Source organism: Rhizobium sp. P38BS-XIX (genome assembly GCF_012641435.1).
Taxonomy (GTDB): Bacteria; Pseudomonadota; Alphaproteobacteria; order Rhizobiales; family Rhizobiaceae; genus Rhizobium.
In genome coordinates this window covers 1-114,306 of record NZ_JABAIJ010000005.1, presented here as the reverse complement: position 1 = coordinate 114,306, position 114,306 = coordinate 1, and the positions used below count along the sequence as shown (strand labels likewise).

General features: G+C 60.3%; 110 protein-coding genes, 1 tRNA gene and 1 pseudogene (1 of these 112 only partly in view). 61 read left to right on the top strand and 51 right to left on the bottom strand.

All coding sequences use genetic code 11. The features are described from left to right. Together HGP17_RS17310 and HGP17_RS17305 are read right to left on the bottom strand one after the other, a co-directional pair. Positions 1–1,823: the 5' portion of a nucleoside-diphosphate sugar epimerase/dehydratase gene (locus HGP17_RS17310; RefSeq protein ID WP_168811150.1), read on the bottom strand. It extends 160 nt beyond the left edge of the window; only the first 1,823 of its 1,983 coding nucleotides appear in the window; its start codon is at positions 1,821–1,823; its stop codon lies beyond the left edge, outside the window. Positions 1,824–2,035: 212 nt separating this feature from the next. Next, on the bottom strand, positions 2,036–3,709 hold the full coding sequence (locus tag HGP17_RS17305) for a GumC family protein (RefSeq protein WP_168811148.1): 1,674 nt from the start codon (positions 3,707–3,709) through the stop codon (positions 2,036–2,038). A 192-nt stretch (positions 3,710–3,901) separates the two neighbouring features. On the opposite strand from HGP17_RS17305, the gene HGP17_RS17300 reads away from it, so the two are divergent. From HGP17_RS17300 to HGP17_RS17250, 11 genes are all read left to right on the top strand, one after another. Further along, complete coding sequence (locus HGP17_RS17300) at positions 3,902–4,981, top strand: glycoside hydrolase family 5 protein (RefSeq protein WP_168811146.1); 1,080 nt, start codon at positions 3,902–3,904, stop codon at positions 4,979–4,981. A gap of 89 nt (positions 4,982–5,070) precedes the next feature. Then, complete coding sequence (locus HGP17_RS17295) at positions 5,071–6,306, top strand: hypothetical protein (protein WP_168811144.1); 1,236 nt, start codon at positions 5,071–5,073, stop codon at positions 6,304–6,306. Between the two features lie 154 nt (positions 6,307–6,460). Further along, positions 6,461–7,345: a formyltetrahydrofolate deformylase gene (gene purU, locus HGP17_RS17290; RefSeq protein ID WP_168811142.1), complete on the top strand. Its 885-nt coding sequence runs from the start codon at positions 6,461–6,463 to the stop codon at positions 7,343–7,345. Positions 7,346–7,433: 88 nt separating this feature from the next. Then, positions 7,434–7,985, top strand: coding sequence for a hypothetical protein (locus tag HGP17_RS17285; protein ID WP_168811140.1), 552 nt, complete (start codon positions 7,434–7,436; stop codon positions 7,983–7,985). Positions 7,986–8,118: 133 nt separating this feature from the next. Beyond that, complete coding sequence (locus HGP17_RS17280; RefSeq protein WP_168811968.1) at positions 8,119–11,046, top strand: aminotransferase; 2,928 nt, start codon at positions 8,119–8,121, stop codon at positions 11,044–11,046. A 509-nt stretch (positions 11,047–11,555) separates the two neighbouring features. Then, positions 11,556–11,750 (top strand): hypothetical protein, encoded by a 195-nt coding sequence (locus HGP17_RS17275; protein WP_015338438.1) that lies wholly within the window; start codon positions 11,556–11,558, stop codon positions 11,748–11,750. A 237-nt stretch (positions 11,751–11,987) separates the two neighbouring features. After that, entirely contained in the window at positions 11,988–12,989 is a 1,002-nt protein-coding gene (locus tag HGP17_RS17270; RefSeq protein WP_168811138.1) for a P1 family peptidase, read from the top strand. 113 nt (positions 12,990–13,102) lie between these two features. Continuing rightward, a complete protein-coding gene (locus tag HGP17_RS17265) occupies positions 13,103–14,632 on the top strand; it encodes an ABC transporter substrate-binding protein (RefSeq protein WP_168811136.1) in 1,530 nt (509 codons plus the stop codon). A 47-nt stretch (positions 14,633–14,679) separates the two neighbouring features. Then, on the top strand, positions 14,680–15,633 hold the full coding sequence (locus HGP17_RS17260; protein ID WP_168811134.1) for an ABC transporter permease: 954 nt from the start codon (positions 14,680–14,682) through the stop codon (positions 15,631–15,633). Continuing rightward, a complete protein-coding gene (locus HGP17_RS17255) occupies positions 15,630–16,496 on the top strand; it encodes an ABC transporter permease (protein WP_168811132.1) in 867 nt (288 codons plus the stop codon). The genes HGP17_RS17260 and HGP17_RS17255 overlap by 4 nt, the downstream gene beginning before the upstream one ends. 19 nt (positions 16,497–16,515) lie before the next feature. Then, positions 16,516–17,907 carry an amidase gene (locus tag HGP17_RS17250; protein WP_168811130.1) on the top strand — a complete coding sequence of 464 codons (1,392 nt, stop codon included), beginning with the start codon at positions 16,516–16,518 and terminating at the stop codon, positions 17,905–17,907. Between the two features lie 17 nt (positions 17,908–17,924). Here the strand turns inward: HGP17_RS17250 and HGP17_RS17245 are convergent, their stop codons facing one another. Next, complete coding sequence (locus HGP17_RS17245; protein WP_168811128.1) at positions 17,925–18,404, bottom strand: Lrp/AsnC family transcriptional regulator; 480 nt, start codon at positions 18,402–18,404, stop codon at positions 17,925–17,927. A gap of 122 nt (positions 18,405–18,526) precedes the next feature. Between HGP17_RS17245 and HGP17_RS34040 the strand changes: the two genes are divergently transcribed. Together HGP17_RS34040 and HGP17_RS33765 are read left to right on the top strand one after the other, a co-directional pair. Continuing rightward, the gene (locus tag HGP17_RS34040) at positions 18,527–19,147 is read left to right on the top strand and encodes a DMT family transporter (protein WP_348648960.1); all 621 of its coding nucleotides are present in this window, start codon (positions 18,527–18,529) and stop codon (positions 19,145–19,147) included. Continuing rightward, positions 19,090–19,452 (top strand): DMT family transporter, encoded by a 363-nt coding sequence (locus HGP17_RS33765; RefSeq protein WP_348648959.1) that lies wholly within the window; start codon positions 19,090–19,092, stop codon positions 19,450–19,452. The genes HGP17_RS34040 and HGP17_RS33765 overlap by 58 nt, the downstream gene beginning before the upstream one ends. Positions 19,453–19,487: 35 nt before the next feature. Here HGP17_RS33765 and HGP17_RS17235 read toward each other — a convergent pair whose 3' ends face one another. The 4 genes from HGP17_RS17235 to HGP17_RS17220 form a co-directional block, all read right to left on the bottom strand. Beyond that, on the bottom strand, positions 19,488–19,727 hold the full coding sequence (locus HGP17_RS17235; protein ID WP_168811126.1) for a hypothetical protein: 240 nt from the start codon (positions 19,725–19,727) through the stop codon (positions 19,488–19,490). Between the two features lie 74 nt (positions 19,728–19,801). Beyond that, positions 19,802–20,659, bottom strand: a complete 858-nt coding sequence (locus tag HGP17_RS17230; protein WP_348648968.1) for an NlpC/P60 family protein — start codon at positions 20,657–20,659, stop codon at positions 19,802–19,804. 13 nt (positions 20,660–20,672) lie between these two features. Beyond that, complete coding sequence (locus tag HGP17_RS17225; protein WP_168811122.1) at positions 20,673–21,017, bottom strand: MarR family winged helix-turn-helix transcriptional regulator; 345 nt, start codon at positions 21,015–21,017, stop codon at positions 20,673–20,675. A 186-nt stretch (positions 21,018–21,203) separates the two neighbouring features. Then, positions 21,204–22,595, bottom strand: a complete 1,392-nt coding sequence (locus HGP17_RS17220; protein WP_168811120.1) for a M17 family metallopeptidase — start codon at positions 22,593–22,595, stop codon at positions 21,204–21,206. Positions 22,596–22,744: 149 nt separating this feature from the next. On the opposite strand from HGP17_RS17220, the gene HGP17_RS17215 reads away from it, so the two are divergent. Beyond that, positions 22,745–23,572: a tetratricopeptide repeat protein gene (locus HGP17_RS17215; protein WP_168811118.1), complete on the top strand. Its 828-nt coding sequence runs from the start codon at positions 22,745–22,747 to the stop codon at positions 23,570–23,572. Between the two features lie 55 nt (positions 23,573–23,627). Here HGP17_RS17215 and HGP17_RS17210 read toward each other — a convergent pair whose 3' ends face one another. From HGP17_RS17210 to HGP17_RS17165, 10 genes are all read right to left on the bottom strand, one after another. Then, on the bottom strand, positions 23,628–24,272 hold the full coding sequence (locus HGP17_RS17210; RefSeq protein WP_168811116.1) for a LysE family transporter: 645 nt from the start codon (positions 24,270–24,272) through the stop codon (positions 23,628–23,630). A 245-nt stretch (positions 24,273–24,517) separates the two neighbouring features. Continuing rightward, positions 24,518–25,495 (bottom strand): type II secretion system F family protein, encoded by a 978-nt coding sequence (locus HGP17_RS17205; protein WP_168811114.1) that lies wholly within the window; start codon positions 25,493–25,495, stop codon positions 24,518–24,520. Positions 25,496–25,516: 21 nt separating this feature from the next. Then, positions 25,517–26,524 carry a type II secretion system F family protein gene (locus tag HGP17_RS17200; protein WP_168811111.1) on the bottom strand — a complete coding sequence of 336 codons (1,008 nt, stop codon included), beginning with the start codon at positions 26,522–26,524 and terminating at the stop codon, positions 25,517–25,519. An 8-nt stretch (positions 26,525–26,532) separates the two neighbouring features. Next, positions 26,533–28,023, bottom strand: coding sequence for a CpaF family protein (locus tag HGP17_RS17195; RefSeq protein WP_168811109.1), 1,491 nt, complete (start codon positions 28,021–28,023; stop codon positions 26,533–26,535). A 77-nt stretch (positions 28,024–28,100) separates the two neighbouring features. Continuing rightward, on the bottom strand, positions 28,101–29,372 hold the full coding sequence (locus HGP17_RS17190) for a CpaE family protein (RefSeq protein ID WP_168811107.1): 1,272 nt from the start codon (positions 29,370–29,372) through the stop codon (positions 28,101–28,103). 37 nt (positions 29,373–29,409) lie between these two features. Then, positions 29,410–30,150, bottom strand: a complete 741-nt coding sequence (locus HGP17_RS17185; RefSeq protein WP_168811105.1) for a CpaD family pilus assembly lipoprotein — start codon at positions 30,148–30,150, stop codon at positions 29,410–29,412. Between the two features lie 53 nt (positions 30,151–30,203). After that, entirely contained in the window at positions 30,204–31,703 is a 1,500-nt protein-coding gene (locus HGP17_RS17180) for a type II and III secretion system protein family protein (protein WP_168811103.1), read from the bottom strand. Positions 31,704–31,717: 14 nt separating this feature from the next. Further along, entirely contained in the window at positions 31,718–32,533 is an 816-nt protein-coding gene (gene cpaB, locus HGP17_RS17175; RefSeq protein WP_168811101.1) for a Flp pilus assembly protein CpaB, read from the bottom strand. A 164-nt stretch (positions 32,534–32,697) separates the two neighbouring features. Next, on the bottom strand, positions 32,698–33,210 hold the full coding sequence (locus HGP17_RS17170) for a prepilin peptidase (RefSeq protein WP_168811099.1): 513 nt from the start codon (positions 33,208–33,210) through the stop codon (positions 32,698–32,700). Positions 33,211–33,295: 85 nt separating this feature from the next. After that, positions 33,296–33,487, bottom strand: a complete 192-nt coding sequence (locus HGP17_RS17165; RefSeq protein WP_168811097.1) for a Flp family type IVb pilin — start codon at positions 33,485–33,487, stop codon at positions 33,296–33,298. 405 nt (positions 33,488–33,892) lie between these two features. Between HGP17_RS17165 and HGP17_RS17160 the strand changes: the two genes are divergently transcribed. The 8 genes from HGP17_RS17160 (at position 33,893) to HGP17_RS17125 (ending at position 40,229) form a co-directional block, all read left to right on the top strand. Then, a complete protein-coding gene (locus tag HGP17_RS17160) occupies positions 33,893–34,309 on the top strand; it encodes a pilus assembly protein N-terminal domain-containing protein (protein WP_168811095.1) in 417 nt (138 codons plus the stop codon). Positions 34,310–34,462: 153 nt separating this feature from the next. Further along, positions 34,463–35,083, top strand: coding sequence for a TadE/TadG family type IV pilus assembly protein (locus tag HGP17_RS17155; RefSeq protein ID WP_168811093.1), 621 nt, complete (start codon positions 34,463–34,465; stop codon positions 35,081–35,083). A 14-nt stretch (positions 35,084–35,097) separates the two neighbouring features. Then, positions 35,098–35,670, top strand: a complete 573-nt coding sequence (locus tag HGP17_RS17150; protein ID WP_168811091.1) for a TadE/TadG family type IV pilus assembly protein — start codon at positions 35,098–35,100, stop codon at positions 35,668–35,670. 131 nt (positions 35,671–35,801) lie between these two features. Beyond that, positions 35,802–37,022, top strand: a complete 1,221-nt coding sequence (locus tag HGP17_RS17145; protein ID WP_168811089.1) for a phosphopentomutase — start codon at positions 35,802–35,804, stop codon at positions 37,020–37,022. Continuing rightward, entirely contained in the window at positions 37,019–37,987 is a 969-nt protein-coding gene (locus HGP17_RS17140) for an adenosine deaminase (RefSeq protein ID WP_168811087.1), read from the top strand. The genes HGP17_RS17145 and HGP17_RS17140 overlap by 4 nt, the downstream gene beginning before the upstream one ends. 66 nt (positions 37,988–38,053) lie before the next feature. Beyond that, the gene (locus HGP17_RS17135) at positions 38,054–38,827 is read left to right on the top strand and encodes a hypothetical protein (protein ID WP_168811085.1); all 774 of its coding nucleotides are present in this window, start codon (positions 38,054–38,056) and stop codon (positions 38,825–38,827) included. A 121-nt stretch (positions 38,828–38,948) separates the two neighbouring features. After that, entirely contained in the window at positions 38,949–39,578 is a 630-nt protein-coding gene (gene upp / locus HGP17_RS17130) for a uracil phosphoribosyltransferase (protein ID WP_168811083.1), read from the top strand. A 126-nt stretch (positions 39,579–39,704) separates the two neighbouring features. Then, positions 39,705–40,229, top strand: a complete 525-nt coding sequence (locus HGP17_RS17125) for a TIGR02281 family clan AA aspartic protease (RefSeq protein WP_168811081.1) — start codon at positions 39,705–39,707, stop codon at positions 40,227–40,229. Positions 40,230–40,314: 85 nt separating this feature from the next. Here HGP17_RS17125 and deoA read toward each other — a convergent pair whose 3' ends face one another. The 9 genes from deoA to HGP17_RS17080 form a co-directional block, all read right to left on the bottom strand. Beyond that, complete coding sequence (deoA, locus tag HGP17_RS17120; RefSeq protein WP_168811079.1) at positions 40,315–41,622, bottom strand: thymidine phosphorylase; 1,308 nt, start codon at positions 41,620–41,622, stop codon at positions 40,315–40,317. A gap of 3 nt (positions 41,623–41,625) precedes the next feature. Next, positions 41,626–42,399 (bottom strand): deoxyribose-phosphate aldolase, encoded by a 774-nt coding sequence (deoC, locus tag HGP17_RS17115; RefSeq protein WP_168811077.1) that lies wholly within the window; start codon positions 42,397–42,399, stop codon positions 41,626–41,628. Further along, on the bottom strand, positions 42,396–43,202 hold the full coding sequence (locus tag HGP17_RS17110) for a purine-nucleoside phosphorylase (protein WP_168811075.1): 807 nt from the start codon (positions 43,200–43,202) through the stop codon (positions 42,396–42,398). The genes deoC and HGP17_RS17110 overlap by 4 nt, the downstream gene beginning before the upstream one ends. After that, positions 43,199–43,591, bottom strand: coding sequence for a cytidine deaminase (locus tag HGP17_RS17105; protein WP_168811073.1), 393 nt, complete (start codon positions 43,589–43,591; stop codon positions 43,199–43,201). Before HGP17_RS17105 ends, HGP17_RS17110 begins: the two co-directional genes overlap by 4 nt. Positions 43,592–43,594: 3 nt before the next feature. Beyond that, positions 43,595–44,566, bottom strand: coding sequence for an ABC transporter permease (locus HGP17_RS17100; RefSeq protein WP_168811070.1), 972 nt, complete (start codon positions 44,564–44,566; stop codon positions 43,595–43,597). Positions 44,567–44,576: 10 nt separating this feature from the next. After that, positions 44,577–45,680: an ABC transporter permease gene (locus HGP17_RS17095; protein WP_168811068.1), complete on the bottom strand. Its 1,104-nt coding sequence runs from the start codon at positions 45,678–45,680 to the stop codon at positions 44,577–44,579. A 7-nt stretch (positions 45,681–45,687) separates the two neighbouring features. Then, entirely contained in the window at positions 45,688–47,199 is a 1,512-nt protein-coding gene (locus HGP17_RS17090; protein ID WP_168811066.1) for an ABC transporter ATP-binding protein, read from the bottom strand. 80 nt (positions 47,200–47,279) lie between these two features. Next, the gene (locus tag HGP17_RS17085) at positions 47,280–48,275 is read right to left on the bottom strand and encodes a BMP family ABC transporter substrate-binding protein (protein WP_168811064.1); all 996 of its coding nucleotides are present in this window, start codon (positions 48,273–48,275) and stop codon (positions 47,280–47,282) included. Between the two features lie 370 nt (positions 48,276–48,645). Next, positions 48,646–48,963: a hypothetical protein gene (locus HGP17_RS17080; protein WP_168811062.1), complete on the bottom strand. Its 318-nt coding sequence runs from the start codon at positions 48,961–48,963 to the stop codon at positions 48,646–48,648. Positions 48,964–49,199: 236 nt separating this feature from the next. Here HGP17_RS17080 and HGP17_RS17075 point away from each other — a divergent pair. After that, positions 49,200–49,289 (top strand) — tRNA-Ser (locus tag HGP17_RS17075). Positions 49,290–49,508: 219 nt separating this feature from the next. Here HGP17_RS17075 and HGP17_RS17070 read toward each other — a convergent pair. Further along, entirely contained in the window at positions 49,509–50,498 is a 990-nt protein-coding gene (locus tag HGP17_RS17070) for a nitrilase family protein (protein WP_168811966.1), read from the bottom strand. A gap of 87 nt (positions 50,499–50,585) precedes the next feature. On the opposite strand from HGP17_RS17070, the gene HGP17_RS17065 reads away from it, so the two are divergent. After that, the gene (locus HGP17_RS17065; protein ID WP_168811060.1) at positions 50,586–51,485 is read left to right on the top strand and encodes a LysR substrate-binding domain-containing protein; all 900 of its coding nucleotides are present in this window, start codon (positions 50,586–50,588) and stop codon (positions 51,483–51,485) included. A 67-nt stretch (positions 51,486–51,552) separates the two neighbouring features. Here HGP17_RS17065 and HGP17_RS17060 read toward each other — a convergent pair whose 3' ends face one another. Then, on the bottom strand, positions 51,553–52,440 hold the full coding sequence (locus HGP17_RS17060; RefSeq protein ID WP_168811058.1) for an SDR family oxidoreductase: 888 nt from the start codon (positions 52,438–52,440) through the stop codon (positions 51,553–51,555). 92 nt (positions 52,441–52,532) lie between these two features. Here HGP17_RS17060 and HGP17_RS17055 point away from each other — a divergent pair, with 92 nt between their 5' ends. Both HGP17_RS17055 and HGP17_RS17050 read left to right on the top strand, forming a co-directional pair. Next, positions 52,533–53,366, top strand: a complete 834-nt coding sequence (locus tag HGP17_RS17055) for a helix-turn-helix transcriptional regulator (RefSeq protein WP_168811056.1) — start codon at positions 52,533–52,535, stop codon at positions 53,364–53,366. Between the two features lie 253 nt (positions 53,367–53,619). Beyond that, positions 53,620–54,561: an NmrA family NAD(P)-binding protein gene (locus HGP17_RS17050; protein WP_205926019.1), complete on the top strand. Its 942-nt coding sequence runs from the start codon at positions 53,620–53,622 to the stop codon at positions 54,559–54,561. Positions 54,562–54,576: 15 nt separating this feature from the next. On the opposite strand, the gene attM is transcribed toward HGP17_RS17050, so the two are convergent. Further along, positions 54,577–55,368 (bottom strand): N-acyl homoserine lactonase AttM, encoded by a 792-nt coding sequence (attM, locus tag HGP17_RS17045; protein WP_205926018.1) that lies wholly within the window; start codon positions 55,366–55,368, stop codon positions 54,577–54,579. A 110-nt stretch (positions 55,369–55,478) separates the two neighbouring features. Here attM and HGP17_RS17040 point away from each other — a divergent pair, with 110 nt between their 5' ends. Continuing rightward, entirely contained in the window at positions 55,479–56,360 is an 882-nt protein-coding gene (locus tag HGP17_RS17040) for a LysR family transcriptional regulator (RefSeq protein ID WP_168811054.1), read from the top strand. Between the two features lie 17 nt (positions 56,361–56,377). Here HGP17_RS17040 and HGP17_RS17035 read toward each other — a convergent pair whose 3' ends face one another. Continuing rightward, positions 56,378–57,697: an MFS transporter gene (locus HGP17_RS17035; RefSeq protein WP_168811052.1), complete on the bottom strand. Its 1,320-nt coding sequence runs from the start codon at positions 57,695–57,697 to the stop codon at positions 56,378–56,380. Positions 57,698–57,806: 109 nt separating this feature from the next. Here HGP17_RS17035 and HGP17_RS17030 point away from each other — a divergent pair, with 109 nt between their 5' ends. Then, positions 57,807–58,259 carry a helix-turn-helix domain-containing protein gene (locus HGP17_RS17030; protein ID WP_168811050.1) on the top strand — a complete coding sequence of 151 codons (453 nt, stop codon included), beginning with the start codon at positions 57,807–57,809 and terminating at the stop codon, positions 58,257–58,259. Positions 58,260–58,301: 42 nt separating this feature from the next. On the opposite strand, the gene HGP17_RS17025 is transcribed toward HGP17_RS17030, so the two are convergent. From HGP17_RS17025 to HGP17_RS17010, 4 genes are all read right to left on the bottom strand, one after another. Next, positions 58,302–59,183, bottom strand: coding sequence for an NAD(P)/FAD-dependent oxidoreductase (locus HGP17_RS17025; RefSeq protein WP_168811048.1), 882 nt, complete (start codon positions 59,181–59,183; stop codon positions 58,302–58,304). Continuing rightward, positions 59,180–59,629: an Rrf2 family transcriptional regulator gene (locus HGP17_RS17020; RefSeq protein ID WP_168811046.1), complete on the bottom strand. Its 450-nt coding sequence runs from the start codon at positions 59,627–59,629 to the stop codon at positions 59,180–59,182. Before HGP17_RS17020 ends, HGP17_RS17025 begins: the two co-directional genes overlap by 4 nt. Positions 59,630–59,732: 103 nt before the next feature. Further along, positions 59,733–60,317, bottom strand: coding sequence for an isochorismatase family protein (locus HGP17_RS17015; protein WP_168811044.1), 585 nt, complete (start codon positions 60,315–60,317; stop codon positions 59,733–59,735). A gap of 111 nt (positions 60,318–60,428) precedes the next feature. Continuing rightward, positions 60,429–61,175, bottom strand: a complete 747-nt coding sequence (locus tag HGP17_RS17010) for a sulfite exporter TauE/SafE family protein (protein ID WP_168811042.1) — start codon at positions 61,173–61,175, stop codon at positions 60,429–60,431. A 96-nt stretch (positions 61,176–61,271) separates the two neighbouring features. On the opposite strand from HGP17_RS17010, the gene HGP17_RS17005 reads away from it, so the two are divergent. From HGP17_RS17005 to HGP17_RS16990, 4 genes are all read left to right on the top strand, one after another. Then, on the top strand, positions 61,272–62,153 hold the full coding sequence (locus HGP17_RS17005; RefSeq protein WP_168811040.1) for a LysR family transcriptional regulator: 882 nt from the start codon (positions 61,272–61,274) through the stop codon (positions 62,151–62,153). Between the two features lie 89 nt (positions 62,154–62,242). Beyond that, on the top strand, positions 62,243–63,049 hold the full coding sequence (locus HGP17_RS17000) for an alpha/beta hydrolase (RefSeq protein WP_168811038.1): 807 nt from the start codon (positions 62,243–62,245) through the stop codon (positions 63,047–63,049). A 135-nt stretch (positions 63,050–63,184) separates the two neighbouring features. Continuing rightward, positions 63,185–64,306, top strand: a complete 1,122-nt coding sequence (locus tag HGP17_RS16995) for an alkene reductase (protein ID WP_168811036.1) — start codon at positions 63,185–63,187, stop codon at positions 64,304–64,306. Continuing rightward, positions 64,303–65,031, top strand: coding sequence for an SDR family NAD(P)-dependent oxidoreductase (locus tag HGP17_RS16990; protein ID WP_168811034.1), 729 nt, complete (start codon positions 64,303–64,305; stop codon positions 65,029–65,031). The genes HGP17_RS16995 and HGP17_RS16990 overlap by 4 nt, the downstream gene beginning before the upstream one ends. Positions 65,032–65,065: 34 nt before the next feature. Here HGP17_RS16990 and HGP17_RS16985 read toward each other — a convergent pair whose 3' ends face one another. Beyond that, complete coding sequence (locus HGP17_RS16985; protein ID WP_168811032.1) at positions 65,066–65,359, bottom strand: hypothetical protein; 294 nt, start codon at positions 65,357–65,359, stop codon at positions 65,066–65,068. A gap of 150 nt (positions 65,360–65,509) precedes the next feature. Between HGP17_RS16985 and HGP17_RS16980 the strand changes: the two genes are divergently transcribed. Further along, a complete protein-coding gene (locus tag HGP17_RS16980) occupies positions 65,510–66,568 on the top strand; it encodes a LacI family DNA-binding transcriptional regulator (RefSeq protein ID WP_168811030.1) in 1,059 nt (352 codons plus the stop codon). Positions 66,569–66,671: 103 nt separating this feature from the next. Here the strand turns inward: HGP17_RS16980 and HGP17_RS16975 are convergent, their stop codons facing one another. Continuing rightward, positions 66,672–68,837 carry a mechanosensitive ion channel family protein gene (locus HGP17_RS16975; RefSeq protein WP_168811028.1) on the bottom strand — a complete coding sequence of 722 codons (2,166 nt, stop codon included), beginning with the start codon at positions 68,835–68,837 and terminating at the stop codon, positions 66,672–66,674. Positions 68,838–69,003: 166 nt separating this feature from the next. On the opposite strand from HGP17_RS16975, the gene HGP17_RS16970 reads away from it, so the two are divergent. After that, positions 69,004–69,960 carry a hypothetical protein gene (locus HGP17_RS16970; protein ID WP_168811026.1) on the top strand — a complete coding sequence of 319 codons (957 nt, stop codon included), beginning with the start codon at positions 69,004–69,006 and terminating at the stop codon, positions 69,958–69,960. A gap of 24 nt (positions 69,961–69,984) precedes the next feature. Here the strand turns inward: HGP17_RS16970 and pncB are convergent, their stop codons facing one another. From pncB to HGP17_RS16935, 7 genes are all read right to left on the bottom strand, one after another. Continuing rightward, the gene (gene pncB, locus HGP17_RS16965; RefSeq protein ID WP_168811024.1) at positions 69,985–71,289 is read right to left on the bottom strand and encodes a nicotinate phosphoribosyltransferase; all 1,305 of its coding nucleotides are present in this window, start codon (positions 71,287–71,289) and stop codon (positions 69,985–69,987) included. 204 nt (positions 71,290–71,493) lie between these two features. Beyond that, a complete protein-coding gene (locus HGP17_RS16960; RefSeq protein WP_168811022.1) occupies positions 71,494–72,453 on the bottom strand; it encodes a glyoxylate/hydroxypyruvate reductase A in 960 nt (319 codons plus the stop codon). Positions 72,454–72,464: 11 nt separating this feature from the next. Continuing rightward, the gene (locus HGP17_RS16955; RefSeq protein ID WP_168811020.1) at positions 72,465–74,102 is read right to left on the bottom strand and encodes an ABC transporter ATP-binding protein; all 1,638 of its coding nucleotides are present in this window, start codon (positions 74,100–74,102) and stop codon (positions 72,465–72,467) included. Continuing rightward, positions 74,099–75,253 (bottom strand): ABC transporter permease, encoded by a 1,155-nt coding sequence (locus tag HGP17_RS16950; RefSeq protein WP_168811018.1) that lies wholly within the window; start codon positions 75,251–75,253, stop codon positions 74,099–74,101. The genes HGP17_RS16955 and HGP17_RS16950 overlap by 4 nt, the downstream gene beginning before the upstream one ends. Then, on the bottom strand, positions 75,253–76,344 hold the full coding sequence (locus HGP17_RS16945) for a microcin C ABC transporter permease YejB (protein ID WP_168811017.1): 1,092 nt from the start codon (positions 76,342–76,344) through the stop codon (positions 75,253–75,255). Before HGP17_RS16945 ends, HGP17_RS16950 begins: the two co-directional genes overlap by 1 nt. A 170-nt stretch (positions 76,345–76,514) precedes the next feature. Further along, on the bottom strand, positions 76,515–78,353 hold the full coding sequence (locus HGP17_RS16940) for an extracellular solute-binding protein (protein ID WP_168811015.1): 1,839 nt from the start codon (positions 78,351–78,353) through the stop codon (positions 76,515–76,517). Between the two features lie 105 nt (positions 78,354–78,458). Continuing rightward, on the bottom strand, positions 78,459–79,094 hold the full coding sequence (locus HGP17_RS16935; RefSeq protein ID WP_168811013.1) for a TetR/AcrR family transcriptional regulator: 636 nt from the start codon (positions 79,092–79,094) through the stop codon (positions 78,459–78,461). Between the two features lie 34 nt (positions 79,095–79,128). Between HGP17_RS16935 and HGP17_RS16930 the strand changes: the two genes are divergently transcribed. The 9 genes from HGP17_RS16930 (at position 79,129) to HGP17_RS16890 (ending at position 86,711) form a co-directional block, all read left to right on the top strand. Then, positions 79,129–79,698, top strand: a complete 570-nt coding sequence (locus HGP17_RS16930; RefSeq protein WP_168811010.1) for an isochorismatase family protein — start codon at positions 79,129–79,131, stop codon at positions 79,696–79,698. Positions 79,699–79,851: 153 nt separating this feature from the next. Beyond that, entirely contained in the window at positions 79,852–80,886 is a 1,035-nt protein-coding gene (gene mepA, locus HGP17_RS16925; protein ID WP_168811008.1) for a penicillin-insensitive murein endopeptidase, read from the top strand. Between the two features lie 99 nt (positions 80,887–80,985). Beyond that, complete coding sequence (locus tag HGP17_RS16920) at positions 80,986–81,366, top strand: methylglyoxal synthase (RefSeq protein WP_168811006.1); 381 nt, start codon at positions 80,986–80,988, stop codon at positions 81,364–81,366. Positions 81,367–81,400: 34 nt separating this feature from the next. Continuing rightward, a complete protein-coding gene (locus HGP17_RS16915; RefSeq protein WP_168811004.1) occupies positions 81,401–82,423 on the top strand; it encodes a glucokinase in 1,023 nt (340 codons plus the stop codon). A gap of 209 nt (positions 82,424–82,632) precedes the next feature. Then, positions 82,633–84,426, top strand: coding sequence for an ABC transporter ATP-binding protein (locus tag HGP17_RS16910; protein ID WP_168811002.1), 1,794 nt, complete (start codon positions 82,633–82,635; stop codon positions 84,424–84,426). 14 nt (positions 84,427–84,440) lie between these two features. Next, positions 84,441–85,265, top strand: a complete 825-nt coding sequence (gene dapB / locus HGP17_RS16905) for a 4-hydroxy-tetrahydrodipicolinate reductase (protein WP_168811000.1) — start codon at positions 84,441–84,443, stop codon at positions 85,263–85,265. 122 nt (positions 85,266–85,387) lie between these two features. Next, a complete protein-coding gene (locus HGP17_RS16900; protein ID WP_168810998.1) occupies positions 85,388–86,023 on the top strand; it encodes a 2,3-bisphosphoglycerate-dependent phosphoglycerate mutase in 636 nt (211 codons plus the stop codon). A gap of 104 nt (positions 86,024–86,127) precedes the next feature. Next, positions 86,128–86,418 carry a hypothetical protein gene (locus tag HGP17_RS16895; protein WP_168810996.1) on the top strand — a complete coding sequence of 97 codons (291 nt, stop codon included), beginning with the start codon at positions 86,128–86,130 and terminating at the stop codon, positions 86,416–86,418. Beyond that, positions 86,415–86,711: a type II toxin-antitoxin system RelE/ParE family toxin gene (locus HGP17_RS16890; RefSeq protein ID WP_168810994.1), complete on the top strand. Its 297-nt coding sequence runs from the start codon at positions 86,415–86,417 to the stop codon at positions 86,709–86,711. The genes HGP17_RS16895 and HGP17_RS16890 overlap by 4 nt, the downstream gene beginning before the upstream one ends. A gap of 7 nt (positions 86,712–86,718) precedes the next feature. On the opposite strand, the gene phnF is transcribed toward HGP17_RS16890, so the two are convergent. Next, on the bottom strand, positions 86,719–87,453 hold the full coding sequence (phnF, locus tag HGP17_RS16885) for a phosphonate metabolism transcriptional regulator PhnF (protein ID WP_168810992.1): 735 nt from the start codon (positions 87,451–87,453) through the stop codon (positions 86,719–86,721). 93 nt (positions 87,454–87,546) lie between these two features. Between phnF and phnG the strand changes: the two genes are divergently transcribed. The 15 genes from phnG to phnN all read left to right on the top strand — a co-directional run bounded on the left by phnG (position 87,547) and on the right by phnN (position 100,595). Continuing rightward, positions 87,547–88,023, top strand: coding sequence for a phosphonate C-P lyase system protein PhnG (gene phnG / locus HGP17_RS16880; RefSeq protein ID WP_168810990.1), 477 nt, complete (start codon positions 87,547–87,549; stop codon positions 88,021–88,023). Beyond that, complete coding sequence (phnH, locus tag HGP17_RS16875) at positions 88,023–88,649, top strand: phosphonate C-P lyase system protein PhnH (RefSeq protein WP_168810988.1); 627 nt, start codon at positions 88,023–88,025, stop codon at positions 88,647–88,649. The genes phnG and phnH overlap by 1 nt, the downstream gene beginning before the upstream one ends. A 3-nt stretch (positions 88,650–88,652) precedes the next feature. Then, positions 88,653–89,762: a carbon-phosphorus lyase complex subunit PhnI gene (locus tag HGP17_RS16870; RefSeq protein ID WP_168810986.1), complete on the top strand. Its 1,110-nt coding sequence runs from the start codon at positions 88,653–88,655 to the stop codon at positions 89,760–89,762. Continuing rightward, the gene (locus HGP17_RS16865) at positions 89,759–90,670 is read left to right on the top strand and encodes an alpha-D-ribose 1-methylphosphonate 5-phosphate C-P-lyase PhnJ (RefSeq protein WP_168810984.1); all 912 of its coding nucleotides are present in this window, start codon (positions 89,759–89,761) and stop codon (positions 90,668–90,670) included. The genes HGP17_RS16870 and HGP17_RS16865 overlap by 4 nt, the downstream gene beginning before the upstream one ends. Next, positions 90,667–91,443: a phosphonate C-P lyase system protein PhnK gene (phnK, locus tag HGP17_RS16860; RefSeq protein ID WP_168810982.1), complete on the top strand. Its 777-nt coding sequence runs from the start codon at positions 90,667–90,669 to the stop codon at positions 91,441–91,443. The genes HGP17_RS16865 and phnK overlap by 4 nt, the downstream gene beginning before the upstream one ends. Before the next feature lie 9 nt (positions 91,444–91,452). Next, entirely contained in the window at positions 91,453–92,160 is a 708-nt protein-coding gene (gene phnL, locus HGP17_RS16855; protein ID WP_168810980.1) for a phosphonate C-P lyase system protein PhnL, read from the top strand. Next, a complete protein-coding gene (locus HGP17_RS16850) occupies positions 92,157–92,774 on the top strand; it encodes a DapH/DapD/GlmU-related protein (protein ID WP_168810978.1) in 618 nt (205 codons plus the stop codon). The genes phnL and HGP17_RS16850 overlap by 4 nt, the downstream gene beginning before the upstream one ends. Before the next feature lie 156 nt (positions 92,775–92,930). Next, positions 92,931–93,485 (top strand): pyridoxamine 5'-phosphate oxidase family protein, encoded by a 555-nt coding sequence (locus tag HGP17_RS16845; RefSeq protein ID WP_168810976.1) that lies wholly within the window; start codon positions 92,931–92,933, stop codon positions 93,483–93,485. A 223-nt stretch (positions 93,486–93,708) separates the two neighbouring features. Beyond that, positions 93,709–94,563: a phosphonate ABC transporter ATP-binding protein gene (gene phnC / locus HGP17_RS16840; protein ID WP_168810974.1), complete on the top strand. Its 855-nt coding sequence runs from the start codon at positions 93,709–93,711 to the stop codon at positions 94,561–94,563. 90 nt (positions 94,564–94,653) lie between these two features. Continuing rightward, complete coding sequence (gene phnD / locus HGP17_RS16835) at positions 94,654–95,559, top strand: phosphonate ABC transporter substrate-binding protein (protein ID WP_168810972.1); 906 nt, start codon at positions 94,654–94,656, stop codon at positions 95,557–95,559. A 66-nt stretch (positions 95,560–95,625) separates the two neighbouring features. After that, positions 95,626–96,606: a phosphonate ABC transporter, permease protein PhnE gene (gene phnE, locus HGP17_RS16830; protein WP_168810970.1), complete on the top strand. Its 981-nt coding sequence runs from the start codon at positions 95,626–95,628 to the stop codon at positions 96,604–96,606. Between the two features lie 8 nt (positions 96,607–96,614). Continuing rightward, positions 96,615–97,961: a phosphonate ABC transporter, permease protein PhnE gene (gene phnE / locus HGP17_RS16825; RefSeq protein WP_168810968.1), complete on the top strand. Its 1,347-nt coding sequence runs from the start codon at positions 96,615–96,617 to the stop codon at positions 97,959–97,961. Between the two features lie 188 nt (positions 97,962–98,149). Beyond that, on the top strand, positions 98,150–98,839 hold the full coding sequence (locus tag HGP17_RS16820) for a DUF1045 domain-containing protein (protein ID WP_168810966.1): 690 nt from the start codon (positions 98,150–98,152) through the stop codon (positions 98,837–98,839). Between the two features lie 14 nt (positions 98,840–98,853). Then, positions 98,854–99,993: an alpha-D-ribose 1-methylphosphonate 5-triphosphate diphosphatase gene (locus HGP17_RS16815; RefSeq protein WP_168810963.1), complete on the top strand. Its 1,140-nt coding sequence runs from the start codon at positions 98,854–98,856 to the stop codon at positions 99,991–99,993. Then, on the top strand, positions 99,990–100,595 hold the full coding sequence (phnN, locus tag HGP17_RS16810) for a phosphonate metabolism protein/1,5-bisphosphokinase (PRPP-forming) PhnN (RefSeq protein ID WP_168810961.1): 606 nt from the start codon (positions 99,990–99,992) through the stop codon (positions 100,593–100,595). The genes HGP17_RS16815 and phnN overlap by 4 nt, the downstream gene beginning before the upstream one ends. Positions 100,596–100,617: 22 nt before the next feature. Here phnN and HGP17_RS16805 read toward each other — a convergent pair whose 3' ends face one another. Both HGP17_RS16805 and polA read right to left on the bottom strand, forming a co-directional pair. Next, positions 100,618–100,872 carry a hypothetical protein gene (locus HGP17_RS16805; RefSeq protein WP_168810959.1) on the bottom strand — a complete coding sequence of 85 codons (255 nt, stop codon included), beginning with the start codon at positions 100,870–100,872 and terminating at the stop codon, positions 100,618–100,620. A gap of 47 nt (positions 100,873–100,919) precedes the next feature. Further along, entirely contained in the window at positions 100,920–103,922 is a 3,003-nt protein-coding gene (gene polA / locus HGP17_RS16800; protein WP_168810957.1) for a DNA polymerase I, read from the bottom strand. Positions 103,923–104,459: 537 nt separating this feature from the next. Between polA and HGP17_RS16795 the strand changes: the two genes are divergently transcribed. Then, positions 104,460–104,876, top strand: coding sequence for a MarR family transcriptional regulator (locus HGP17_RS16795; protein ID WP_168810955.1), 417 nt, complete (start codon positions 104,460–104,462; stop codon positions 104,874–104,876). Here HGP17_RS16795 and HGP17_RS16790 read toward each other — a convergent pair. Further along, complete coding sequence (locus HGP17_RS16790) at positions 104,873–107,215, bottom strand: EAL domain-containing protein (RefSeq protein WP_168810953.1); 2,343 nt, start codon at positions 107,213–107,215, stop codon at positions 104,873–104,875. The two genes, HGP17_RS16795 and HGP17_RS16790, sit on opposite strands and share 4 nt — an antisense overlap. A 201-nt stretch (positions 107,216–107,416) precedes the next feature. Here HGP17_RS16790 and HGP17_RS16785 point away from each other — a divergent pair, with 201 nt between their 5' ends. Further along, complete coding sequence (locus tag HGP17_RS16785) at positions 107,417–108,805, top strand: M20/M25/M40 family metallo-hydrolase (RefSeq protein ID WP_168810951.1); 1,389 nt, start codon at positions 107,417–107,419, stop codon at positions 108,803–108,805. Positions 108,806–108,940: 135 nt separating this feature from the next. Then, positions 108,941–109,861 (top strand): nucleoside hydrolase, encoded by a 921-nt coding sequence (locus HGP17_RS16780; protein ID WP_168811960.1) that lies wholly within the window; start codon positions 108,941–108,943, stop codon positions 109,859–109,861. Positions 109,862–109,903: 42 nt separating this feature from the next. Here the strand turns inward: HGP17_RS16780 and HGP17_RS16775 are convergent, their stop codons facing one another. From HGP17_RS16775 to HGP17_RS16760, 4 genes and pseudogenes are all read right to left on the bottom strand, one after another. Beyond that, positions 109,904–111,079 carry a M20 aminoacylase family protein gene (locus tag HGP17_RS16775; RefSeq protein WP_168810949.1) on the bottom strand — a complete coding sequence of 392 codons (1,176 nt, stop codon included), beginning with the start codon at positions 111,077–111,079 and terminating at the stop codon, positions 109,904–109,906. Positions 111,080–111,166: 87 nt separating this feature from the next. Continuing rightward, positions 111,167–112,228: an ABC transporter ATP-binding protein gene (locus tag HGP17_RS16770; RefSeq protein WP_168810947.1), complete on the bottom strand. Its 1,062-nt coding sequence runs from the start codon at positions 112,226–112,228 to the stop codon at positions 111,167–111,169. Next, positions 112,225–113,778: an iron ABC transporter permease gene (locus tag HGP17_RS16765; protein WP_246704146.1), complete on the bottom strand. Its 1,554-nt coding sequence runs from the start codon at positions 113,776–113,778 to the stop codon at positions 112,225–112,227. The genes HGP17_RS16770 and HGP17_RS16765 overlap by 4 nt, the downstream gene beginning before the upstream one ends. Positions 113,779–113,998: 220 nt before the next feature. Continuing rightward, a pseudogene (locus HGP17_RS16760) lies at positions 113,999–114,306 on the bottom strand (extracellular solute-binding protein); the annotation flags it as partial.

Here is a 114,306-nt window from a genome sequence, read left to right as displayed (position 1 = left end):
GCCTCGAGTGCGGCAAGACGCTTCGAAAGCTCCGGCCATGGCAGAAAATCTTCTTTGGCATGCATGATCCGCGGGTGGCTCGTCGCCTGCGGATTGTCGCCGATCAACAATTCCTCATAGAGCTTTTCGCCCGGCCTCAAGCCGGTAATCTCCAGCTCGATATCGCCATCCGGCTCATATTCGTCCCGCACGGTCAGACCGGATAGCTCCACCATGCGCCGTGCAAGATCGGCGATGCGTACTGGCTCGCCCATATCCAAGAGGAAGACATCGCCGCCGGCCGACATCGCGCCGGCCTGGATGACAAGCTGCGACGCCTCGGGAATGGTCATGAAATAGCGGGTGATGTCAGGATGCGTCAGCGTAATCGGGCCGCCATCTCGGATCTGCTGGCGGAATAGCGGTACGACGGATCCCGAGGAGCCAAGCACATTGCCGAAGCGAACCATGGCAAAATTGGTACCCGCCACACCCGGCTTGCGATCGGCGTCCATTGCCTGCAACACCATTTCCGCCAAACGCTTGCTGGCACCCATGATGTTGGTCGGGCGAACGGCCTTATCCGTGCTGATCAGGACGAAGTCCTCAACACCATGCTCGCGGGCCGCTTCAGCCGCAATCTGGGTTCCAAGCACATTGTTGCGGATGCCTTCGACCGGATTGTATTCGACGAGCGGCACATGCTTGTAGGCGGCAGCATGATAGACGGTCTTCGGCCGCCAGGCCTCCATGATCTGCCCGATCCGCTGGCCGTCCCTGACGGAGGCGAGGAAGGGAATGATGCGGATATCGGGATAGCCGGCGGAAACGGCCGATTTTTCCAATTCGCCGTGAATGGCGTAAAGGCCGAATTCATTTTGCTCCACGAGCAGGATGGCGCTTGGGCCATTCTTGAGGATCTGGCGACAAAGTTCGCTGCCGATCGAGCCACCAGCGCCGGTGACCATGACCACCTTGCCCCGAATGTTCTTCTCGATCAGCGTGCGCTCCGGGGCGATCACGTTGCGACCGAGCAGATCCTCGATATCGAGCTCACGCAGGTCGGACACCGCAACGCGACCCTGGGCGAGTGCCGTCAAATCCGGCATGGTGCGCACCGTGACACGCGCCTTGCGCATCTGATCGAGGATTTCATTGCGTCGTTGCCGTGAGGCATTCGGTAGCGCCAGCAATACGTCCTTGATCTCGCTTGAGACGGCAAGGGCTGGCAGATCGACCGGATCGTAAATTGGCAGGCCGCCCATGATGCTGCCATGCAGGTTGCGATCGTCGTCGAGATAACCGACCACATTCAACTCGGCGCTGTTAGCGAGAGCGCCAGCGAGCTGTCGTCCCGAGGCGCCGGCGCCGTAGATCAACACTTTGGCGAGCTGATTGCGGTTCAGCAGGCGCTGATAAGCGTTGCCGAGCCAATAGCGCGTCCAGATGCGCGACAGACCGATGGCGATGAGCAGCAGCAACGGCTGCAATATGCCGACCGTGCGCGGCACACCCGGCACGCTGATGGCGGTAAAAATCGTCATGAAGGCAAGCGCGTAGATCGCCACCGCCTTTAAAACCGTGACGAATGCCGAGAGGCCCGCATAGCGGAAAATCGCGCGATAAAGCCCCAGGACGATAAAAATAGGCAGCGCGAGAAGAAGCGAGACGATCGCCGGCAGCCATTCGATCCCTTCGAGGATGACCCAATCGTCAAGACGCAGACAGTAGGCAAACCAGACCGTCAACACACAGAGGCTGGCATCGACGATCAAGGCAAGCGCACGCTTGGTCGAGCGTGGCAAAGCCAGAAACGGCAGAACGAGCTTATCCGCAGGCACCATCGGTCACAGCCCCCCGGTGCCGGTCATCAAAGCGACATGCCAGTCTTCTCGCATAGATTGTCTCACGGTGCGCCGCGTGATGCATCATGATTGCGTCATATTGCATTAGCAGATTTCAATTCATTCCAGCGCCGATTTACATGTAGATCAGCCGGCGCACAATTGCATCTATGATATTGTAGGAGCCGCTTATCCCGAAAGATCCGAAAGGATTACTTGCCGATATAGCTGCGAATGACGGGATGACGAAAAAGGCCCATGAGAATGGCAAACGCCATGCCCAGCCCGGCACCGAAAAGAACGCCCGCAATCAGGCCCGCCACCATCATCACATTACGGCCAGGGCCGTCCGCCTTGAGCGGCGGTTCCGCTTCAGAAATCACCCGGATGTTGCTTTGCGACAAATCCTGCGCGTCGCTCGTTTGGCCGGAACGCTTCAGGAGTGCCTCATAGATATCGCGGGTGGCGGTGGCCTTGCGCTGAAGTTCATTCAGGCCGACGAGCTTGCTTGAGGTGTTGACCTGCGATGCCTTCTGCACCGCCAGCTCCTTGGCGATGTCCTGTTCGGCTCGCTGCGCCTGCTCGTAATCGGCGCGCGCTGATGTCATCTGGCGTTGCAATTCGCTGCGGATTTCTCCTGCAAGGCTATCCAGCGAGGATTTGGCCGCGAGCAAACGCGGATGGCGCGCGCCAAGCTGGCTCTGCAGGCTGCCGACATTGGCGGCGAGCGTCGCATATTGCTGACGCAGACTGCTGAGCGCCGTCGAGCCCGAATTGGCGGCCGGATTGTTGGGATTGCTGGTGACCACATCTTCGAAGCTGAGCTTGCCGGCCGCATCTGCCCGCGCCTTTGCCTCGATCGTTCGCTGCTGTGCCGTCACCAGCATATCGTTCAGCGCAGTCAAGCGCTTGTCGGAGATGAGATTGCCCTCTACGGCAACCATGTCATTATCGGCACGATAGGACTCGACCGCCTTCTCGGCTGCGAGCACCTGCTGCCGAAGGTCTTCGAGCCGGCTGTCGAGCGCACTGTTGCTCGTCTTGAAGCTTTTTGCGACGGCGCCGCTCTCTTCCTCGATAAAGGATGGGAACAACTGATTGGCGATAGCGGCCGATTTCTGGGGATCACCGGTCGTCACCTTCGCGGTCACGACATAGGTGCTGGCCTCACGGGCAATCACCACGGCCTTGGCCAGTGCGGCCGTTGCCGTGTATTTCGCCGCTTCACCGGTGGCTCCACCACTAAAGCGCGGATCCTGATCGAGCTTCAGCGCATCGACCACCCGCCCGAGAACCTTGCCCGAAGACAGGATCTGCGTCTGGCTGTCGATCATCGTCGTGATCAGTTCCGGCGGTGTGGGCGACTGCTGCGTGGAATCGGTACCGCCTGTTGGCCGCGGATCGAAATAGAGGCTCGTTTCCGCCGTGAACTTCTGCGGAATGAGGGGAATAACGGCAGCGCCCACCGCGCCGAAGACTACCGCCAGGCCAAGAACGATCAGCTTCCCTGCCCAAATCGAACGGATGGCGGATCGAAGGTCGAGCAACGGCTCGTCCGCCGTCGGCGTAACTATGGAATGGCTGACGACCTCCGTCTGCGCGACCACGGCAGGCTCGGGAGCGGCCGAAGGTGCTATCGGCTCTGCAACAGTATGCGAAACCGGCTCGGCTTGCGGCTCAACTCTGCGCGTCAGGTTTTCAGGTGGAGGCGTGACGGGTTCGCGCGCTTCTGGCGAGGCAGCAGCAGGCTCATCATCCGTCACAAAATCCCGCGGACGCAAGACGGGGCTACGCGGGCGGAGGCCATCGCGCCGCGCATCGGACGAGTCTGTATCGCGCCAACCGGGAAGTCGGTCCGATCTCTTGCTTCGTTCCATTGAGCTCATGCCACTTTCAGTGCTCGGCAGGCGAACCCCACGTTGCGGATGCGCTGAGTTTAGAAACGTTTGTCTAACGGAACATTAAGGACGCTCCAAGGAAATCGCAGGTGCGGTGCATCGGAATGGCCGCCTTCATCATTGCTCAACATCATGCTCCCTATGAAAGAGCCAAATCCGTGCGAGAGGCAGGAGAATGCAATGACCGTATCGATGACGAAGGCTCTGCGGCTCATGACGGCGGCGACAGTTCTGCTGGCCTGCACGGCTACGGCTGATCGCGGCTTCGCCGCTGCACAACTCTGCTATCGCGGCATCAATATTTCCGGTGCGGAATATGGCGAGCGCGGCGGCGCGCCCAATGCCAACTACGTCTATCCGTCGGAAAAGACCGTGCGTTACTTCGCCGCTAAGGGCATGAATGTCGTGCGCATCCCCTTCCGTTGGGAGCGGCTGCAGCCGGTGCTGGGCCAACCCCTCGATGGAGACGAGCTGCAGCGGCTGAAAGATGCTGTTGATCTCATCCAGAAAAATGGCATGGCTGTCGTCCTCGACCCGCATAATTACGGCTATTACGACAAGACCCAGCTCAAGCAGGCACCGGCGACGGACATTGCCTTCGGCGATTTCTGGGCAAGACTCGCGGTGGAATTCTCCAATCGGAAAGGTGTCGCCTTCGGCCTGATGAACGAGCCGCACGACATCAAGGCGCCGGACTGGCTCGATCTCGCCAATACCGCCATCCGCAGCATCCGCACGGTCGGTGCCCGCAATCTCATCCTCGTGCCCGGCACCAACTGGACCGGCGCACATAGCTGGAATGCCGATGCGCTTGGCGGCGGTTCGAACGGCACCGTCATGCTCGGTGTCAAGGATCCTCTCGATTTCTACGCCTTCGAATTCCACCAATATCTGGATGCCGACAGCTCCGGCACGCATCCCGTCTGCGACGGCACCGACGGCGCAACAAAGGGCATGAAAGATGTGACGGACTGGTTGCGCAAGAACGGCAAACGCGGCTTCCTCGGCGAATTCGGCATCGCCGCAAACGATCAATGCCTGAGCGGCCTCAAGCAGGTGCTCGACGTCATGAATACGAACAGCGACGTTTGGCTCGGATGGACCTACTGGGCGGCCGGCGACTGGTGGTCGCCCGAAGAACCGCTCAACGTCCAGCCGCGTGATGGCCACGACAAGCCGCAGATGAAGGTTCTGGCCGAGGGCTTGAGCAAGAAGAGTGCATCGGCGCCGGCATGCGCACTGGTCAAGCCTGGGAAATAACGCAGGTCAAACCCCGAGCCTTTGCCGCGAATCAACCGGCTGATATGCTAAGTCACGGTTGAAGAAGACGCCAAGATCTCGGATGTTTCATGCAAAAGCCAGGCGAAAAGCAGCCCATAAACATCGTCATCCTTATCGTCTCGCTGCTGGCGGTCCTGTATAATTGCATTCTCGCGTTCATAAATCACAACATCACGCCGCTGACGCCGAATTCGGTCGTCATGAGCGAGGTGCTGCTTCAGCTGACGAGTTTCGCCTACATTCTCAAGAAGGGGATTTACGAAGAGGACCTCGCGCCGCTTCTCTATCTCATATTGACGATCCTGTTGACCGTCTTCGTGATTGCCATCAACAAGCAGGCCTATATCGATCATCTTCGCAACGTGATGATCATCTTCTCGTTTTCCATCATGGGCAGGCTCTGCAACGAGCGCACCCTGAAACTGACGTTCAAGCTTTCCTGCATTGCCGTGCTGGCGGTGCTCATCTGCGAGATCGTGTCGGTGAAGGAATATGTCGCGCTCTTTCACCCTGCGGAATATTTTCAGAACACGCGTGGCGTGCCGCCCGCTACTTATAGCGATCTTGGTCTGTTTCGCGGAGCCCTGGGCTTCGAGGGCCGGTTTTCCTTTGGTCTGATCGACCACCGGTCGTCCTCGATTTTCCTGGAGCAGGTCTCGCTGGCCAACTTCTGCGGCGTGATGGTTCTTTATCTGATCAGCTTTTCCAATCGCTTGCGCTTGTTCGACCGGCTGCTGTTCTTCTCGACCGTCGTGCTGATCCTTTTGACGAACGATACGCGCACGATGCTGATCTTCAGCCTCATCTGCGTCGGTGGCTATTTCATCTACCCCTGGTTTCCGAAGATGCTCGACCTTTTCACCATGCCGGTGATCATCGTCGTCGGCTTCGTGATCCACGCGCTCAAACCGACCGTGACGGGCGACAATTTCGTGGGGCGCATCAACGGAACGATCAAGGCCTTCCTTGGCATGGACCTGAAGAGCACCATCGGCCTGCAGCTTGATCAGGTCGGCATCTTCTTCGACAGCGGCTATGTTTATATCATATACGGCGCCACGATCTTCGGGCTCATCCTCTTTTGGCTTTACGCCTCGCTCTATCCGGGCGGCGAGACCGTCAACCAGCGGCGCCTCGGCCACGCCCTTTCCCTCTTCCTGTTTCTCAACCTGATGATCGGCTCGACGGCGATCTTCTCTATGAAGACCGCCGGGCTGGTCTGGCTCCTGGTCGGCTTTCTGAAGTTCAACGAGGGCACCCAGACCAGGCAACCGCGAAAGCTTTCGCTGGCCACCAGCGGCTGAGGCGGGGATGCGCCGTTCGAAGGCGCAATAGGAACGGCTTTTTTCTCGCCAGCCTGCCTAAATTAACGTCGAAAGCTGACTGGGCGGAAGGTATTTCCCACACCTGCGAATTCATTTATGCAGGCGGGCATCCTCGGCATAAGAGAGAACCAAGATGAAGAGCTATGTACTGACAGTTGCGTGCAAATCGACGCGCGGGATCGTTGCGGCGATATCGAACTATCTCGCCGAACAGGGCTGCAACATCGTCGACTCCAGTCAATTCGACGATCTCGATACCGGCATGTTCTTCATGCGGGTCTCCTTCATCTCCGAAGAGGGTGTTGCGGACGCCGCACTGGTCGAAGGCTTCAAGCCGATCGCCACCAAGTTCGAGATGGTCTCGGAGATCCATGATGCCAAGAAGCGCATGAAGGTGCTGCTCATGGTGTCGCGCTTCGGCCATTGCCTGAACGACCTGCTTTACCGCTGGAAGATCGGTGCGCTGCCGATCGACATCGTCGGTGTCGTCTCCAACCACTTCGAATACCAGAAGGTCGTCGTCAATCACGACATTCCCTTCCACCATATTCCGGTGACCAAGGCCAACAAGCCGGAAGCGGAAGCGCGGATCATGGACGTGGTCGAGCAGACCGGCACGGAGCTGATCGTGCTGGCGCGCTACATGCAGATCCTGTCGGACTCCATGTGCCAGAAGATGTCCGGCCGCATCATCAACATCCATCACTCCTTCCTGCCGTCCTTCAAGGGCGCCAACCCCTACAAGCAGGCCTATGAGCGCGGGGTAAAGCTGATCGGCGCGACGGCGCATTATGTTACCGCTGATCTCGACGAAGGTCCGATCATCGAGCAGGACACGGCGCGCATCACGCATGCGCAGTCGGCCGAGGATTACGTCTCGATCGGCCGTGACGTGGAAAGCCAGGTGCTGGCCCGCGCCATCCACGCGCACATCCATCATCGCAACTTCATCAACGGCAACCGTACCGTCGTCTTCCCGGCAAGCCCAGGATCCTACGCATCAGAGCGGATGGGGTGAGGCGCAAGCGCGCCAACACCCTTTTCTTTTTGTCGCGAAGCACGATTTGATAGTCCCGATATCGAATCATCCGGCACAAGGAAAAGACATGCCATTTCATCGCGGTGGAACGCTGCTGCTCGCGGCGTTTCTTCTGAGCACGGCAGTCGCGCACGCTGCCACGGAAGAACAGGATCCTTCGAAAATCGATCTGGCCAAGCTGATCGAATGCACGACCTACGACGTGCCGAGCTACAATACGTTCGGCATGTGGCTGACCGGGCCTGAAAGCGCCACGGCCATGAAACAGTTCGGTATAACCGAGCTGCCATCGAGAAACCCGCTCCTCAGAGAATTCCAGCTCGCAGCTCCGGTGAACGTCTTCGGCCGGCAGACGACCAGGATCGCCTTTGCCTCCAGTGGGCCTCTGGCCGTGCTCGACGAGCCTGATCCGCACCCGCTTGCAAAGACGCTCGGCGTCGCGGCAACAGTCGATCAGCCCGACAAGTTCCTGGGGGCGAAGGAGATCTTCGCGAAGAAGGAGCAGATGGAAAATTCCGATACGGTGCTCGACACGCGCATCTCCCTCAACGTCTCCACGGATAACAGCCATCCAGGCAAGACGCTGGCCGGTTGCAGCTATTCCATCGAGGTCGAATAAAGCGGTGCGTCTAGCCGGGCGCGATCTGCGGCCTATCTTCCTCCTAAATGCTCGACCACCTATCTGTTTTGGGTGATTTTCTTTAGTATGGAATGGTTTAGTGTCGACGCAGATGAACCATCCGGGGGATGCCATGGCCGACGACGCGCTCGCAAATCGCATGCAACTGCCAAGACCGGATACCACCCCGGAAGAAGCGGCCGAAATTCTGCAGACCCATTACGGGCTGAGCGGCACCTTGAGTGAACTCGGCAGCCAGCAGGATCGCAACTATCGCATCGATGCCGGCGATAATGCCTATGTGCTGAAAATATGCCGCGCCGAATATGAGCTTGTCGAGTTGGAAGCGCAGAACGCCGCGATCCGCCATCTGCGGGCCAAGCCGGATGCCCCGCGCGTGCCCGATATCATTCCGTCCTTGAACGGGCGGGACATTCTCGCCTTGACCATCCGGGAGCAGGACTACCTTGTGCGGCTTCTCGGCTTTCTCCCCGGTCAGACGCTGACGCGGCGCAAGCATCTGCCGCAAGCCGTCGCTGCCGGGCTTGGCGCGCTTTCGGCGAAGCTCGCGCGCGACCTTGCCGATTTCGATCATCCCGGCCTGCACCGGAGCCTGCAATGGGATTTGCGTCGGGCAGGCCCGGTTGCCGTGCAGCTCCTGTCGGCAATTACCGATCACGAGGCACGGGACCGTATCGCCAAGGCCATGGTGGCTGCGGTCAAGCGCATCCAGCCCCTGGCGAGCGGCTTGCGTGTGCAGCCTGTGCATCATGACGTCACCGACGACAATGTCGTCAGCCATCCCGATGCGCACGGACAGCAGGTGCCGGACGGTGTCATCGATTTCGGCGATATCATCCAGGGCTGGCTCGTCGGCGACCTTGCCGTCACCTGCGCTTCGCTGCTGCATCACGCCGACGGCAACCCGTTTTACATTCTTCCTGCCATCAAGGCCTATCACGCGATCTATCCGCTGGAGGAGGCGGAAGCCAAGGCATTGTGGCCGCTGATCGTCGCCCGCGCCGTCATTCTGGCCGCCAGTACCGAGCAGCAGCTGGCCATCGATCCCGACAACGACTACGTGCGCGGCAATCTCGATTTCGAACGTGAGATCTTCGATGTCGCAACCGAAGCACAGCCGGATGTGATGGAAGCGGCGATCCTCCGCGCCATCGGCTTCGATGTCGCGCCGATCGCGACGGAAGGCTGGACGGCGCTGCTGCCGGATCTGGATCGACAAGGGATCGTCGCGGTCGACCTTTCCGTCACCGGACCCGACTTTCTCGACGGCAACTGGCAAAAGCCGGATATGGACTGGCGACTGCTGGCGCAAGCAGCCATCGCATCCGGCGCGGCGGCGACCCGCTACGGCGAATTCCGTCTCTCTCTCGGCGCGCCGCGCAGCATGACCGCCCCCCAGAACTTCGCCCTGCACAGCGACATTTGCCTGCCTGCCGGCACGACCGTTGCAGCACCCTTCGCCGGGCTTCTGCAGCGCCAAGGGCATCACCTCGTTCTTGCCGGCGAGGACATAAGCCTGCATCTCGACGGTATCGAGACCACTCTCGACGATGGCGCACCCATCGAAGCCGGCGCAACGCTCGGGACGATCGGTAGCGAGGGATCGGCAATCGGCGGATTGCGCGTGCAGCTTTGCCGCGTGCCGACGCTGGAGCCGCCACTCTTTGCCACGGCGGATCAGGCCGAAGGCTGGGCAGCTATATGCCCCTCGCCCGCAGCCCTGCTTAACCCCTCCTGCGAGGCGCCGCGGCCGGATGCCGGCGTCCTGCTTTCCTTGCGCAATGCACGCTTCGCCAAGCCGCAAAAGCACTATTACGAACTGCCGCCACAGATCGAGCGCGGCTGGCGCGAATTCCTGTTCGACATACAGGGGCGCTGCTATCTCGACATGGTCAACAACGTCACGACGCTCGGCCATGCCCATCCGAGGCTGACGGCGGCGGTTGCGCAGCAATGGTCGCGGCTCAATACCAACTCCCGCTTTCATTATTCCGCCGTTGCCGAATTCTCCGAGCGGCTGGCGAAGCTGGCGCCGGACGGTCTCGACAGCGTTTTCCTCGTCAACAGCGGCTCGGAGGCCAATGATCTCGCCATTCGCCTTGCCTGGGCGCATACGGCAAAGAAGAACATTCTCTGCCTGCTGGAAGCCTATCACGGCTGGACCGTCGCGAGCGATGCGGTCTCCACCTCGATCGCCGACAATCCGCAGGCGCTGACGACGCGGCCGGACTGGGTGCATCCGGTCCTTTCGCCCAACACCTATCGCGGTCCCTTTCGCGGCCCCGACTCGGGACCGGACTATCTGAACGACGTGACGGCCAAATTGCAGGCGATCGACGAGAAGGGCGAAGGTATCGCAGGCTTCATCGCCGAGCCGGTGTATGGCAATGCCGGCGGCATCGCATTGCCTGAGGGCTACCTTGCCGCAGTCTACGACGCTGTTCGCGAGCGCGGCGGCCTCTGTATCGCCGATGAGGTGCAGGTCGGCTATGGCCGTCTTGGAGAGCATTTCTGGGGCTTCGAGACGCAAGGCGTCACACCCGATATCATCACCATCGCCAAGGGCATGGGCAACGGCCATCCGCTCGGCGCGGTCATCACCCGCCGCGAGATTGCCGAGTCATTGGAAAAGGAGGGTTATTTCTTTTCCTCATCCGGCGGCAGCCCGGTCAGCTGCGTTGTCGGCTTGACTGTTCTCGACGTCATCGCGGATGAAAATCTGCAGGAGAATGCCCGCGTCGTCGGCGACCGGCTGAAGGCTGGATTGATCGCACTGATGGAGCGCTACCCGCTGATCGGCGCGGTGCACGGCTCCGGTCTCTACCTCGGCGTGGAGTTCGTTCGTGACCGTGAAACGCTGACGCCGGCCACCGACGAGACGGCCGCGATCTGCGACCGGCTGCTCGATCTCGGCGTCATCATGCAGCCGACCGGCGATCACCTGAATGTGTTGAAGATCAAGCCGCCGCTTTGCCTTGCACCCGAAAGCGCCGATTTCTTCGTGGAAGCCCTGGAAAAGGTGCTTCGGGACGGATTTTGATACTTTCGCTGCGCCGTTAACCATTGAGGTGATTTGGCGGCGAGCGAATTTTAGTGCGGTTGGGCCATTGTCGAATCTGCTGCTCATTCCTATTTCTGTGTCGGTGATCGGCAAGCCGTTCCGCCAAAGGCGATATCAGGAAAGCGTAAGACATGCTTTCCATCAATCGGCCAGGGACGGAATTTTATTTTACTGATCGTCGACATTTTGACATCTTTAGGAATATGTTTCCGGAGATAAAATTGTTATTGTCTACTAATATAATAGACAACGACAGATCGATCCACCGGCTCCTTTTGGGGAGCCCAACAGGCAACACCAACTAGGGACGGCGTGACATGCAGAATATTAAAACGATCGCTTCGATCCTTGGGCGGTTTGTGCTTGGCCATGACCGCTCGGGCGTGCTCTCCAGCCCGCGCTGTCGAATGTGACGTTCGTCCCCTTCTAGGTTTCAAACAGTCAATTCGCCATGTCTGCGCCAATAGCGGTGCGGAGGGAGTTTATTTATGAAGAAGCAAGTCATCGAGTACGCTGGCGTTCCCGTCGGCATCGTCGTTCCGGATCAGGATCGGCTCAAGTTCATCGCTGTCAAATATCATGTCCATGATCTGGACGAACAGCATTTCAGAAATGCGGACGAAGTGAAGCTCGCTATCCGCGACCTTCTCTCCCGCCAACAGGCCAAACCGATCCATGTTTGATGGGTCAGATAGCCTGCGTTTTTACCCAGTCCCATCACCAGCCCTCACCCTTCGATAAAATCAGGGTGGGGGCTTTTTCTATGCGCACGATCAGGTGAGGCATGCAAATGCCCCGAACCACGGATGATAGCGTCGGACTGATGGTCTGCTTCCAGACAAACTCATCTTGTCTTTTGAATTTCTTTACGCTCCTATCGCCATGACGACCTCGCGTTGCAAACGGCGAAGGACTTTTCATTGGCTGATCATCTCAATCTTCTGACCGATGTCGAAGGCGTCGCCGTCGGTCACTCCACGGATCTTGCTCTGGGCTCCGGCGTCACCGCCATCATCTTCGATGAACCGGCGGTCGCCTCCTGCACGGTTCTCGGCGGCGCGCCGGGTGGGCGGGATACGGCCTTGCTCGACCCCGCAATGACGGTTGGCACGGTGGATGGTATCGTGCTTTCGGGCGGCTCGGCCTTCGGGCTTGATGCTGCGGGCGGCGTGCAGGCAGGTTTGCGGGAGATCGGCCGAGGCCTCAAGGTCGGCGACGCGCTTGTCCCGATCGTACCGCAGGCGATCCTGTTCGATCTCATCAATGGCGGCAATAAGGATTGGGGGCTGCACTCGCCCTATCGCGATCTCGGCTACGCCGCCTTCAAGGCTGCGAGCAAGGGCTCGTTCGCGCTGGGCACGGTCGGCACGGGAGCGGGCGCCACGACCGCGACGGTGAAAGGCGGCCTCGGCTCGGCCAGCGCCGTCAGCAGCAAGGGATACAGGGTTGCCGCTCTCGTCGCCGTCAATGCACTCGGCTCCGCAACCATTGGCGACGGCCCGCATTTCTGGGCAGCTCCGTTTGAGGAGAATGGCGAGTTCGGTGGTCTCGGCATGCCGCAGACGATCGATTCGCGCTTGCGCCTGAAGGGCACCAACATCACCGCGACGACCATTGGCGCCGTCGTCACCGATGCCGAACTGACCAAGGCGGAAGCCCATCGTCTTTCGATCTGCGCTCACGATGGTTTTGCCCGTGCACTGCTGCCGACACATCTGCCGCTCGATGGCGATACCGTCTTTGCCGCATCCACCGGCAAGCACGCTCGCGATGATATTCCAAGCTTCATGGAGCTCTGCCACCTGGCGACCATCGTCATGGCGCGCGCCATCGCCCGCGGCATCTACGAGGCGACGGCGCTTCCGATCGACGGCACTCAACCCGCATGGCGAGATCGTTTCGGCGGGCAGAAACAAGGCTGAGCGCACAAGCACAAATTTTCAGAATTGTGTGTGCGACTGCGAGATGACACTATCGTGAAAAAGACCGCGTGCCGGAGGGAAGCTGGCAATGCGGATCAAGCAAGGGGACCGCGATGACCGAATTTTCACGACCAAGACTTGCCGGTATTGCGCGCGCGCTTGCCTTTGGCACGGCACTTTCCGCCGGCCTTCTGGCCATGGGACTAACCCCGGCCGAAGCCGCGAAGACGACGCTCAATCTCGGCATGAGTGTGGAACCAACGGGCCTCGATCCGACGATCGCCGCGCCGGTCGCGATCGGCCAGGTGACCTGGCAGAATATCTTCGAAGGGCTGGTTGCCATCGACGAGAGCGGCAAGATCGTGCCGCAGCTCGCCAAGAGCTGGGACATTTCTGCCGACGGCCTGACCTATACGTTCAAGCTGCAGAGCGGCGTGAAATTCCATGACGGCGAGGCCTTCGATTCGGCTGCTGCCAAATTCACGCTTGAGCGCGCTCGCGGTGCAGACTCCGTCAATCCGCAGAAGCGCTTCTTCGCAACCATCGCCTCGATCGACACGCCGGATGCCGAAACGCTTGTCCTGCATCTTTCCTCGCCGACCGGCAGCCTGCTCTATTGGCTCGGCTGGCCTTCCTCGGTCATGGTCGGGCCGAAATCTTCCGCCAACGACAAGACGACGCCCGTCGGCACCGGCCCTTTCAAATTCTCCGCCTGGGCCAAGGGTGACCATGTCGATCTCGTCAAGAACCCGGATTACTGGAACAAGCCGGTCGACGTGAAACTCGAGAAGGTGACCTTCCGCTTCATTTCCGATCCTCAGGCGGAAGCCGCAGCGCTCAAGGCCGGCGATGTCGATGCTTTTCCGGAATTTGCCGCGCCCGAACTCATGAGCTCTTTCGAGGGCGATGCCCGGCTAATGACTAAGATCGGCAATACCGAGCTGAAGGTCGTCGCTGGCATGAACAACACGCGCAAGCCCTTCGACGACAAGCGCGTGCGTCAAGCCCTGATGATGGCGCTTGACCGCAAGACGATCATCGAGGGCGCATGGTCCGGCCTCGGAACCGCCATCGGCAGCCACTACACGCCGAACGACCCCGGCTACAAGGACCTGACCGGCACGCTGCCTTATGATGCCGCCAAGGCGAAGGCGCTGCTTGCCGAAGCCGGCTATCCAAATGGTTTCACCTTCACCATCAAGACGCCGCAGATGGCCTACGCGCCACGCAGCGCGCAGGTGATGCAGGCGATGTTTGCCGATATCGGCGTGACAATGAATATCGAGCCGACGGAATTCCCGGCCAAGTGGGTGCAGGACGTGTTCACCGGCCGCAACTATGACATGACCATCGTCGCTCATGCCGAGCCGATGGATATCGATATCTATTCGCGCGATCCCTACTACTTCAATTACAAGAACCCTGCCTTCAACGAGCTGATAAAGAAGATCCAGCTCACGGCCGATGTATCCGAGCAGAACAAGCTTTATGGCGAGGCGCAGAGCATTCTTGCCGAGGATGTGCCGGCGCTCTTTCTTTTCGTCATGCCGAAGCTCGGTGTCTGGGACAAGAAGCTCAAGGGTCTCTGGGAGAATGAGCCGATCCCCTCCAACGTGCTGACCAACGTCTCCTGGGAAGATTGATATCGTTTCTACGCGACGATGCCGGCTGGCTCGGCCACGGACATGCTATGATCGTATTGCTCACTCGCCGTATTTTCGGACTGATCTTGACGCTGATCGCTGTCTCGCTGCTGGTCTTTGCCGTCATGGCGCTGCTGCCGGGCGACCCCGCCGCGATCACGCTCGGGACATCGGCGACGCCGGAGACGCTGGCCGCACTGCGGCATGATATGGGTCTCGATCAGCCGCTGATCGTCCGCTACGGGCAATGGCTTGCCGGCGCGCTGACGGGCGATCTCGGCAAATCCTATACTTACGGAGTTCCTGTCGCCGGCCTGATTGCGGAGCGGCTTGCCGTCACCCTGCCGCTTGCCGCCCTTGCCATTCTGCTATCCATTCTCATCGCCTTACCACTGGGTGTGGCGGCAGCGGCAAGACGTGGCGGCTTCTTCGATATCGTTGCCGCACTCTTTTCGCAGATGGGCATTGCCGTGCCCGGCTTCTGGGTTGGCCTCCTGCTGGTGCTTCTATTCGCCACCTCGCTTGGTTGGATGCCGGCCGGCGGCTTTCCCGGTTGGAGCAATGGCCTGTGGTCGTCATTGAAATCGCTTGTGCTGCCCGCCGTCGCGCTGGCGCTGCCGCAAGCCGCCGTCCTGACCCGGGTCACCCGTACGGCGGTGCTCGACACGCTGCATGAGGATTTTGCCCGCACGGCGATCGCCAAAGGCCTGTCGCGCAGGCGCGTGCTCTGGCGGCATGTGGTGCCGAACGCGCTGGTGCCGGTGCTGACCATTCTCGGGCTGCAATTCACCTTCCTCGTTGCCGGCGCGGTGCTGATCGAGAATGTCTTCACCCTGCCCGGCCTCGGCCGCCTCGCCTATCAGGCGCTCAGCCAGCGCGATGTCATCGTGCTGCAGGATGTCGTTCTCTTCTTTGCCGGCCTTGTGATCGTCGTGAATTTCCTGGTTGATCTCTCCTATCTCGCCGTCGATCCGCGATTGCGGGCGGGAGGCGCAAAATGAGCGTCGTCGAGAGAAGAGCTACACCACGCCCGCACCGCTCGCGTCTTCGCGCATTGCGACGCTTAAACCTCATGGTCGGCGCGCTGATCATTCTCGCGCTCGTCAGTGTCGCCGTCGTCTCACTGTTCTGGACGCCGGTGCCGCCGGCAAAGATGCAGATCACTCACAAGCTGCAGCCGCCTTTCGGCTTCGGGCTGCTCGGCACCGACCAGCTCGGTCACGACGTGTTGTCGATGCTGATGGCCGGCTGCTGGAATTCGCTGTCCATCTCCGTCTCATCAGTCGCGATCGGCGGGACGATCGGAACGATCATCGGTGTCTCCGCCGCCGCTCAGCGCGGCCTCTTCGAAGCGCTGGTCATGCGGGCCTGCGACGTGATCTTCGCGCTGCCGCCGATCCTCTCCGCGATGATCCTCGGCGCATTTCTCGGAACCGGGCGCATGACGGCCATTATCGCCATCGCGGTCTTCATGGTGCCGGTCTTTGCCCGCGTGGCACTCGGCTCGGCCCTGCAAGCCTGGAGCCGGGACTATGTGCTGGCGGCGCGCGCCATCGGCAACACGCAACTTGCCATCACGCTGCGTCACGTCCTGCCGAACATCATGGGCAGCATCATTGTCCAGTCAACGATCCAGCTCGGCCTCGCGATCCTGACCGAGGCCGGGCTTGCCTTCCTGGGCTTGAGCGTACCGCCGCCGGCCCCGACCTGGGGGCGAATGCTCGCCGATGCACAGACCTATTTCCACGTCGCGCCGTGGCTCGCCCTCCTACCGGGCCTTGCCATCGCGCTTTCCGTGCTCGGCTTCAACCTGCTCGGCGACGGGCTGCGCGATCTCCTCGACCCCCGCGAGGCGACGCGCTGATACCTAAAGAGAATGGATCATGAGCGAACCGACCGATCTTTCCATCCTGGACCTCAGGCGCAGATTTGCCGACAAAAGCCTGTCCCCCAGCGAATACTGGCTGGCGCTTGAAAAGCATATCGAGGCATGGGAGCCGACAATATCGGCTCTTTATGCCTATGATCCCGAGGATGCCCGCAGGCAAGCGGCCGCCTCCACGGAACGTTGGGCAAACGGCGTGCCGCTTGGTGTCCTAGACGGTATCCCGGTGACGCTGAAGGAGCTGATCGCCACCAAGGGCCAGCCAGTACCGCTTGGCACGGCGGCCGTCGAGCTCATCCCCGCAGCAGAAGACGCGCCGATCGCCGCCCGCCTGCGCGAAGACGGCGCGGTGATTTTTGCGAAAACCACCTGCCCCGACTACGGCATGCTGTCATCAGGCCTTTCGAGCTTTCACAAGCTCAGCCGCAATCCCTGGGACCCGAGCCAAAATCCGGGCGGCTCCAGCGCCGGGGCGTCGGCTGCGGCTGCGGCCGGCTATGGACCGCTGCATATCGGCACCGATATCGGCGGCTCCGTGCGGCTGCCGGCGGGATGGACCGGCATTTTCGGCTTCAAGCCAAGCCATGGCCGCATCCCGGTCGATCCCTATTATGTCGGGCGCTGCGCCGGGCCCATGACCCGCACGGTCGAGGATGCCGCCTTCTCGATGGCGACGCTCTCGCGTCCCGACTGGCGCGACGGCACCAGCCTGCCGCCGAACGAAATCGACTGGATGGACCTCGATGTCGATGTGCGAGGCATGAAGATCGGCCTGATGCTCGATGCCGGCTGCGGTCTGCCTGTCGACGACGAGGTACGCGATGCGGTCGTTGCCGCGGCCAAACGTTTCGAGGAAGCGGGAGCCATCATCATCGACGTCGCACCGGTGTTGACCCGACAGATGCTCGACGGCCTCGACGTCTTCTGGCGCGCGCGCTTCTGGGGCGACATCATGGGATTGAGCGAGGAGCGCCGCAACGCGATCCTGCCCTACATCCATAGCTGGGCCAAGAGCGGCGCCGAGATCAGCGGCGTCGATGCCGTGCGCGGATTCAACCAGACGATCGAGATGCGCAAGAGCTGTGGCAGACTGTTCGCGGAAGTGGACGCCGTTCTCTCGCCGACCAATCCGATCGTCTCATACCCCGCCGAATGGGCGTCTCCCACCAACGATCCCGCCCGGCCTTTCGAGCACATCTGCTTCACCGTTCCGTGGAACATGTCGGAGCAGCCGGCTGCATCGATCAATTGCGGCTTTTCCCGCTCGGGCATGCCGATCGGCATGCAGATCGTTGGCCCGCGTTTTGGCGATCTGCTCGTGCTGAAGCTGTCCAAAGCCTATGAGGACTGGAGCGGCGGCGTCACAAACTGGCCGAAGCGACCGGTCTAGCTCTAGCCAGCCGGCAGCTAATCCCGCCGCAACGGCAGGGAAAGACCGGTCTTCACCCGGTCCATAGTGACGAGCGACTTGAATTTCGTGACGTTTGGATTGTCGTGAAAGAGACGCCGGCTGAGTTCCTGATAGGCCGGCATATCCGCGACGACGACAATCAGAACGAAATCCGCTTCGCCGGTCACCTGATAGCATTGCTGCACTTCCGGTGCCTGCAGGAAGCTGCGCTTGATCGCATTGAGGAGATCATAACGCTCGTCGGCGATCTGGACTTCGACGACGATGGTGATCGGCAAGGCAACGGAAGCGGGATCGATGATGGCTATGGTCGCCTGGATGACGCCGTCCGCCTGCATGCGTTTGATACGCCGCTGCACGGCAGCCGCTGACAGATGGACCAGCTCTCCGATCTGGCGCTGCGGAACATCGCTGTCCTTCTGCAGGATCTCGAGAATCGCGATATCGAACTCATCGAGATCAGCAGTTTTGCGCATTTCAGACCATCCTTACCGCAAAGAGGAAACAAAATTGCATGGAAACGGCGAAAATGGAGCGCAATACTCTTTTTGGCCGTATTACGTTTGCGCCATATCAACTGATTTGCAGAGGCACGAGAATGTCACAGCCGGACACCGAATACGATACGCACGCTCCGAGCGTCGATGAAGGTGCCGATGCGAGGAGCTTTCTTCTCGGCGTAGTGGCGATGCTGCTGGCCGCGTTGGCGATGAGTATCTCGCCGAGCCTCGTGCGTCTGGCGGATGTCGGGCCTTTCGCCAGCGCTTTCTGGCGCGTCTTCCTGGCGCTGCCGATCCTCTGGATATGGATGCGATATGCGGAGGCCGGAGACGTTTCGTCACCCCGCGCGAGCTTCACCTTGCCGACCATTCTTGCCGGCATTGCGTTCACCGGCGACCTTTTCTTCTGGCACCTTGCCATCATGGGCACGACCATCGCCAATGCCACGTTCTTTGCGACCATGGCGCCGCTCTGGGTCGTGATTTTTGGCTGGCTCCTGCTGCGGCAACGGGTTGATCGCACCACGCTGATCGGGCTTCTTGTCTGCCTCGCCGGCGGCGCGGCGCTGGTGGCGCAAAGCCTCGCTTTCAATCCAACCGCGCCGTCGGCGATGCGCTTGCCATCATCACCGGCGCTTTCTTCGGTCTCTATTTCCTTGCGGTGGGTGCAGCACGCCCGAAAACCAATGCGGCGCGTGTCACTTTCGAGCTTAGCCTGATTACCTCGGCGATCCTGTTTCTTGTCGCCTTCTTCTTCGAGCCGCGGATATTGCCGCAGTCGATCTCGGGATGGTGCGTGCTTCTGGCGCTCGGCCTCATCAGCCATGCCGGCGGTCAGGGCATGCTGTCCATCGCGCTCGGCCGGCTGCCGACCGTCTTTTCTTCGCTGGTCATTTTCCTGGAATCGATCGCAGCCGCGCTTTTCGCCTGGTTCCTGTTCGGCGAAGTCGTCACCGTGATACAGGCCCTTGGCGGCATCGTCATTATCGCCGGAATCTGGATTGCGCGACCGCGTACGCGGTGACATGCCGAATGAAGCGAATTGACCAAGGCGCCGGCCTACAAGATAGCGGCGCCCCTTTTGCAGACATCGACGTCAAGATCATGCAGGGCTTCCTCTATCACCCTTAGATCGTCCTCAACGCCGTCATCCAGGTCCATCGCACTTTCGCTGTCGAGGCGTTGAAGGCCTCGGGCTTCATTGTAAAGCTCACGCAGCCTACCGATCTTGCCTCCCCTGCGCATGTGATCATCGAATAAAATATCCCGCACCATCTGTTCCATCGCCGTGATGGGCATGCCTCTCCTCCTGCCGATAGGATATCCCGATCACGGGGATAACGAGCGAGTGAAAAGACGGTTCCGAGAGGCAATCAATCGACGAAACGGCGGTATCCGGTTGGCCGTTCATAGAGCCAACCGATACGCTCGATGGCGTCCGCGAAGTTTTCGCGAGCCACAGTCATGGTGTGGCCATTGGCGTGAATGATGGTTTCTGGATCTTCCATGATGGCGACATGCCCCTTCCAGAAGACGAAATCGCCGCGCTTCAATTCCTCGCGCTCGATGGACTGACCGAGGCCTGCCGCCTGCATGTCGGTATCGCGCGGTGCCGCGCGGCCGGTCATTGCGAGCGCAAGCTGCACGAGGCCGGAGCAATCGATGCCGAGACCCGAACGACCGCCCCAGAGATAGGGTGTCTCGAGGAAACGTAAGGCAACCTCGACGAAGTCGCCGCCGCTGTTGTCGCCGATCGGCTTCACATGCTTGGCAAAGATGGCCGTGCCGTCTTCCAGGACAACATAGTGATTGCCGCGCGCCTCCGCCGTGCCGGCAACATGGATGAGGCTGCCCATGGAGAGGATCGCCGCATGCGGCTTGCGCAGTTCCGGCTCGGGATAGAGGAACGTGCGTTGCGGAATGACGACATGGGTCGGCGCGGCCCCGCCTTCCTTGATCGCCGTTTCGGGAAGATAGCCGACATAGCCGTCAGCATTCGCTTTCACCCAGCACCAGCCATTGCGGCGCTCGAATACCGTCACCTCTTCGCCCAGCAGCAGCTCGGTATCGATGCCGGACGCGAATTCCGGCTTCGGCCGCAGCGCGATAACCGGGACGACGACGCGTGCGCCGCTGCCCTCGACGAAGCGCTCGGCCTCGACCTTGCCCTTGAGAGAGGCCTCGGCAAGATCGGGTCTGAAGGCATTGAGGCGGCGGTCCAACGTCATTATGAAATTCCCGAGTTCATGTTTTGCGGCCATGCTCGATGACGAGATCGCCGAGCTTCTCCAGATAAAGCGCGCCGGTAACCGTACGCTTAATGATGACATTGCGCCGATCACGATCGTCGCGCACGCGGTCGACCAATCCCATAACTCCCATGGTATCGAGCGCCCGGGTGATGACCGGCTTTGTGACGCCGAGCGTTGCCGCAAGACCGCGCACCGTATGCGGCGGCGGCACGAGATAGATCTGCAGCAGGATTGCCGTCTGCCGCAACGTCAAATCGTGATCCTCGCGGCGCACCTGAGCGAGCGTCACGCCATGCCAGAGGCCCAAAGCCTGCGAGGCGGAGAATTCAAGCGGCAAGGGCAACCCCGAAATCGTTACGCTACCGTTCCAGTCTGCTGAAGGATTATGGTAGTTTCAAGGGACATATTTCTTCACTGGACGCAAAACGACGCGATGTGCCCTCAGGTTCCCGCCAAACGGGAGCCCTTCGTCGACAAGGCAACGAAGGGCCGTGATATTCCCTGCTTCGACCAGGGCCGGAGCTTAGCGTACGCTCTGTCGAATGTGATGATAGAGCGCGCGGATTGCCTGTGCCTCTCCGCCACCTGGCGAATGCGGCCGCTCGCTCTGCGCCCAGCCGTAGATATCGAAATGCGCCCAGCTCGGCGTTTTCGTCACGAAGCGCTTGAGGAACAGGGCCGCCGTGATGGAGCCTGCCATGCCGCCGGACGGGGCATTGGTGATATCGGCGAATTTCGTGCGGATATCCTTGTCATAGCCCATGTAGAGCGGCATGCGCCACAGCGGGTCGTCCGTCTCCAGGCTCGCTTCGGTGAGGTCGCGGGCGAGATCGTTGTCGTCGGTGAAGAAGGGCGGCAGATCGGGGCCGAGCGCGACGCGGGCAGCACCCGTCAGCGTTGCCATGTCGATCATCAAATCCGGCGCATCCTCATCGGCATAGGCAAGCGCATCGGCGAGGATCAGCCGGCCCTCGGCGTCGGTGTTGTCGATCTGAACGGTCAAGCCCTTGCGGCTCTTGTAGATATCGCCGGGACGGAAGGCGTTGGCCGAAATCGAGTTCTCGACGACGGGAATGATGACGCGCAGGTCAACCTTGAGCTTGGCGTCCATGATCATCAGCGCCAGGCCCATGACGTTGGCCGCGCCGCCCATGTCTTTCTTCATCAGCAGCATCGAGGAGGCCGGCTTGATGTCGAGACCGCCGGTGTCGAAGCAGACACCCTTGCCGACCAGCGTGATACGGCGATGGCCCTTCTTGCCCCAACGCATTTCGAGAAGGCGCGGCGCATCGGCGCTGGCGCGTCCAACCGTGTGAACCAGCGGGAAGTTTTCCTTCAGAAGATCATCGCCGATGATGACGGACATCTCCGCCTTATAGTGTTCGGCCAGTGCCCGGAAGGCGGCTTCGAGCTGTTCGGGGCCCATATCGTTGGTCGGTGTGTTGATGAGGTCGCGCGCCAGAAAGACGCCGGCAAGCTGACGCTTGATGTCGGCGGCATCTGCATCGCGCGGGATCATCAGCGTCGGCGCCGTCGCCTTCTCGGACTTGTAACGCTCGAAACGGTAGCTGCCCAGACCGAAGCCAAGCGAAAGACGGTTTGCCGTCAGGGGTGCGGTCTCGATGTGCCACTCGCCCGCCGGCAGGCTGCGCGCAAGCCGGCCCGTCAGGAAAGGCTGTTCGGAAGGATTGGAGCCTAGACCGAACAATGCGCCGCCGAGGTGTCCATCGGCCGTCGGGATCAGCAACAGAGAGCCGCTTTCGGCCTTGTAGCCGGCCTTGCTGGCCCAATCGAGCGCGATGGGATCGATGGTGCCGGTTTCTATATGCGCCGGCGTAACGGCAAAGATCGGCAGCGTTGCGCCACCCTTCGAATTGAAGGGCGTCGCGCGCTCGATGAACTGATAGGGGGCCATAACAATCCTTTGACGATGACTTCAGGGAATCGAGAGTTAACCGTCTGTTAGGGTTAACAGATTATTGCTGGAGCGAACATTGCGTCGAACCTTTCCCTGTTCCGATTCTAGGCCGGGCGCAAGATCCAAGGAATTCAGGGATAAGCGAAATGCCGGCGGTCTTCACCACGTCATCATTGAAAACCTTCCTCTTTCGCGGCGCTTCCGCAGCACTTCTGGCCATCGCGCTTGCAAGCTGCACAACAACCGCAAAAGACAAGATGACGACTGGTTCGATCCCCAAGGCATCGCGACCTCTCGACACGATGAACAGCACCGATCTCGCACAGGCAACCGCCACCTATGGCAAGGCCTATGACGCGAATCCCAAGGATCGCGATGCCGGCGTCAACTATGCCAACGCCTTGCGCATGAGCGGCCGTAACGATCAGGCGCTTGCCGTCATGCAGCAGGTCGCGATCGCCAATCCGACCGACCGAGGCGTGCTGGCTGCCTATGGCAAGTCGCAGGCGGCGGCGGGCCAGCTCGAAGAGGCGCTTTCGACCATCGACCGTGCCCAGACACCGGATCGCCCCGATTGGCGGCTGGCTTCCGCGCAAGGGGCCATCCTCGACCAGCTCGGCCGCTCCACAGATGCCCGCGCCAAATATCGCGACGCGCTGGTTCTGGCTCCGAATGAGCCGACGATCCTTTCCAATCTCGGCATGTCCTACGTGCTGACCGGCGATCTCAAGAATGCCGAAACCTACCTTCGCTCGGCCATCGCGCAGCCCGGCACCGACAGCCGCGTTCGTCAGAATCTGGCGCTTGTCGTCGGCTTGCAGGGCCGCTTTGCCGAGGCGGAACAGATCGCCCGCCAGGAGCTGACACCGCAGCAGGCTAACGCCAACGTTGCCTATCTGCGCGGCATGCTGGCGCAGCAGAACTCCTGGCAGAAGCTTGCCGCCGGCAGCGACACCAAAAAAGCCATCCAATAGAGCTTTTAACAGAGATCGGCGGGTTTCTCCTGCGCAGTCACCCTGCCGCGGGCCATCAACGCCAGATGTGACGCGGCAAGCCTTCAGCCACCAATCGCGCGCCAAGTGCACCGATCACCGCGCCTGCGACCCTATCGATCCAGAGTTTCGATCCGACATAAAGCGCGCGTGGCCGATTGGAGGAAAAAGCCAACGTTACCACCGCGTAGCAACCCACTTCGACCAGGAAAACGGCTGGCGGCACCGTCAGCAACAGCCACGGCGCCGGGGCGGCGGGAAGAAGTGCGGCAAAGATACTGCCGTAGAAAATAGCCGTCTTCGGATTGCTGAGTTGCGTTCCCAGCGCAAAGAAAAAGTTACGGGCGATACCGCCGGCAGCCGGCGTTGCCGGAGCATCGATCGGCAGATCGTCCGGCGCATGCCGCCAGATGCGGATGCCGACATAAATCAGGTAGAGGCCACCGGCGACCCGCAGCGCGATATAGAGCCACTCGACCTTCATCAGCAGCGCGCTCAGACCGAACAGAGCCAGTGTCGCGAAAATCACGCTGCCTGTTCCCATGCCCAACGCTGCCGCCAAACCGGCCTTGCGGGAGCGGGAGACGGCGATGCGGGAGACAAGCACGAAGCTCGGTCCGGGGCTGACGGCCCCGATCAGGACTGCGGCGATGACACTGAAAAATACGGCCATAGATGACATGCGGCACCTCCGGATATGGCTGCAGATCCGTCCCGCCGGATGGCATTGGCTCTTCCGGGGCTGACGAACGAGCATGCGCTTTGCGGCAGGGACGATATTGTTCGAAGATTACCACGCCTTCCCAGGCGAGCAAGCTGGTCCGACTAGAGCGGTTCAGCTTTTCACGGAATCACTGAACCGCTCTATCTCTTTGTTTTTGCGCAATTCCGGATGGAAGACCGCTGCGCATTTTTCCTGGAATTGCTCTAGAACTTATCCATCGCCTTGATGATGGCCGGCCCTAGAATGACGGCCATGAGCACAGGCAGGAAGAAGACGATCATCGGAACCGTCAACTTCGGCGGCAAGGCGGCCGCCTTCTTTTCCGCCTCGTTCATGCGCTCGTCGCGACCTTCCTGAGCCATGACACGCAGCGCCTGCGACAGTGGCGTACCGTAGCGCTCGGCCTGGATCAGCGCTTGCGTCACCGATTTGACGATCTCGATCTGCGTGCGGGCGGCAAGATTGTCGAAGGCGGTACGGCGATCCTGGAGGAACGACAACTCAGCCGTGGTCAACACCATTTCCTCGGCCAGTGGAGGCGATTGCTCCGCCATTTCGTCCGCAACACGGCGCATGCCGGCTTCGATCGAGATGCCGGATTCCACACAGATAAGCATAAGGTCGAGTGCATCCGGCCAGGCGCGCTTGATCGATTTCTGACGCTTGGTGATCTTGTTGGAGATATAGATATTCGGCGTGTAGAAGCCGATATAGGCTGTGACGATCACTCCAAGCAGGCGGATTGGCAGCGGCTTGGCGGCAAACCAGCCAAGAACGAAAACCATGACGACGGCAAAGGCCAGAAACAGGAACGGCAGCAAAAACCGGGCCACCAGAAACATGTTCAGCGCGTTTTCGGACCGCAGGCCTGCAGCGCGCAAGCGGTTGACGGTGTTCGCATCGACAAGGGCGTTGCGCAGGTTGAATCGCTCGACGATCTGACTGGCGTTGCGATTGTTCTGGCTGCGCAGCGTCGCCTTGCCGCCGTCTGCGTTCAGCCTGGCGCGTTCGCGGGCGCGGATCTGCTCGCGCTCGGTCGACACGGCCTTCATGCGCTTGTCGAGATCGCCGCGTTCAAGCAGCGGCATGGCGATCGTATAGAAGGTGGCGAATACCGCGATCGCAACGACAACGGCGAGAATCGTGCTCGGATCGGTCAGGGTGGCGGCTATATCGGACATGGGCTACGCGGCTCCCTCCGCTCAGATCTCGAAATTGACCATGTTGCGCATGATGTAGACGCCGAAGGCCATCCATATGCCGGCAACCAGCATGATCAGGTGACCGCGTGGATCCGTGAACAGCACCAGCATGTATTGCGGGGACGTCAGATAAACGAGCAGCATGACGATGAAGGGCAGAGCGCCGATGATGACGGCGGACGCCTTGGCTTCCATCGACAAGGCCTTGACCTTCGCCTTCATTTTCTTGCGCTCACGCAGGACACGCGACAGATTGCCGAGAGCTTCCGAAAGGTTGCCGCCGGCCTGAGCCTGAATGGCAATGACGATCGCGAAGAAGTTCACTTCCTGCAGCGGCATGTGAAGGCTCATGCGCCCGCAGGCATCCGAGATGCTGAGGCCCACCTGCTGCGCCTCGACGACACGCCGGAATTCGCTTTTTACCGGTTCGCGCGCCTCGGAGGCGACGAGCCGAATGGCGTCGTTGAGCGGAAGGCCGGAACGCAGCGAGCGCGTGATGAGATCAAGCGCGTTGGGAAACTCGTCGAGAAACTTATTCTGCCGACGCGTGATGAGAAAGCCAACGACCCAGCGCGGGAGGCCGAACATCGCGGCAAACGGCAGGCCGAGCACGACGAGAATCGGCGCACCGACAATAAACATGACCAGCATGACGAACAGGCCGAACAGCACGCTGAAAAGATAAAAACGGGAGGGCGTCAACGACAGGCCGGCCTGCGCCAGACGCGCCTTCAAGGACTGCTTCTTCTTGTTGCTCTCCGACTGCCGTTTCTCGAGGTCCTTGAGCGAGTCCTGCACCGACTTGCGGCGCTTGGACATTTCCTGCACGCGGTCGCGCGCCGCCTTGACCTTTACACGATCGGTTTCGGCCTGTTTGACGCGGTTGACCCGACCCTCGGCCTTCTTCTGCGACTCGATCCGCGAATAGAGCACGCCATAGCAGATCGCTCCGGCCGATACGGCCGAGAGCAGAACAATCAAGAGGACCGTTGGATCGACACCGAACATGGGAAATCCTATTGCGCCTTCTTTTCCATCTCATCGAGGGCCGCGGCAAGGCGTCTTTCCTCGTTGTAGTAACGGGCGCGATCCCAGAAATGCGGCTTGCCGATGCCGGTGGAGACATGCCGGCCGATCAGTCGACCGCTCGCATCCTCGCCTTCGATTTCGTAGCGCATCAGATCCTGCGTGATGATCACATCGCCTTCCATGCCGATCACCTCGGTGATCTGGGTGATACGGCGAGAACCGTCGCGCAGACGCGCGGCCTGGATGATGACGTCGATGGAGCCGGAAACGATCTCGCGCACGGTCTTGGCGGGCAGGCTGAAGCCGCCCATGGCGATCATGGATTCGATACGGCTGAGGCACTCGCGCGGGGTATTGGCGTGGATCGTGCCCATGGAACCGTCATGGCCCGTGTTCATCGCCTGCAAGAGGTCGAAGACTTCGGGGCCGCGCACTTCGCCGACGATGATGCGTTCGGGGCGCATACGCAGGCAGTTCTTGACGAGATCGCGCATGGTGATTTCGCCCTCGCCTTCGATGTTCGGCGGGCGCGTTTCGAGGCGCACGACATGCGGCTGCTGAAGCTGCAGTTCGGCGGTGTCTTCGCAGGTGATGACGCGCTCGTCGCGATCGATATAGTTCGTCAGGCAGTTCAGAAGCGTGGTCTTGCCCGAACCGGTACCGCCTGAAATGACGACATTGCAACGCACGCGGCCGATGATCTGCAGCAGCGTGGCGCCCTCCGGCGTGATGGCACCGAAGCGGACGAGCTGATCGAGCGTCAGCTTGTCCTTCTTGAATTTACGAATGGTCAGTGCCGGGCCGTCGATCGACAGCGGCGGTGCGATGACGTTGACGCGCGAACCGTCGGGCAGACGTGCGTCACAGATCGGGCTTGATTCGTCGACGCGTCGGCCGACCTGGCTGACGATGCGCTGGCAGATGGAGAGAAGCTGCGCATTGTCGCGGAAGCGGACTTCCGATTCCATCGTCTTCCCGCCGACTTCGATGAAGGTCTGGCCCGCGCCGTTGACCATGATGTCGGCAATATCGTCCCGTGCGAGAAGCGGTTCCAGCGGACCATAGCCAAGGACGTCGTTGCAGATATCCTCGAGCAGCTCTTCCTGCTCGGAAATCGACATCGCGAAGTTCTTGATGGTGATGATATCATTGACGATATCGCGGATTTCCTCGCGCGCGGCCTCATTGCCGAGCTTGGAGAGCTGCGACAGATCGATCGTGTCGATCAGCGCCGAGAAGACCTGCGATTTGGTGTCGTAATATTCCTCGGTGCGCACCGCGCGGCGACGGCTGGGCGTCTGCATCGGCGGTGGGACCATCTGCTGTCGCGGCTGCGACTGGTCGCGCGACGGCTCGATAATCACGGCGGGCGCAGCCGCCGCAGCGGGTGCGCTGGCGGCGGCAACGGGTGCTCGCGCCGGCGGAGGTGCTAAACCACCGCTCTTTGCAGGACCTTCATTTCCGCGCTTGCCAAACATGCTTCCGTTCCAATTCTACTGCTGCAGCATGATGCTCCCGCGAAAGTCTTTTCCGGAGATCATGCGAAATCAGATGATTACTTCCGCTTCAGGAGGCCCAGCAGGCCGCCCTTCCTCGTCTTCTTCAACGCGGCGCGCCCCGTCACGACATGCGATATCTGCGAGAAGATCTCGGCAACCGGCGACTTCGGATCCGTTTCCGAAATCATCTGACCGCTGTTGGCGGCGTTGCCGAACAGATTGATATCGAAGGGGATGATGGCGATCGGATCGATCTCCAGCGGTGCGCAGAATTCCGACGGATTGATTTCGGGGCGTTTCGGCATGCCAACCTGGTTGAGGACCAGATGCGGCGCCTTGTCGTTCGGGCGCAGCTTGCGCAGCGCATCGAGCAGGTTCTTGGCATTGCGCAGATTGGCGAGATCCGGCGCGGCACAGATGACCACCTCGTCGGCAGCTCCAAGCACGGAGCGAGACCATTCCGTCCAGAGATGCGGAACATCGAGAACCGTGACCGGGGCACTGCGTTGCAGGACGTCCAGAACCGGCAGGAATGCCTGAGCGTCGAAATCGTAGGCACGATCGAGCATCGAAGGTGCGGCCAGCAGAGACAGATGCTGCGAGCATTTGGTCAGCAGGCGGTCGAGAAAGACTTCGTCCAGGCGCTCGGGCGCAAAGACCGCCTCGGCAATGCCCTGGGCCGGGTCCTGATCGAAATCGATATTGGCGGTGCCATAGGGCAGATCGAGGTCGGCGAGAATGGTTTCGGTGGAGAACAGGCTTGAAATGCCAAAGGCGCAGTTATGTGCGATGGTGGATGCGCCGACGCCGCCCTTGGCGCCGATGAATGCCACGCTTTTTCCGAGCGGCTCGGCATCCGGATCGACGAAAATCGACGCCATGGCCGTCATCAGATCGGCCATATCCATCGGCTGGACGATATATTCGGAAATACCGTTGCGGATGAGCTCGCGATAGAGACCGATATCATTGTGATAGCCGACAATGATGACCTTGGTAGTGGGATCGCAGACGGCCGCGAGCGGTGCAAGCTCCGCAAGGAGATTGCGCGGATTGGCGCGCGTTTCGAGGATGATTAGGTTCGGTGTGGGCGTCGAACTGAACATGTTGGCGGCTGCCGCAGTGCTGCCGCTGGTGATCCGCAGACTGACCTTGGACATGCGCCGATCATGGGCGCATTGGTCCATCACGCGCTGCAACTGCTCGCTTTCGCAAAAGGCATGGACCGAAATTCGCGGCAACGGGCGCAGATTTTCGAGATTGCCCGAACGCGGGGCTTCCTCGATCTCGGCGTCATCCGAAGCGATGTCGTATTCGATGGCGTTCATGGTTTCATCCTGTTTCGCCGGCAAATTGCTCTGTGTCTCACTGGCCACCGGTACCGCTGAAGCCGCCTAGCGTGGCCGTGCTCGTCGCAACAGAGCCGGTGCGATAGTCATTGATCACTTTCGCACGCTGATCGGTATCAATCGGCGAGACCGCGCGCGGCGCCACAAGATCCGTCGGATTTGCGACCTGTGCCGCAAGATTACTCTGGGAAGCGCAACCGAAATTGTAATAATTCTGGTTGTCGAAGGCGTTGTCGGAGAGGTCTTCAGGCCATTGGCCGCAAGTATTCGTGGTTGCCGTCGTAGCGGCGAAACGCAGACGTATCGGTGCCGCGTCGCCATAGTCGCCGGCTGCATAGGAGCTTTCGGCGATGACGCCGGAGCGGATGCCGTTTGCGACTAGCTCTCTTCTGATCTGCTGGCGTAAAGCCGATGCCGCGGCGGAATTCACCGATCCGCGCGGTGCAAGGATCTCAATCGTGCCGCTCGCATGCGCGCGGTAGTCCTGCACGAACCCGCGGACGGTATCGCGCATTCCTATCGTCAGGCGGCGATCGCTGGCGGCGACGGGAATATCAATATTGTGCTCCTTGTTCATGAGCACGATCGGATGCCGCTGACGATAATCGTCATTAATGGCGCTCGTCGTCATCCGATCCTGTGAGGCAGCGCAGCCGCTGATGGCTGCAGCCGTCAGGATCAGGACGGGTGCGATCATGGTCAGGGTTGAGAAACGGGGACGGCCGTTGCGAGGGGCATTGCGGTCGAGACTGGCCATATGGTGATCTCTCGTTGATCCGGTTGAAAAGGGGCGCGCCATGATCCGTGTCCTCACTTGTAAATGAAGCCGACGGTGCCGTGGAAATCGGCGTCGGCGACCGGCGGCCCATCCTTGCGACCGTAGATCTTGTTGACGCGATTCATGAAGAAGCCGCTGATATCGTTGCTCGGGGAAAAATTGTCGTCAGGACGAGCAAGCTGGTTACGAGCCACAGGGCGAACCAGATAAGGCGTCGCGATGATCACGAGTTCGCTCTCGTCGCGCTGAAAGCTTTTCTGCCGGAACAGCGCGCCAAGGATCGGAATTTTCGATGCGCCGGGCGTTCCATTGGTCGTCTGTTGGATCGTATCGCTCAATAGCCCCGCCAGAGCGATCGAGCCGCCTGATGGCAGTTCAACCGAGGTATCGGCGGCACGCTGATTGTAGGTCGCGGTATTCGCAGTGCCCACAGGATTAGACACTTGTGTCTGCACATGCAGGCTGATGCGGCCGGCAGACAGGACGACCGGCGTGAAGGCAAGACTGATACCATAGGTGAACGGCGTTATGGTTACGGTGCCGTCCTTGTTCGTCGTTGAATAAAGCGTTTGTCCACCGGAGGTGAACGTTGCGGCTTGACCGGAAATCGCCGTCAAGGTCGGTTCCGCAAGTGTGCGGACAGCGCCTGCCTGCTCGAGCGCATTGAGGTAAGTGCTGATATTGTATTTGCCGATAGCGGTCTTGAACAGGCTTGCGAGGCCACCGCCACCTGCCGCTGCGGCTGCATCAGGCGTGATATTGCCGAGTTGGGCGACAGTCAGGCCTGAGGAATTGCTGACCAGATTGTCGAAACCGATCTGCTTGAGCACGCTCCGCTTGATTTCGGCGACCGTCACCTTGAGCGTGACCTGATCCTCGCCTTCGATCTGCAGCATGTTGACGATCTGCGAGGTCTGGCGGCCTTCGGCAAAGAGTGCAACCGCACTATCGCCTCCGGTGCCGGAGGCAGTCTCCGTGCGGGTCGTCGCCTCCCCCCCCTTTAGAAAGGCCTGGGCAAGTTGTTCTGCCCGCGTCGCATCCTGCGGCGTGCGCACGGTGCCCGTCAGGACGATGTTGTCGGAGACGATCTCGACATTGATATTGGAATCCGTGATGAAGCGCTTGAGATTGGCCTGCAGGCCGGTAATGTCGCGCTCGATCTGCAGATCGAGACTGACGATTTCCCTGCCGTCAGAGCCGAAAATGAAGATGTTTGTCTGGCCGACCGTTTTGCCGAAAAGATAAATGCGGCGCGACGTGCGCGTCACCGCATCGGCCATCTTCGGATCGGACACCAGGATATCATGCGCATCAGCCGGCAGATCGACCACGATCGCCTTGTTGAGACCGAGCTTCAATGTTCGCTTCGTGCCGAGGCCGGCAATGGTGACAATGCTGTCGGAGCCGTCGGCGAATGCCGATGGCGTGCGCAGAAATGCAGGAAGGTCAGCCAAAGGCAAGCCAGCAAAGGCGAGGGAAAAGGAAAGAATGCCAGCAAGAGAAGAGCTGACTTTCCTGTTGGTCGTAAACATGATCCCGCCTCTTCTCATTGTGCTTTCGCTCCGCTGGCGCCGTCGGTGACGATGTTTCCTGACTTGATGACCTGGACGAGGCCGCCGCCATTGTCGCCGGACAACAGATAGTCGGCGGCGGTCGTGTCAGGCTGCTGCGCATCGGCAACCGAGCGCAGCGCCAGTGTCAACCGGTCGGCCATCTGATGCGCGACCGCCAGAACCTTCGTCTGGTCGGGCGTCAATTCGAGCGTCGCGGTCGCGCCGACGACCGCTTTGCTGCCGTCCTGCTTTTCCTCGATCTGCTGATCGACGGCGAGGACACGTACGTTGCTCAGCACCGTCTCTGTCAACATTTGCTGCTGGGAGCCCTTGCGGACCATGATCACGTCGACTCGGTCGTTCGGAAGAATGAAGCCGCCGGCGCCGGTCGCTACGGAAATTTCCGTGGCGACGGCGCGCTTGCCCGAAGGCAGCAACGAGGAAAGGATGCGACTGCTGGAGTCGGCGATCTTTTCTTCCCGGATCGGTTCGCCTTCGAACATCGGCAGTCGGACGACCGCGTTGCTCAGATCTTTCACCGCGTCAGGTCGATCCGTCTGTGTGATGAGGCCCTTGACGATTCCGCTTTCGGGCCATGCCAGCCAATGGATTGATTTTTCGTCCAGTCGTGAGCCAACAGGCAAGTTGGCACTTGCGACCAGCACACTAACGGTCGCTTCCTTTTGCACGACGGGTGCAATCTGCTGCGGTATGATATCGCGCGGGCCAGACAGGCGCATGGCCAACAGACCAGCCATGCCTGCCGCGACGGCCGCCACTGCGAGTATCATGATGCGAGCGGGTTTCATGGTCATTCCTTGGGGAACAGAATTCTTCGCCCCGCAGAATGCTCAGCAATTGGTATAAGTATGGTTAACGGTCGGTTACATTTATTGTTATTTAACCATAATTACTTCATGTTAATTAGAAATTACTTATAGAAAGATTTGACTTCTACTAGTCGTTTTAAGGTTTAAATTGCGCCATGCGTCGCCGCGATCAAGAGCGGCGAGGATGGAAATGCAAGGATTCCGCCGATGGCGATGGCTATTCCGTAAGGTATTTTCTTCGCGACCGTGAGCGAGGCCGGCACCGGTATACCAATGGCCATGATTACGTTGGACTGCGCGCGGACCAATATGATCAACACCGTTACCAAGCCGCCCATGACTGCAACGTAGATCAGAAATTCGATGAGAGACGAATCGAAGCCGAACCAGAGCGCGGCAGCAGCCAGAAGTTTCGCATCGCCTCCACCCATCACGTTCAAGGCAAAAAATGCAAAACAGGCCAAAAAGACCAGGGCGGCGCCGGCGAGATGTAAGCCGATAACGGTGACTGATAAGCCCAAGAGCGGCGCAAGCACCAGGAACGAGATCGCAAGTGCAAAAGACACACGATTTGGAATCGTCATTGTAAATAGGTCGGAGATCGCTGCGATCGACATGCAAAGCGGAAAGATGAATAACGCTGCAGCTTCGAGCAAGTCACATCTCCTTATTCTCAATAAACGCTGTAATCCGCCCCTTTTACAGGGCGGATTGCTCGCACAATAGGCGAATAACAAATTGTTACTTCGTACCGACGCCGGCAGAAGACGTATTCATCTGCGTAGAGATCTTATTGAAGGTCAAGCTGAGCGTGTTGCCCAGGGTGCCGGCGCCGGCGATGATGGCGACTGAGATCAGAGCTGCGATGAGGCCGTATTCGATTGCGGTCGCACCGGATTCATCCTTCAGGAAACGCGAAAAAAGCTTGGACATGAATTGACTCCACTAACTTTGTTGACAGCACGTCCGCCAACTGTTGCCGTTGATCGGATGAGTTGCACGGTAGCCGGGCGCCGTTTCCATCGCTTTAAGGAAGTGGGTTAATAAAGTAAAAACGGGCAAGTCAAAAAAGAATAGTTAATATCTCAAATACGTCTTTCCGTGCATTTTTAAAGAAAATCTTCAAGCAATAACAAATTATTAGATTGACGAATATTAGCATAATATCGGACTTGCATCAAAGTAACGCATAGTCTGCGTCGAGAATGACAATTGAGGCCTTTAACGGGACATTTGCACCATAATCGTCCTACCAAAGCTTGCCTTAATCGTTCATTCACCATTCTTTCTCATTCTATCCCGCAGATATTTTCGACATGTGCTTCAAGAGGCCTCACCATGCCAATCGGCGGCAGAATCGCACTTCTTGCTGGAATCGTTGCCCTGGCCGGGATGGTGCCCCAGTTTTCGCACGCCAGTGGCGAGAATCTGTTGCGCGTCTATATGGATCACGCACGCGTTCTGAAGCTTGACCGACCGGTGAGCAAAGTCATCGTGGGCAATTCGCAGGTCGCCGACGCGACCGTTGCTGATCCGAAGACCATCGTTCTCACAGGTCGCGCCTTCGGAACAACCAATATCATCCTGCTCGACGCCGACGGCAACGCGATTGTCGATGAACAGGTGCTGGTTTCGATCGATGAGGGCAATACGGTTCGCGTTTTCCGCCAGACGGATCGCGCCGTCCTGTCATGCACGCCCAACTGCGAGCAGCACGCCCAGCAGAATAGTTCTGCCGCATCGGCCAGCCCGTAAACCACATGTATTTTGCAAATATTCGATAGTTCTACATAAGCATTGCGTTCTCTTAATAATCTTTGCTTCCTCTAAATATGAAGAGAGAAGAGAAACGGATTATCAAGGAAGCATCTCTACGTTCATTCGCATGTAAATCTACGCGGATGCGCAATGATACAGGACAACGATATCTTGGATAGCAAAAGCGCTGAGCGGCAGCCTGTCCGCAAGCGGCTGCTTGGGTTCGTGCGCTCCCAGGATGGCAGCGCCGCTATCGAATTTGCCTTGCTTGCCATCCCCTATTTCCTGATCGTCTTTGCCATTATCGAAACATTCGTCGCCTTCACGGCCGAACAGGTCGTGTCCAATGCCGTGGATACGCTGTCACGCCAGATCAGAACCGGCCAGATCACGGCCCTGAATACCTCCCAGCAGCAATTCCGGCAGGCATTCTGCAATGAGATCTCCGTGCTGATAACCTGTTCGTCGACGGAGGTGGCGACACCGGCGAACCTCTATCTGGATGTCGAGACCTATCTGAGCTTCGCGTCCATGCCGACGACGGTCCCCCGCAAATCCACGACCGATCCCTATTCCGACCTCAACACCACGGGTTTCGCGTTTGCCCCCGGTGGCGCCAAAACCTTGAATATGGTGCGCGCCTACTACCGCTGGCAGGTGATTACGGATCTGATGCGCCCTTACCTCACCAATGTCCGCCCGTCCGACGGCTCGGCATCCGTCTACCTCATCGTCGCGACGGCCGCCTTTCAGAATGAGAATTATCCGTGAGCGCGCAAACAAACATGACCGAGAATAAGGAGCGACGCTTCGGCATCATGCGGCGCTTCGCGCGCGACGAACGCGGTGTCGGCGCGATCGAATTCGCCATTCTGTTTCCGGTCCTACTCCTGCTTTACCTTGGTGCATTCCAGCTTACGGTGGGCCTCAGCGTCTCCAAACGCGCCAGCCGTTCGGCGGGATCGATTGCCGATATCGTTTCGCAACAGACAGCCGTCAGCAAAGCCGTGCTTGCGACGATGCCTTCAGTGGCGGGCGCCATCTTTGCACCCTACACGACAAGCGGCCTGACCTTGAAACTCACCGGCATCAACGTTGACTCCACCGGCAAGGCCACGATCGCATGGTCCTGGTCACAGAGCGGCACGGCACCCTATACCGCCGGCTCATCCGTCACGGTACCGGCCAACATGAACCAGGCCAGCACGTTTCTGGTGCGCAGCGAGTTGTCGATCCCTTACCAGCTGATCAGCTTCGGCTCGAATTTCCTGCCGAACGGCAGCAATCAGATCACGATCAACCGTCAATACTATTACCGCCAGCGCGGTGGCACCTCGATCAGCTGCAGCGACTGCTGACGACAACCCTAGCTCACTCCTCCACACCGCCGGCAAAACGGAAAATTGCCAAGTCGATGCCTCCGTTATATGGGTGACGTCCCCGGCTTTCGGCATGGCCGCCGGGTGCAATGAACTTTATCGGGTGGTTTATGGCGCGCGCCTTTCTTTTCGTTCTGGACTCATTTGGTGTCGGCGGCGGCCCGGATGCGGCAAGCTATGGTGATGAAGGTGCCGACACGCTCGGCCATATCGCCGAATTTTGTGCGGCCGGTGCTGCCGATCGCAACGGTCTGCGCGAGGGGCCTTTGTCGTTACCGAACATGTCCGGTTTCGGGCTGCTGGAAATCGCCAAGACGGCGACGGGCAGCTACCCTGCAGGTATGCCGCAGCCCGAGCGGCTATACGGTCTTTACGGCTGTGCCAGCGAAGTTTCCCGCGGCAAGGACACGCCATCAGGTCATTGGGAGATTGCCGGAACGCCGGTTACGTTCGATTGGGGCTACTTTCCGACTGAGGGAGATGCCTTTTCGCCGGAACTGGTGAAGGCCATTTGCGAAGCGGCCGATCTGCCGGGTATTCTCGGCAACTGTCATGCCTCGGGCACGGATATTATTGCAAAGTTTGGCGAAGAGCACATCCGCAGCGGCAAGCCGATCTGCTACACCTCGTCCGACTCCGTTTTCCAGATCGCAGCACATGAGCAGCATTTCGGCCTCGATCGGCTGATCGCCCTTTGCAAAATCGCGCGCACTCTGCTCGACCCCTACAATATCGGCCGCGTGATCGCCCGCCCCTTCGTCGGCGAGACCGTGGCAACCTTCGAGCGGACCGGCAATCGCCGCGATTTCTCCGTGCTGCCGCCGGAACCGACGCTGCTCGATCGGCTGGTCAAGGCGGAGCGCAAGGTTCATGCCGTCGGCAAGATCGGCGATATCTTTGCCCATCAGGGCGTTTCTAGGGTCATCAAGGCCAATGGCAACATGGCGTTGATGGATGCAACCCTGAAGGCCATGGATGAAGCCGAGGACGGCGATCTGGTCTTCACCAATTTCGTCGATTTCGACATGGTCTATGGCCACCGCCGCGACGTGCCGGGCTATGCCGCAGCGCTCGAAGCTTTCGACGCGCGCCTGCCCGAGGTCAACAAGAAGCTGAAGGCCGGCGATCTCGTCATTCTGACGGCCGATCATGGGTGCGACCCGACGTGGCGCGGCACGGATCATACGCGCGAGCGCGTGCCCGTCATGGCCTACGGACCGGGCATTCGTTCCCGTTCCATCGGCGTCCGGCAGACCTATGCCGATATCGGTGAAACGGTCGCCAAACATTTGGGCATTGCGGCCGGGCCGCATGGGAGGAGTTTCCTTTGACATCGCATTTGAAGAAAGTGGAGCTGCACTGTCATCTGGAGGGCGCGGCACCGCCGGCGCTCACGCAGGCACAGGCCGAGAAGTACGGCGTCGATACCAGCGCGTTTCTGAAGGACGGTATCTACCTCTGGAAGGATTTTGCCGAATTCCTCGTCTGCTATGACAAGGTTTCCGAGGTCTATCGTACCGAGGAAGATTATGCGCTGCTGACGGAAACCTATCTGGAAGAACTTGCCGGCATCGGCACGATCTATAGCGAACTCATCGTCTCGCCCGACCATGGCGACCGCATCGGCCTCGGCGCCGACGCCTATATGACGGGTGTTTCGGCCGGCATTCGTGCCGCAAAGGCAAAGACCGGCATTGAGGCCAGGCTCATCGTGACGGGCGAGCGCCATTTCGGTCCGGACCGCGTGGTGAAGGCGGCGGAATATGCCGCCAAGAGCGACAATCCGCTCATCACAGGCTTCAACATGGCCGGTGAAGAGCGCATGGGTCGCGTCGCCGACTACGCCCGCGCCTTCGACATCGCCCGCGAGGCCGGCCTCGGCATCACCATCCATGCCGGCGAGGTCTGCGGCGCCTTTTCCGTCGCCGATGCCGTGGACTTGGTGCGCCCTGATCGTATTGGTCACGGCGTGCGCGCCATCGAGGATATGGATCTCGTCAAGCGCCTTACCGATCTCGGCACCGTGCTCGAGGTCTGCCCCGGCTCCAACATTGCGCTCAAGGTCTTCCCGGATTTCCAGTCGCATCCACTGCGCAAGCTGCGCGACGCGGGCGTGCGGGTGACGATCAATTCCGACGATCCGCCGTTCTTCCGCACCTCGCTGAAGCGCGAATACGAACTGGCTTCGTCGGCTTTCGGCTTTAGCGACGACGAGATCAACGCGATGACGCGCACGGCGATCGAGGCGGCGTTCGCCGACGAAGCGACACGGGCGGCATTGCTGGACAAGATGTGATGGCTAACGCGATCCTTGGAGAGGCCTTAATTGTTGCGATAGTACAATAAAATCGCTTAGTGCGCGTTGATCTGGCAATTCCCTCTTGAAAAAGTAGTCTATTTGACTTTTATTCACGCTTTGGTTGTATTTGAGGCTTTAAGCATGTTAAGAGTGATAGTCGCTCTGTTCGCGATACTTTTGGCGCTATCCAATGCAGCAAGCGCGGAGGATACCGAGCGCAATCAGGTAATGACAGCCGCTGCCTACTTAACCGTTTGCCCATCGCTGACACCTGGCCCAGAGTTTGCTGCCGCGACCGCGCGAGTTGTCAATAAATTCCGAGATAGCAGTTCGGAACTACACCGAGAGCACGTGAATAAGATGTCGGCACTTGCGAGCAGGACATTGAATGATATTTGCAGTGAAGCTCTGCGTCTCTACGGGAAAAATGGAACCGCGGCGTCAAGTTGGTTAATTCCAAAGGGTCTGGTTACTATGGACTTCGATGAAATTATCGCGGCAGGTGACAATAGCTTCCCAAATAGCACTGATCGTCAAGTAACAAGCAACTACGTTAATGTGTCCCAGGCAAACCGATGCAACGGATTTGAACTCACCGCTGAGGTACACGTCTATCTCGCGAAATACGGAATAAGCGTCTACGATTTCGACGAAGGTCGACGATTACGGTTTGTCTACGCCTCCGAAATGTTACGTTTCCTGGAATGGTTTGATCGAAATCCCTCCTCTATTGAGGGAAAGGTCAGCGACGAGGCCTGGAACGCTTTTTGTTTCGCGCAGATTGCGAAATTTGGTCCGGATGGCACAATTCATCGCAATGTTCTCATTCGGAAATGAGATCGAGTTCACCGGATACGCTTGGGGATGACATAACGCCTTTTTTCCTATTTTCTTGCACCAGAGGCGATTTCCGTGAAAGAACCATCTCATATCACGGAACTACTGGAAGGCTGAAACCATGGACGGCGTCACTGTCATCGATCACCCGCTTGTGCAACACAAGCTCACAATCATGCGCAAGAAGGACACGTCGACGGGAAGCTTCCGCCGGCTGCTGCGCGAGATTTCGACGCTGCTCTGTTACGAAGTGACCCGGGATCTGGAGCTGACGATCCAGACGATCGAAACGCCGCTGCAGCCGATGGACGCGCCGATCCTCGAAGGCAAGAAGCTGGTCTTCGCTTCGATCCTGCGCGCCGGCAACGGCCTGCTAGAAGGCATGCTGGATCTGGTGCCGTCGGCCCGCGTATCTCATATCGGCGTTTATCGCGATCACGAGACGCTGCAGCCGGTCGAATACTACTTCAAGGCGCCTGATGACGTTGCAGAGCGCCTGATCATCGTTGTCGACCCGATGCTGGCGACGGGCAATTCCTCGATTGCCGCGATCGACAAGCTGAAGGAGCGTGGTGCGCACAATATCCGCTTCCTCTGCCTGCTGGCAGCCCCGGAAGGCATAGCCAATTTCCGCAAGGCGCATCCGGACGTCCCGGTTTTCACCGCCGCCATCGACAGCCACCTGAATGAACTCGGCTATATCGTGCCTGGCCTCGGCGATGCGGGCGACCGTATGTACGGCACGAAGTAAAACCGAAATTATAGTCTGTTGGGAGCCTGGTAGTTGATCAACTGCCGGGCTTTTTACTGATTGCCTTAGCAGCATTTCAGCAAACATTCGCTATTGATGGCATGGCCCGCAGGAGGGGTGTTGTCGATGCTCGTTCGTGTTCTTGTCATTGCTGGAATCATTGCCGCTGCGGCGACCCAAGTGCCTGCATTGGTGAACGGCTATCAGGAGCATGCGGCACAGCCTGCGCCGGTAGAGACAGCTTCGCTTGCGCCGCAAAAGGTAGCCGCTCCGGTTTCCTATGGCAGTGTCATGCTGCGCGCTGATGCCGGCGGCCATTATCAAGGCGATTTCACGATCAACGGCCGGTCCGTTCACGGGCTGGTCGATACCGGCGCCACCTATGTCGCGATGAACGAGAGCACGGCACGCAGCCTTGGCTTTAGCAGCGTCGATCTCGATTATCGTTATCAGGTCCAGACGGCGAACGGCATATCCAGGGTCGCCCACGTCAAACTCGATCGCCTGGAGATCGGCACGATACGCGTTCGCGACGTCGATGCCGTCGTAGCAAAGGATAATGCGCTCAGCACGACATTGATCGGCATGAGTTTCATGCAAAAGCTGAACTCGTTCGCCGTTCAAAACGGCAATCTGCTGCTGAAGCAGTGATCTTCGGTCTTCGATTTTCGCCTGTCGCTGCCGCAGCGCTGCTGCACGCTTCGAATGACCGACGATCGAGATAAGCCGTTTTTGGTCAGATCCTGCTGATGATGACAGGCGATGCCGCAGGTGCGGCATCCACAAGCCGGTAATTGGCCAGGATATCGGCCACAGCCTTGTCTGCGCCTGCCTCATCGGCGGCGTGAACCGTAGCGATGCGATCGCCCTTGCTGACTTTGCTTCCCAACGGCAGGATATGGCTGAAACCAACGCGATGATCGATCTTGTCCTGCGGGCGACGACGCCCCGCGCCGAGATCGATCACGCTCATGCCGATCGCGCGCGCATCGCAGGCACCCAGCCATCCATCGGTGGCGGCAAGAATCGGTTTCTGCACTGGTGCCGTCACAAGGTAGCGCTCCGGGTGTTCCATCAGATCCGCCGGGCCGCCAAGCGCATGCACCATCCGCCCGAAGATCTCTGCCGCCCTGCCGGATGCCAACGCCTCACGCGCCTTGGCTTCCGCCTCGACAGCGCTCGCACAAAGGCCGGCCTGAACAAGCATTTCGGCGGCGAAGGCCAGCACGACCGCTTCAAGCCGCGTACCGCCCTTGTGGCCACGCAGGAATTCAAGGCAGTTCTGAAGTTCCACCACATTGCCGGCGGCATCCGCCAAAGGCTGGTTCATGTCGGTGATGAGGGCCGAAGTCTTGACGCCGCCGCCATTGGCCACCTCCACCAGTGAGCGCGCCAGTGTTTCCGCCTCTTCCTGCGACGTCATGAAGGCGCCGCTGCCGATCTTGACGTCGAGCACCAGCGTCTCCAGCCCTGCGGCCAGCTTTTTCGAAAGGATCGACGCCGTGATGAGCGGGGCGGAATCGACGGTCGCGGTCACGTCACGTACGGCATAGAGCTTGCCATCGGCCGGCGCCAGCGCACCGGTCTGGCCGATGATGGCACAGCCGACCTCATCGACCACCTTGCGGAAGCTGGCTGCGTCAGGGATAATTCCATAGCCTGGAATGGATTCCAGCTTGTCGAGCGTGCCGCCGGTGTGGCCGAGCCCGCGGCCCGAAATCATCGGCACGGCAAGACCGCAGGCCGCCGCGATGGGTGCCAGCATCAGAGAGACGTTGTCGCCGACGCCGCCGGTCGAATGCTTGTCGGCAATCGGCTTGTCAATGCCCTTCCAGGACAGCATGTCGCCGGAACGGGCCATGGCGAGTGTCAGCGCCACCGTCTCTTCGCGTGTCATTCCACGGAACCAGACGGCCATGGCAAAAGCGCCGATCTGGCTTTCGGCCAGTTCGCCTCGCCCCAATGCACCGATAAAGGCGTCGATATCCGCTGCGGAAAGAACCGAGCCGTTACGCTTCTGCCGGATAATTTCCTGCGGGATCATCGGTCAATAGCCCGACGCTGCCGTCTTGGAGGCTCCGCCGGCCAACACGGTCAGGATATCGTCAAGCAGTCCCGATGCACCGAAACGGAAGGTCGACGGCATCGCCCAATCGGGCGCCATGATGGTTTCGGCAAGGCTCAGGTACAAAGCCGCATCGGCAACGGAGCTGACACCGCCGGCGGGCTTGAACCCGACCTTGCGACCGCTGGCTCGGATCGCCCGCAACATGATGTCGGCAGCCTCGAGCGTCGCGTTGACGGCGACCTTACCGGTCGACGTCTTGATGAAATCGGCACCGGCCTCGATCGCCAGTTCAGAGGCGCGCCGGATCAATGCGGTGTCCTTGATTTCGCCGGTCTCGAGAATGGTTTTCAGAACGACCGACCCCTTGCATTCGGCGCGTACGGCCGCGACCATATCGGTGACCGCCTGCTCGTTGCCGGCCAGGAAGGCACGGTAGGGAATGACCAGGTCGATTTCATCGGCGCCGTCGGCAATCGCCTCGCGCGCTTCGGCAGCAACGTCGGCCACCTCCATATCGCCGGCCGGAAAATTCACGACGGTCGCGATCTTGACGACGTTATCAGCCCCGAGGATGCCGCGTGCCTGGGCGACAAAGCGCGGCCAGATGCAGATTGCGGCAGTGTTGCCATAGGGTGATTGCGCACGCACGCACAGCGCCTCGATCTGCTCTGGCGTGCAATCATCCTTGAGATTGGTGAGATCGAGCAGGGAAAGCGCAACAGCTGCCGTTTCTCTCAGCGAATGGCCGGTCAATGGTGGTCTCCTTCGTCTGCGATCATCTCTTTCAGAATGGCGGCAAGACGAGCGCCGCCTACCGGCGCCATGTCCTTCGTCTCGTCATGCGAGAGCTCGGAACCAGTCATGCCAGCACCATAGTTAGTAATGACGGAGGCGGCGGCAACCCTCAGCCCGAAAAGACGCGCCAGAATGACTTCCGGCACCGTCGACATGCCGACTGCATCGGCACCGAGGATGCGCGCCATGCGGATTTCGGCCGGCGTTTCGAAGCTCGGCCCGGAAAACCACATATAGACGCCATGCGACAGCTTGATCTCGGCCTTTTCAGCCGCCTTGCGCATGCGCATGATGAGATCACTATCGTAAGCACTGGTCATGCCGACGAAGCGCTTGTCGCTTTCCTCGCCGATCAGCGGATTCATGCCGGAATAGTTGATGTGATCGGTGATCTGCATCACCGAACCTGGCGGCATTTCTTCCCGCAGCGACCCTGCGGAATTGGTGAGGATCAGCGTATCGACGCCGAGTGCCTTCAGGGCCTCGATCGGGGCTCGCATCGCATTGGCGTCACCCTTCTCATAGTAATGTACCCGGCCAGACAGCATGATGACAGGGACATCGCCAAGCTTGCCGGCGACCAGCGTGCCCGCATGGCCAGATACGGCACTGACTGGAAAGCCCGGCAGATCGGCATAGGGAATGCGCAGCGCATCCTGGACTTGATCCACTAGCGAGCCGAGGCCGGAGCCGAGGATGATGCCGTAGCGCGGCTTCAGCTCGCCGAGTTTCTCGGTGAGGATATCGAGGGCGGCGCTCATCCGAGGATCTCGGTTTCGAAGCTGAAGGGGAGCAGCTCTTCCATGGTCATGGTCTTTTTCACGCCCGCTTCGTCGCAAAGATAGATGCGTGTGTCCTTGCCGGCGAATTCGGCGATCTTCTGCCGGCAGCCGCCACAGGGCGGGCAAAGCGGCAGCTTCTCGGCGATCACAGCCATTTCGACGATCTTCTTGGCGCCGCCCATGATCATGTGGCTGATCGCGGTCGGCTCGGCACACCAGCCCTGCGGGAAGGACAGATTTTCGATATTGGCGCCGGTATAGATCTTTCCGTCTTCGGCGCGGATGGCCGCGCCGACGGGAAACTTCGAATAAGGGGCGTGCGCAAACGCCATCGCGCCGCGCGCGGCCTCGAACAGATCATGCGACATAGACTAGCGCTCCTTGGTATAGGGCACGCCACCGGCCTTCGGAGGCTTGGCGACGCCGATAAAGCCTGCAAGCAGAATGCAGGTGAGGATATAGGGCAGCGCCTGGAAAATCTGTACCGGCACCTCGCCCATGCCCGGGATCGTCTTGCCCTGCATGAAGTTCGCAAAGGCATCGAGGAAGCCGAACAGAAGGCAGGTGAACATGACGGGCACTGGCTTCCACTTGGCGAAGATCAGTGCGGCAAGCGCGATATAGCCCTTGCCGGCCGACATGTTGTTGATGAAGGCGGCCGACTGGGCGATGGCGAGATAGGTGCCGGAGAAGCCGCAGAGGATGCCCGCGACGATCAGCGAACGATAGCGCAGCCATTCGACCGAGATGCCGGCAGTGTCGACAGCACCTGGATTTTCACCGACGGCACGCAGACGCAAGCCGAAGCGGGTGCGATAGAGGATCCACCACGAAATCGGCACAGCGAGGAAGGCAAGATAGGTCAGGATATTGTTGCCGGAGATGACGTTGGCGTAGAGCGGCCCGATGAAGGGTACGCTGCGCACGGCATCGACGCCCGGCAAGGTGATGCCGGAAAACCGCGCCGTGCCCGGCAGTGTCGGCGTACGACCACCCTGCCCGAACCAGGCCTGGCCGAGAACGATGGTCAGGCCAGCCGTCAGGAAGTTGATCGCGACGCCGGAAACAATCTGGTTGCCGCGATTGGTGATCGAGGCGAAGCCGTGCAGTAGACCGAGCAGGATCGAGACAACGATGCCGGCACCAAGGCCCGCCCAGGCGGAACCGCTGATGGAAGCGACACAGGCGGCCGCAAAAGCGGAGGCCAGCATCTTGCCTTCCAGGCCAATGTCGAAGATGCCGGCGCGCTCGGAGAACAGGCCGGCAAGCGCCGTGAAGATCAGTGGGATCGACAGGCGGATGGTCGAGCCGAGGATGCTGATGAGAAGATCGTAATATTCCATGGTCTGATCCTCACGCCTTGGCGAATGTCTGGTAGATGCGCACGAGCGCGGGCCGGAACATATATTCAAGCGCGCCGGCAAACAGGATGACAAGACCCTGAATGACCACGATCATGTCGCGCGTGATGTTCGGCATGTCGAAGGACAGTGCATCGCCCCCCTGATAGAGAATGCCGAAGAGGATCGCGGCAAGGATGATGCCGAAAGGATGGTTGCGGCCCATCAGCGATACCGCGATACCAACGAAGCCGGCGCCGAGGACGAACTCCACCTGCAGACGCGCGGAAGCACCCATGACAGGATTGAGCGCCATCATGCCGGCAAGACCACCTGATATCAGCATGGCGATGATGACGGTGCGGGCATAGGGAATGCCGGCGTAGACTGCAGCCGTCGGGCTCAAGCCCAGCGTGCGCATTTCATAGCCCAGCTTGGTACGCCAGACGAGCACCCAAACGAGAAAGCACATGACCAGCGCGATCAGGAAGGACACGTTGAGCGGAGCGGCACCAATGGTCGAGCCAAAAATACCCATCAGCCAATCGAGCTTCGGCAACTGGCCACCCTCGAGGAAGGTACGGGTTTCCGGCGCCATCTTGCCGGGGACGATCAGCACATGCACCAGCAGGAAGTTCATCATCGCGGATGCGATGAAATTGAACATGATGGTGGTGATGACGACGTGGCTGCCGCGCTTGGCCTGCAGCCAGGCTGGGATAAGAGCCCAGAGAGCGCCGAAGATCGCCGCGCCGATGACAGCAAACGGCATCGTCACATACCAGGGCACGTAGTGGTCGAGCGCCAGCGCCACGAGAGCGCAACCAAGACCACCGACATAGGCCTGACCTTCCGAGCCGATGTTGAACAGGCCGGCATGGATGGCAACGGCGACCGAGAGGCCGGTGAAGATGAAACTCGTGGCGTAATAAAGGGTGAAACCGATACCTTCGCCACTGCCGAGCGCGCCCTGCAGCAGCAGAACGAGCGCGTCGAACGGGCTCTCACCGATGAACCAGACGACAAGGCCCGAGATCAGGAAGGCGACGATCAGATTGAGAACGGGGATCAGACCGTAGTTGATCCAATTGGGGAGCGGAACGGAAGCCGTGCTCATATGCGCCTCACGCGGCAATGCCGGCCATCATCAGGCCGAGTGTTTGTTCACCGGCCTCGGCCGACTTCTCACCGACGATATGGCCGGCGAACATGACGAGGATACGGTCCGAAAGCGCACGGATCTCATCCAGCTCCACCGAGACCAGCAGGGTGGCCTTGCCGGCGTCGCGCATCTCGATGATGCGGCGATGGATGAACTCGATAGCGCCGATATCGACCCCGCGCGTTGGCTGACCGATCAGCAGAGCCTTCGGATCGCGCTCGATTTCGCGAGCGACCACGATCTTCTGCTGGTTGCCGCCGGAGAAATTGGCGGTTTTCAGCCGCGCATTCGGCGGTCGGATATCGTATTTCTCGATCTTCTCGATGGCATCCTTGCGCATGGCATCGAGATCGAGCATGCCGCCGCGCCCATATTTGGCGTCGCGGTGATAGCCAAGCATGGAGTTCTCATATTCCTCGAATTTGAGGACGAGGCCCATGTGATGGCGATCTTCCGGAATATGGGCAAGGCCGAGCTCCCGCAGCGCTGCCGGGTCGGCGGTGCCGATCGGCTTGCCGTGCAGAAAGATTTCTCCCGACGCCGGTTTGCGAATGCCGGCGATCGCCTCCAGCAATTCCGATTGCCCGTTTCCAGCAACGCCGGCAATGCCGACGATCTCGCCGGCGCGGACATCGAAAGAGACGTCGTCGACCATGGTGACGCCACGGCCGTCCTTGACGGTGAGGTTGCGTACCGAAAGCAGCACCTCGCCCGGATTGGGAGCGCCCTTTTCCACGCGCAGGAGCACGCGGCGGCCGACCATCAGCTCGGCAAGTTCCTCGACAGTGGTTTCCGCCGTGTTGCGGGTTGCTACCATTTCGCCGCGGCGCATGACCGAGACCGTATCGGTGATCGCCATGATTTCGCGCAGCTTGTGCGTGATGAGGATGATCGTCTTGCCCTGGTCGCGCAGCACGCGAAGGATGCGGAAGAGATTGTCGGCCTCGGCAGGCGTGAGAACGCCGGTGGGTTCATCGAGAATCAGAATCTCGGCACCGCGATACATCGCCTTCAGGATTTCGACGCGCTGCTGCTGGCCGACGGGCAGCTCTTCGATGAGCGCGTCCGGATCGACCTCGAGGCCATAATCCTTTTCCAGTCGGTTGAGCTCGGCGCGCGTGGCTGCGACGCCCTTGGCGAGCAATGCGCCGCCTTCGGCGCCCAGCATGACGTTTTCAAGCACCGTGAAATTGTCGACCAGCATGAAGTGCTGATGCACCATGCCGATACCGGCCGATATCGCCGTCTGGCTGTCACGGATGGTGATCGGGTTGCCGTTGATGCGGATCTCGCCGCTGTCGGCCTGATAGAAACCGTAGATGATCGACATCAGAGTCGATTTCCCGGCACCGTTTTCGCCGATGATCCCGTGGATCGAGCCTTTGGCGACGGTCAGGTTGATGTCTTTGTTGGCGTGGACAGCACCGAACTTCTTGTCGATACCCACGAGTTCGATGGCAGGTGATTGGCTCACAATAGGGGGCTCCAGAAACCGGATTCCGGATAAGAAAAGGGCGTATGACGGTTTGCTACGTCATACGCCCTTGTTTCATATCAGCTCTTCGGGCAGGCGTTGTCGGCCGTGTAATCGTGGACCTTGATGCTGCCGGAAATGATATCGGCGCGAGCCTTGTCGATGGCAGCCTGCATGTCCGAGGTGACGAGCGGCTTGTTGTTGTCGTCGATGGCGACGGTAACGCCGTCTTCCTTCAGGCCGAGTTCCTGGGTGCCGGGGGTGAACTTGCCGTTCTTGGCGTCGCTGAAGGCGTTGTAGACTGCGAGGTCAACGCGCTTGACGACTGAGGTCAGAACGGAACCCGGATGCAGGTAGTTCTGGTTCGAGTCGACGCCGATCGAGAGCTTCTTGTTGTCGGCGGCGGTCTGCAGCACGCCGAGGCCGGTTGCACCGGCGGCCGCGTAAACAACGTCCGCGCCCTGGTCGATCTGGTTCTTGGTGAGCTCGCCACCGCGAACCGGGTCGTTCCAGGCAGCGCCGGTCGTGCCGGTCATGTTCTGGAAGACTTCGATCTTCGGATTGGTGGCGCGAGCGCCCAGCTCATAGCCGCATTCGAACTTGCGGATCAGCGGGATGTCCATGCCGCCGACGAAGCCGACCTTGCCGGTCTTCGAAGCGATGGCGGCCATGACGCCGGCGAGGTAGGAGCCTTCATTTTCCTTGAACTTCACCGAGCGGACGTTCGGCAGATCGAGGCTGTCGTCGATCAGCACGAATTCGGTCTTCGGATATTCGGCGGCAACCTTCTGGAGAGCGGACGTCCAGGCAAACGATACTGCGATGACCGGATTGAAGCCCTTGCTGGCGAAGTTGCGCAGCGCCTGCTCACCCTGGGTGTCGCCCGTCGGCTCGAAATCGCGGTAAGCGATGCCGGTTTCCTTCTTGAACTTTTCAGCGCCGTTGTAGGCGGCTTCATTGAAGGACTTGTCGAACTTGCCACCTGTTCCGTAGACGATCGCCGGCTTGATGTCGGCCGCAAGCGCCGTCGCCGACATGGCGGCCAAGGCGAAAAGGGTCAGAAGGGATTTTTTCATGTGTCGCAGCCCTGTTGTTGCTATCTTGTTGGGTCCTCCCGCAAGCCCGTTGACCGGGCATGTCTGCGGAACCGCTGGCCTCCCCCGAGGCCAAGCTGGCGCGCATCCTTGCATGGCTGCACGAAAAATTCACGAGAAATTTTTCAGTTGGTAAAGATTTGTGGGAATTGCGGAAAACCCACGCAAAGGAGCCATTTTTTAAACAATTTGGCGTTCAGACTGCGATTTTAATAGCCAGCAAACGCATTTTTCGCCGTTTCGCAGCCCGCCATCCAACCTCATTTCTAAGGCCTGAGGCGTGTGTGGAATGCAGTCCTCGCAAGCATAAAGTCCCGGAACGGCACAGGCTGCAGCGACGGGCCCGCAGCCGTCAGGCGGTGAAACGGGCGGCCAGCGACGGACGCTTATAAGCGACCATCCACAGCAGCAGCGACACCACCAAGAAGACGGCAAAGGCAGGCTGGAACAGCAGCCATTGCATTGCCATGTCGTAGAAACGGGGATGAATATAATAGGCGATCATCGAACGAAGGCTTGCCAGAGAGGAAGGGCTGACGTCGTTCCAGGCATCACCCATCGGGGTCAAGACCACGGCCGACGCCGCGACCGACTGGATGGAATCGATGGTGCCGGCGATAACAGCCACCACCAGCGCGACAAGGCTGGCAAAACGCAACAGGAAACGCATGAACCCCTCCGGATTACTCACTACGCCCGGCCCTTTTCGGGTCGACCGGTCTTACGCCGCCTCATCTTTCTCTTAGATAATTTGTACGTGAAATAAGCGCAATGGGGGCGAGATACAGAGTTTTGCGACGATAAGTCAAAAATCTGTCAGATTCGGGTTGATTGCTCAGAATTCATCGGTATATATCGCGCCGTTCCGACGATTTGCTTCCGAAGCGGTGGCAAAACGCCAATGAAGGACAGGTGGCCGAGTGGTTTAAGGCGCACGCCTGGAACGCGTGTGTGCGTGAAAGCGTACCGTGGGTTCGAATCCCACCTTGTCCGCCATATGGCATTGACCTGGTTCAACATAATCAGAATTTTCCGGAATGCTTCCTGAAGCGCTGGCGCGCATGCTTGGTGCCCGAACGTGTTACAGACACGCGAGAAGGGCCGCGGCCGAATACGAGCATCGACCGCGAGCCTAGACAGGATTTTTGCGCCGCGCCTCACATCCCCCGGCAATGCTTAAGCATCGCCGGAAGACGGGTTTTCTTCATCGCATCCTTACTTGGTCTGCTCGACAACTGAGCGTTTGCGCGTGGGCGCTTCGGAATATCGAGCATCCATGGGCGAAAGGCCCTCCGGATTGGGCTGTGTGAAAATGCTATAAAGTTCGGGCCGACGGCCTCGAATCCAGCGTTGCCCCGTGCATTTGTCGAGAAGCCCCAGATCGAGTTCCGCGCTGACAATCGCATCGTCGGCGGCCCAGGTCTCTGAAAGAATGCGGCCGTAGGGATCGAGGATCATGGCATTGCCGGTCCGCACCTCATCCTCGTCCTGGCCGACGCCGTTGCTGAAGATGAGAAACATGCCGTTGTCGTGCGCGCGGGACGGCAGCCAGCGCATGAACCATTCACGCCCGTTCGGCCCACGAATTTCGGCCTCGATCGCAGCGGGATCTTCATGACGACGCGCCCATTTTTCGACCGGTATGCGCTTCATGCCATGCGGGCTGACCGACTGACCACCGCCGGCCTGATGCGGTGCGATCAGGAGTTCAGCACCAAGCAGCGCCGTCGCTCTCGCATTTTCGATAAGATTGTTGTCCCAGCAGATCAGAATACCCGCCCGGATATCCCATGGCGTATTGAACACGGTATATCGATTGCCGCTCGATATAGCGCGATGTTCCCAGGCATGCAGCTTGCGGTGACAATGGATCTGCCCGTCGGGAAGGCAGACGGCATAGGAATTATAGATGGCGCCATCGTCACCGAGTTCCAGAAAGCCGACGCCAATTCCGATGCCCAGCTCGCGAGCCAAATTCGCGACGTAGGAGACGGAGGGGCCAGATAAAGGTTCTGCCAATGCACGGATCGCATCGGCATCGAGCTTTGGTACATGCCAATAGCCGCAGATGCACATTTCCGGAAAAATCACCAACTGGCTGCCGTCACCGGCTGCCTGTCGCGCAAGGGTCGTGACCCGGTCGAGATTGTAGGTCTTGTCGTTGGCGCGATGCTGAAACTGAACCGACGATACTTTTAACATGATGGATATTGCCTCCGTTGTGAGGCAATTTGACCATAGGCATTCCATTCCGTAAAATGAGATCTTTGATATATTTAAGTCGCAAATCGAATGGATCTCAAACTCCTCCGCTCTTTCATCGTCCTTTCCGAGGCAGGCCATTATGGTAAGGCGGCAGACAGGCTGCTCGTCACACAATCGACCTTGACCAAACAAATCCAGGCTCTTGAGGCGACGATCGGCGGGGAACTGTTCGAACGCGGGCGGCACGGCGCCAAGCTTACTGTGCTCGGAAGGGTGTTTGAGAAGGAGGCGCAAAGGCTCCTGCGATTGAGCGATGACGTCGCTGCCAGAATGCGCCGTGCCCATGCCGGGCTGGCCGGTCACCTCGATATCGCATTCGGCATTTCGACGCTTGTGCTGGCCCCTCGCCTGATTGCCGACTTCCGCGTGGCGACACCTGATTGCCAGATCACGCTTGATGATCTGCCTTCGAGCGAACAGCATCAGCGCCTGCTCGACGGACGGCTCGATGCCGGCTTTTGCCGTGCTCCGGTGGACGCGGAAGGACTTGAATTCCTGCCTTTGCTTGAGGAACGGCTGGCACTCGTGCTGCCGCCTACCGTGAGCGAGCCGCCTTTGAGCCAGCTCTCGGCATTGAACGCTCTGGGTTTCGTCGCACTATCTCCAAGCCGCGGATCGGGATTGGACTCACAGATCACCCGGTGGTGCTCCGCTTCGAACTTCAAACCGCGTATTGTTCAATATGCCGAGGACATCCTGACTGTTCATGCCGTCGTCGCCGCAGGGTTAGGAGCTGCGTTCCTGCCCTGGTACGGCGTGGAAGCCTTGGGTGGACGCACGCGTCAATCACAGTTGTCCGGCCCGGAATCACATTGGCCAATTGGGCTGTGTTGGCGCGATGACGATAGAAATCCGCTGTTGCGAAGGTTCATCGATCATATTTCAGGCCGAGGCTCGTTCGATGCGAGCCTCGGCCAGATTGCATAGTCGATTTTTCCGGGCCAATCTGACTTGGCCGATAACGACCTAGCTCAAGCCCGGAAAGCATGTTCTTTCAAACCTGAAGCTCAGCCAGATCTTCAAGCAGCTTCGGGCCGGTCGGCTCCCAGCCGAGCGTCTGGCGCGTCTTGGCGCTCGAGGCCAGCATGTCGCGCGTGGCGAACATGGAGAGCCAGCCGAAATACTCCTGCGCCTCGTCCCTGCCAACGGATTTTACCGGCAGGTTCAGGCGGCGGCCGATGACTTCGGCGATATCGCGCATTGCCACGCCTTCTTCGCCAACCGCATGATACTTGGCATTCGGCTCGGCGCGTTCGACCACGAGGCGGTACAGGCGGGCAACGTCGGTGAAATGCGCCGCCGGCCAGCGATTGCGTCCTTCTTCGATATAGGTGCAGACGCCCTTTTCCCGATACATCGCAATCAGTGGCGTAATGAGGCCCTGGCTGACCGGATCATGGACCTGCGGCAGACGCACGACCGAAACATTGACGCCGATTTCGCTCGCCAAAATCCCTGCTTCCTCGGTGGCTGCGCGCGGATGCGTGTCCGAACCGACGATCGGATTGTCTTCCCTGGCGGGCTCGCCGGGGATCGTGTTGGCGATCGGCGTACCCGAGGTAATAACGAGCGGACGCTGAGAGCCGGCAAGCGCTGAGGCTAACGTCGCGATGACGCGGCGATCATCCTCGCAATTCTCGACGAACTTCGAAAAGTCGTGATTGAAGGCGAGGTGTATGACGCCGTCCGATTGAGACGCGCCGCTTTTCAGGATTTCCATATCTTCGATCGTGCCGTGAAGGACCTCGGCGCCGGCAGCGGCAAGCGCGACCGCCTTCTCTTTCGAGCGAGAAAGGCCGAGCACCTGATGGCCGGCTCCGATCAATTCCCTAACGACATGCGAGCCGATATTTCCGGTCGCGCCAGTAACGAATACACGCATAAGCACTGTCTCCTTATTTAGTCGGGACACATCTGTGCCTATCTGCTATTCTGGTAAAGTAGTGACTTTATCATAGTAAAAGAACTAACAGGATGACCGACTTAATCGAAACTGAAAACGTGCTGGGCACATATTTGCGGGATCGTCGGGCCAAGCTCGACGCATCGGCCCTCGGCTTTGCTTCCGAACGGCGCCGAACGCCGGGCTTGCGGCGCGAAGAGGTGGCGCAGCGCGCCAATATCAGCCCCACATGGTACACATGGCTGGAACAGGGGCGCGGCGGCGCGCCATCCGCCGATGTGCTGGACCGGATCTCCCGCGCGCTGATGTTGACGGAAGTGGAGCGGGAGCATCTGTTTCTCCTCGGTCTTGGGCGTCCCCCCGAAGCACATTACCGGAAGAATGACGGGGTTACCCCGCGGCTGCAACGCGTGCTCGATGCTCTGGACCCCAGTCCAGCTCTCATCCGCACGGCAACGTGGGACGTCATCGCCTGGAACCGGGCGGCCCCCGTGATGCTGGTGGACTACGGATCATTGCCGCCGGAAGAGCGCAATATTCTGCGCTATATCTTTCTCGATCCGCGTGCGCGTGCCGTTCAATATGATTGGGAAAGCGTCGCTCGTTTCGCCCTGGGTGCATTCCGCGTCGATGCCGCTCGCGCCGGTGCTGCGGCCCTGATCGAGCCGTTCGTGGCGGAGCTTTGCCGCATCAGTCCGGAATTCAGGGCCATGTGGCGTGAGAACGACGTTCCCACCACCCACACCGAAGCCGTCAAGCATATCCGCCATCCGGTTCTAGGGCCGCTTTCATTCGAATACTCAGCCTTTTCCGTCGACGGTCGAACCGATCTCAGCATGATCGTCTATAACCCGGCAACGCCCGACGATGCCGAGCGGATCAGATCGCTGCTGCCGCAATCCTGAAGGAAGGGCGGGCGAAGCGCAGGTTCGCTGATCCATCTGTTGACGCCGGCGACAAAGCCGGCGTAAATTCTCTCCGTCGAAAATGGCAGGCTTGGTCTCGGTAGGCCCAGGCCCTTCTCTCTTGAATGGAGAAGCTCTGTTTCGCGCTCGCGCGAATACCCCGACAGTCCCTGCGCCTCGTGCGCGTTTCGGGTCTGCTCGGTAGCTGTTTGACGACGCTTCCCCGGCAGATCCTGTTCGAAGGAGTCTCGCCATGTCCATGATCGACCGATCCAAGCCCATTCTCGTCTATCTCGCTGCCGGCGTTCAAGGCAGCGCCGTCGTCCACGCCGCGCTTCGACACGGCTTCAAGGTCCGTGCCCTTGTCCGTGATCGAAGACGCGCCACCGCGCTATCAGCGCTTGACGTCGAGCTTGTCGAAGGGGATCTTCGTGATGCCGCCTCGCTGCGCGCCGCCAGCGCCGGTGTCGCCCATGCCGTGCTGCAGATCCCGATCGGGTCTCAGGCGGATATGCGTATCCAGACCGACAATGCGATCTCTGCATCCCTTGGCAGCGGGGTGAACTCTGTCGTCCTGAAGCTCGCAAGCGCCAGTCGGCCGGCGCCGTGCGAAGAACCGAGCTTCGTCGCGAATGCGATGATCGAGGAGATCGTGTGCGCGTCGGGGCTACCATTCGCCATCGTCCGCCCGACCATGTATCTCGATAATCTGCTGAAGCCATCGGCTCGCACGGATATTGTCATACATGGCGTCTTCGCGCCGCCGATTGCCGAAGCCCAGCGTATCGCCTGGACTTCAGTCGATGATTGCGCCCGCGCCGCTGTTACTCTTCTGGAACGGGGCATTACATCCGGCGACCATCGCATCGCTGGGCTGGAAAGCGTTGATGGAAACGAGCTTGTCACGCGCATCGGTGCAGGACTTGATCGCCGGATTGCCTATCGTCAACAGCCGCTCGACGAATTCGAGCGGGATGTGGATGTTGTGATGGGGCCGGGAACCGGGCGCCGCGTTGCCTCGAAATTCCGCTTCTTCGCATCGCATCCGGAAGATGCGGATGCGATGCTCGCCGCGCCCTTCACGCCACAGGGCGGCCTTGAGGATTTCCAGCCGACCGGCATCGAAGAATGGGCTCGACAGCATCGGACGCACTTCCTCGCGACGGAGCAAGCGCCATCAGGCGGCCAAGGCTGATCACCGGCCAGCCGTTCAATCATAGTAGGCTGGAGCCTGCTTGAACTTCGGCCATGCCTCGGGATCATGCCCCGTGACCACCATGGCATCTGTCTGCTCGGCAAGCGCACGCAGCTTGCCGACGGATCGCACCGTGTCGACGGCGGACGCCATGAAGCCGGGGAGCGCCTTTTCGTTCCAGTGATCGAGGGTATAGGCGGCATCGATGGCCAGCAATATCGCGCCCGTATTCGGTAGCTGCACGAGTAAGGATTGGTGACCGACGCTGTGGCCCGGCGTGAAGATCATCCGCAAGACTCCGTCGCCATAGGGGTCATAGCCATCGGTGGCGTCGCCCTCGAGGAAATGCCATTTCAAGTCGGAACGATCGAAGTCGCGGCGGGCATAGGCGCCGGCGGCGAACCAATCCGGCGCGAAGGCATATTCATATTCGCGGCGTTGGACGATGTGGGTCGCATTGGGGAAGCGGCCGACCGCACCGCTGTGGTCGGAATGCAGATGCGACAGCACGACGAAGCGGATGTCTTCACGAGATATGCCAAGTCTTGCCAGTTGCGCGACGCATCCTTGCTCCTCAGTCATCACAGGCTGGTAGCTGTCGATCACGTCGCCCCAGTAGCCGCGCGGATCGGCAAGGCCCTCCACCGCCAGCCCACCATCGATGACGACATTGCCCTTGGGATGGGTGATGAGAAACCAGGGGACCGGGATTTCAATATCGGCATCGCCGCCCTGATTCATCCTGATGTCGTGGGCCTTGCACCGCTGCGTGCCCGATTGAAACATGTAAAGCCTGATATCGCTCATGATGCCGACCTGTGGTTGATGGTTGCCCGTCGTTTTCGGCGATCGAACGTCTCCTCACTAGATGGCATCACCCGCTTACATTTATCGGCAGAGCCGATATATAGGCGCGCATGGATCTGTTGTTGGCGATGCGTGTCTATGTCAGAGTGGTGGAAAGGGGCAGCATGTCGGCCGCTGCCCGCGATCTCGGCATGGGCCAGCCCGCTGTCAGCGAGCGGATTGATCGGCTGGAGCAATATCTCGGCGCCAAGCTGCTGCTCAGAAACACCCGCAGGCTTTCGATCACCGATGTGGGCGCGGCCTTCTATGAGCGCAGCAAGCAGGTGCTCGAAAGTGCCGACGATGCCCTGACCGTGGTAAACGGCGATCAACCCCTGCGTGGCACGCTGAGGATCGCAGCGCCGCACGGCATCGGCGAGATCATCCTGCCGTCGATCCTGCTGCAGATGCGCAAGCGCCATCCGCTGCTGAAAATCGAGCTGATCCTCAACGACAGGATCGTCGACCCCGTAACGGAGGGTGTCGACATCTCGCTGCGTCTTGGCGATCTCGGCGAAGGCAGCTTCATTGCCCGCAAGCTCGGACATGTCGGCCGCGTGCTCGTGGCGTCACCGGCCTATCTCGATGAGCATGGAACGCCGACGAAGCCCGATAAGCTTGCCGACCACCCCTTCCTGCGGGTCGCCGGCCTTTTCAACGGCGGCCGGCTTCCCTTGATTGACCCAGATGGCCAGACCCAACTTGCCGCCATCAACATCGTCCTCAGCACCAGTCATTGGCGACCGTTACACAGCCTTCTCCTCGATGGCGCCGGCATTGGCGTCCTGCAGGAGCCGGTCTGCACCGAGGACCTGGAGAGCGGCAGGCTGATCCGCCTGCTGCCCGATATGACCGTACCCGGCTTCGATCTGCATGCGCTCTATCCACCGATCAGGCCCATGCCGCCGCGCATTCAGGCGGTGCTTTCCCTCTTGAAGGAGCAATTGAAATGACAATCCATAGCTGAAAGCTAGACACTGAGCCGATCGACGCTCTGCGTCGCCGCCTCTGGCGTTGCCCGCAAGGTCAGAGCCCAGAAGAGGAGTGTCGCGAGGCTGATGGCCGCACCGGACAGGCAAACGCCGGTCCAACCCGCATGGGCGTATATGATCGTCGATGTCGAGGACCCCAGCGCACTGCCGATCGAGTAGAAGACCATGTAGGCGGCAGTCAGTCGGTTTTGCGCGTCCGGCCGGACACGATAGATCATGCCCTGATTGGTGACGTGCGTCGCCTGCAGGCCGAAATCGATGACGAGGACACCGAGGATCAACCAGAGGATCGAGCGATCCAGCATGGAGATCGGTAGCCAGGCAAACAACATGAGGGCCAGCGCGATCCCCGTGGTGCGCTGGCCGTGACCGCGATCAGCCCAGCGCCCTGCCCTGATGGCGCCAAGCGCCCCAGCGGCACCGGCAAGGCCAAACAGGCCGACCTCGGTGTGGGACAGCGAGTAAGGCGGCGCCGTCAGCGGCAGCACGAGCGGCGCGAGCAGCGTGGTGATATTGGCGAAGATCAGCATGGCGATCACGGCGCGGATGCGCAGCACCGGCTCTTCGACGAGCAGGGTTCCGAGCGAGCGGATAAGAGCGAAATAGGAGAGACCACCCTTGGGTCTTTGCTGCCGCGGCAGTGCGCGCCAGAGAAGCAGTGCGATCACCAGAGTTAGTACCGCAGAGACGAGATAGACAGTTCGCCAGCCAGAGAGATCAGTCAGCGTTCCCGCAACGCTGCGCGCCAGAAGAATGCCGAGCACGATACCGCTCGTGACCATGCCGACGATATGGCCACGCTCGGCGGGATACGCCAGGCTCGCCGCATAGGCAACGAGCGCCTGCGTCACCACGGCCAGAAAGCCGACGGCGGCCATGGAGGCAAGCAGCATGGCGGCACTGCTGGAAAAGCCGACGCAGACGAGTGCGGCAACGCTCAACAACGATTGCACGATGATGAGCTTGCGTCGATCGACAAGATCCCCGAGCGGCACCAGAAGGATAAGCCCCAGTCCGTAGCCGACCTGCGTCGCCCCGACGATCAGGCCGGCAACCGTGCGCGACAGCTTGAGATCATCGGCCATGACATCGAGAAGTGGATGGGCGAAATAGGCATTGGCCACCGCCAGACCGCTGGCGACGGCAAATAGAAAAATGGTGGCTGATGTCAGCGCTGCGCCGCTTTCCACTGGTGGGGAAAGATCGCCACCGGCTGCGGCTGCGGCCGCTTCCTCGGAGCCAAGACGTGCGATATCGCTCGCGCCGCCCGCCGGCGGCACGTTTTGCCTGATGGTCATTGCAAACTCCCGTGCTTTTAGTTTAATAATAAAACCATCGATCGGTTAGCATGAATGGTTTAATCATGCAACCAACCTGACACGTGAATAATGGAGAAGATTTCGGCAAATGGTCGCGCGGAAAAGTCTCAAGGGGGATTATTGCCCGAGCGCGCGCTCATTGGACGTGATCGGCGACTGGTGGTCGCTGCTGATCGTGCGTGACGCCTTCGACGGGCTGACACGTTTCGGCGAGTTCCAAAAGAGCCTCGGCATTGCCAAGAACATCCTGACCGAACGCCTGCGGACGCTGGTGTCGACCGGCATTCTGGAACTTGTTCCAACGAGCGCGGGCGGCGCGCGCATGGAATATCGCCTGACAGCAATGGGGAAGGATCTTTTCCCGGTGATGGTGGCGCTTCGCCAGTTCGGCGAGCGCCATCTCTTCGCACCGGCAGAAGACCATTCCTTACTGGTCGACCGCACGAGCGGCCAGCCTGTGCGCCTCGATATCCGGGCGCAGGACGGCAGGTCCGTCGGCCCGGATGAAACGATTATCGTGAAGTTGCCAGACGGCGAATAAGGCCGCTGGCGTCAGAAGGCGGCGATGCCGCCAGAGACAATTCTAAAACACCAGCGATCGATGCAGCTGCGCACCGGCCCAGGCTCCGTCGCCGACGGCCAGCGTAACCGAATGCGGGATGCGCGCAGCATCACCGCAGGCAAAAGCGCCTGATATGGTGGTTTCCTTCATCGCGTCCGTCTGGATCTGCGTGCCGAAAGGCGTCTCCTCGATCGCGCAGCCGAGGTGCTCGGCGACAGGGCTCGCCGGCGCCACTTTGGACGCTGTAAAGAGCCCGGCAAATTCCAGCAGGCGGCCATCGGTCAGCCGCACATTCGCTGCGCCTTCCAGCCTTTCGACCGGCGTTTCCTCGATGATTACGCCGCGCACGACAAGATCGGCGCGCTGCTCGGCATCGGGAACAAAAGACCCGTTCAGCAACAGCGTCGTCTCTCCCCACTCAGGCAGCAATTGCGCCTGATGCAGCGACATCGGGCCGGTCGCGATACAGCCGATGCGGCCCTGATCCAGTTCATAGCCATGGCAATAGGGGCAATGGAAGACCGACTTGCCCCAGCGTTCGCCGAGACCAGCGACTGCGGGTAGCGCATCCGAGACACCCGTCGCAAACAGAAGTCGCCTTGTGTCGTAACGCGCGCCATCGGTGGTCGTGACGGTGAACGCATCCTTCGCGCCCTCTGCACGCTCAGCGAGCCCTTCCACCCATGTCAACGTCGGATAGGCCAGAAGCTGTTCGCGCGCCTTGCGAGCGATCTCGGCGGGATCGACGCCATCCTGTCCGAGAAAGCCGTGAGACTCGTCGGCGAAGCGATTGCGACGCTTGCCGGCATCGATGACAAGTACCTTGCGGCGGGCACGGAGAAGCTGGAGGGCGGCTGCCATTCCGGCGTAGCTGCCCCCGATAACAACAACATCCTGGCTCATGAATTGGTCCTTTCTGCACGCCATTTCGCATGACGCCGGGTAAATTCGGTGGCGAGATCGGCAAGCGTGACGTTTTGAAAACGCTGAAGCAGCAAAGCCTCGGCTTCAGCAAAAGCATCGTCGAGAACGGAATTCACCGATTGTTCGACGAGACATTCCGGCACCTCGTTACGATTGCCGATGGCAAAGACCGCCGGCTCGCCGAGCGCTTCATGCAACTGCCTGAGGGTTACCGCCTTGAGATCGGCGGCGATGGTCCAGCCGCCCGTGTGCCCCTTGGCGGAGCGAACGATGCCGACATCGCGCAACAGCCCCATGATGCGACGCACGACGACGGGGTTGGTGTTCATGCATTGCGCAAGGGTTTCGGATGTCAACGGCCCGTCATGCTCGGCCATATGGAGCAAGGCGTGAAGGACGGAGGAAAGGCGGCTGTCTCTTTTCATGTAACTTCAATTATTACGATTCGAAGCGACATGCAAGTGCGAGCTAACTCTGTGGCTGCTCATGAGAAGAGACATCGACATGAGACGATGGGCGGTGCGTGGGTTAAGCGCGCTTCTTGAAGCGGACGTCGCGTGCCGAAGCGCAAATCCTGATCTCGTCGCCGAGCGACCATTCGGCCGCCCTTGCCGCCATGGCGGCCGGCACCCCGTCCGACCCCGGCCCGGCCGGGACATCATAGGTCGCATGAGCATCATGTGGCAGCAACACGCCATAGCCGCGCCTGAGCGCCGCGCGTGCGGTTGCCGCGACACACATCTCAGAAAGCATGCCGCAGATCGCAAGGTGACGAGCGCCCAATGCAGTCAGTATCGCATCGAGATCTGTGCCATCGAAGCCATCATCACCGGTTTTCCTGACGACGACCTCGCCTGATTGCGGGGAAAAATAGAGTTTCCATCCCGGCCGAAACGGCTCGTCCGGCGCTCCGGCTGCCCCGTCGTTCTGCAGAAAAATCACCGGCGCCCATGCCGACCGCGCCTCGTCCAGCAGGACCTCGATCATCGACGTCAGCGCGGCATGGCCTGGAACGGCGTCGGGTCCTTGCACGAAGGCATTCTGCATGTCGATGACGAGCAACGCATCAACCAGCTTGCCAAAATCGCCGGTTTCATCCTGCTTGCTTTCCATTCGATCCGTCGCCCCCTATTTCACTTCACACCATATGGCTGCCGCGCGAAGAGAGTTCAAATCCTCAGGCGGCGCTTCGGCCCACCATCCGCAGTTCAGATAGCGCAGCGCCTAGATCGCGGCTTTCAAGACCATTTCAATCCCCAGAAGAAAAAGACAAATCAGGAACCAGCGCCGAAAGGCTGCAGGGCTGACGCGATGGCGAATGATCTGTCCGGCCCACATGCCGGCCAGTGCCGGAACGATCGAGAGCGCCGACAGCGCGAGATTGTCGATGCGGAAAGCGCCATGCCACACTAGAGCTGCGGCCAGCGCTACCGTGGAGACGGTAAAGGAGAGGCCGAGCGCCTGAACCAGATCATCCTTCTCGAGACCGAGCGCTTGAAGATAAGGCACCGCCGGCACGACGAACACGCCGGTGGCGCCGGTCAGCAGGCCGGTCGCCAAGCCAATCAGTGGCGAGAGCCATGGCTCCAAACTCGGCGGCACGCGAAGCTGCCTGGCAAACAGCGCATGCAGGGAATAGAGGGAGAGCGCCGCACCAAGAGCAGCCGTCGTCAGTAGCGAATTGCCGCTGGTCAGCAAGGACGAACCGGCGAAAGTCCCGGCGACGACCGCGACCGCAAGCAGCCAGAGGCGCCGCACGAGGCTGCCGAAGCTTGGACCTGCCAGCAGCTGCCAGACGTTCGTCACGAAGGAAGGAACGATCAGCAGACTGGCGGCGGTGAGCGGCGAGATCAATGCGCCAAGAACCCCCATCGCTACCGTCGGCAGCCCCATACCAGTCACGCCCTTGACGATGCCGGCGGCAAAAAAGGTGGCGAAGATCGCGGCAATAAGCAATGTCGAATGATCCATGCCTTTACGTAGCAAATCCGAGGCGGCGGACAATGCGGATGGCGCGAAGTCAGGGTTCGGCTACCCCGAAGTCTGAAGATGCGATAGGCTTGCGCCATGCGCTTCGATCTGACCGACCTTCGCCTCTTTCTTGCCGTCGTCGATGCCGGGAGCATCACGCATGGAGCCGCTGAGGTCGGACTTTCGTTGCCCGCTGCCAGTGAGAGATTGCGCGACATGGAAGCAGGCGGCGGCATGCAGCTTCTCGAACGCGGCCGACGCGGCATTCGCCCGACGCCGGCCGGCGAGGCACTTGCGCATCATGCCCGGCTGATCCACCGGCAGCTCGCGCAGATGCGCGGCGAACTCGGCGAACATGCAAGCGGCCTGCGCGCGACCATCCGCATTGCCGCCAACACCGCCTCGATCGCCGAATTTCTGCCTCCACGCCTTGGAGACTGGATGGCGGAACATCCTCGTATCGATATCGAACTCAAGGAGCGCCAGAGCATCGAGATCGCGCGGGCCATCTCGGCTGACTTGGCCGATATCGGCATTCTCTCGGATGCGGTGGATACGTCTGGTCTCGTCCTGAAACCATTCGCCATCGACAGGCTTGTGGTGATCATGCCCCGCGATCATGCACTTGCCGCAGCAAAGCAGATCGCTTTCGCCGAGGTGCTGGACGAGCCGTTTGTCGGACTGACAGGCGGTGCGCTGCAGGAGCATATCGATGCCCAGGCCGCCCGGCTCGGGACGAGGCTGAAAATGCGCGTGCGCATGCGCGGCTTCGACAGTATCTGCGAAATGACGGCGCGCGGTGTCGGTCTGGGCATCATCCCCGAAACGGCGGCAAGGCGTTATGGCCGCACCCTGAAGCTTGCCACATCACGTCTTAGCGACAACTGGGCCACCCGGCGGCTTTCGATCTGCGTACGATCTCTGGACGAATTGCCGCCGCCAGCCCGAAATCTTTTCGAGCACCTGGCAGGGGCGTGACGCTCACTCACTGTTGGAAAAAGAGCGTGGGATCGACTAGGGTTCTTGGCTTGGCCGTCGGGAGGAGATGGCTTGTGGGGGAAATCAGCATGGAATTTCACGACGATGATCTCGAGCGTTTCGAGGCAGAGGGCGCAGCGCCCCTGCCCGACACGCAGAACAAAGGCTACGTCGATCACGACGGCATCCGACTCTGGTATGCATCCTATGGCAACGGCGCCCCGGTGATCCTGCTGCACGGCGGGCTCGGAAACAGCGGCAACTGGGGATACCAGGTGCCAGCGCTTGTCGACGCCGGCCGCCGCGTCGTCGTCATCGACAGCCGTGGTCATGGCCGCAGCACGCGCGACGAACGAGCCTACAGCTATGAGCTTATGGCGTCGGACGTTCTCGCCGTCATGGACAGCCTGAAAATCGATCAGACAGCCATCGCCGGCTGGAGTGACGGCGCCTGCACGGGCCTCATCCTCGCAAGAAACCATCCGGAGCGCGTTTCCGGCGTCTACTTCTTCGCATGCAACATGGATCCAAGCGGCACGAAGGAGTTTGTGGCGACACCCATCGTCGACCGCTGCTTTTCGCGCCATGTGAAGGATTATGCCGCTCTTTCGGCCACGCCGGACGTGTTCGACGCTTTTGTCGAGGCCGTCAGCCTCATGCAACGGACGGAGCCGAACTACACGATCGACGATCTCGCCGATATCGAGGTGCCGGTCGCCATCGTTCACAGCGAGCACGACGAGTTCATCAAGCGCGAGCATGCCGACTACCTTGCCCGGCACATCCCAGGCGCGGAACTGGTTCTGTTGCACGGAGTCAGTCATTTCGCGCCGTTGCAGCGGCCCGCGCAATTCAATGCCGCCCTCCTCACTTTCCTCGCTCGGATTTCGACCTGATGCGCAATTCAGTTGCGCACGTCCGATTGCTGGAATAAATGACGAGCATCATCTTATTCGAACACCCGAGACCGAATCGCCATTGACAGGCCCTTCCGCCCCGGGGAGCAAATCAGCTCCAGGCAGGAGAATTTTATGACAATCGACTTGTTTTCGCCGCTTGCTATCGGTCCTTACGAACTGGCGCATCGCATCGTCATGGCGCCACTCACCCGTATGCGGGCGAGCCAGCCGGGCAATGTCCCTTCGGCACTGAATGCGGAATATTATGCGCAGCGCGCGACCGAAGGCGGGCTCATCATTTCAGAAGGCTCGCAGATCTCCTTTTCCGGCCAGGGCATGCCGGCAACGCCGGGCATACATACGGCGGAGCAGGTCGCGGGCTGGAAGGCCGTGACGGACGCCGTGCACTGTAAGGGCGGAAAGATCTTCCTGCAGCTCTGGCATGTCGGCCGGATTTCCCACTCTTCGCATCAGCCGGGCGGCTCGCCGCCCATCGCTCCGTCAGCCATCGCCGCCAAGGGGCAAGCAGTGACCGCCTCCTTCGAACGCGTGCCTTTCGAGACGCCGCAAGCGATCGACATCGATCTCATGCCGCTGCTGATCGATGTTTACGCGCAGGCCGCTGCCAATGCGAAGCAGGCGGGTTTCGACGGCGTCGAGATCCACGGCGCCAACGGCTATCTGATCGAGCAATTCCTGCAGGCGCGCACCAACCAGCGCACCGACCAATATGGCGGCTCGATCGAGAACCGCACACGCTTGCTCTTGGAAGTGGTCGAGGCGGTCTCCGATGTCTGGGGCTCGGAGCGCGTCGGCGTACGCCTCTCGCCGTTCGGCATTGCCAATGACAGCGGCGAAGACGATCCTTTGCGCCTCTACGGGCATGTCATTCGCGAACTGGATCGGCTGCATCTTGCTTATCTGCATCTGATCGAGCCGCGCGCCAGCGGTGCGGGTCAGGCCGAGGTCGACCACAAGAACGTACCGTCTGCCGTCGAACTCTTCCGTCCCGCCTGGTCGGGGACGCTGATTGCAGCCGGAAACTTCCGGCCGGAGACTGCCGCGGCAACGCTCGCAGCCGGTCACGCCGACGCCATCGCCTTCGGGCGGCTGTTCATCGCCAATCCCGATCTGCCGGAACGCATTCGCAGACATGCGCCTCTCAACCCCTATCATCGGCCGACCTTCTACGGCGGCGGCGCGGAGGGCTATACCGACTATCCGACGCTCGATGCCAGGGAGGCCGCCGAATGAGCACGCCGAGCGCCGTTATCGTCGGAGTGGGAGCAGAACAGGGGCTGGGCGCCGCGCTGTGTCGGCTTCTCGCTGGCAAGGGCTATCATGTCGTCATCGCCGGCAGAACGCTGGCCAAAATCGATCAGGTGGCGGCAACCATCAAGGCATCCGGCGGCAGCGCTGAAGCCATCGAGACCGACGCAACGGACGAGGCAGCTGTGACCAAGCTGTTCGACCACGCCTTTGCGCGGCAGGATGGCATCGCGGCGCCTGATTTTGTCGTGTTCAATGCCGGCATCAATCGCCCGATCGGTTTTCGTGATCTGACGGCTGCGCAATTCGAAGAATTCTGGCGCGTCTGCTGCTTCGGCGGCTTCCTCGTCGGGCGTGAGGCTGCGCGTCATCTCGCGCCGCTTGGCCGCGGCACGGTGATCTTTACCGGCGCTTCGGCGAGCCTGCGCGGCAAAGCGGGCTATGCGCAATTTGCGGCTGCCAAGGCTGGCCTTCGCATGATCAGCCAGAGCATGGCGCGGGAATTCGGACCGCTTGGCCTGCATGTCGCCCACACCATTATCGATGGCGGCATCGACGGCGAGCGGTTGCGGTCGCGCAGACCCGACGTTGACGCGGACAGCCTGCTCAACATCGATGCCATCGCCGAGAGCTACTGGCACATTCACCGTCAGCATCCCTCTGCCTGGACCCAGGAACTCGATCTGCGACCTTACAAGGAACACTTCTAAGCCGCCCCCGGTTGTGAATGCCCATCCCATTGCTCTAGCAATTTCGCGATAGGGCTTTGGCGAGCGCCATGAGATGTGGCTCGTTCAGTTCGCTGCGGCACCGATTGTCGGTGCCGTCTTCCCTATCGGCCTCATCGCTCGGGATGGTGAAGGACCAGGCCGAAGGCTTGTCGCGGCGGCGGCGGAATAGCGCCGCCACCCACCCAAAAACGTTTCGCTGGCCCTGCTCACCTACCGGTTGTCTTGGAACTTGATGAGCAGCACTCGGATTGCATGGGTTACCCCAACGATCATCGTAGAGGTCCTTGAAGAAATGGTTGGTGCGCATGAGTTATCTCCAAAAATTGAATCGATTCAATATGGCGGCGAACCACTTCTTGAATCGGTTCAATCATACGCCTTCAAAAACTATCGTCAATCAGAATTGAACCGATACAATTCCATGCTACTATCCGCCTGAAACACAAGGAGGATTTCGTTGGCAAAAGGCACGATCAGGCTTGCGGACGTCGCCAAGGCGGCAGGCGTATCGCAAGGAACCGCCTCCAATGTCTTCAGCCGACCCGAGGTCGTGCGCGAGGAAGTGCGCGAACATGTGCTGGAGACGGCGAAACAGCTCGGCTATGCCGGACCGAGCCTGACGGGCCGGTTGCTGCGGGCGGGAAAGGTCAATGCGATCGGCGTTGCGGCTGTCGAGCCGCTTGCTTATTTCTTCAACGATCCCTGGGCCAGGGCGCTTCTCGCTGCGATTTCGGAGATCTGTGATGCCAATGGGACCGGGCTTGCTTTGGTTTCGGCGAAAGACCGGCAAACGGTCGACTGGAATGTGAAGAGCGCGCTGGTGGATGGCTTCATCCTGCTTTGTGTGGAAGGCGGCGAAAAGCTCGTCCAGCTGACGCGGGAGCGGCAGCTTCCCTTCATTGCGCTGGCCTTGAACGATGACGATCCCTCAGTCCCGTCGATCAGCGTCGACAATATCGGTGGCGCAGCCGCCGCAGCCATGCATTTGGCGGAACTCGGGCATAGGCGTTTTGCCGTGCTTGCTACCGAATTTTCCGCTGACCATATCGGGCCTGTAAGCATCGGTGAGATCGATCGGGCCATCTACTCGACATCACGCGACCGCGCGCTCGGCTATTGGCAGGCGCTTGCGGCGTTCGGCATCGGCCGTGAAGACATTCCGTTTTACGAGACCAGCAACGACAAGCCGAGCGTCGAGGCCGGTCTCGACTATCTGTTCTCGCAACCTGTACCGCCCACCGCGATCCTCGCCATGTCCGACAATATCGCCATGCTGGCCATGGCCTGGCTAAATGCGCGCGGACTATCCGTGCCCGACGACGTCTCCATCATCGGCTTTGACGGCGTACCAGAGGGGAATATGGCGGAACCGGGCCTGACGACGGTGGCGCAACCCTTTGCGGAAATCGCCCGCCGCGCCGTGCAAGCCGTACTCGAGGATGCCATGCCAACCGAACGCGAGACGATCGGCGTCACGCTCGTGGTGCGCGGCAGTACCGCCGCTCCTCCCGCCTAGCGCCAAAGCGGTTCAGTTGTTCATGGAGCCTCTGAACCGCCCTATCTTTTTGTTATCTGGCAATTCCAGACGGAAACCGCTGCGCGCTTTTCCTGGAATTGCCCTAACCTGCCTGTTGCGCATTATCGAGGTTTGCGGCGCGCATCTCGATCAGCTGGCGAGCGGCGGCGGCGGCCGCATCCTTGTCGCTTGCCACCTGCACGGTCGGGAAGGCGAACTGGATACCGTTTTCGTCGAAAGCCTGCTTGATAAGAGCGAGTGCGCTGCGGCGAATGACGGAAAGCTCATTGGGCTTTGCGGTAATCGCCAGGCGGATCTCGATCGCGAAATCGCCGAACTGCTCGACACCCTTCATCTTCAGCGTCTGGATGATATTCGGCTTCAAGTCCTCATCCTCCAGCAGCCGCTGGCCGATGTCCTTGATGATCTTCTTCAACCTCACCAGGTCGGTATCGTAGGTGACCTTGACGATGATCTTGTCGATCGCCCAATCGCGGTTCATGTTGTTGACGGCGCCGAGCGAACCGAAAGGGATGGTCGCCAGAGGGCCACGCTGATGGCGCAGCTTCACCGAGCGCAGGCTGAAGGACTCCACCACGCCTTTGTAGTGGCCGCTTTCGATATATTCGCCGATGCGGAAAGCATCGTCCCACAGGTAGAACACGCCACTGATGACATCCTTGACGATGGTTTGGGCGCCGAAACCGACAGCAACACCGACGACGCCGGCACCGGCGATCAGCGGTCCGATCTGGACGCCGAGGCCTGACAGCACCATCATCACGGCGATGATGCCGATGACGACCGCAAGGATATTGCGGAAGATCGGCAGCAGCGTCTGCAGCCTGGCCCGGCTCGCCCGCATCTCTTCGGAATCGCCGACCGCAGGCAGGGATTGCATCACCTTGCCGTCGATATAGGTTTTCGCCAGTTGCCAGATGAGATCGGCCACCAGCAGGATGACGATGCCGCCGAGAATGCCGCGAGCGACACGGCCGACATTCGATTCACTGCCGCTCATCATCGCGTGGGCTTCGACGCCGAGCATGCGGCCGAGCCAAAGGGCTGCGAAGGTAATGATCAGCGCGCGCACGCCGCGATCAAGAAGCACGGTTGCCAGCTTGCCGGCGCCGAAAATGCCATCAGCGGCATCGTGCAGCGCCTCGATCGCCCGCGTCGAGACCGACAGCGCACGCGGCAGCAATATTACGTAAATTCCGACCCAGAGCAGGCCATCGAAACCGGCCACCCAGAGACACCACAGCGCTGCGAAGAAAATCGTCAGCAGCCAGGAAATCGTCTTCGCCCCGCGTGTCTCCGGCGCCAGCGGTCTCGACCAGACGGCGCTGACCGCAATCAGGAAAAGGCCGATGCCGAGGGCATAACCGATGAGATCGCGCGCTCCGGCGGAAAAGCCGAGCGATGTGACTGCCTGCATGATGGCCCAGCCGCAGGCGAAATAGATGGCAAACAGCGTACAGCGGCGATACCAATATTCAGCGATACACCTCCGTTCGGCGATGCGGGCCACGCCGCCGTCCTCGTCGAGAACATCGTTTGCCCGGCGCATGGCGATCAGCTCCATCAGCAGCTTGCCGATGGAAATCGCCAGCCGGATCGACACCAGGGCAATGACGCAGGCAATGGCGAAGCTTTCGATGGCCGGCGGCCAGTCGAACGCAAGCAGCGGCACGAGCGTCACCAGACCATGGATGATCGCGGGAACGACGCCACCGAGAAACTGGAAGCGCGCGGCCTGCAGCTCGGTCTCGGAGCCGTCAGCCTTTGCGGCACGCTGCATATGCCTGGCATTGATGAAGCGGGCGACGACGAGCTCCGCCACCAGCCCGAGGAAAAAGAGGATCACGACCTGGATAACGATCCGCAACAGCCCTACCGACCTGCCCTCGCCCTCAAGCCTTTCCGATGCGGTCATCACCTCGTATGGCAGCGTCATGGCTGCGCCGGAGACGATTTCCAGATGACGCCGCGTATGACCAAGCATGCCTGACAGAACGGACATCTGATCGCCGTCGATAGCGGCGGGATCGGCAACGGCTGAGGACTGGCCCGCCAACTGAGCGCTGAGCCATTGCCGGACATCCGGCTCGTTCATCAATTGGATGAGTTCGCGAACCTTGTCTGGCGGTGGCGCCGAAGGTTGCGCAGTCGTCGTGGTCTGGCCGAAAGCACCGACCGGCATAGCCAATGCAAGCAGACATACAAGCAGCGCCGCAATCGACAGCCTGCCACCCCCGATACTCTTCATACGCGACGCCCTTCCGCCATCGGACCAATCGATCCACCTTTTAAATTATACGCCTTTTTCTGGCGAGCAAGCAGGCGCTTGTCGGCTGGCAACCAGCTCGGCATTGCCCCGCGGCCATTGCCGCGCTAGGGTTTGCATCAAGACCGTTCGATGCCTGGGGACGCGCGTGTTCAATTTCCTGAAGAAGCTCTTCGGTAAAAGCAAGCAACCCGAGCAACGGCTCCGGGCGTCGGAACCAGAGGCCGCAGCCCCGGTCAAGACGCTCGATCTCAATATTCCCGACGAAGCCCTGCGCGATGAGGCCCGATTTGCGGCCTATCTGCAGGAGCGGCTACCGTTTTTCGGCGACCTCATCAGGATCGACTATGACGCCGGCGCCGGCAGCCTGACGCTGCACAGCCGCAACGGCGATACGATGACCAAGTTCCTCAACAACGCGCTGTTGGCGTTGCGCGAGAAGCGCGGACAAGCCAGGGCGGAGGCGCTGCTCAACTATCTCAACATGACGGACGCCATGGATGGCAACGACGAGCTTGCGAAAGTTCTGCCGGTCCTGAAGACGCGCGACTTCGTCGATGTGGCGCGACAACAGATGATGCATGCCATCAAGGACGAGCCGGAACCGCCGCAATTCGTCTATCTCGACGAGTCGGAAGGCCTGATCAAGCTTTTCGTCATCAACGGCGAGACCGCGGTCAGCTACGTGATGTCGCCGGCATTGGAAAGCTGGGGCATCGACGCAAGCGAGCTGGCGGAACTGGCGCAAAACAACCTGCAGAAATTCCTCAACAAGACAGGTGTGCAGATCGCCAAACGCAGCCGCTTTCAATATGTCGAGGTGGACGGCCAGTTCGAATCCAGCATCGCCTTTTTGCCGAATTTCTGGGCGCAGGTGCAGGAACAATCCGGCGGCGCGGCACCGATCGCCGCGTTCCTATCGCGCGACAAGGTGTTCTTCACGCATGAGAACGACATTCAGGGCCTGCAGCTTCTGGAGCTGATCAGCGCCGATCTCAGCGATGTTCCCTATGTTATTTCGCCGGATCAGTATCGCTGGGAGAATGGCCGCTGGACCCTGTTTAAGAGGGTTGCACGAGTGGAAGCGGTGAACGTCCGCCACTAAACCGACGAGACATTTTTTGCGCCGCTAGACGAACACTTCCTGATCGACACGATCTTCCGCGCCGAAGAATTTCAGGTAGCGCTCGACTTCGGAGGGCTCGCCCGTCGCCTTTTGCGGGTTGTCGGAAAGCTTCACGGCCGGGCGGCCGTTGGCTTCGATGACCTTGCAGACGATCGAGATCGGGTTGAGACCCTTGAGTTCGGTCGGCGCGCAGCCGGCGAAATCGTTGGTGAGGTTGGTGCCCCAGCCGAAGCTCATGCGCACCCGGCCGTCGAAATGCTTATAGGTGTCGATGATCGCATCCACGTCGAGGCCGTCGGAGAAGATCAACAGCTTTTGGCGGGGGTCGCGGCCCATCTTCTTCCACCAGTCGATGATCTTTTCGCCACCTTCGATGGGCGGGGCGCTATCGGGCCGGAAGCCGGTCCAATCGGCCACCCATTCCGGCGCGTTGCGCAGGAAGGCGGCAGTGCCGAAAGCGTCGGGCAGCACGACGAGCAGGTTGCCGCCATAGAGGCGGTTCCAGTCGCGCAACACCTTGTAGGGGGCCTTGCCGAGTTCTTCGTCGGTCTTGGCAAGGGCAGCGGCAACCATCGGCAGCTCATGCGCGTTGGTGCCGACGGCTTCCAGATCGGAGTCCATGGCGAGCAGAACATTGCTTGTACCGGTGAAGGCGTGAGGCACGCCTTCCTTCAGCGCCTCGACACACCAGCGCTGCCAGAGGAAGCTGTGGCGACGGCGGGTGCCGAAATCGGAGATGCGCAGATCGGGCAGCTCTCGCAGTCGCTCGACCTTTTCCCACATCTTGGCCTTGGCGCGGGCGTAAAGCACGTCGAGCGTGAACGGGCCGAGCGCCTTCAGCGCCGTGCGCGACCGCAGCTCGTTGATGATGGCGAGTGCGGGAATTTCCCACATCGTCGTTTCCTTCCACGAGCCGTGGAAGTCGAGAATATATTGGCCGTCGCGCTTCGAAAGCTCGTATTCCGGCAGCTGGAAATTCGACAGCCACGTTAGGAATTCCGGCTCGAAGATCTGGGCGCGGCCATAGAAACTGTTACCGGCCAGCCAGATCATTTCCTTCTTTGAAAGTCTGAGCGTGCGGGCATGATCCAGCTGCTCGCGCAATTCCCTCTCGTCAATCACCTCGGCGAGACGGACACTTTTGGTGCGATTGATCAGCGAGAAGGTGGCGTCGACATCCGGATAGAGTTTCCAGATCATCTGCAGCATCAACAGCTTGTAGAAATCCGTGTCGATCAGACTACGGACGATCGGATCGAGCTTCCAGGTGTGGTTATAGACGCGGGTAGCGATATCCGTCTTGGTCATGTCGTTCCTGCCCCGTCTCCTGCCCTGCGGACGTCATGCTTTTCGCCGGCTGGCCTACCGGCATGCGGTTGTAGCGCTCTGTTATCAAAAAATGTTGACCGAAAGTCCAGTCACTGAAAGAAAATTGATACCAGAGCAAATAAGTCGCATGTCTCCGACCGCAACGAGGTGAAAAGCCTTCGTCCACGGTCTGACGCTACTGACTTAGTAACCGCGGTTCCGATCTACCAGATGCTGCAGCGGCTCGCCGCGCTCGAAGCGGGCGATCTGCTCTTCGACGTGGCGCATCAGCGCCTTTTCTTCCGACACGGCGGAATCATGCGGCGTGACGATCACGTTTTCCAGATCCCACAGCGGATCGTCGGCCGCCAGGGGTTCGACGGAAAACACGTCGAGCGAGGCGCCGCCGAGAACGCCGGACCGGATCGCCGTGGCGATATCGGCCTGTACCTGGCTCTTGCCCCGGCCGGCATTGATGAAGACGGGCTTGCCGAGAGGGCCGTTGCTGCGAAGTCTGGAAAAAAGCGAGCTATTGTAGATCCCTGTCGTTTCCGGCGTCAGAGGCAACAGGCCGACGAGGATGTCAGTGTGCGCCAGAAAAGCATCGAGTTCAGCTGCATCGAAGGTTTCCATGCCTTCGATATGTTTCTTGGTCCGCGACCAGCCGATGACGTTGAAACCCATGACCTTCAACTTGGCGGCGGCATCGCAGCCGAGAACGCCGAGGCCCATGATGCCGATAGTGACGTCGGCCGCTTCCGGGCCGTGTTGCGGCACCCAGGCATGAAGGCGCTGATTGCTGAAATGGCCGTGGATATCCCGCAGATGCATCAGGCATTGCATGACGACCCATTCGCTCATGCGCGTCGTCAGGCTGCGATCGACGAAGCGAACCATCGGAATATCGGGCAGGTCCGCAATCGACATCATGGAATCGACGCCCGCACCGCCGGAGAAGATCACCTTGAGATTCGGCGCCCGCTGGAAGAGATCGGCATCCGGCTTCCACAGGAGCGCATACTCGACATGAGAGAGGTCAGCACCCTTGTTGGCTGGATCGGCCAGATTGATGCTGCCGCGATCGGCAAAAGCCGCATCCAGCGCCCTGGCGACGCTCTCGGGAGGAAATTTGAGATCGACGAGAATGGGGCTTTTGGCCGGCATGGCGATGGTCTTTACTGCTGAATGGTGGCGGTAGGCACCGCTTCGATGTTGAAGGCGGCGGCGAGTAGCGCCTTGGTATAGTCCTCTTTCGGGGCGCGGAAAATATCGGCCGACGTGCCCTGCTCGACGACCTTGCCGAAGCGCATGACGATCAGTTCGTTGGCAAGCGCCTTCACCACCTTGAGATCGTGGCTGATGAAGAGATAAGCCAAATCGTGCTTTTTCTGCAGGTCGCGCAGCAAATCGACTACCTGCGCCTGCACGCTCATGTCTAGCGCCGAGGTCGGCTCGTCCAGCATGACGAACCGCGGCTTCAGCACCATGGCGCGGGCAATCGCGACGCGCTGGCGCTGGCCGCCGGAAAACTCGTGCGGGAAACGCCAGCGGGTGATCGGGTCGAGACCCACCTCTTCCAGCGCCCAGCAGACCCGTTGATCGCGCTCGTCGGCAGACAAGGAGCGTTCATGAACCTTCAGCCCCTCGGCAATGATCTCACCGACGGACATACGCGGGCTCAGAGAGCCGAACGGATCCTGAAAGACGACCTGCAGCTGATTGCGCAGCGGCCGCATTTCACGGAAGGAATAGCCAGCTATGTTTTTTCCGACAAACGCAATGCGCCCGCTGGACGAAATGAGGCGGGCAAGCGCCAGACCGAGCGTCGTCTTACCGGAGCCGGATTCGCCAACGACGCCAAGCGTCTGACCGGCCCTCAACTGAAGATCGATGCCGTCCACCGCCTTCACATGATCGACGACCCGGCGCATGAAGCCCGCCTTGATCGGGAACCAGACGCGAATATCCTTGCCTTCCATGACGACGGGCTTGGCAGTATCGCTCACAGGCGGCTCGCCGCGCGGCTCGGCCGCCAGCAGGTGGCGCGTGTAATCATGCTGCGGATTAGCGAAAACCTCTTCCACCGTACCTGTCTCGACGATGTGACCCTTCGTCATGACGCAGACGCGATCGGCGAATTTACGCACGATGCCGAGGTCATGGGTAATGAACAGCATGGACATGCCGTGCTTGCCCTTGAGGTCGCGCAGCAGCTCGAGGATCTGCGCCTGCACGGTCACGTCGAGCGCCGTCGTCGGCTCGTCGGCGATCAGGAGTTCGGGGCGATTGGCAAGCGCCATCGCGATCATCACGCGCTGACGCTGGCCGCCCGACAATTCATGCGGATAGGCCTTAAGACGCTTCTCCGGCTCGCGGATGCCGACCTGGTTAAGAAGCTCAAGCGTCCGCGTGCGGGCAGCCTGGCCTGTCATGCCCTGGTGCAGAGCCAGAATCTCGGTGATCTGCTTCTCGATCGAATGAAGCGGATTGAGCGAAGTCATCGGCTCCTGGAAGATCATGGTAATGTCGTTGCCGCGCACGGCGCGCAGCTCATTATCCGATGCCTTCAGCAGATCCTTGCCCTTGAACAGGATTTCGCCGGAGGGATGGCTCGCGGAGGGATAAGGCAGCAGCTTCAGGATCGAATTGGCCGAGACGGATTTGCCCGAACCGGATTCGCCGACCAGCGCCAGCACCTCGCCCTTTCGTATATCGAAGGAAATCCCATCGACGGCCGTCGAGGTCTCGCCGCCCTGATGGAAAGCGACCGACAGGTTGCGGACGGACAAAAGCGGTGTGGAATTTGCGCTCATCGAAACGTCTTCCTCGGATCAAAGGCGTCGCGCACCGCCTCGCCGATGAAGATCAGCAGCGACAGCATGATCGACATGGTGAAGAAGGCTGAAAGCCCGAGCCACGGGGCCTGCAGATTGGATTTGCCCTGGGCGATCATCTCACCCAGCGACGGGGAGCCGGGCGGCATGCCAAAGCCTAAGAAATCCAGCGATGTCAGGGTGGTGATCGAGCCCGATAAGATGAAAGGAAGGAAGGTCAGCGTCGCGACCATCGCGTTCGGCAGAAGGTGACGATACATGATGGTGCGGTTGTTGACGCCAAGCGCACGGGCGGCGCGGACATATTCGAAATTGCGCGCCCGCAAAAACTCGGCGCGTACGACGCCGACCAGCCCCACCCAGGAAAACAGAAGCAGGATGCCGAGCAGGATGAAAAAGCCGGGCGGCAGCACCGAAGCGATGATCAGAAGAATGTATAGCACCGGCATGGACGACCAGATCTCGATGAAACGCTGCATCAGGAGATCGGTCCATCCGCCGAAATAACCCTGTATCGCGCCGGCGCAGACACCGACGATTGCCGAGCAGATGGTCAACGCCAGGCCGAACAGCACGGATATGCGGAAGCCGTAGACCAACCTGGCGAACACATCACGCGCCTGATCATCCGTGCCGAGCAGGTTGAAATTGCTCCAGTTGCAGTTCGGATCGGCAACGCCCTGCGCATAGCCGGAGCAACGCTGCTCCTTGCTCATCGCCCAGAAGGGCGGGGTCGGCGCCGACTTTCCTTGCGGCAGATTGGAATTGGCGGTCTGGTAGGAATAGTGGAACGGCGGCCAGATCATCCAACCATGGGCGTTGATCTCATCCTGAATATCCTGGGCGCGGTAATCCGTCTGCGCCAGGAAGCCGCCGAACTTCTCCTCGGGATAATCGATGAAGACCGGCGCCAGGATTTCGCCCTTGTAGGAAACGAGGATCGGCCGGTCGTTGACGATGAATTCGGCGCCGAGACTGAAGATGAACAGAAACAGGAAGAGCCAAAGAGACCAGAAACCTCTGCGGTTCGCCTTGAAGTTTTCCCAACGACGCGCGTTGGTCGGCGAAAATAGGCCCTTGCGGGGAGGCTTTACCGTGGTCGGAAGGACTGGAGGATTGGCGGCGTCCATCACACGTCCCTCCGCTCGAAATCGATGCGCGGATCGATCCATGTGTAGATCAGATCGGATACGAGGCTGACGACAAGGCCGAGCAGCGAGAAGATGAAGAGCGTCGCAAACACCACCGGATAGTCACGCTGGACGACCGAGAGATAGCTCAAGCGGCCCAATCCATCGAGCGAGAAGATGTTCTCGATCAGGAGCGAGCCGGTGAAGAAGGCGGTGATGAAGGCGCCGGGAAAGCCGGCGATGACGATCAGCATGGCGTTGCGGAAGACATGGCCGTAGAGCACGCGCCGCTCGGTGAGACCCTTTGCACGAGCGGTGATGACATATTGCTTCTTGATCTCTTCGATGAAGGAATTCTTGGTGAGAAGCGTCGTCGTGGCGAAAGCGGCGAGCGACAGCGAAATCAGCGGCAACACCAGATGCCAGAGATAATCGATAATCTTCTGCCACCAGTTGAGATCGGAGAAATTGTCCGAGACGAGGCCACGCAGCGGGAACCAATCGAAGAAGGAACCGCCTGCAAACAGCACGATCAGCATGATGCCGAACAGGAAACTCGGGACCGCATAGCCGATGATGATGATGCCCGACGTCCAGACATCGAAGGTCGATCCGTCCTGCACGGCCTTGCGGATACCGAGCGGGATGGAGATCGAATAGGAGAAGATCAGGATCCAGATGCCGAGCGAAATCGACACCGGCAGCTTCTGCGCAATGAGACCAATGACCGTGGTGTTGCGGAAGAAGCTTTCGCCAAAATCGAAACGTATGTAGTTCCACATCATCTGGCCGAAACGCTGAAGCGGCGGTTTGTCGAAGCCGAATTGCTTGTTGAGCTTGACGATCAATTCCGGATCGAGACCCTGAGCGCCGCGATATTTGGAGCTGCTATCATCCCCGGCCTGCTGCAACGTCATATCCGTGCCGCCGGACAGACGACCATTGGCATTGTCGCCCTGTCCGCTCAGTTGCGCGATGACCTGCTCGACCGGACCGCCCGGGGCAAACTGCACGATGGTGAAGGAAATGGCCATGATTCCGATGATGGTCGGGATCATCAGCAGGATACGCCGGAGGATATAGGCGCCCATCAGCCGGCCGCTCCCTCGAAGAGGGGTGTGTTCCGCCTCGCCTCAACCCAACTATCGTTCAAATCACGTTCCCTTCCGCCGGATAGAAACCAGCGCAATCATCTCAGCTTGAAACCGCCGAATCAGCCTTCAGCATTTGGAGCCAGCGAGCCTCTTATTGCAAGAGAGGCTTACTTTGCTGCGCTTTTCGACCACCAGACATCGGGAAAACCGATGGAGTAGTAAGGCAGATCGGGCAGGTGTTCGAATTTATCCCAATAGGCAATTCTGGTCGTCGTCCCGTAGAAAGTCGGAAGAACATAGTGATGAGCAAGCAGCACGCGGTCGAGCGCCTTGGCTGTCGCTTCCTTCTCCGCCACGTCCTTTGCAAGGATCACTTTCTGAATGAGCGCATCGACGCCCGGATCGGCTATGCCGGCGTAATTACGGGATCCTTGACGGGCGGCCGAAGCAGAGCCCCAGAATTCAGCCTGCTCGTTACCCGGATTAAGCGTCTCGGCCCAGACATTCCACATCATGTCGTAGTCGAAGCTGCGGATACGATTGATATATTGCGACGGATCGACCGTCCTGACGCTGGCATCGATACCGATACGCTTGAGGTTCTGAATGTAGGGTAGAACCGACCGTTCGTAGGAAGGATTGCTCAGCAACAGTTCAAGCGTAAACGGCTGGCCGGTCTGCGCATTCACCATCTTGTTGCCCTTGAGAACCCAGCCCGCATCCTTGAAGAGGGAGATCGCCTTGCGGAAATTATCGCGGATCTTCTGCGGATCGCCGCCGACCGGATTGGCATAGGGTGTCGTGAACACGTCGGCAGGCACCTTGTCCTTGACGCTGTTCAAGACATCGAGTTCGGCGCCCTGCGGCAGGCCTGAAGAGGCGAACTTGGTGCCGAAGAAGAAGCTGTTGACGCGCGTCAACTGGCCGAAAGACAGGGTTCGGTTCAGCTCCTCGAAATCATACGCGTAGTTCAGCGCCTCGCGGACGCGCTCGTCCTTGAAGCGTTCCCGCCGCATATTGGGAACGAGCGCCTGCATGATGCCAACGGAGCGAAGCGTGTTGGGCAGCTCTTCGCGCTTGATGCGGCCATCCTTGGCGGCCGGGAAATCATAGCCCGTCACCCAATGGCTGGCCGAATTGTCCTGCCAATAGTCGATGGTGTTGCCGCGAAACGCTTCGAAGGCGACGTCGTAGTCTACAAAATAGACATAGTTGATGGCGGCGAAATTGTTCTGACCCAAGTTGACTGGCAAATTCTTGCCCCAGTAATCGTCACGCAGTTCGTAGCGGATCGCGGAGCCTGGCTGCACGGAGGCAATCTTGTATGGGCCGGAGCCCATGACCGGCTCCAGCGTCGTGCGCGAGATATCGCGCGGCTTGCCGTCCGGACCTGCCGCTTCCCACCAATGTTTCGGCAGGATTGTGAGCTGGCCGAGGATCGATGGCAGCTCCCGATTGCCCTTTTCATTGAAATGGAACGTCACATCGCGATCGCCGGTCTTTTCCGCGTTCACGACATGCCCGTAGTAGCTTGCCCCCATCGGGTTGAGCTCTTTGAATTTTTCGAAGCTGAAGATCACGTCTTCGGGCGTGACCGGTGTGCCGTCCGCCCACTTCGCCTCGGCCCGCAGACGGAAGGTGGCGCTCGACACGTCGTCGGGATAGGAAACGCCTTCGGCCAGCAGGCCATAGGAAGAATTCGCCTCGTCATCGGCTTTCTTCAGCAGCGTGTCGTAGATCAATTCGGTTCCATCGGCGACGTTGCCCTTCAGCAAGACAGGATTGAAGGTATCGAACGTGCCGCTGCTCGACAGCTTCACCTCACCGCCTTTCGGCGCGGTCGGATTGACGTAGTCGAAATGCTGGAAACCGGGCTGATATTTGAGATCGCCGAGAATGGCGGTGCCGATCTTGAATTGCGGTTCGTCGGCTTTGGAGGAGATGGGCAATGCCAGCAGGCAAATGAACGAAAAAACCAAGCCTGCTTTCAACCGTGCCGATGCCATTCATGATCTCCTGATGCCTTATCGAGAATCAGCATAAGGCAAATGAGGGCAAAAAGCAGGACGCAATTGCTCATCTCTTCGCAACGCAACCAGGAGCTCGCCCAATCAGGCTCCGGAAGCGGCCTCGCTCAGGCGTCGGCGCAACATCAAACGCAATTCGGTGACGACGCGCCGGTCTTCCGCTGCATCCGGTTCGCTGCCGGCGACGACGGCGATGCGCAGGAGCTCGAGAATGATCCCCGACATCAGCGCGATATCGTCCGATATCGGCGGCTGCGCCCGGCGCAAGACATTTCCAATCAGCTCCTTCAGCTCCGCCCGCGAACGGACCTTACGCTCCTTGGGAATATCGCGGCGGCCGGCCAGAACCGGAAACTCGGGATACTGCTCGATGAATGCACCAAGCGCATCGAAGATGGCTTCGCCGCTATCGGCCGCGGACAGGCCGGGCCGCTGCTCCGCCAAATGATGCAGCCCGACTTTCAGACGCTCCAGCCGATCTATGTGCAGCGCCTCGGCAAGCAGGGGCTTGGTCGGGAAGAATTGATAGAGCGAGCCGATGGAAGAATTCGCTTCGGCGGCAATCTCCGTCATCGTCGCCGCGTCATACCCCTTGCGGGCAAAGATTCTGGCTGCTGCCTCGAGCAGGATAACGACACGGTCATGGCCGCGCTGCCGTTTCGGCGTGCGCGTCTTCAATTCTTCACTTGATTTTTGTGAGGTTTCACTCATATTTTTCATTGTGAGGATATCCTCATATTTCTCGGAGCCCCCAATGCCACTTTACGATCCAAAGACCACCGCCCTCATTTCCATCGACCTGCAAGGCTTTGTCCTCAGCCGTCCTCTTGCGCCCTACCCGGCCCAGCAGGTCATCGCCAACACGGTTGCCATCGCAAACAAGCTGAAGGCAGAAGGTGGTACGACCATCTCCGTAACAGTCGGATTTTCCGCAGACTATGTCGACGCTGTCAATCAACCGATTGACGAAAGCTTCACGCTTCCCCCAGGTGGCTTGCCGGCAGAAGCGCTTGCGCCGCCGGCTGAAATTGCCGGTTTGACGCCGGATGTCGCCATCGTGAAGCGCCAGTGGAGCGCCTTTTACGGCACCGAACTCGACCTGCAGCTTCGCCGCCGTGGCATCAAAACACTGATTCTGACGGGAGTCGCCACCAATTTCGGCGTCGAATCGACGGTGCGCGACGGCTTTGCCGCAAACTACGCCGTCATCGTCGCGGAAGATGCGGTCACGACGTTTTCGCAGGACATGCAGGATTTTGCCTGCACGAAGGTGCTGCCCCGCCTGTCACGCATCCGCAAGACAGCGGAAATTCTGGCGAACTGAGCGTCCGCGGCTGCCCACCCTCTTGAAAGGCGGCGCTCGTCAGCCACCTGTGATTGTCGCGGATTAACTTGGACCATTTTTCAGGATAGTCTCGCCGCAAATCACTTCGGCCCGTTCGTTTTGGATGATGCCGGCCGCCTTTCAAGGATTTGCATGGTACCTCTACTGCTTCGTTCGCTTCAGACTATCGGCAGGCTCTCATTCGCCGCCACGATCGGCATGAGCCTTGTTGCCGGTGATGTGCTGGCACAACAGACGGGTCCATCGCCCGGTAGCGCCAAGGCGATCTTCGGGGCTGTGACCCTGCCGACGCAGGGGCCGCCGCAATCGATCGGCTTTTATGCCAAGGGTTGCCTTGCCGGCGCGGTGGCTTTGCCTGCCGATGGGCCGACATGGCAGGCCATGCGCCTGTCGCGCAATCGCCGTTGGGGCAGGCCGGAATTGATCGGGCTAATCGAGCGCCTGTCGCGCGATGCGGCGAAAAGCGACGGCTGGCCGGGTCTGCTCGTCGGCGATATCTCGCAGCCGCGCGGTGGCCCGATGTTCAACGGCCATGCCTCGCACCAGATCGGGCTTGATGCCGATATCTGGCTGACGCCCATGCCCGCGAACAAATTGACGGCAGCCGATCGCGAAACCCTGCCTTTCACGACGATGCTGGCCAAGGATAAATTTCTGACGATCAATGACAGGGTCTGGACGCCGGCACATGCTCGTCTGCTGATGCGAGCGGCCAGCTATCCGGAAGTCGAGCGGATCTTCGTCAATCCGGCCATCAAGAAGAAGATGTGCGAGACATGGACCGGCGATCGCAGCAACATGGGCAAGCTGCGCCCGGAATACGGCCACGACTCGCATTTCCATATCCGGATTCGTTGCCCCGCCGGCTCGGTAGGCTGCACGCCGCAGGCACCGGTCGCTGCCGGTGACGGTTGCGACAAGACGCTTGCATGGTGGCTCGGCCCTGAGCCCTGGGCAAAGCCGAAACCGAGCACGAAGCCGCCGGTCAAGCCGCGCGAAGTCATGGTTTCCGATTTGCCCAAGGCTTGCGATGCCCTGTTGGCCGCGCCCGCGGTCGGCTCCGTACGCGCCGCGACCTATGGCACCAAGGGAGCCGGAGCGGGGGCGGAAACCGACGTGATGCCGGCCTCGGGCAACACGCCCCCCGGCCAAATCCCGCAACAGTGAGGTGTGCCAGGTCCCTGCCCAAGCGGTCTTTCAAACATCATCCTCTTAGTATAGAAGGCGGATAAATCGATTGAAAACACGTGGGGGAGCGGGGACTTCATGGCCGGCAGCAAATGCATCGCGCTGATCGCGCATGATCAGAAGAAAGACGCGATGGCCGAATTTGCTCGGCGCAATCAGGCCTCTCTCGCCGATTGGCATATCGTCGCCACCGGCACGACCGGCGGTCGCGTGCTCGACGCCTGCCCCGATCTCAAGGTGACACGCCTGAAAAGCGGCCCGCTTGGCGGCGACCAGCAGATCGGCGCCTTGATCGCCACGGGCGAGATCGACATGCTCATCTTCTTCATCGATCCGCTCACGCCCCTGCCGCACGACGTCGACGTGAAGGCATTGACGCGGCTTGCCGTCGTCTACGACATTCCCATGGCGCTCAACGAATCCACTGCCGAGCGGCTGATCAAAACACTGAACCATTAATCCGCCTTGCCGGCGACAGACCACGGACCTGGCCATGCCCGAGCTCAATCACAGCGATGCCCCTCTGCCTTTTCCCATTCTGATCGGCGATATCGGCGGCACCAATGCGCGCTTTTCGATCATCGCGGATGCGAATTCCGAGCAGCAACATTTTCCCGTCGTGCAAACAGCGAATTTCGCGACGATCGACGACGCCATCAAGCTGACGCTTGAAAAGAGCAGCGTGAAGCCGCGCGCGGCGATCCTGGCGATGGCAGGTCCGGTGCAGGGCGACGAAATTCCGCTCACCAACTGCGATTGGGTGATCCGTCCGAAAACGATGATCGCCAATCTCGGCATGGACGACGTACTGGTGATCAACGATTTCGAGGCACAGGCTTTAGCAATCGCCGAGATCGCCGACGAGCATCGCGAGACCATCGGCGAGGCTTCCGAAGATGTAACGGCGTCTCGCGCTGTGCTTGGCCCCGGCACCGGTCTTGGCGTCGCCGGCCTGATCCATACCCAGCACCAGTGGATCCCGGTGCCGGGTGAAGGCGGCCATATCGATATCGGACCGCGCAGCGAGCGCGACCTGCAGATCTGGCCGCATCTGGAGCCGATCGAAGGCCGTATCTCGGCCGAGCAGATCATTTGCGGCCGTGGGCTACAGCATCTCTATCACGCCATCTGCACGGCCGACGGCATCGAGCCGACCCTGAAGGAGCCGGCCGACATCACCACGCACGCACTGGCCGGCACCAATCCGCAGGCCGAGGAGACCCTGACGCTGTTCGTCACCTATATCGGCCGCCTCGCCGGCGATATCGCGATGATCTTCATGGCACGCGGCGGCGTCTATCTCTCGGGCGGCATTTCGCAGAAGATCCTGCCGGCGCTGCAGAAGCCGGAATTCCGTGCGGCCTTTGAAGACAAGGCGCCACATACCGAAATGATGAAGACGATCCCGACGCATGTGGTGACACATCCGCTCGCGGCCCTTTCCGGCCTGGCGAATTACGCCCGCAAGCCGGAGAGGTTCGGCCTTGCGACCGACGGCCGCCGTTGGCGGCGCTAGCGGCTGGGACACAGCCGATGGCGCACCGAAGCATCGGCTGCGCCGGAGCTTTTTGAAAGAGCCGCCATGCATTATAATGAGCCCGGCTCTGCGGCAGGCCTTAACCAGCGCGGCAGGCCATGTCTAGCCAAAGCCGTCCTAACTCTTTATAGAGCCGCGACAGCACATGTGATGTGCGGCTCGCTTGGTTTAAGACAGGAAGCCGATTTTTGAAGCTACCAGACACGAAAAACAAAAACGTCGACAGCGAAGCCATCACCGGCATGCTGAAGCGGATCATCGGCGAAAACGGCCGTGATCACATCTGGGGCTATTCGATCGCAATATTCTGTCTGGTCGTTGTCGCCGCGTCCACCGCGACGATGGCTGCGGTCATGAGGCCAATCGTCAACGGCGCTTTCTATGAGCGTCGCGCCGAGGTCATGTGGCTGATTTGCCTCGCAATTCTCGCAGCCTTCATAGCGCGCGGTTTTGCCGGTTACTTTCAGTCGGTCATTCTGTCGAAGATCGGCAACGACATCATCGCTCGGTATCAGCGGCGTCTTTACGCGCATCTGATGACGCTTTCAGTCGGCTTTTTCAACGAGGCGCGCTCGGCGCAGATCGCGGCCCGTGTGAGCCAGAACGTGTCCGGCATCCGCGATGTGATGAACCTCGTCATCACCTCGACGGCGCGAGACTTCTTGTCATTCATCTTCCTGCTCGGCAACATGGTCTACCAGGACCCGATGCTGAGCCTTATTTTCTTCGTCATCGCGCCGCCGGTGTTTCTGGCCCTGCGTCACATTTCGAGGCGCCTGCGCGCCGTCACGCGCGAAGCCGTCGTGTTGAACAGCCGTGTGCTTGGCGCGATGCAGGAAACCATTCAGGGCGTTTCCATCGTCAAGGCCTTCACGATGGAGCGCGAGCTCGAGCGTAAGGTCGACAAGCTGATCACAGCGGCCGAAAGCCGGCAGAACCGCATCGCCCGCATTTCCGAACGCAATGGACCGCTGATCGAATCGGTCGCAGGCTTTGCCGTCGCGGGCATCTTCGCCTATGCCGCTTATCGTTCGATCTACCAGAACGTACCGCCAGGCGCCGTTTTCTCCTTCATCGTTTCGCTGCTGCTCGCCTATGACCCTGCCCGTCGCCTCGCCAAGCTGCAGGTGCAGCTGGAGCGCGCAGTCGTCAATGCGCGGATGATCTACGAACTGCTCGACATGGAACCGCGCCAGCGTGATCTGCCGGACGCAAAGTCGCTTGTCGTGACGGACGCCCGCATCGAATTCCGCGACGTGGAATTCGCCTATGGCGACGAGGCGGTTCTCTGCAGCGTTAGCTTTACGGCCGAGGGCGGACAGACGACGGCCCTGGTCGGTCCTTCGGGTGCCGGCAAGTCGACCGTCATCAATCTCATCCCGCGCTTCTACGATCCGAAAGCGGGCAGCATCCTCATCGACGGACAGGATATTGCCCACGTCACGAAGCAATCCCTGCGAGAGCAGCTCGCCTATGTTTCGCAGCAACCCTATCTGTTCGAAGGGACGATCCGCGACAATATCCGCTATGGACGCCCGGAAGCGACGGATGCCGAGATCGAAGAGGCCGCACGCCTCGCTTACGCCCATGATTTCATCGAGGCGCAGCCGATGGGTTACGACACGCCGGTCGGTGAAAACGGCGTGACGCTGTCCGGCGGCCAAAGGCAACGTCTGTCGATCGCCCGCGCGCTGGTGCGAAACGCGAAGATCCTGCTTCTCGACGAGGCAACCTCCGCGCTCGACACGGAATCGGAAGCGGCCGTACAGAAGGCCCTCGAAGAGGCGATGAGCGGCCGTACGGTCGTCGTTATCGCGCACCGCCTGTCGACAGTCGTTCGCGCCGAGAAGATCGTCGTCATGCAGAACGGCCGGGTTGTCGAAGAGGGCAACCATGAGACGCTTGCGACGGCCGATAATGGCATCTACGCTCGCCTCAACAACCTGCAGCTACCGGCCGTATCAAGCAATTCCCGTAAATAGACGATAGAGACGACATGAGCGACGATGCGATGAAGCTGGTGGTGGTTGGCGCGGCAGGCCGCATGGGACAGGCTCTCATCCGCATTATTCATGCGACCGATGGCGTAACCCTGCATGCCGCCGTCGCGCGCGCAGGTTCGGCTTTCATCGGCAAGGATGCCGGCGAGATTGCGGGCCTTGGACCCATCGGCGTGCCCGTCACAGACGATCCGCTTGCAGCCTTCCTGCATGCCGAAGGTGTCATCGATTTCACCAAACCGGAAACGAGCGTCACCTTTGCAGGCCTCGCGGCGCAAGCGCGCATCGTCCACATTATCGGCACGACAGGCTGTTCCGACGAGGACGAGGCTAAGTTCAAGGCTGCCGCGCGCCATGCCCGCGTCGTCAAGTCGGGCAATATGGGTCTCGGCATCAACCTCCTGAGCGTACTCATCGAGCAAGCCGCACGCGCGCTTCCTTCGAACGACTGGGACATCGAGGTGCTGGAAATGCATCATCGTCACAAGGTCGATGCGCCTTCCGGTACGGCACTTCTGCTCGGCCAGGCGGCAGCCAAGGGGCGCGGCATCGATCTCAATGATCATTCCGTGCGTGTGCGTGACGGCCAGACCGGTCCGCGCCCGACGGGCACGATCGGCTTTGCGACCCTGCGCGGCGGCGGTGTGGTCGGCGATCACTCGGTCATCTTCGCCAGCGAAAGCGAGCGCTTGACGCTGTCGCACAATGCCGGCGATCGCTCGTTGTTTGCCCGCGGCGCATTGCAGGCGGCGCTTTGGGCGCGCGACAAGAAACCCGGCTTTTACTCCATGCTCGACGTTCTCGGGCTTTCCACACGCTGATCCGATCCAGGAGCGGATCGGCACGCAAGCGTTGATCCCCTCCAACCTTTTATTGTCTCGCAATTCCCAACGGAAAACCGCCACGCATTTTTCCTGGGATTGCTCTATCAAGGAGAAATTTTATGAGCGGTACTCTCGTTCTCGTTCGCCACGGGCAAAGCGACTGGAATTTGAAAAATCTCTTCACCGGCTGGAAGGACCCCGATCTGACCGCGCTTGGTGTCGAAGAAGCCAAAACCGGCGGCAAGGCGCTGGCCGACTACGGCATCAAGTACGATATCGCCTTTACCTCGGATCTCACACGCGCCCAGCACACGCTGAAAATCATCCTCGATGAAATCGGTCAGCAGGGCCTCGAAACGATCAAGGATCAGGCGCTGAACGAGCGCGACTACGGCGATCTCTCGGGTCTCAACAAGGACGACGCCCGCGCGAAGTGGGGCGAAGAGCAGGTTCACATCTGGCGCCGCTCCTACGACGTTCCGCCGCCCGGCGGCGAAAGCCTGCGCGACACCGGCGCTCGCGTCTGGCCCTATTACCTGACGGAAATCCTGCCGCGCGTGCTTGCCGGCCAGAACGTGCTGGTCGCCGCCCATGGTAACTCGCTGCGTTCGCTTGTCATGGTCCTCGACCGTCTCAGCAAGGCGCAGATCCTGGAGCTCAACCTCGCGACCGGCGTTCCGATGGTCTACAAGCTCAAGGCCGATTCCACGGTCGCCTCGAAGGAAGTCCTCGGCGACATGTCCGGCGCGCATTGAGCGGCTGAGAGACAAGCCACCCCTCGCCCTCCAGAACGGATGAGGGGTGGAAAACACGACAGCATGTGTTACATTGCACTGCATATGCAACACATGGACTCGATATGACGGACGCGACATTTACCTTTCGGGTTGAAGAAGAGTTGAAGTCCGCCTTCAGCGAGGCCGCAAAAGCGCATGATCAAACCGGGGCGCAACTGCTTCGAGGTTTCATGCGTGATTATGTGAAACGTCAGCAAGACGTTGCTGAATATGACGCATGGTTTCGCCAGCAGGTTCAGGCCGGTCTTGCATCCGCCAACGCCGGCAACCTCATTCCTGACGACAACATCGAAGCTGAATTTGCCGCTTTGCGTGAAGAAACACGCCGTAAGCTCAGCGGAAAATCTTCGTGAAGCTTGCATGGACTCCCGAAGCAAGGGCCGACCGACGCGCGATCTATACCTACATCGAGGCAGAAAATGCCATGGCAGCACTCGCGCTCGACGAACTACTCGCAAAACGGTCAAAGCAGCTCATTACCCATCCGATGACGGGCCGACCTGGTCGCGTGCAAGGGACCCGAGAACTCGTCGTTCATAGAAACTACTTGCTGGTCTATGATCTCGCGGGCGAGACGGTGCGCATAATCCGCATCCTGCATGCCGCTCAGCAATGGCCGCCGAACGATTTTCAACCGAGTTACTAGCTCGATTTCAGTTCTCGACGGTGAACCGCACTCTGTCGGCGGCAAAGCGCGAAATCGAATATTGCACCGGGACATTGTCGAGATCGGCGTTCAGTGCCTGGGCGACCAGCACGATGGCACCCGGGGATAGCTGCAGATCGGTAAGATCGCCTTCGTCAGCATGCGTTGCGGTGATCTCGGTCACGACGCGGACGTAATCCGCAACACCAAGCTCCTTGAATGCCTTGGTGATCGATCCGGTCACCCTGTAAATTTCCGCGATGTTGCCGAAGCGATCGGCGGGAAACCAGCTTGTCGCGCGCGATACCGGGCGATGATCCGCATGACCGAGCGTTTCGAGCCTAATCAACGGCGCGCCGGGCTCGATCCTGAGCTGCTTGGCCAACTCGCTGCTGGCGACATCTTCACCGGATGCAAGCAACATGCTGCGGGTCTCGCGCACCTGATCGCCGATCCCTTGTGAAAACCGCGTCCGCCTCGAAATCGGAAAGCTGAGGCGCTCCTTGCGCTCGATCAGCGTGCCGCGCCCCTGCACGGCCCGAACGATCCCTTCCTGGGCAAGTGCGGCAAGCGCACTTCTGATCGTGTGCCTGTTGACGCCGAACTGCAGCGCCAGCGTTGTCTCCGGCGGCACCATGCCGTTTTCGTCGAAATCCCCGTGATTGATCGATGTGCGAATCCGGTCGGCAATCTGCCGCCAAAGCGCTACGCCCGTCTGTCTCTGTATCCTCTGCCCTGCCATCTCGCCCTGTCACACGCTTGTCACGACTCACTAATAGAGATAAGCATATCTTGTATGGTTGTCTATATCAATAGACATTTAAAGGATGGCGCGATGAATTCAGCACAAAGGCAGGAAGCGGCCGCACAGGAGCGGCGGGAGCGCAAGCGCGTTGCCGATCTTCTGGCGCAGGCAGAGCGTGACGAGCTAGAAACGGCTTGGGAAGCATTGCCGAGCAAGCCGACGGCACAGCCGGTGCGCGGCCCGGAAACCGGGCTTGTCATGGTCCGCGGCCGCATCGGCGGCGGCGGCTCTCCGTTCAACCTCGGCGAAGTCACGATGACGCGCGCCACCGTTCGACTGACATCCGGCACCATCGGCCATTCGCACGCGCTCGGGACCGATCGCGAAAAGGCCCGGCTGTCGGCCATCTTCGATGCGCTCTGGCAGCAGTCTGCTACCCGGGAGTTCGTTGAGAAGACGATCCTGCAGCCCGTCACCGAGCGTATTGCCAACTATGACCGCAAACGTGCCGAAGAAACGGCAGCGACCCGCGTTGATTTCTTCACCATGGTTCGCGGAGAAGATTAATGAGCCTGTTCAATACCCCGACCTTCGGCAACGAAGCCCTGACCGGCGGCTTCAGCGATCCGGTTTTCGACGCGCAGAGCGTCTTCAAGATGACGATGGACGGCATGGCGCGTCCCGGCACCCTGCAGACCGTCACGGCTGATATCGCGCCGCCGGCGCCGCTCGGCATTGCTGCCGGCGCCATCGGCCTGACCCTTTGCGACCATGACACGCCAGTCTGGCTCTCCAACAGCCTGGCAAGATCGAGCCTGCCGGAATGGTTGGCTTTCCACACGGGCGCGCCCGTGATCGCGGAACGACTGGAGGCGCATTTCGCCTTTGTCGAAGCCGGCATGGCGCTTTCCTCCTTCAGCCAGTTCGGCATCGGCACCCAGGAATATCCGGATCGCTCGACGACGATCGTGCTTGAGATCGAAAGCCTCGAAGGCGGCAAGGAACTGGCGCTTTCCGGTCCAGGCATCAAGGATATCACCACGATCGCTCCGATCGGCCTGCCGGATGCGCTATTGCGCATCTGGAATGACAATCGCGCCCTCTTCCCGCGCGGCGTCGATCTCGTCCTGACCGCCGGCCGGCAGTTCATCTGCCTGCCGCGCACCACCAAGATCATCGCAACGGAGATGTGACATATGTATGTTGCCGTAAAGGGCGGGGAAACCGCCATCGCCAATGCTCATCGGCTGCTGGCCGACCGCCGTCGTGGCGACCGCTCGCTGCCGGCCATTGGCATCGACCAGATCGTGGCCCAACTGGCGCTTGCCGTCGACCGCGTCATGGCAGAAGCCTCGCTTTATGACCGCTCGCTGGCCGCGCTCGCCGTCCGCCAGGCGCGCGGCGACATGATCGAAGCGATCTTCCTGCTGAGAGCCTACCGCACGACACTGCCGCGCTTCGGCTACTCCCAGTCGATCGACACATCGGCGATGAAGATCGAGCGCCGCATCTCGGCGACCTACAAGGACCTGCCGGGTGGGCAGCTTCTCGGCCCGACCTTCGATTATACGCACCGCCTTCTCGACCCCAGCCTGCTCACCGACGAGGCTGTCGACGAGCCGATGCAGCGCCCGGCCGAGGACGGCCGCGTGATGCGCGTTTCCGAAATCCTCGGCCAGGAAGGCCTGATCGAAGGTGACGGCACACTTCCGATGGACCACGAGATCGGCGATCTGACGCGCGAGCCGATGGAATTCCCGATGTCCCGCGATCTTCGCCTGCAGGCGCTTGCGCGTGGCGACGAGGGCTTTCTGCTCGCACTCGGCTATTCGACCCAGCGCGGCTATGGCCGCAACCATCCCTTCACCGGTGAAATCCGCATCGGCGAAGTGGAAGTCGAATTCGACGTGCCCGAACTCGGCTTCGCCGTCTCGCTCGGCCGCATCCAGGTGACCGAATGCCAGATGGTCAACCAGTTCATGGGCTCGGCCAAGGCTCCGCCGCAGTTTACCCGCGGCTACGGCCTGGTCTTCGGCCAGAGCGAGCGCAAGGCCATGGCGATGTCGCTGGTCGACCGTGCGCTGCGTGCCGACGAGCTCGGCGAGGATGTCGTCGCGCCGGCCCAGGACGAGGAATTCGTCATCTCCCACTCCGACAATGTGCAGGCGACCGGCTTCGTCGAACATCTGAAGCTGCCGCACTACGTCGACTTCCAGGCCGAACTCGACCTGGTGCGGCGCATGCGCCGCGATTTCGAGGCCGCTCGCGAGCGCGGCATGGACCCCATGACGGAGGCAGCCGAATGACCGAACTCGCCACCTACAATTTCGCCTATCTCGACGAACAGACCAAGCGGATGATCCGTCGCGCCATTCTGAAGGCGATCTCTATTCCCGGTTACCAGGTGCCTTTCGCCTCCCGCGAAATGCCGATGCCTTATGGCTGGGGCACCGGCGGCGTGCAGTTGACGGCGGCCATCATCGGCCCGCATGACGTGCTGAAGGTCATCGACCAAGGTGCCGACGACACGACGAATGCCGTCTCCATCCGCGCCTTCTTCCAGAAGGTCGCCAACGTCGCCGTCACCACGCGCACGGACGAAGCAACCATTATCCAGACGCGCCACCGCATTCCGGAAGCCAGGCTCGGCCCGAACCAGGTTCTGGTCTACCAGGTGCCGATTCCGGAGCCGCTACGCTTCCTGGAACCGCGCGAAACCGAGACCCGCAAGATGCATGCGCTTGAGGAATACGGCCTCATGCACGTGAAGCTCTATGAGGATATCGCCCGCAACGGCCGCATCGCCACGACCTATGCCTATCCGGTCAAGGTCGCGGGCCGCTATGTAATGGATCCGTCGCCGACGCCGAAATTCGACAATCCGAAAATGCACCTTTCGGACGCGCTGCAGCTGTTCGGCGCCGGCCGTGAAAAGCGCATCTACGCCGTGCCGCCCTACACCGAAGTCGTCAGCCTCGACTTCGAGGATCATCCCTTCGAAGTGCAGCGCTTCGACAAGCCCTGCGCTCTTTGCGGCGCCGAGCAGGTCTATCTCGACGAGGTGATCCTCGACGACAAGGGCGGGCGCATGTTCGTCTGCTCCGACACCGATTTCTGCGAAGACCGTCGCGCGCATGGCCATGTCGGCTCGATGTTGGCGCCGGACGGGCTTGCATCCGATGGATTGTCTGGTGGCAAGGAGGCTGCCGAATGAGTGACTTACCCCTTCTGAAGGTCAAGGACATCTCCAAGTTCTACGGTAGCCGTATCGGCTGCCGCGACGTGTCCTTCGAACTGTGGCCCGGTGAAGTGCTCGCCATCGTCGGCGAATCCGGTTCCGGCAAGACGACGCTACTCAACTGCATCTCGACCCGGCTGTTGCCGACGACCGGCAGCGTCGAATATCACATGCGCGACGAAACCTATCGCGACCTGTTCCGCATGAACGAAGCGGAACGCCGCTTCCTGATGCGCACCGACTGGGGCTTCGTGCACCAGAACCCGGCCGACGGCCTGCGCATGACGGTTTCGGCCGGCGCCAATGTCGGCGAACGGCTGATGGCGATCGGCAACCGCCATTACGGCAACATCCGCAACACGGCCGTCGACTGGCTGGAGCGCGTGGAAATCGATGCCGACCGCATCGATGACCAGCCGCGCGCCTTCTCGGGCGGCATGCGCCAGCGCCTGCAAATCGCGCGCAATCTGGTGACAGGCCCTCGCCTGGTCTTCATGGACGAGCCGACCGGCGGTCTCGACGTATCCGTGCAGGCTCGCCTGCTCGATCTGGTGCGTGGCCTCGTCAACGATCTCGGCCTTTCGGCCATCATCGTCACGCACGACCTCGCCGTTGCCCGCCTTCTGTCACACCGCATGATGGTGATGAAAGACGGACAGGTGATTGAGCATGGTCTCACCGACCGCGTGCTCGACGACCCGCGCGAACCCTATACGCAACTGCTGGTCTCTTCGATCCTGCAGGTCTGAGGAAAAAACATGGCAACCCCACTCGTCGTTTCCGAAGTCTTCAAAAGCTTCACCATGCATCTGCGTGACGGCATTCGCCTTCCTGTCGTCGCCGATGTCTCCTTCTCCGTTGCCGCGGGCGAATGCGTCGTCCTCGGCGGCCCATCCGGTATCGGCAAAAGCTCGCTCCTGAAAATGATCTACGGCAACTATGCCGTCGATGGCGGCCAGATCCTGATCTCGCACAGAAGCAAGATCGTCGATCTCGCCACCGCCGACCCGCGCACCGTGCTTGACGTTCGCCGGCAGACCATGGGCTATGTCAGCCAGTTCCTGCGCACCGTGCCGCGCGTTCCCGCTCTTGATGTCGTCGCCGAGCCGCTGATGGCCCGTGGCGTGGCAATAGCAGACGCCCGCGACAGGGCAGCGGAACTGCTGGCACAGCTGAACCTGCCGCAGGAACTCTGGCAGCTGCCACCCGCGACCTTCTCCGGCGGCGAGCAACAACGCGTCAACATCGCGCGCGGCTTCATCACCGATCACGCCATACTGCTACTCGACGAGCCCACGGCATCGCTCGATGCCCGCAACCGGGCCGTCGTCGTCGACATGATCGAACAGAAGAAGGAAGCCGGCGTGGCTCTTCTCGGCATCTTCCATGACGAGGAAGTGCGCGAGGCCGTCGGCAGCCGCATTCTCGACGTCTCGCAATTCTCGCCGCGAAAGGCCGCCGCATGAGCCGGAAGCTGGGCGAGACGCCCTATGTCAGCTCCTCGGCGAGCGTCAACAATTCGACGCTCGGCCGCTATACCGAAGTGTCGGATCGCTGCCGTATCGACGAGGTCGAGATCGGCGACTATTCCTACATTATGCAGGATGGCGCGGTCTGGTGTGCGACGATCGGCAAGTTCGTGAACATTGCCGCTGCCGTTCGCATCAATGCGACCAACCATCCGACCTGGCGCGCGACGCTGCATCACTTCACGTATCGCGCCGCCGACTATTGGCCCGACGCCGATATGGAGACGGACTTCTTCACCTGGCGGCGCGATCATCGTGTCGTCATCGGTCATGACGTCTGGATCGGTCATGGCGCCACCATCCTGCCTGGTGTCAATGTCGGCAACGGCGCCGTCATCGGTGCGGGCGCCGTCGTCTCCAAGGATGTCGCGCCCTACACGATCGTTGGCGGCGTGCCGGCCAAGCTGATCCGCGAACGCTTCACCGCAGAGGTCGGCGCGCGCATGGACAAGCTGTCATGGTGGGATTGGGATCACGATCGCCTGCGCACGGCCCTCGAAGACTTCCGAGCCCTTTCGGCAGAGGACTTCCTGGACCGCTACAACGCCTAGAGGCGGATGATATCAGGTCGAAACGGCCTGTAATCCGAATCCAGGCCGCATATAGAAGACTATAGAACGATTTCCGCCCGAACCGGGCTTGCAAGGCGTCGACGGGCGCTCCAGCTTTTAAACAGCCTTGCGAGTTCTGGATCGGGAGGATTTTCCGTGGCAAAGCAGTTTCCCAGCATTGATGATCGGCTGCGCGACTTCATCGCGCGGCAGCACATCTTCTTCACCGCGTCGGCGACGGCGGATTCGCGCGTCAACGTTTCGCCGCGCGAAACGCTTTGCCTGCGCGTTCTCTCCCCCAATACCGCCATCTATCTCGACCGCACCGGCAGCGGCAACGAGACCTCCGCCCACATGAAAGCCGACGGGCGGCTGACCATCATGTTCTGCGCCGTCGCAGGGCCGCCGATGATCCTGCGGCTTTATGGGCATGGCCGGACCATCCATCGATCGTCGCCCGAATATCATGCGTTGCTCCGCGACCATTATGCGGGCGAAGAACCGCTCGGCGCGCGGCAGATCGTGCATCTGGACATAGACCTCGTGCAGACATCCTGCGGCTTCGGCGTGCCGCTTTTCGCCTATGAAGGCGAGCGACAGAGCCTTGATCAGTGGACGGCGGCAAAGGGGCCGGAGGGCATTGAGGAATATCGTCGTGAAAAGAACGCCTTCAGCATGGATGGCCTGCCGACCGGCATGTTTGACGGCTAAATTCCCGCAAATAGATTAGCCGGTTAAATGTAAGAAATCGGCCCCGATTGTAACAGCAGTTACATAAAACTGACATTTGAGCTTCATGAAGCGGGACTAATCGGTTGCCTTGTGGTTGGCGCCAGCCCCCTCGAAACTCCTTCGAGGCAAGGGCATGCGCCCATTCTTAAGCACCGGTACCGCTGAATTTTTTGTAGCCCGGCAGCCGCGAAAGGGAAGCACTATGTTCGAACTCAGGAATGTCTCGCGCCGCTTTGGCAACAAGCTCGCCGTCGACTCCGTGACTTTGGACATACCGCAGGGACAGATGGTCGGCGTCATCGGCCGTTCGGGTGCCGGCAAGTCGACCCTGCTGCGCATGATCAATCGCCTCGCCGATCCGAGCTCCGGAACGATCCATTTCGCCGGCACAGAGGTCTCCAAGCTGAAGGGCCGCGCACTGCGCAGCTGGCAGCGCGACTGTGCCATGATCTTCCAGCAGTTCAACCTGGTTCCGCGGCTTGACGTTCTCACCAACGTCATGCTCGGCCGCCTCAACCAGCGCTCGACGGTGCTGAGCCTGCTGTCCGTCTTCAGCCGCGAAGAGCGGATCGAAGCGATCGCAGCACTTGAGCGCCTCGGCATCGAGCAGACGGCCCTGCAGATGGCCGGCACGCTTTCCGGTGGCCAGCAGCAGCGCGTTGCAATCTGCCGCGCGCTGATGCAGCAGCCGAAGATGATGCTCGCCGACGAGCCGATTGCCTCTCTCGATCCCCTCAACGCCAAGATCGTCATGGATGCGCTGCGCGATATCAACGAGCGCGAGGGCATCACCGTCATCACCAACCTGCACACGCTGGATACGGCTCGCAACTACTGCGAACGCATCATCGGCATGGCAGCCGGCAAGGTGGTTTTCGACGGCAAGCCGAGCGATCTGACCGCTTCGGCGGTCAAGGAAATCTACGGCACCGACAAGGACGGCGCCGGCATCGACGAGAGCATGACGTCGACCTCCATCAACATTGCCGATCCGGCCGCGCAAGCCGCCGCGACTGAATCTGCCGGCCCGCAACCGCTGGCACTGGCCGGTCTCTGAGAGACGGCCGAGATCGAGAGCCCGCGTCAAGGGCGCATTTCTTCAAGACCGAACGCATCCGGGGACACCGGTTAATCAGGAGACGAACCCATGTTGAAGAAGACTCTTCTCGCAGCGACGGCGCTTCTCGCGCTCGTTGGCGGCGCCAATGCTCAAGACCTCAAGGAATTCCGCGTCGGTATTCTCGGTGGCGAAAACGAAGCCGACCGCCTGCGCAACTACGCCTGCCTTGCCGACCACCTGAAGAAGGAATTCGGCTTCGAAAAGGTATCGCTGTTCCCGGCCGCCGACTATGACGGCGTTATCCAGGGCCTGCTCGGCGGCACGCTCGACTTCGCAGAACTCGGCGCTTCCGGCTATGCAGCCACCTACATCAAGGACCCGAAGGCCGTTACGCCGATCCTGACCACGCAGCAGACCGACGGCTCGACCGGCTACTACTCGATCGGCCTCGCCCTGAAGTCCTCCGGCATCAAGACGATCATGGACGCCAAGGGTAAGAAGCTCGGCTACGCCGATCCGGACTCCACCTCTGGCTACCTCGTTCCGCTGACGCAGATTCCGAAGACCACCGGCATGCCGAACGACAAGTTCTTCGGCTCGACCCAGTTCAACGGCGGCCATGAGAACAACCTCCTCGCCGCTTACGACGGCAAGGTCGACGTTGCTGTCGACGACTCCTCGGGCGTTGGCGATTTCAAGGACGGCTTCACCTCCGGTACCTTCCGCAAGGAAGTCGACAAGGGCGCAGTCGACCCGAACAAGCTCGTCGAAGTCTGGCGTTCGCCGCTGATCCCGAACGGCCCGCTCGTCGTTCGCAACGCTCTCGGCACCGAATGGCAGGCCAAGCTTTCGGACTTCTTCATGAAGCTCCCGACCACCGACGCCAAGTGCTTCGCTGCTCTCGAAGGCGGCGACTTCAAGGGCTACGTCAAGGTTACCCCGGACTTCTACAACGCCGTTATCGACGTTCGTAAGGCTGCCATCGGCGGCTGATGCGCATTGGACTGACTGGGCGGCCGGCAACGGCCGCCCTTTTGCTATTCACAGAGGCCAGATTTCATGACGATCGCCGATACGCAGCCGAACATGCAAAGCGCGCCGCACAGCGCCAAGGAAATCGGTGACGCCTGGAGCAGGATGGTGGCCAAGCGCCGCCTCTACACCGGCATCGGCCTCTTGATCCTGCTCGTCGCCTTCGTCAGCTCGGTCCGCTTCGCCGACGAGAGCAATGCGGGGCACTTCTTCGAGCGCCTGCCGCATCTCTTCGACTTCCTGGGCTGGCTGATCCCGAAGGACTGGGCCGACGTCTATCGCGCCCTGTTCGACCTGCCGAGCCCGAACGGCGCAAACGGCGCCGGCGGCGAGGAGTTCAACTTCCCGCTCGGCCGCGTCTATGTCTGGGGCGACTTCTACATTCCGGAATATTTCGAGCTGATGATCGTGACGATAAACGTCGCGCTGGTCTCGACCATCATCGGCTTCATTTTTGCGGTGCCGATGAGCTTTTTCGCGGCCCGCAACCTGTCGCCATCCAATCCGGTCCGTCTGGTGACGAAGCGCATCATGGAATTCCTGCGCGCCTTCCCGGAAATCGTCATTGCCGGTCTGTTTTCGGCGATCCTGTCGATCGGCCCGATCGCCGCCATCATCGCCGTCGGCCTGCATACGATCGGTGCGCTCGGCAAGCTCTTCTACGAAGTGGTGGAGAATGTCGACATGAAGCCCGACGAGGGCATGCGCGCCGTCGGCGCGAGCTGGAGCGAGCGCGTTCGCTTTGCCGCCCTGCCGCAGGTTCTGCCGAACTTCATGTCCTATGCGCTGCTGCGCCTCGAGATCAACGTCCGCGCCTCCACCATCATCGGTGCCGTCGGCGGTGGCGGTATCGGCCAGGAGCTGAAGCTTTCGATCTCGCGCGGTTTCGGCGCCAAGACCGTGGCGCTCGTGCTTCTGCTTTTCGTGACGATCATCGTCGTCGACCAGTTTTCCGCATGGCTCCGCCGCCGCCTCGTCGGTGAGCATGCCTTTCTTTTGCAGCATTGAGGTTGACCATGTCCGTCATCGACGCCGGCCGTATGCACGAAATCGAAGCGCGTTATCCGGAGTTCTTTCACCGGTCCTTCCGCCAGCGCTACGGCGCGCTGATGATGTTCATCGGCGTGATCCTTTATGGCTTTTACGCCGTATGGTTCTTCGATCTGCCGAAGGTCATCGCCGAGGCGCATTGGGAGCGCGTCGGCATCTATCTCAGCGAATGGATCAGCTATGACGTCCAGCCGGAATTTCGCATCTCCGGCGACAAGATCAGCATCAAATATCCGCGCTTTTCGCCGCTTGGCGACAATCCGAACCCGGACTGGGTGAAGACCAATGCGGATGGCAGCATGGTCGTCTCCGTCAGCGGCACGAGCCGCTCGGTGACCATCACCAAGACGCAGGCCATCCTGACCGCCCATGGCGTGACCATCCCGATCGATATCACCGGCGACGTGCCGAAGATTGTCGGTTCCGAGCCGGTGCCGAGCTGGATGACCGTCTATGACGACAACATCCTCGCCAATATGGGCTTTGCCGGCGATGTCAGCATTTCGACCGACCGTGTGAAAATCCGCAAGCGCTTCATCGGCTGGGCGAATTTCGTCTTCGACACCCGCTCGCCCTTCTTCGACAAGCCGGCGACCGAGGTGATCGGCCTCATCGTCTCGGGGCCGAGACTCGATCCCACGCAATCCAATCTCTCGCTGGCTTTCGACAATATCTGGAACAATGCTTCCTGGCAGCATGGCGACGTCTGGACCAAGCTGTTCCAGACCATCGTCATGGCTTTCCTCGGCACCCTGCTCGGATCGCTCGCGGCTTTCCCGCTGGCCTTCATGGCCGCCCGCAACATCACGCCGAACCGGCTGCTCAACCAGATCCTCAAACGCTCCTTCGACTTCCTACGCTCGGTGGACATGCTGATCTGGGCGCTGTTCCTGACCCGCGCCTTTGGTCCCGGCCCGCTTGCCGGCAGCGGCGCAATCTTCCTGACCGAGACAGGGACACTCGGCAAGCTCTATTCCGAAGGTCTTGAGAACATCGACAACAAGCCGCGCGAAGGCGTGAAGTCCACCGGCTCCTCGACGATTCTGGTGCATCGCTACGGCATCATGCCGCAGATCGTGCCCGTCATCGTCAGCCAGACGCTCTATCAGTGGGAATCGAACGTGCGCGGCGCAACCATCATCGGTGCCGTCGGCGCAGGCGGTATCGGCCTCAAGCTTTGGGAAGCGATGCGCACCAACGCCAACTGGGAAAACGTCGCCTACATGGTGCTGCTGATCCTTATCGTCGTGTTCCTGTTCGACGCCGCATCCAACGCCTTGCGCTCGCGGTTGATGGGCGCGCGCGTCAAATAAAAAAGACCGATAAAACTGCCAGAGATCATCATTCTGTCACGGGAATCCGCTAGCGCAGGCACGACAAGACCGCACGGACCAAACCGGATTTAGCCGGATTCACTCCGCTGCTGTCTTGCTGCTCTTGCGGTTTGTCGCAAATCACCCAACAGTGTCTCGCGCAGCCGATTTTTCCAAGGAATACAGCCTTGCGCTATGCTCTCTATTTCACGCCGCCCAAAGACGATCCGTTGACGTCGCTTGCTGCTCGCTGGCTCGGCCGCGACGCATTTTCGGGTGAGATTTTTTCCGACAAAGCCATGGGTCCGCTGCCGGAAGACCACGCCGAATTGACCGCCGATCCGCGCCGCTACGGCTTTCACGCCACGCTGAAGGCGCCTTTCGAACTCGCCGGCTCTGTGACCGAGCGCGACCTCCTCGAAGTCGCTGCCGAGTTTGCCTCCCAGGCCACGGCTTTCACCATTCCGGAACTCGTGCTCGGCCAGCTCGGCCATTTCTTCGCACTCGTGCCCGGCTCTCTCCACCAGCCGCTGCAGGATTTCGCCTCCCGCGTGGTCAAAACATTCGAGCCTTTTCGCGCACCGCTTTCGGAGCATGATATCGCCCGGCGAAAGCCCGAAGGCCTGACCGAGGCCCAACGCGCCAATCTGCTGCGCTGGGGCTATCCCTACGTCAACGACGAATTCCGCTTCCACATGACGCTGACCGGGCGCGTGCCCGCCGAGCGTCAATCGGACATGCACGACATTCTGCGCGTACGCTTTGCCGCCCATACCGGCAAACCACTCGAGATTTCCGGCCTCGCCGTCTTTATCGAAGAGGAGCGTGGCGCTCCCTTCACCGTCCGTTCCTGGCTGCCGTTGAGCGGCGCCCAATAAGTGAAAGACCTGACATGACCAAAGAAACCGTCCTCTCCAACGCCCGCATCGTCCTCGAAGACAAGATCGTCGAGGGTTCGGTGCTGATCCGTGACGGTCGCATCGCCGCCATCTCCGAAGGCAAGTCCGATATCGGCGAGGATTTCGAGGGCGATTTTCTGATTCCCGGCCTCGTCGAACTGCACACCGACCATCTGGAAGCACATTATTCGCCACGTCCGGGCGTTCGCTGGAACAAGACGGCGGCGATCCAGGCGCATGATGCCCAGATCGTTACTTCAGGCATCACGACCGTGTTCGACTGCCTGCGCATGGGCTCGGACGAAGACGGCGGTTTCGAAAAGGGCGAGATGCGCGAGATGGCCGACGCCATCCAGGCCGCCCAGCGCGAAGATCGCCTGCGCGCCGATCACCTCATTCATTTGCGCTGCGAGGTTTCTTCCGACAACGTTCTCGATCACTTCCAGGATTTCGAGAAGGACCCTTACGTTCGCCTCGTTTCGCTGATGGACCACGCTCCTGGTCAGCGCCAGTTCCAGACCATGGATCAATATGTCCTCTATTATCAGAAGAAGCGCGGCCTGAGCGACGAGGCCTTTGCGCAGTTTGTCGCCAAGCGCCAGGAGGAATCGGCCAGATATGCGACGCCGAGCCGCGACGCTATTTCCAAGGTCTGCTCCGAGCGCGGCATCACGGTTGCAAGCCATGACGACGCGACGCTCATCCATGTCGACGAAGCCATCCACTATGGCGTTCGACTGGCGGAATTCCCGACCAGCATCGATGCCGCCAAGGCTTCGCATGCCGCCGGCATGAGCGTGCTGATGGGCGCGCCGAATATCGTGCGCGGCAAATCGCATTCGGGTAATATCGCGGCTCGCGATCTCGCCGAACTCGGCGTCCTCGATGTGCTTTCTTCCGATTACGTGCCGCTCAGCCTGCTGCATGCGCCTTTCATCCTTGCCGATGAAGTCGAAGGCATTTCGCTGCCGCAGGCCATCGCCATGGTCACGGCGACGCCGGCGCGAACCGTCAGCCTCAGCGACCGCGGCCGCATTGCTGAAGGCCTGCGCGCCGATATCGTGCGCGTTCGCCGCGATCATGGCGTGCCGGTTACGCGCTCCGTCTGGCGGGAAGGACGCCGGGTCGCATGAGCGCGGATCCCAATATCAAGCCGGCTAATATTAGCCTGGCGGACGAGACAGCGGGCACGCTCGCTGTCGTCGTCGGCCCGAGCGGCGCCGGCAAGGATACGTTGATGAATCTGGCCGCGCAGCATTTTGCCGGCCGATCGGACGTGCATTTCGTGCGCCGGGTGATCACGCGTGACGGCGATGCCGGCAACGAGGATCATAGAAGCGTTTCCGAGGCCGATTTCGATGCCATGGAACGCTCCAGCGCCTTTGCCGTCTCCTGGGAAGCGCATGGGCTGAAATACGGTATTCCCGCCGATGTTGCCGACGAACTGACGCGCGGCAATCTGGTAATCGCCAACGGCTCACGCTCGGCGCTGCATCGCTTTCAGACCGCCTTTCCGCGCCTGAAGGTCATCAACGTCACGGCGACGCGCGAAGTGCTTGCCGAGCGGCTGATGGCGCGCGGGCGCGAAAGCCGTGAAGATGTGCTGAAGCGTCTAGAAAGAAGTTCGCTGACCGTTGAGGGCAGCTATGACGTCGCCGATATCGACAATAGCGGCACGCTCGAAGAGGCCGAACGCGCTATCATTTCCGTGCTGGAAACACTGGTCCGGAAATAAGCTCGTTGGCGGCGATCGAAGATCACTCGACGCGCCACACATCCTCATAGCCCTGATCGTCGATGATGAACCGCGTTCCCACCGGAAGACGCAGGTATTTGACGACGGCCGGCAACACCTCGCACAGATGCGCGGTGTGCACGGGCTGATAAAAATCCGTGGCATCGCAATATTCACCACAATGGAAAAACCAGCTGATATTGCCGCCCTCGGGCGCGGCCTGCCCCACGCCAGAGATCGGCATGCGGCCAAGCGTCGACAGGGCGACCGCCACCATGTCTTCCGGCTCCGTTTCCGGCTTTCCCAGTTCGAGCTCGCCTCCGCTCAGTGCGCCTCATCCCAATTATGGGCGGCGCGGGCATCGACCTTCAGCGGCACGGCCATATCGACCGCGGGCATCGCGGCATTTTCCATGACCGAGACGATGATCGGCGTCGTACGCTCGACATCGGCATCCTCGACTTCGAAGATCAATTCGTCATGCACCTGCAGCAGCATGCGAACGCGATCGCCAAGCCCGGTTGCGGCTAGTGCCGGTTCCATCTTGATCATGGCGCGACGGATGACGTCGGCGGCAGAGCCCTGGATCGGCGCATTGATCGAGGCGCGCTCGTTGAAGGCGCGCACAGACGGGTTGGAAGAGCGGATTTCCGGGAAGTGGATACGGCGGCCGAAGATCGTCTCGACATAGCCCTTGTCGCGCGCAGCCTGCTTGGTGCTGTCCATGTAATCGCGGATGCCGGGGAAGCGCTCGAAATACTTCTTGATGTAATCGCCCGCTTCCGAGCGCTCGATCGAGAGCTGGTTCGCCAGGCCGAAAGCGGAGATGCCGTAGATGATGCCGAAGTTGATGGCCTTGGCGCGGCGGCGCACCTCGCTCGGCATGCCCTCGACCGGAACGCCGAACATTTCAGACGCCGTCATCGCGTGAATGTCGATACCGTCTTCGAAGGCTTGCTTGAGTTGCGGTATGTTGGCGACATGCGCCAGCACGCGCAGTTCGATCTGGCTGTAGTCGGCCGAGACAAGCTTGTGGCCGGGAGTCGAGATGAAGGCCGTGCGGATCTTGCGGCCTTCGGCGGTGCGCACCGGGATATTCTGCAGGTTCGGTTCGGAGGACGACAGGCGTCCCGTCGTGGTCGAGGCCAGCGAATAGGAGGTATGAACCCGCTTCGTCTCCGGGTGGACGTAGCTAGGCAGCGCATCGGTATAGGTGGATTTCAGCTTGGTGAGCTGGCGCCAGTCGACGATCTTCCGCGGCAGTTCGAAGCCGGCCGCAGCCAGATCCTCCAGCACCTGTGCCGAGGTCGACCATTGCCCGGTCTTGGTCTTGCTGCCGCCCGCCAAACCCATCTTGCCGAAGAGAATGTCGCCGAGCTGCTTTGGAGAGCCGATGTTGAAGCGTTCGCCGGCCAACGTGTAAATCTCGTCCTCCAGCCGCGCCGCGCCCTGCGCCAGCTCGCCGGAGAGGCGCGAGAGGATCTGCCGGTCGATGGTGATGCCACGCTCTTCCATATGGGCGAGCACAGGCACCAGAGGCCGCTCCAGCCGCTCATAGACGGCCGATAGTTTCTCGGCTGCAAGTCGTGGCTTCAGCACCAGCCAGAGACGGAGGGTCACATCGGCATCCTCGGCGGCATAGGCCGTGGCGCGGTCGATATCGACGAGATCGAAGGTGACGTTGGACTTGCCGCTGCCAGCCACATCCTTGTAGGCGATCGGCTTGTGGCCGAGCCAGCGTTCGGAAAGACTGTCCATGCCGTGCGTGGCGTTGGAACCGCCATCGAGCACATAGGACAGCAGCATCGTGTCGTCGAAAGACTTCGTCTCGATGCCGTAACGCTTCATCAGCAGGTAATCGTATTTGAGGTTCTGCGCGATCTTGAGGATGGAGGTATCCTCGAGCAGATCCTTAAGGCGCGGCAGCGCATCTCGCAGCGGAATCTGATTGTCCGCCAGGCCACCGCCAAGCAGATCGCCGACACCGGTCTTATGGGTGAGCGGCACATAGGCGGCGCGAATGGACGCGCCGGTGGGGTCGTTGCGGTTATCGGCGATCGCCAGCGAGAAACCGACGATTTCGGCCTGCATGACATCGAGCGATGTCGTCTCGGTATCGAAGGCAACAATGCCTGTCTCGCGCGCATCGGCGATCCACTTTTCCAGAGTGGCGATATCGCGGATGGTCACATATTTCGAATGATCGATCGGCGCGGTCGCAAAACTTGCAGCACGCGCATTGGCGAGCTCCGTTGGCTCCGTCAGCCCTTCGACAGCCAGACGCGGCTTGACCGCAGGCGCCGGCACGGAAGCACCTTCGGCCGACACCGTCTGGCCGGCCACGAGTTCGACATCGTCGCCGACATCGAGATCGGGTCCGTGGGCGGTCTCGCCCAGTTCGACCTTGATGACGGCAGGTTCGATCGCCGCCGGATCGCAATCGCAGGCATCGGCAACGCGACGCGTCAGTGAGGTGAATTCCATCGCCTTCAGGAAGCCGATCAGCTTCGGGCCGTTCTGCGGCTCGAGCACCAGCGCGTCGAGCTCGAGATCCAGCGGCACATCGGTTCTGAGCGTCACAAGCTGGCGGGAAATGCGGGCAAGCTCGGCATTGGCGATAATGTTTTCGCGGCGCTTCTGCTGCTTGATTTCCGTGGCGCGGGCAAGCAGCGTGTCGAGATCGCCAAACTCTTCCAGCAACTGTGCGGCCGTCTTCGGGCCGATGCCGGGAATGCCGGGGACGTTGTCGACGGAATCGCCGGTCATCGCCTGCAGATCGATCATCTTCTCAGGCGGCACGCCCCATTTCTCGACGACATCGGGAATGCCGATCTGCTTGTCCTTCATGCTGTCGTACATGTGGACCATGGGAGTGACGAGCTGCATCAGGTCCTTGTCGGACGAGATGATCGTCACATCCGAACCGGCAGCTTCGGCCTGGCGGGCATAGGTCGCGATGATATCGTCGGCCTCGAAACCGTCGGTCTCGATGCAGGGCAGGTTGAAGGCGCGCGTCGCCTCGCGGATGAGACCGAATTGCGGAATCAACTCTTCCGGAGGCGCGGAGCGGTTTGCCTTGTAATCCGGGAAGATTTCCTTGCGGAACGTCTTCGAGGAATAGTCGAAAATCACGGCGAAATGGGTGGGCGTTACCCCGACCGAGGTATCGCGTGCCGAGGTCAGCAGCTTCCACAGCATGTTGCAGAAACCGGAGACGGCCCCGACAGGCAATCCGTCGGACTTGCGCGTCAGCGGCGGCAGGGCGTGAAAGGCCCGGAAAATGAAACCGGAACCGTCGACGAGGAAGAGATGATCACCTTTTTTCATGGAAGCATGGATAGCGTGACGCACTTCCAACGTCCATATAAACTTGTGTTTTTGCAGGCTCGAGCGCGTCCGCCTTTCTTCCAATCGTCGAAGCACTCTGGCCTTTGTTTCCAAGCAATTCCGGACGGAAAAACGCAATAAACCTTTCCTGGAATTGCTTTGATGAGGGTGCCAGATCTCTCACCGAAACGTTACTAAGTTTTAATCAATCTAATCTGCGCATTCCCTTGAAAAACCACATTCGGAACCTCAAATCATACTCACCGGCGATTGATACGCCGAGGGTCTGACAACCGGCCTGTCCCCCGCCACGTCAGACTTGGACAAAGGCCTATCCCCTCTCCGGGCCTTTGTCCCCCTTTTATGAGCCGCCATGGCGTCCCCTCCAGGCCATGGCGGCTTTTTCATGGAAAAATTCTTCTTTTGCGTGTAAAAAAATAGCTGAAGTTGCTGATTTCCAGCCAATCCCTACCCAAGATTTGCTGATTGTCTTGCCGATGAATTATCGGCATACTTGCAATCATGGGATTTAACCGGATGGATTCCGCGACCTACCTCGCCAGCCGGATGGCGAAGGCATTTGCGCGCGCATTGCAACAGCGTGCAAGCAAGCTCGGTTTTTCACCCGGTCAATTTCCGATCCTTCTGGAATTGTGGTCCGAGGACGGGCTGACGCAGAAACAGCTGCTCGAACGCGTCGATATAGAGCAGGCGACGATGGCCAATACCCTATCGCGCATGGAGCGCGACGGCCTTGTGGAGCGGCGCCCACACCCTTCGGACAAGCGCGCGCAGCTCATCTTTCTGACAGAAAAGGCCGCAGCGATAGAGGCCGAGGCAATCGAGGCCGCCATGGCCGCGGATACGGACCTTCTCAGAGATTTCCGCAGCTTCGAGCGCGAGCTGCTGCTGGAATATATCCGGCGCATTCTGGAAAATTCCAAGCATCTCTAGGCGTGCGCCATCACCTTCCCGGACGACGTACGCAGACTGCTCGGGCTGACATCCGGCTTGCCGAAAAAGATTCCCTGAAGCTGCGCGCAACCCTCTTCAATGACGATGCGACGCTGGGTTTCCGTTTCAACACCCTCCGTCACCACAGGCATGTTCAAGCTGTGTCCGAGGCCGATAATAGCGCGGACGAGTGACCGCGCGGCTGGATCGTGCTCAAGGGCGCCTGTGAAACTACGATCCACCTTGATCTTATCGAAGGGAAAGGCGCGCAGATTGCTGAGCGAAGAGAAACCGGTGCCGAAATCGTCCATGACGACACGGATGCCGAGGCGATGCAGCCGCTGTAGCGTGGCAACGACAGCCATACGTTCGCGCATCAGCGCCGCTTCGGTGATTTCCAGCTCCAGCCGCTGCGGATCGAGCCCGGTTTTGGTCAGGATCCTCTCGATTTGATCGTAGAGCGTAGGGATCATGAATTGCAGTGGCGAGAGGTTGACGGCGACATTTGCGGGTTCATGCCAGCTTGCCGCCTCGCGGCATGCCTCTTCCAGCACCCATTCGCCGATCGGCACGATCGATCCGCTCTCTTCCGCGATGGGAATGAAGGTCTCCGGCGCGATCATGCCGCGCTCCGGATGCTTCCAGCGCAACAAGGCTTCATAGCCGGTGATACCATCGCTGCCGACATCATAGATCGGCTGATATTCGAGATAGAGCTGTTGGCGCGGAATGGCCTGGCGTAGATCATTTTCGAGCTGCCGGCGCGTGCGGGCCGCCTTGTCCATGTCCGCATCGAAGAAACAGGCGTGGCCGCGCCCTTCGCGCTTGGCACGATACAGCGCCATATCCGCATTTGCGTAAAGCTGGTCGGCGCTGGCGCCATCGCGCGGGTAGATGGCGATGCCGAGGCTGACGCCGACCGCTGTCGGATCGCGCGCGGTATCCATTTCCAGGGCGAATTCCGCGAGTATTCGCTCGACGAGACGCGCGGCGGCTTCGGGCTGCGAGCGCAGAGGCTGAATGATGGCGAACTCATCGCCACCAAGCCTTGCTACCGTATCGCCATCCTCGGCGGTGCGCTGCAGGATGCCGGCGACCTTGCAGAGAATGCGATCGCCTTCAGCATGGCCGAACACGTCGTTTATGGCCTTGAACCGATCGAGGTCGAGGCAGAAAATTGCGACGTCTCCGTGCTTGCGGTTGGCCATCTGCAATGCCTGACGCATGCGCTGGTCGAACAGCGAACGGTTGGGAAGATCGGTCAGTATATCGTGGTGAGCCAGATGCTCGATCATCTGCTGCGCTTGGCGCCGCTCGGTGAGATCGCGCACGACGAGCACGCTGCATTCATGACCGCGGTAGGTGATGGAGCGCTGCACCGTCTCCACGGGAATAACCTTGCCGTCCCGTCCGGCAAGCGTCGTTTCAGCCGGCATCGCCGTATCGGACTGCCCGTCCATATCGACCATCAGAAAGGCCTCCGGTGCAGCACCGATCACCTGCTGTGCGCTCCAGCCGGAAATGGCAAAAAAGCGCTCGTTTGCATCGATCACCCGGCCGTCGCGAAGCACGAGCAAACCCTCCAATGATGCGTTGGCGAAGCCACGCAGATCGGTGAGATGACGATCGACGAAAACGGCACCGAGTGCGATGAGAATCAACCCCGTCGCCGCAGCCATGACGATGCCGGCAAGGATGCTTCGATCGATTGACAGCACCGGTGCCGGCATCCCTTGCTCCGGCGTCAGCGTCACGCCGCTCATGGCGGTGAAGTGCAGTGAGCAGATTGCGAGCAGCAGCAAGAAGGCGCCGCCCAGAATGCGCCTGCCGCCGGAAACACGGCGAAATGCGAGAAACGCCATGGCGGCAAAGCCCGCACCCACAAGGACCGAAACGACCATGCGAGGCAGGTTATAGGTCAGCGTTGCCATGGCTTCGATAGCCTGCATGCCGGTAAAGTGCATGGCCGCGATACCAAGCGCCATCAGGACGCCGCCAAGGCCGAAGGAAAACGCATTGTCCCATTCGAAGGCGACGGCAATGGCAAGCCAGGAGCCGAGAACTGCAAAGATGACGGAAAGCACTGTCGGCGAAAGAGCATAACTGATCGGCAGGCTGCCCTCGTAGGCGAGCATGGCGATAAAATGCGTGGCCCATATGCCGACACCGCTGGCAAAGGCTGCGGCAGCAATCCAATAGCGCCTCTGATGCGACCGGCACTCCTGCGCGCGCGCAAAAAGCAGCATGGTTGCGAGGCTGCCGATCAGGCAAATAAAAGCAGCAACAAATATTAGTCTAAAATCATGATTGTCGCGAATACATGCAATCACTGAAAACATTTCAAGTCTCCAGAATACTCTTCTGGATTGAGGTTATTTCCAATACTCTAAATAACTTGTAAATCGCATACGCAACTATTCACATGAGTGCGAAGCCCTAAATCTGGCCAGGGCAAGCCGCGCTAAATTTTCGATTTTAGCGCCTCGAAACCAACCGGGCTTTGGTCTATCGTCCGACGCATTCACATGAAGGAGTCGGATATGACCGATCTATCGCCCGTTCTCGATCGCGCGGACAACAACCTCCCATCCAGCCTGGACAAGCTCTTCGAATTGCTCCGGATCAAGTCCATCTCAACGGATCCGGCCTACAAGGCCGAGTGCCGCAAGGCAGGGGAATGGCTGGTCACCTATCTCAACTCGCTCGGCTTCACGGCCTCTCTGCGCGACACGCCCGGTCATCCCATGGTCGTCGCCCATCATGATGCCGGCAGCGCCGATGCACCGCATGTGCTTTTCTACGGCCACTACGATGTGCAGCCCGTCGACCCGATCGAGCTTTGGGAAACCGATCCCTTCGAGCCGACGGTGAAGGATCTGGGCGAAGGCCGCAAGATCCTGACCGGCCGCGGCACCTCTGACGACAAGGGCCAGCTGATGACCTTCGTCGAGGCCGTGCGCGCCTATAAGGAGACCAAGGGTGCGGTCCCGGTTCGCATCACCATTCTTTTCGAGGGCGAAGAGGAATCCGGTTCTCCCTCGCTCAAGCCCTTCCTCGAAGCCAACGCCGCCGAATTGAAAGCGGATTTTGCGCTCGTCTGCGATACCGGCATGTGGGACGGCGATACGCCGGCAATTTCGGCCGGCCTGCGCGGCCTGGTGGGCGAGGAAATCGTCATCACCGCTGCCGACCGCGATTTGCATTCGGGACTCTTCGGCGGTGCGGCCGCCAATCCGATCCATATCCTCACCGACATTCTCTCCGGCCTGCATGACGAAACCGGACGGGTCACGCTTCCCGGCTTCTATGAAGGCGTCGAGGAAACGCCCTCCAACATCAAGGCATCCTGGGAGAAGCTCGGCATGAGCGCCGAAAACTTCCTTGGCGAAGTCGGCTTGTCGATCCCTTCGGGCGAAAAGGGCCGCTCGGTCATGGAACTCACCTGGGCTAGGCCGACGGCGGAAGTCAACGGCATCTGGGGCGGCTATACCGGCGCCGGCTTCAAGACGGTGATTGCGGCCAAGGCATCCGCAAAGGTCTCCTTCCGTCTCGTCGGCCAGCAGAACCCGGCAGCGATCCGCGAGAGCTTCCGCGCCTATGTGCGCTCGAAGATCCCCGGCGACTGCTCGGTGGAATTCCACGAGCACGGCGGTTCACCGGCCATCCAGCTTTCCTACGATTCGCCGAGCCTGACGAAAGCGAAGACGGCGCTTTCCAACGAGTGGCCGAAGCCTGCCATCGTCATCGGCATGGGCGGCTCGATCCCGATCGTCGGTGACTTCCAGAAAATGCTCGGGATGGAATCGCTGCTGATCGGCTTCGGCCTCTCCGATGACCGCATTCATTCACCAAACGAGAAATACGAGCTGCGCTCCTATCACAAGGGCATCCGCTCCTGGATCCGAGTGCTCGACGCACTCGCCGGTTGATGACGAAAGCGGGATGCGCGGCCCGTCTGCGCATCCCGCCTTTAATCTCGCCTCGATGGCATGTATCGCCATCATGCGGAGACGGCGGCTGCAAGCCTGTCCCGCATCTTTTGATCACGATCGATGAGTGAGAATATGGGAATCTGGATCGATACCGACATGGGGTTCGACGATATCGCCGCCATCCTGGTGGTGACGCATTCCGAACTGGTCATCGACGGCGTCTCGCTGGTGAGCGGCAATGCGCCGCTGTCACATGTCCGCGCCAATGCCGCCAGCGCGGCCAAGGTCTTTGGCTGGCATTTCCCCATTCACACAGGTCGTGAATTGCCGGTGCTGTGCAAGCTGGAAACGGCACAGGGTATTCTCGGCCAAAGCGGCATCCCCACGACAAACCGAAACCTGCCGGAAGCCGAAGCGCTTCCGTTGAGCGACGCCTTCACAGCCCTTTGCGATTGGCTCGCCGATGGCAGGGGGCCGAAGCGCATCCTGGCGCTCGGGCCGCTGACCAACATTGCAGCCATTGCGCTGGCCCGGCCGGAAATCGCCGACCTTATCGACGAACTGACCTGGATGGGCGGTGGCGTCACCTCGGGAAACCACACCGCCTCTGCAGAGTTCAACGCCTTTGCCGATCCGGAAGCATTGGCGATCGTGCTCGCCCACGGCGTGCCACTGCGGATGGTCGATCTCGACATCTGCCGCAAGGTGCTGGCATGGCCCGACGATGTCACCCACCTGCGCCGAACGGCCGGTGAAAGGGCGCAGTTGCTTGCCGATCTTCTGGAAGGCTACATCAATATCGCCATCAGCCGCGGCCGGCCGGCCATGGCGGTGTACGATCCGACTGCAGCCGCCATCTTCGTCGATCCGGAGATAGCCGCGTTTCGCCACGCCCGGATCGACATCGAGCTGCAGGGGCAGCATACGCGCGGTCGCACGGTCGTTGAGACGCGCGCCTCGCATGGTGAGTTCAACGCACATTTTGCCGGCGAGATCGATGCGGATAAGGCACGCGCAATCATATTCGACGCGCTGCGCCAGGCAGCAGCCTGACGAGAAGAGATCGGGCGACGGCAGAAAAACAACGGGACTATTTCAGCCCTCCGCCGCCAATTCCTGCTCCACCAGCCTCGTCCAGAAGGCGACGCCCGAACCGATCGCATCGTCGCTGAAATCATAGGCGGTGTTGTGATGCAGGGCTCCGTCGACCGCTGGGCCATTGCCGAGCCACACGTAACAGCCGGGAGCCTTGTCGGCGAAAAAGGAGAAATCGTCGCCTGCCGTCGATGGAGGAAAGCGGGTAAGCACCTTCTCGCCGAAAACTGAAACGGCCGCTTTTAGAGCGCGGGCGGTGGCGTCGGGATCGTTGACGACAGGTGGGATACGCCTTTCGAACTGATAGTCGACGTCGATCCCGTACATGGCCGCCGTGCCTTGCGCCAGACGGCTGATTTCCTGCTCGAGTTGATCGCGAACCTGTGGCGTGTAGGCGCGGGCCGTACCGCCGATCTCGACCGTATCGGGAATGACGTTCAGTGCCTTGGGATCGCCGGCCTGCAGCGAGCAGGCGCTGACGACAGCCGGCTGAAGCGGATCGACGACACGGCCGACGATGGTCTGCAGCGACGATAGAAAGGTTGCCGCCGCCATGATCGGATCCTTGCCGAGATGCGGCTTGGCTCCATGGGTGCCGGTCCCGCGGAATGTGATGCGCCAGCTGTCGGAAGACGCCAGCTGCGGGCCTTCGACGACGGCCATCTCATCGATGTCGAGGCCGGGCATATTGTGCAGACCATAGACGGCATCGCAGGGAAATAGGTCAAACAGGCCCTCCTCCACCATGCGCCTTGCGCCGCCACGACCTTCCTCGGCCGGTTGGAAGATGAAATGCACCGTACCCGAGAAGCCGCGCTTGGCGGCGAGGTGACGAGCAGCACCGATGAGCATGGTCGTATGCCCATCGTGTCCGCAGGCATGCATCTTGCCGGGAATGGTAGATTTGTAAGGACGATTGGCTTTCTCCGGCATGGCCAGCGCGTCCATGTCGGCGCGAAGACCGATGCGACGCGTACCGTTACCGACCTGCAGGGTGCCGACGACACCAGTCTTGCCGAGGCCGCGATGCACGACAAGTCCCGCCTCCTCCAACAAGGTGGCGACAATGCCGCTGGTGCGTTCTTCCTCGAAGCCGAGCTCGGGATGGGCATGGAGATTATGACGAAGCGACGTCAGAAAAGGCAGATCCTGGACGATCTCATCTGGCAAGGACATGGACATTTCCCTCGGCATCAGGCGCAGTTGCGAAAAACGGTCATGCCTTTCTTTCGCAATCGCACGGCCGTTTCAACGGGAAAGCGGTTATTGGCCCGAAGTGTCGAAGACGTGTGCCTTGCCGATCACGCTGACATGGACGGTGGTGCCGACAGCCGGCAGCTCGACGCTGGAACTCTTTACTGTAAGCGGCGCCATATTGGATTGCCCTGCAAGTGCCAGCGTCACCGTGCAGACAGCCCCGCCGAATTCGACATCGAGGACGTTGCCGGCGCATATCGCTTTGGGCTCCACATCGGCAATCGGGGTGAAGCGAAGCTGCTCCGGACGCAGCATGATTTCCGCGCGGCCCTGTCTACCATTGGCTGCTGTTTGGATGCGGCCCAGGGCGCAATCGGCGAAACCATCGGCCAGCTCGGCCGGCAAAAGGATCGCATCCCCAAGGAAGGTTGCCGTCTCGCGGTCGCAGGGTGTGAGATAAAGGGTCTGCGGCGTACCGGCCTGTACGAGCCTGCCCTCGCGCATGACGGCGACCTGATCGGCAAAGGAAAGCGCTTCGCTCTGGTCATGCGTGACGAGAACGCTGGTGATGCCGGCAGTCTGCAGGACGCGGGCGACCGCCTTGCGCATGTTTTCGCGCAGGCCCGTGTCGAGCGCGGAGAAGGGTTCGTCGAGCAGCATGAGCCGCGGCTTGCGCCCAAGCGCGCGCGCTAACGCAACACGTTGCTGCTGGCCGCCGGAAAGCTGATGCGGGCGGCGGGTGAGCATGCCGCGATCGAGTTCGACCATATCGATGAGCGCATTGATCTGTTCGGCGCGATCGGCCTGGCCGCGCTCCATGCCGAAGCCGATATTCTCTGATACGCTCAAATGCGGAAAGAGCGCGCCGTCCTGCGAAACGATGCCGATGCCGCGGCGATGCGCCGGCACGATGGCCAAACCATCCGCCAGGGTCTGGCCTTCAAGCGTCACCTGACCTTCGTCGGGGATCTCGAAGCCGGCGATGATGCGCAAAAGCGTCGTCTTGCCCGAGCCGGAAGGACCGACGATCGCGGTGCGGCTGCCGGCAGCAACCGTAAGATCGACATGGTCGAGCGCCTGCACCGGGCCGTAGCGCTTGCTGATGTTCTTGATCGCCAGAAATGTCATTGCCCGGCCGTCCGCTTGGATTGCACGTAGAGAAGAAGGGTGAGAGGCAGCGACAGGACCACCATCATGAAGGCATAGGGTGCCGCCGAGACGTAATCGATCTCGCTCGTCAGCGACCAGAATTTCGTGGCCAGCGTCTCGGTTCCGTTGGGCGAAAGCATCAGCGTTGCCGTCAGCTCATTGGTAATGCCGAGCGCGACGAGCGCAACGCTGGCGGCAAAGCCGGGAGCGGCAAGACGCATGGTGATCTGCCGAACGGCCTGCGCCGGCGTTCGTCCGAGCGCCATGGCAGCCCGCTCAAGCTCGACGGGCGCCTGGGCGATGCTGGCGCGCAGCCCGACCATGGCGCGCGGCAGGAACAGCAGGACATAAGCGAGCAGAAGCGTGGCAAAGGTCTGGTAGAGCGGCAGAATAAGCCGGACCGTGATGGAAACGAGCGCCAGTGCCACGACCACGCCCGGCAACGAACCGACATAATAGTGGCAGGCTTCGAGGACGCGCTGCAGCCGACCCGGCGCGCGAACGGACAGCCATGCCATCGGGATCGCGGCGATCGTCGTCAACAAGCCGCCGGCAATCGCCAAGCCAATGGTCTGTATCAGAGCCCAGCCGACGGTATCAATCCGCCAGATGCCGGCACCACCGAGATAAAGCCATTGCGCCAGGGTGACGAAGGGGACGCCGAGCGTAAGGAAGGCCGTGATCACCGGCAGCGCGATGGCGGGCAACACATACCAGCCCAGGCGACGGCGATCGTTCGGACGCGCGGCGCCGGAACCGACGCGGGCATAGCGCTCGTTACCGCGAACCAGCACTTCGACGCCAAGCAGCAGCAGGCAGCAAAAAACCAGAACGCCGCCGAGCATATTGGCGGCGGGGCTGTTGTAGGCCGACTGGAACTGATCGACGATCGCGGTCGAGAAGGTATCGAAGCGGATCATCACGTAGAGGCCGTATTCGGCGAGGAGATGCAGGCCGATCAACAGCGAGCCGCCGCAGATGGCAAGGCGAAGCTGCGGCAAGATCGCGCGGAAGAAGACACGCCAGGGGCCAAGGCCGAGCGAAGCGGCTGCATCCTCGATCGCCGGATCGAGCCTGCGGAGCGTCGCGGCAACCGGCAGATAGAGGAACGGGAAATAGGCGAGCACCGAGACGAGGACGCCGCTCCACAACCCCCGCATGCTCGGCACGAGACTGACCCAGGCATAGCTGTGTACGAAGGCCGGAACGGCAAGCGGCGCGACAGCCAGCCACGACCATAGACGAGCACCGGGAATGTCTGTGCGCTCCGTCAGCCAGGCGAGCGTCACCGCCAGCAGGATGGAAAGGGGGATCGTGCAGACTTCGAGCAGGACCGTGTTGATCAACAGCTCGCCGACGCGATTGCGGAAAATCAGGGCTATGACTTCCGCCCAGCCGGTATCGATCGTGATCCAGATGATGAAGCCGAGCGGCACCAGGCTTAAAAGAGCAACGACAGAGGCCAGGGCGACGACGGAGACATGCCGAACACGGCTGCGGGGAGCAGCCGTCAACCGGGGTATTGGCATTACGGCAGCATCACCGACCGCCGCGTCATATGTGTTCTTCTGCAGCAAGTCCAAGCTGCCTTTCACGCCCTGAAATAGGAAGGCAACCGCCGGTAGCGGCGATTGCCCGATCGATCGGCCTCAAGGCCATTCATATGCCCCTAGCAGGGCATGCAACGGTGGCGCAAGAGCCAAGCCCGACCGAAGACGTTCGAAACGCGCTGCGGTCGGGGCTTTCGGCTTAGATGAGCCCGGCTTCCGTCATCAGGTCGGTGACCTTCTTGCTGTTCAGCTTCGAGGGTTCGACCTTCGGTGCCTGCAGATCCTTCAGCGGAACCAGCTTCGGATTGGACGCATCGCCATTGCCGACGGCATATTCAAAGGAATCGCCATCGCGCAGTACGGCCTGACCGCCCTTGCCCGTGACCCACTTCAGGAACGCCTGTGCTTCCTTCTGATGCTGGCTCGACGCCAGAACAGCACCGCCCGAGATGCTGACGAAGGCGCCAGGATCCTGGTTCTTGAAGTAGTGCAGCAGCACGTTCTTGC

Excerpts from the sequence above, each read along its gene's own strand:
- HGP17_RS17050 (WP_205926019.1), top strand. The coding sequence starts at position 53,620 with ATGTCCATGATCGACCGATCCAAGCCCATTCTCGTCTATCTCGCTGCC.
- HGP17_RS16790 (WP_168810953.1), bottom strand. The coding sequence starts at position 107,215 with ATGTTTTCAGTGATTGCATGTATTCGCGACAATCATGATTTTAGACTA.
- HGP17_RS16770 (WP_168810947.1), bottom strand. The coding sequence starts at position 112,228 with ATGACATTTCTGGCGATCAAGAACATCAGCAAGCGCTACGGCCCGGTG.
- HGP17_RS17300 (WP_168811146.1), top strand. The coding sequence starts at position 3,902 with ATGACCGTATCGATGACGAAGGCTCTGCGGCTCATGACGGCGGCGACA.
- HGP17_RS17245 (WP_168811128.1), bottom strand. The coding sequence starts at position 18,404 with ATGCGCAAAACTGCTGATCTCGATGAGTTCGATATCGCGATTCTCGAG.
- HGP17_RS17095 (WP_168811068.1), bottom strand. The coding sequence starts at position 45,680 with ATGAGCACGGCTTCCGTTCCGCTCCCCAATTGGATCAACTACGGTCTG.
- phnG (WP_168810990.1), top strand. The coding sequence starts at position 87,547 with ATGAATTCAGCACAAAGGCAGGAAGCGGCCGCACAGGAGCGGCGGGAG.
- HGP17_RS17280 (WP_168811968.1), top strand. The coding sequence starts at position 8,119 with ATGGCCGACGACGCGCTCGCAAATCGCATGCAACTGCCAAGACCGGAT.
- phnH (WP_168810988.1), top strand. The coding sequence starts at position 88,023 with ATGAGCCTGTTCAATACCCCGACCTTCGGCAACGAAGCCCTGACCGGC.
- HGP17_RS16975 (WP_168811028.1), bottom strand. The coding sequence starts at position 68,837 with ATGAAGAGTATCGGGGGTGGCAGGCTGTCGATTGCGGCGCTGCTTGTA.
- HGP17_RS16865 (WP_168810984.1), top strand. The coding sequence starts at position 89,759 with ATGACCGAACTCGCCACCTACAATTTCGCCTATCTCGACGAACAGACC.
- HGP17_RS16945 (WP_168811017.1), bottom strand. The coding sequence starts at position 76,344 with ATGGGCGCCTATATCCTCCGGCGTATCCTGCTGATGATCCCGACCATC.
- HGP17_RS17285 (WP_168811140.1), top strand. The coding sequence starts at position 7,434 with ATGCCATTTCATCGCGGTGGAACGCTGCTGCTCGCGGCGTTTCTTCTG.
- HGP17_RS17085 (WP_168811064.1), bottom strand. The coding sequence starts at position 48,275 with ATGAAAAAATCCCTTCTGACCCTTTTCGCCTTGGCCGCCATGTCGGCG.
- HGP17_RS17040 (WP_168811054.1), top strand. The coding sequence starts at position 55,479 with ATGGATCTGTTGTTGGCGATGCGTGTCTATGTCAGAGTGGTGGAAAGG.
- mepA (WP_168811008.1), top strand. The coding sequence starts at position 79,852 with ATGGTACCTCTACTGCTTCGTTCGCTTCAGACTATCGGCAGGCTCTCA.
- HGP17_RS17030 (WP_168811050.1), top strand. The coding sequence starts at position 57,807 with ATGGTCGCGCGGAAAAGTCTCAAGGGGGATTATTGCCCGAGCGCGCGC.
- HGP17_RS16815 (WP_168810963.1), top strand. The coding sequence starts at position 98,854 with ATGACCAAAGAAACCGTCCTCTCCAACGCCCGCATCGTCCTCGAAGAC.
- HGP17_RS16780 (WP_168811960.1), top strand. The coding sequence starts at position 108,941 with ATGGGAATCTGGATCGATACCGACATGGGGTTCGACGATATCGCCGCC.
- HGP17_RS16775 (WP_168810949.1), bottom strand. The coding sequence starts at position 111,079 with ATGTCCTTGCCAGATGAGATCGTCCAGGATCTGCCTTTTCTGACGTCG.
- HGP17_RS16895 (WP_168810996.1), top strand. The coding sequence starts at position 86,128 with ATGACGGACGCGACATTTACCTTTCGGGTTGAAGAAGAGTTGAAGTCC.
- HGP17_RS34040 (WP_348648960.1), top strand. The coding sequence starts at position 18,527 with ATGTCACAGCCGGACACCGAATACGATACGCACGCTCCGAGCGTCGAT.
- HGP17_RS16985 (WP_168811032.1), bottom strand. The coding sequence starts at position 65,359 with ATGCGCACCAACCATTTCTTCAAGGACCTCTACGATGATCGTTGGGGT.
- HGP17_RS16940 (WP_168811015.1), bottom strand. The coding sequence starts at position 78,353 with ATGGCATCGGCACGGTTGAAAGCAGGCTTGGTTTTTTCGTTCATTTGC.
- HGP17_RS17005 (WP_168811040.1), top strand. The coding sequence starts at position 61,272 with ATGCGCTTCGATCTGACCGACCTTCGCCTCTTTCTTGCCGTCGTCGAT.
- HGP17_RS16900 (WP_168810998.1), top strand. The coding sequence starts at position 85,388 with ATGAGCGGTACTCTCGTTCTCGTTCGCCACGGGCAAAGCGACTGGAAT.
- phnL (WP_168810980.1), top strand. The coding sequence starts at position 91,453 with ATGGCAACCCCACTCGTCGTTTCCGAAGTCTTCAAAAGCTTCACCATG.
- HGP17_RS17200 (WP_168811111.1), bottom strand. The coding sequence starts at position 26,524 with ATGTTCGGTGTCGATCCAACGGTCCTCTTGATTGTTCTGCTCTCGGCC.
- HGP17_RS17100 (WP_168811070.1), bottom strand. The coding sequence starts at position 44,566 with ATGGAATATTACGATCTTCTCATCAGCATCCTCGGCTCGACCATCCGC.
- HGP17_RS16995 (WP_168811036.1), top strand. The coding sequence starts at position 63,185 with ATGACAATCGACTTGTTTTCGCCGCTTGCTATCGGTCCTTACGAACTG.
- HGP17_RS17260 (WP_168811134.1), top strand. The coding sequence starts at position 14,680 with ATGATCGTATTGCTCACTCGCCGTATTTTCGGACTGATCTTGACGCTG.
- HGP17_RS17275 (WP_015338438.1), top strand. The coding sequence starts at position 11,556 with ATGAAGAAGCAAGTCATCGAGTACGCTGGCGTTCCCGTCGGCATCGTC.
- HGP17_RS17220 (WP_168811120.1), bottom strand. The coding sequence starts at position 22,595 with ATGGCCCCCTATCAGTTCATCGAGCGCGCGACGCCCTTCAATTCGAAG.
- HGP17_RS16765 (WP_246704146.1), bottom strand. The coding sequence starts at position 113,778 with ATGCCAATACCCCGGTTGACGGCTGCTCCCCGCAGCCGTGTTCGGCAT.
- HGP17_RS17000 (WP_168811038.1), top strand. The coding sequence starts at position 62,243 with ATGGAATTTCACGACGATGATCTCGAGCGTTTCGAGGCAGAGGGCGCA.
- pncB (WP_168811024.1), bottom strand. The coding sequence starts at position 71,289 with ATGACCAAGACGGATATCGCTACCCGCGTCTATAACCACACCTGGAAG.
- HGP17_RS17205 (WP_168811114.1), bottom strand. The coding sequence starts at position 25,495 with ATGTCCGATATAGCCGCCACCCTGACCGATCCGAGCACGATTCTCGCC.
- phnC (WP_168810974.1), top strand. The coding sequence starts at position 93,709 with ATGTTCGAACTCAGGAATGTCTCGCGCCGCTTTGGCAACAAGCTCGCC.
- phnF (WP_168810992.1), bottom strand. The coding sequence starts at position 87,453 with ATGGCAGGGCAGAGGATACAGAGACAGACGGGCGTAGCGCTTTGGCGG.
- HGP17_RS17155 (WP_168811093.1), top strand. The coding sequence starts at position 34,463 with ATGATACAGGACAACGATATCTTGGATAGCAAAAGCGCTGAGCGGCAG.
- HGP17_RS16785 (WP_168810951.1), top strand. The coding sequence starts at position 107,417 with ATGACCGATCTATCGCCCGTTCTCGATCGCGCGGACAACAACCTCCCA.
- HGP17_RS16920 (WP_168811006.1), top strand. The coding sequence starts at position 80,986 with ATGGCCGGCAGCAAATGCATCGCGCTGATCGCGCATGATCAGAAGAAA.
- HGP17_RS17105 (WP_168811073.1), bottom strand. The coding sequence starts at position 43,591 with ATGTCGCATGATCTGTTCGAGGCCGCGCGCGGCGCGATGGCGTTTGCG.
- HGP17_RS17020 (WP_168811046.1), bottom strand. The coding sequence starts at position 59,629 with ATGAAAAGAGACAGCCGCCTTTCCTCCGTCCTTCACGCCTTGCTCCAT.
- HGP17_RS17210 (WP_168811116.1), bottom strand. The coding sequence starts at position 24,272 with ATGTCATCTATGGCCGTATTTTTCAGTGTCATCGCCGCAGTCCTGATC.
- HGP17_RS16850 (WP_168810978.1), top strand. The coding sequence starts at position 92,157 with ATGAGCCGGAAGCTGGGCGAGACGCCCTATGTCAGCTCCTCGGCGAGC.
- HGP17_RS16795 (WP_168810955.1), top strand. The coding sequence starts at position 104,460 with ATGGATTCCGCGACCTACCTCGCCAGCCGGATGGCGAAGGCATTTGCG.
- HGP17_RS17160 (WP_168811095.1), top strand. The coding sequence starts at position 33,893 with ATGCCAATCGGCGGCAGAATCGCACTTCTTGCTGGAATCGTTGCCCTG.
- HGP17_RS17295 (WP_168811144.1), top strand. The coding sequence starts at position 5,071 with ATGCAAAAGCCAGGCGAAAAGCAGCCCATAAACATCGTCATCCTTATC.
- HGP17_RS17035 (WP_168811052.1), bottom strand. The coding sequence starts at position 57,697 with ATGACCATCAGGCAAAACGTGCCGCCGGCGGGCGGCGCGAGCGATATC.
- HGP17_RS17065 (WP_168811060.1), top strand. The coding sequence starts at position 50,586 with ATGGATCTCAAACTCCTCCGCTCTTTCATCGTCCTTTCCGAGGCAGGC.
- HGP17_RS17305 (WP_168811148.1), bottom strand. The coding sequence starts at position 3,709 with ATGAGCTCAATGGAACGAAGCAAGAGATCGGACCGACTTCCCGGTTGG.
- HGP17_RS17265 (WP_168811136.1), top strand. The coding sequence starts at position 13,103 with ATGACCGAATTTTCACGACCAAGACTTGCCGGTATTGCGCGCGCGCTT.
- HGP17_RS16935 (WP_168811013.1), bottom strand. The coding sequence starts at position 79,094 with ATGAAAAATATGAGTGAAACCTCACAAAAATCAAGTGAAGAATTGAAG.
- phnE (WP_168810970.1), top strand. The coding sequence starts at position 95,626 with ATGACGATCGCCGATACGCAGCCGAACATGCAAAGCGCGCCGCACAGC.
- HGP17_RS17150 (WP_168811091.1), top strand. The coding sequence starts at position 35,098 with ATGACCGAGAATAAGGAGCGACGCTTCGGCATCATGCGGCGCTTCGCG.
- attM (WP_205926018.1), bottom strand. The coding sequence starts at position 55,368 with ATGAGCGATATCAGGCTTTACATGTTTCAATCGGGCACGCAGCGGTGC.
- phnN (WP_168810961.1), top strand. The coding sequence starts at position 99,990 with ATGAGCGCGGATCCCAATATCAAGCCGGCTAATATTAGCCTGGCGGAC.
- phnK (WP_168810982.1), top strand. The coding sequence starts at position 90,667 with ATGAGTGACTTACCCCTTCTGAAGGTCAAGGACATCTCCAAGTTCTAC.
- HGP17_RS17145 (WP_168811089.1), top strand. The coding sequence starts at position 35,802 with ATGGCGCGCGCCTTTCTTTTCGTTCTGGACTCATTTGGTGTCGGCGGC.
- HGP17_RS16950 (WP_168811018.1), bottom strand. The coding sequence starts at position 75,253 with ATGGACGCCGCCAATCCTCCAGTCCTTCCGACCACGGTAAAGCCTCCC.
- HGP17_RS17080 (WP_168811062.1), bottom strand. The coding sequence starts at position 48,963 with ATGCGTTTCCTGTTGCGTTTTGCCAGCCTTGTCGCGCTGGTGGTGGCT.
- HGP17_RS17255 (WP_168811132.1), top strand. The coding sequence starts at position 15,630 with ATGAGCGTCGTCGAGAGAAGAGCTACACCACGCCCGCACCGCTCGCGT.
- HGP17_RS17250 (WP_168811130.1), top strand. The coding sequence starts at position 16,516 with ATGAGCGAACCGACCGATCTTTCCATCCTGGACCTCAGGCGCAGATTT.
- phnE (WP_168810968.1), top strand. The coding sequence starts at position 96,615 with ATGTCCGTCATCGACGCCGGCCGTATGCACGAAATCGAAGCGCGTTAT.
- HGP17_RS17235 (WP_168811126.1), bottom strand. The coding sequence starts at position 19,727 with ATGCCCATCACGGCGATGGAACAGATGGTGCGGGATATTTTATTCGAT.
- dapB (WP_168811000.1), top strand. The coding sequence starts at position 84,441 with ATGAGCGACGATGCGATGAAGCTGGTGGTGGTTGGCGCGGCAGGCCGC.
- HGP17_RS17025 (WP_168811048.1), bottom strand. The coding sequence starts at position 59,183 with ATGAGCCAGGATGTTGTTGTTATCGGGGGCAGCTACGCCGGAATGGCA.
- HGP17_RS17125 (WP_168811081.1), top strand. The coding sequence starts at position 39,705 with ATGCTCGTTCGTGTTCTTGTCATTGCTGGAATCATTGCCGCTGCGGCG.
- HGP17_RS17015 (WP_168811044.1), bottom strand. The coding sequence starts at position 60,317 with ATGGAAAGCAAGCAGGATGAAACCGGCGATTTTGGCAAGCTGGTTGAT.
- HGP17_RS17010 (WP_168811042.1), bottom strand. The coding sequence starts at position 61,175 with ATGGATCATTCGACATTGCTTATTGCCGCGATCTTCGCCACCTTTTTT.
- HGP17_RS17165 (WP_168811097.1), bottom strand. The coding sequence starts at position 33,487 with ATGTCCAAGCTTTTTTCGCGTTTCCTGAAGGATGAATCCGGTGCGACC.
- HGP17_RS17110 (WP_168811075.1), bottom strand. The coding sequence starts at position 43,202 with ATGAGCGCCGCCCTCGATATCCTCACCGAGAAACTCGGCGAGCTGAAG.
- HGP17_RS17215 (WP_168811118.1), top strand. The coding sequence starts at position 22,745 with ATGCCGGCGGTCTTCACCACGTCATCATTGAAAACCTTCCTCTTTCGC.
- HGP17_RS16990 (WP_168811034.1), top strand. The coding sequence starts at position 64,303 with ATGAGCACGCCGAGCGCCGTTATCGTCGGAGTGGGAGCAGAACAGGGG.
- deoA (WP_168811079.1), bottom strand. The coding sequence starts at position 41,622 with ATGATCCCGCAGGAAATTATCCGGCAGAAGCGTAACGGCTCGGTTCTT.
- HGP17_RS16870 (WP_168810986.1), top strand. The coding sequence starts at position 88,653 with ATGTATGTTGCCGTAAAGGGCGGGGAAACCGCCATCGCCAATGCTCAT.
- HGP17_RS17185 (WP_168811105.1), bottom strand. The coding sequence starts at position 30,150 with ATGGCCAGTCTCGACCGCAATGCCCCTCGCAACGGCCGTCCCCGTTTC.
- HGP17_RS17190 (WP_168811107.1), bottom strand. The coding sequence starts at position 29,372 with ATGAACGCCATCGAATACGACATCGCTTCGGATGACGCCGAGATCGAG.
- HGP17_RS17180 (WP_168811103.1), bottom strand. The coding sequence starts at position 31,703 with ATGTTTACGACCAACAGGAAAGTCAGCTCTTCTCTTGCTGGCATTCTT.
- HGP17_RS17195 (WP_168811109.1), bottom strand. The coding sequence starts at position 28,023 with ATGTTTGGCAAGCGCGGAAATGAAGGTCCTGCAAAGAGCGGTGGTTTA.
- phnD (WP_168810972.1), top strand. The coding sequence starts at position 94,654 with ATGTTGAAGAAGACTCTTCTCGCAGCGACGGCGCTTCTCGCGCTCGTT.
- HGP17_RS16805 (WP_168810959.1), bottom strand. The coding sequence starts at position 100,872 with ATGGTGGCGGTCGCCCTGTCGACGCTTGGCCGCATGCCGATCTCTGGC.
- HGP17_RS16960 (WP_168811022.1), bottom strand. The coding sequence starts at position 72,453 with ATGCCGGCCAAAAGCCCCATTCTCGTCGATCTCAAATTTCCTCCCGAG.
- purU (WP_168811142.1), top strand. The coding sequence starts at position 6,461 with ATGAAGAGCTATGTACTGACAGTTGCGTGCAAATCGACGCGCGGGATC.
- cpaB (WP_168811101.1), bottom strand. The coding sequence starts at position 32,533 with ATGAAACCCGCTCGCATCATGATACTCGCAGTGGCGGCCGTCGCGGCA.
- HGP17_RS16915 (WP_168811004.1), top strand. The coding sequence starts at position 81,401 with ATGCCCGAGCTCAATCACAGCGATGCCCCTCTGCCTTTTCCCATTCTG.
- HGP17_RS17060 (WP_168811058.1), bottom strand. The coding sequence starts at position 52,440 with ATGCGTGTATTCGTTACTGGCGCGACCGGAAATATCGGCTCGCATGTC.
- HGP17_RS16955 (WP_168811020.1), bottom strand. The coding sequence starts at position 74,102 with ATGAGCGCAAATTCCACACCGCTTTTGTCCGTCCGCAACCTGTCGGTC.
- HGP17_RS17055 (WP_168811056.1), top strand. The coding sequence starts at position 52,533 with ATGACCGACTTAATCGAAACTGAAAACGTGCTGGGCACATATTTGCGG.
- HGP17_RS16930 (WP_168811010.1), top strand. The coding sequence starts at position 79,129 with ATGCCACTTTACGATCCAAAGACCACCGCCCTCATTTCCATCGACCTG.
- upp (WP_168811083.1), top strand. The coding sequence starts at position 38,949 with ATGGACGGCGTCACTGTCATCGATCACCCGCTTGTGCAACACAAGCTC.
- polA (WP_168810957.1), bottom strand. The coding sequence starts at position 103,922 with ATGAAAAAAGGTGATCATCTCTTCCTCGTCGACGGTTCCGGTTTCATT.